At 66.4% G+C, this 113,843-nt stretch carries 99 protein-coding genes, 1 tRNA gene, 2 pseudogenes and 2 riboswitches (1 of these 104 running past the window's edge); of the genes and pseudogenes, 56 read left to right on the forward strand and 46 right to left on the reverse strand.

The window, feature by feature from the left end:
- Positions 1–486 precede the first annotated feature (486 nt).
- The 3 genes from ACX80V_RS12425 to ACX80V_RS12435 all read left to right on the forward strand — a co-directional run bounded on the left by ACX80V_RS12425 (position 487) and on the right by ACX80V_RS12435 (position 5,094).
- Positions 487–774 carry an HU family DNA-binding protein gene (locus tag ACX80V_RS12425; RefSeq protein ID WP_056341443.1) on the forward strand — a complete coding sequence of 96 codons (288 nt, stop codon included), beginning with the start codon at positions 487–489 and terminating at the stop codon, positions 772–774.
- A 118-nt stretch (positions 775–892) separates the two neighbouring features.
- On the forward strand, positions 893–3,043 hold the full coding sequence (locus ACX80V_RS12430; protein ID WP_485843391.1) for a bifunctional copper resistance protein CopD/cytochrome c oxidase assembly protein: 2,151 nt from the start codon (positions 893–895) through the stop codon (positions 3,041–3,043).
- Complete coding sequence (locus ACX80V_RS12435; RefSeq protein WP_485843392.1) at positions 3,043–5,094, forward strand: NHL domain-containing thioredoxin family protein; 2,052 nt, start codon at positions 3,043–3,045, stop codon at positions 5,092–5,094. Before ACX80V_RS12430 ends, ACX80V_RS12435 begins: the two co-directional genes overlap by 1 nt.
- A gap of 195 nt (positions 5,095–5,289) precedes the next feature.
- Here the strand turns inward: ACX80V_RS12435 and ACX80V_RS12440 are convergent, their stop codons facing one another.
- From ACX80V_RS12440 to ACX80V_RS12455, 4 genes are all read right to left on the reverse strand, one after another.
- The gene (locus tag ACX80V_RS12440; protein WP_485843548.1) at positions 5,290–6,282 is read right to left on the reverse strand and encodes a hypothetical protein; all 993 of its coding nucleotides are present in this window, start codon (positions 6,280–6,282) and stop codon (positions 5,290–5,292) included.
- Between the two features lie 130 nt (positions 6,283–6,412).
- On the reverse strand, positions 6,413–8,134 hold the full coding sequence (locus ACX80V_RS12445) for a helicase HerA-like domain-containing protein (RefSeq protein WP_485843393.1): 1,722 nt from the start codon (positions 8,132–8,134) through the stop codon (positions 6,413–6,415).
- 4 nt (positions 8,135–8,138) lie between these two features.
- On the reverse strand, positions 8,139–8,609 hold the full coding sequence (locus tag ACX80V_RS12450; RefSeq protein ID WP_485843549.1) for a GNAT family N-acetyltransferase: 471 nt from the start codon (positions 8,607–8,609) through the stop codon (positions 8,139–8,141).
- A gap of 138 nt (positions 8,610–8,747) precedes the next feature.
- The gene (locus ACX80V_RS12455) at positions 8,748–10,721 is read right to left on the reverse strand and encodes an FAD/NAD(P)-binding protein (RefSeq protein ID WP_485843394.1); all 1,974 of its coding nucleotides are present in this window, start codon (positions 10,719–10,721) and stop codon (positions 8,748–8,750) included.
- Positions 10,722–11,041: 320 nt separating this feature from the next.
- Between ACX80V_RS12455 and ACX80V_RS12460 the strand changes: the two genes are divergently transcribed.
- From ACX80V_RS12460 to ACX80V_RS12495, 8 genes and pseudogenes are all read left to right on the forward strand, one after another.
- On the forward strand, positions 11,042–12,058 hold the full coding sequence (locus ACX80V_RS12460; RefSeq protein ID WP_485843395.1) for an amino acid ABC transporter permease: 1,017 nt from the start codon (positions 11,042–11,044) through the stop codon (positions 12,056–12,058).
- Positions 12,055–12,852 carry an amino acid ABC transporter ATP-binding protein gene (locus tag ACX80V_RS12465; protein WP_485843396.1) on the forward strand — a complete coding sequence of 266 codons (798 nt, stop codon included), beginning with the start codon at positions 12,055–12,057 and terminating at the stop codon, positions 12,850–12,852. Before ACX80V_RS12460 ends, ACX80V_RS12465 begins: the two co-directional genes overlap by 4 nt.
- 11 nt (positions 12,853–12,863) lie before the next feature.
- The gene (locus ACX80V_RS12470; RefSeq protein ID WP_485843397.1) at positions 12,864–13,907 is read left to right on the forward strand and encodes a transporter substrate-binding domain-containing protein; all 1,044 of its coding nucleotides are present in this window, start codon (positions 12,864–12,866) and stop codon (positions 13,905–13,907) included.
- A pseudogene (locus ACX80V_RS12475) lies at positions 13,904–15,021 on the forward strand (LLM class flavin-dependent oxidoreductase). Before ACX80V_RS12470 ends, ACX80V_RS12475 begins: the two are co-directional and overlap by 4 nt.
- Entirely contained in the window at positions 15,005–15,880 is an 876-nt protein-coding gene (locus ACX80V_RS12480) for a DUF1684 domain-containing protein (RefSeq protein ID WP_485843398.1), read from the forward strand. Before ACX80V_RS12475 ends, ACX80V_RS12480 begins: the two are co-directional and overlap by 17 nt.
- Positions 15,877–16,968: an LLM class flavin-dependent oxidoreductase gene (locus ACX80V_RS12485; protein WP_485843399.1), complete on the forward strand. Its 1,092-nt coding sequence runs from the start codon at positions 15,877–15,879 to the stop codon at positions 16,966–16,968. The genes ACX80V_RS12480 and ACX80V_RS12485 overlap by 4 nt, the downstream gene beginning before the upstream one ends.
- Before the next feature lie 10 nt (positions 16,969–16,978).
- Positions 16,979–18,355, forward strand: a complete 1,377-nt coding sequence (locus tag ACX80V_RS12490; RefSeq protein ID WP_485843400.1) for an NtaA/DmoA family FMN-dependent monooxygenase — start codon at positions 16,979–16,981, stop codon at positions 18,353–18,355.
- On the forward strand, positions 18,352–18,507 hold the full coding sequence (locus ACX80V_RS12495) for a hypothetical protein (protein WP_485843401.1): 156 nt from the start codon (positions 18,352–18,354) through the stop codon (positions 18,505–18,507). Before ACX80V_RS12490 ends, ACX80V_RS12495 begins: the two co-directional genes overlap by 4 nt.
- Here the strand turns inward: ACX80V_RS12495 and ACX80V_RS12500 are convergent.
- From ACX80V_RS12500 to ACX80V_RS12525, 6 genes are all read right to left on the reverse strand, one after another.
- Complete coding sequence (locus ACX80V_RS12500) at positions 18,504–20,093, reverse strand: APC family permease (RefSeq protein WP_485843402.1); 1,590 nt, start codon at positions 20,091–20,093, stop codon at positions 18,504–18,506. The genes ACX80V_RS12495 and ACX80V_RS12500 overlap by 4 nt on opposite strands.
- Before the next feature lie 90 nt (positions 20,094–20,183).
- Positions 20,184–21,827, reverse strand: coding sequence for a GMC family oxidoreductase (locus ACX80V_RS12505; RefSeq protein ID WP_485843403.1), 1,644 nt, complete (start codon positions 21,825–21,827; stop codon positions 20,184–20,186).
- Positions 21,828–23,345, reverse strand: coding sequence for an aldehyde dehydrogenase family protein (locus tag ACX80V_RS12510; protein ID WP_485843404.1), 1,518 nt, complete (start codon positions 23,343–23,345; stop codon positions 21,828–21,830).
- 98 nt (positions 23,346–23,443) lie between these two features.
- Entirely contained in the window at positions 23,444–24,070 is a 627-nt protein-coding gene (locus ACX80V_RS12515) for a TetR/AcrR family transcriptional regulator (RefSeq protein ID WP_485843405.1), read from the reverse strand.
- Between the two features lie 119 nt (positions 24,071–24,189).
- Positions 24,190–24,630, reverse strand: a complete 441-nt coding sequence (locus ACX80V_RS12520; RefSeq protein ID WP_485843406.1) for a GNAT family N-acetyltransferase — start codon at positions 24,628–24,630, stop codon at positions 24,190–24,192.
- Between the two features lie 142 nt (positions 24,631–24,772).
- The gene (locus ACX80V_RS12525; protein ID WP_485843407.1) at positions 24,773–25,756 is read right to left on the reverse strand and encodes an ABC transporter substrate-binding protein; all 984 of its coding nucleotides are present in this window, start codon (positions 25,754–25,756) and stop codon (positions 24,773–24,775) included.
- A gap of 274 nt (positions 25,757–26,030) precedes the next feature.
- On the opposite strand from ACX80V_RS12525, the gene ACX80V_RS12530 reads away from it, so the two are divergent.
- From ACX80V_RS12530 to ACX80V_RS12565, 8 genes are all read left to right on the forward strand, one after another.
- Positions 26,031–27,020, forward strand: coding sequence for an LLM class flavin-dependent oxidoreductase (locus ACX80V_RS12530; protein WP_485843408.1), 990 nt, complete (start codon positions 26,031–26,033; stop codon positions 27,018–27,020).
- Between the two features lie 304 nt (positions 27,021–27,324).
- The gene (locus ACX80V_RS12535) at positions 27,325–28,362 is read left to right on the forward strand and encodes a LacI family DNA-binding transcriptional regulator (RefSeq protein WP_485843409.1); all 1,038 of its coding nucleotides are present in this window, start codon (positions 27,325–27,327) and stop codon (positions 28,360–28,362) included.
- Positions 28,363–28,436: 74 nt separating this feature from the next.
- The gene (locus tag ACX80V_RS12540) at positions 28,437–29,738 is read left to right on the forward strand and encodes an extracellular solute-binding protein (protein ID WP_485843410.1); all 1,302 of its coding nucleotides are present in this window, start codon (positions 28,437–28,439) and stop codon (positions 29,736–29,738) included.
- 12 nt (positions 29,739–29,750) lie between these two features.
- A complete protein-coding gene (locus ACX80V_RS12545) occupies positions 29,751–30,716 on the forward strand; it encodes a carbohydrate ABC transporter permease (RefSeq protein ID WP_485843411.1) in 966 nt (321 codons plus the stop codon).
- Between the two features lie 2 nt (positions 30,717–30,718).
- Positions 30,719–31,651 (forward strand): carbohydrate ABC transporter permease, encoded by a 933-nt coding sequence (locus tag ACX80V_RS12550; RefSeq protein WP_485843412.1) that lies wholly within the window; start codon positions 30,719–30,721, stop codon positions 31,649–31,651.
- A gap of 3 nt (positions 31,652–31,654) precedes the next feature.
- A complete protein-coding gene (locus ACX80V_RS12555; protein WP_485843413.1) occupies positions 31,655–32,740 on the forward strand; it encodes a glycoside hydrolase family 130 protein in 1,086 nt (361 codons plus the stop codon).
- A 5-nt stretch (positions 32,741–32,745) separates the two neighbouring features.
- The gene (locus tag ACX80V_RS12560; protein ID WP_485843414.1) at positions 32,746–34,851 is read left to right on the forward strand and encodes a hypothetical protein; all 2,106 of its coding nucleotides are present in this window, start codon (positions 32,746–32,748) and stop codon (positions 34,849–34,851) included.
- Between the two features lie 314 nt (positions 34,852–35,165).
- Positions 35,166–37,805: a trehalase-like domain-containing protein gene (locus tag ACX80V_RS12565; RefSeq protein ID WP_485843415.1), complete on the forward strand. Its 2,640-nt coding sequence runs from the start codon at positions 35,166–35,168 to the stop codon at positions 37,803–37,805.
- A 61-nt stretch (positions 37,806–37,866) separates the two neighbouring features.
- On the opposite strand, the gene ACX80V_RS12570 is transcribed toward ACX80V_RS12565, so the two are convergent.
- The 3 genes from ACX80V_RS12570 to ACX80V_RS12580 form a co-directional block, all read right to left on the reverse strand.
- On the reverse strand, positions 37,867–38,793 hold the full coding sequence (locus ACX80V_RS12570) for an AEC family transporter (protein ID WP_485843416.1): 927 nt from the start codon (positions 38,791–38,793) through the stop codon (positions 37,867–37,869).
- A gap of 51 nt (positions 38,794–38,844) precedes the next feature.
- Positions 38,845–39,270, reverse strand: a complete 426-nt coding sequence (gene panD, locus ACX80V_RS12575; RefSeq protein WP_205630562.1) for an aspartate 1-decarboxylase — start codon at positions 39,268–39,270, stop codon at positions 38,845–38,847.
- Between the two features lie 107 nt (positions 39,271–39,377).
- On the reverse strand, positions 39,378–40,304 hold the full coding sequence (locus tag ACX80V_RS12580) for a LysR substrate-binding domain-containing protein (protein WP_248763632.1): 927 nt from the start codon (positions 40,302–40,304) through the stop codon (positions 39,378–39,380).
- Between the two features lie 154 nt (positions 40,305–40,458).
- Here ACX80V_RS12580 and ACX80V_RS12585 point away from each other — a divergent pair, with 154 nt between their 5' ends.
- Both ACX80V_RS12585 and ACX80V_RS12590 read left to right on the forward strand, forming a co-directional pair.
- The gene (locus ACX80V_RS12585; RefSeq protein ID WP_058930841.1) at positions 40,459–41,922 is read left to right on the forward strand and encodes an amino acid permease; all 1,464 of its coding nucleotides are present in this window, start codon (positions 40,459–40,461) and stop codon (positions 41,920–41,922) included.
- Between the two features lie 208 nt (positions 41,923–42,130).
- Complete coding sequence (locus tag ACX80V_RS12590; protein WP_485843417.1) at positions 42,131–45,628, forward strand: proline dehydrogenase family protein; 3,498 nt, start codon at positions 42,131–42,133, stop codon at positions 45,626–45,628.
- 598 nt (positions 45,629–46,226) lie between these two features.
- Here ACX80V_RS12590 and ACX80V_RS12595 read toward each other — a convergent pair.
- Positions 46,227–47,081 (reverse strand): LysR family transcriptional regulator, encoded by an 855-nt coding sequence (locus ACX80V_RS12595; protein ID WP_056341377.1) that lies wholly within the window; start codon positions 47,079–47,081, stop codon positions 46,227–46,229.
- A 161-nt stretch (positions 47,082–47,242) separates the two neighbouring features.
- On the opposite strand from ACX80V_RS12595, the gene ACX80V_RS12600 reads away from it, so the two are divergent.
- On the forward strand, positions 47,243–48,631 hold the full coding sequence (locus ACX80V_RS12600; protein ID WP_485843418.1) for an MFS transporter: 1,389 nt from the start codon (positions 47,243–47,245) through the stop codon (positions 48,629–48,631).
- Positions 48,632–48,700: 69 nt separating this feature from the next.
- On the opposite strand, the gene ACX80V_RS12605 is transcribed toward ACX80V_RS12600, so the two are convergent.
- The 3 genes from ACX80V_RS12605 to ACX80V_RS12615 form a co-directional block, all read right to left on the reverse strand.
- Positions 48,701–49,855: a N(5)-(carboxyethyl)ornithine synthase gene (locus ACX80V_RS12605; RefSeq protein WP_485843419.1), complete on the reverse strand. Its 1,155-nt coding sequence runs from the start codon at positions 49,853–49,855 to the stop codon at positions 48,701–48,703.
- Positions 49,852–49,989, reverse strand: coding sequence for a hypothetical protein (locus tag ACX80V_RS12610; protein ID WP_167349828.1), 138 nt, complete (start codon positions 49,987–49,989; stop codon positions 49,852–49,854). The genes ACX80V_RS12605 and ACX80V_RS12610 overlap by 4 nt, the downstream gene beginning before the upstream one ends.
- Positions 49,990–50,137: 148 nt before the next feature.
- Positions 50,138–50,211, reverse strand: a tRNA-Gly gene (locus ACX80V_RS12615).
- Between the two features lie 252 nt (positions 50,212–50,463).
- Here ACX80V_RS12615 and ACX80V_RS12620 point away from each other — a divergent pair.
- Complete coding sequence (locus tag ACX80V_RS12620; RefSeq protein WP_058930847.1) at positions 50,464–50,907, forward strand: SRPBCC family protein; 444 nt, start codon at positions 50,464–50,466, stop codon at positions 50,905–50,907.
- 3 nt (positions 50,908–50,910) lie between these two features.
- Here the strand turns inward: ACX80V_RS12620 and ACX80V_RS12625 are convergent, their stop codons facing one another.
- Positions 50,911–52,641, reverse strand: a complete 1,731-nt coding sequence (locus ACX80V_RS12625; RefSeq protein ID WP_485843420.1) for a CAP domain-containing protein — start codon at positions 52,639–52,641, stop codon at positions 50,911–50,913.
- A gap of 138 nt (positions 52,642–52,779) precedes the next feature.
- Here ACX80V_RS12625 and dcd point away from each other — a divergent pair, with 138 nt between their 5' ends.
- Complete coding sequence (gene dcd, locus ACX80V_RS12630; protein ID WP_058930848.1) at positions 52,780–53,355, forward strand: dCTP deaminase; 576 nt, start codon at positions 52,780–52,782, stop codon at positions 53,353–53,355.
- Positions 53,356–53,415: 60 nt separating this feature from the next.
- Here dcd and ACX80V_RS12635 read toward each other — a convergent pair whose 3' ends face one another.
- The 3 genes from ACX80V_RS12635 to ACX80V_RS12645 all read right to left on the reverse strand — a co-directional run bounded on the left by ACX80V_RS12635 (position 53,416) and on the right by ACX80V_RS12645 (position 56,552).
- On the reverse strand, positions 53,416–54,597 hold the full coding sequence (locus tag ACX80V_RS12635) for a cation:proton antiporter (RefSeq protein WP_485843421.1): 1,182 nt from the start codon (positions 54,595–54,597) through the stop codon (positions 53,416–53,418).
- A 5-nt stretch (positions 54,598–54,602) separates the two neighbouring features.
- The gene (locus ACX80V_RS12640; protein WP_056341364.1) at positions 54,603–55,085 is read right to left on the reverse strand and encodes a cation:proton antiporter regulatory subunit; all 483 of its coding nucleotides are present in this window, start codon (positions 55,083–55,085) and stop codon (positions 54,603–54,605) included.
- A gap of 63 nt (positions 55,086–55,148) precedes the next feature.
- Entirely contained in the window at positions 55,149–56,552 is a 1,404-nt protein-coding gene (locus tag ACX80V_RS12645) for an MFS transporter (RefSeq protein ID WP_485843422.1), read from the reverse strand.
- 193 nt (positions 56,553–56,745) lie between these two features.
- On the opposite strand from ACX80V_RS12645, the gene ACX80V_RS12650 reads away from it, so the two are divergent.
- From ACX80V_RS12650 to mnhG, 6 genes are read left to right on the forward strand one after another with little or no spacing between them, the layout of a single operon-like run.
- Entirely contained in the window at positions 56,746–59,808 is a 3,063-nt protein-coding gene (locus ACX80V_RS12650; protein WP_485843423.1) for a Na+/H+ antiporter subunit A, read from the forward strand.
- Positions 59,805–60,398 (forward strand): Na(+)/H(+) antiporter subunit C, encoded by a 594-nt coding sequence (locus ACX80V_RS12655; protein ID WP_485843424.1) that lies wholly within the window; start codon positions 59,805–59,807, stop codon positions 60,396–60,398. Before ACX80V_RS12650 ends, ACX80V_RS12655 begins: the two co-directional genes overlap by 4 nt.
- Complete coding sequence (locus ACX80V_RS12660; RefSeq protein ID WP_485843425.1) at positions 60,395–62,002, forward strand: Na+/H+ antiporter subunit D; 1,608 nt, start codon at positions 60,395–60,397, stop codon at positions 62,000–62,002. The genes ACX80V_RS12655 and ACX80V_RS12660 overlap by 4 nt, the downstream gene beginning before the upstream one ends.
- Complete coding sequence (locus ACX80V_RS12665) at positions 61,999–62,544, forward strand: Na+/H+ antiporter subunit E (protein ID WP_248763654.1); 546 nt, start codon at positions 61,999–62,001, stop codon at positions 62,542–62,544. Before ACX80V_RS12660 ends, ACX80V_RS12665 begins: the two co-directional genes overlap by 4 nt.
- Entirely contained in the window at positions 62,541–62,819 is a 279-nt protein-coding gene (locus ACX80V_RS12670; protein WP_058930856.1) for an MrpF/PhaF family protein, read from the forward strand. The genes ACX80V_RS12665 and ACX80V_RS12670 overlap by 4 nt, the downstream gene beginning before the upstream one ends.
- Positions 62,809–63,231 carry a monovalent cation/H(+) antiporter subunit G gene (mnhG, locus tag ACX80V_RS12675; RefSeq protein WP_485843426.1) on the forward strand — a complete coding sequence of 141 codons (423 nt, stop codon included), beginning with the start codon at positions 62,809–62,811 and terminating at the stop codon, positions 63,229–63,231. The genes ACX80V_RS12670 and mnhG overlap by 11 nt, the downstream gene beginning before the upstream one ends.
- Before the next feature lie 46 nt (positions 63,232–63,277).
- On the opposite strand, the gene ACX80V_RS12680 is transcribed toward mnhG, so the two are convergent.
- Positions 63,278–63,541, reverse strand: a complete 264-nt coding sequence (locus ACX80V_RS12680) for a DUF4235 domain-containing protein (protein WP_058930858.1) — start codon at positions 63,539–63,541, stop codon at positions 63,278–63,280.
- A gap of 41 nt (positions 63,542–63,582) precedes the next feature.
- Positions 63,583–64,125, reverse strand: a complete 543-nt coding sequence (locus ACX80V_RS12685) for a heme-degrading domain-containing protein (RefSeq protein ID WP_058930859.1) — start codon at positions 64,123–64,125, stop codon at positions 63,583–63,585.
- Positions 64,126–64,181: 56 nt separating this feature from the next.
- Positions 64,182–64,323, forward strand: a riboswitch (TPP riboswitch).
- 65 nt (positions 64,324–64,388) lie between these two features.
- On the opposite strand from ACX80V_RS12685, the gene ACX80V_RS12690 reads away from it, so the two are divergent.
- From ACX80V_RS12690 to ACX80V_RS12700, 3 genes are read left to right on the forward strand one after another with little or no spacing between them, the layout of a single operon-like run.
- Positions 64,389–65,039: an ECF transporter S component gene (locus ACX80V_RS12690; protein ID WP_058930860.1), complete on the forward strand. Its 651-nt coding sequence runs from the start codon at positions 64,389–64,391 to the stop codon at positions 65,037–65,039.
- Positions 65,039–66,667 carry an ABC transporter ATP-binding protein gene (locus ACX80V_RS12695; protein WP_485843427.1) on the forward strand — a complete coding sequence of 543 codons (1,629 nt, stop codon included), beginning with the start codon at positions 65,039–65,041 and terminating at the stop codon, positions 66,665–66,667. The genes ACX80V_RS12690 and ACX80V_RS12695 overlap by 1 nt, the downstream gene beginning before the upstream one ends.
- Entirely contained in the window at positions 66,664–67,458 is a 795-nt protein-coding gene (locus tag ACX80V_RS12700; RefSeq protein ID WP_485843428.1) for an energy-coupling factor transporter transmembrane component T family protein, read from the forward strand. The genes ACX80V_RS12695 and ACX80V_RS12700 overlap by 4 nt, the downstream gene beginning before the upstream one ends.
- Before the next feature lie 48 nt (positions 67,459–67,506).
- Here ACX80V_RS12700 and ACX80V_RS12705 read toward each other — a convergent pair whose 3' ends face one another.
- Entirely contained in the window at positions 67,507–68,250 is a 744-nt protein-coding gene (locus ACX80V_RS12705) for a glycoside hydrolase family 25 domain-containing protein (RefSeq protein ID WP_485843429.1), read from the reverse strand.
- 280 nt (positions 68,251–68,530) lie between these two features.
- Between ACX80V_RS12705 and ACX80V_RS12710 the strand changes: the two genes are divergently transcribed.
- Positions 68,531–70,054, forward strand: a complete 1,524-nt coding sequence (locus tag ACX80V_RS12710) for a UDP-N-acetylglucosamine 1-carboxyvinyltransferase (RefSeq protein WP_485843430.1) — start codon at positions 68,531–68,533, stop codon at positions 70,052–70,054.
- Positions 70,055–70,118: 64 nt separating this feature from the next.
- Positions 70,119–71,345: a glutamate--cysteine ligase 2 gene (locus tag ACX80V_RS12715; protein WP_485843431.1), complete on the forward strand. Its 1,227-nt coding sequence runs from the start codon at positions 70,119–70,121 to the stop codon at positions 71,343–71,345.
- A gap of 92 nt (positions 71,346–71,437) precedes the next feature.
- Here ACX80V_RS12715 and ACX80V_RS12720 read toward each other — a convergent pair whose 3' ends face one another.
- A complete protein-coding gene (locus ACX80V_RS12720) occupies positions 71,438–71,986 on the reverse strand; it encodes a hypothetical protein (RefSeq protein WP_485843432.1) in 549 nt (182 codons plus the stop codon).
- 165 nt (positions 71,987–72,151) lie between these two features.
- Positions 72,152–72,775, reverse strand: a complete 624-nt coding sequence (locus ACX80V_RS12725; protein ID WP_058930866.1) for a LysE/ArgO family amino acid transporter — start codon at positions 72,773–72,775, stop codon at positions 72,152–72,154.
- A 69-nt stretch (positions 72,776–72,844) separates the two neighbouring features.
- On the opposite strand from ACX80V_RS12725, the gene ACX80V_RS12730 reads away from it, so the two are divergent.
- A complete protein-coding gene (locus tag ACX80V_RS12730) occupies positions 72,845–73,747 on the forward strand; it encodes a LysR family transcriptional regulator ArgP (RefSeq protein ID WP_485843433.1) in 903 nt (300 codons plus the stop codon).
- A gap of 64 nt (positions 73,748–73,811) precedes the next feature.
- The gene (locus tag ACX80V_RS12735; RefSeq protein ID WP_485843434.1) at positions 73,812–74,153 is read left to right on the forward strand and encodes a DUF1905 domain-containing protein; all 342 of its coding nucleotides are present in this window, start codon (positions 73,812–73,814) and stop codon (positions 74,151–74,153) included.
- 206 nt (positions 74,154–74,359) lie between these two features.
- On the opposite strand, the gene ACX80V_RS12740 is transcribed toward ACX80V_RS12735, so the two are convergent.
- Genes ACX80V_RS12740 through ACX80V_RS12750 form a run of 3 tightly spaced genes read right to left on the reverse strand, consistent with a single transcriptional unit; the run spans position 74,360 to position 76,232 of the window.
- Positions 74,360–75,568 (reverse strand): O-succinylhomoserine sulfhydrylase, encoded by a 1,209-nt coding sequence (locus ACX80V_RS12740; RefSeq protein WP_485843435.1) that lies wholly within the window; start codon positions 75,566–75,568, stop codon positions 74,360–74,362.
- Positions 75,565–75,978 (reverse strand): rhodanese-like domain-containing protein, encoded by a 414-nt coding sequence (locus tag ACX80V_RS12745; protein ID WP_058930870.1) that lies wholly within the window; start codon positions 75,976–75,978, stop codon positions 75,565–75,567. Before ACX80V_RS12745 ends, ACX80V_RS12740 begins: the two co-directional genes overlap by 4 nt.
- Positions 75,975–76,232 carry a DUF1737 domain-containing protein gene (locus ACX80V_RS12750; RefSeq protein WP_056341324.1) on the reverse strand — a complete coding sequence of 86 codons (258 nt, stop codon included), beginning with the start codon at positions 76,230–76,232 and terminating at the stop codon, positions 75,975–75,977. The genes ACX80V_RS12745 and ACX80V_RS12750 overlap by 4 nt, the downstream gene beginning before the upstream one ends.
- Positions 76,233–76,245: 13 nt before the next feature.
- Positions 76,246–76,361: riboswitch (SAM riboswitch) on the reverse strand.
- Positions 76,362–76,485: 124 nt separating this feature from the next.
- On the opposite strand from ACX80V_RS12750, the gene ACX80V_RS12755 reads away from it, so the two are divergent.
- Both ACX80V_RS12755 and opgC read left to right on the forward strand, forming a co-directional pair.
- Positions 76,486–76,980 (forward strand): hypothetical protein, encoded by a 495-nt coding sequence (locus ACX80V_RS12755; protein ID WP_485843436.1) that lies wholly within the window; start codon positions 76,486–76,488, stop codon positions 76,978–76,980.
- A gap of 92 nt (positions 76,981–77,072) precedes the next feature.
- Positions 77,073–79,547, forward strand: coding sequence for an OpgC domain-containing protein (opgC, locus tag ACX80V_RS12760; protein WP_485843437.1), 2,475 nt, complete (start codon positions 77,073–77,075; stop codon positions 79,545–79,547).
- Between the two features lie 148 nt (positions 79,548–79,695).
- Here the strand turns inward: opgC and ACX80V_RS12765 are convergent, their stop codons facing one another.
- Positions 79,696–80,928 carry an acetyl-CoA C-acetyltransferase gene (locus tag ACX80V_RS12765; protein WP_485843438.1) on the reverse strand — a complete coding sequence of 411 codons (1,233 nt, stop codon included), beginning with the start codon at positions 80,926–80,928 and terminating at the stop codon, positions 79,696–79,698.
- A gap of 560 nt (positions 80,929–81,488) precedes the next feature.
- Here ACX80V_RS12765 and ACX80V_RS12770 point away from each other — a divergent pair.
- On the forward strand, positions 81,489–83,093 hold the full coding sequence (locus ACX80V_RS12770) for a flavin monoamine oxidase family protein (protein ID WP_485843439.1): 1,605 nt from the start codon (positions 81,489–81,491) through the stop codon (positions 83,091–83,093).
- A gap of 26 nt (positions 83,094–83,119) precedes the next feature.
- Positions 83,120–83,815 (forward strand): Rid family hydrolase, encoded by a 696-nt coding sequence (locus ACX80V_RS12775; RefSeq protein WP_485843440.1) that lies wholly within the window; start codon positions 83,120–83,122, stop codon positions 83,813–83,815.
- 281 nt (positions 83,816–84,096) lie between these two features.
- On the opposite strand, the gene ACX80V_RS12780 is transcribed toward ACX80V_RS12775, so the two are convergent.
- The 4 genes from ACX80V_RS12780 to ACX80V_RS12795 form a co-directional block, all read right to left on the reverse strand.
- Entirely contained in the window at positions 84,097–84,654 is a 558-nt protein-coding gene (locus tag ACX80V_RS12780) for a GNAT family N-acetyltransferase (RefSeq protein ID WP_485843441.1), read from the reverse strand.
- A 13-nt stretch (positions 84,655–84,667) separates the two neighbouring features.
- Complete coding sequence (locus tag ACX80V_RS12785; RefSeq protein ID WP_485843442.1) at positions 84,668–85,132, reverse strand: pyridoxamine 5'-phosphate oxidase family protein; 465 nt, start codon at positions 85,130–85,132, stop codon at positions 84,668–84,670.
- A gap of 84 nt (positions 85,133–85,216) precedes the next feature.
- On the reverse strand, positions 85,217–85,684 hold the full coding sequence (locus ACX80V_RS12790) for an NUDIX hydrolase (RefSeq protein ID WP_485843443.1): 468 nt from the start codon (positions 85,682–85,684) through the stop codon (positions 85,217–85,219).
- A 66-nt stretch (positions 85,685–85,750) separates the two neighbouring features.
- Positions 85,751–86,692: an aminodeoxychorismate lyase gene (locus tag ACX80V_RS12795; protein ID WP_058930878.1), complete on the reverse strand. Its 942-nt coding sequence runs from the start codon at positions 86,690–86,692 to the stop codon at positions 85,751–85,753.
- 95 nt (positions 86,693–86,787) lie between these two features.
- Between ACX80V_RS12795 and cls the strand changes: the two genes are divergently transcribed.
- Positions 86,788–88,260 (forward strand): cardiolipin synthase, encoded by a 1,473-nt coding sequence (gene cls, locus ACX80V_RS12800; protein ID WP_485843550.1) that lies wholly within the window; start codon positions 86,788–86,790, stop codon positions 88,258–88,260.
- Positions 88,261–88,269: 9 nt separating this feature from the next.
- Here the strand turns inward: cls and ACX80V_RS12805 are convergent, their stop codons facing one another.
- From ACX80V_RS12805 to ACX80V_RS12840, 8 genes and pseudogenes are all read right to left on the reverse strand, one after another.
- Positions 88,270–90,426, reverse strand: coding sequence for a chorismate-binding protein (locus ACX80V_RS12805; RefSeq protein ID WP_485843444.1), 2,157 nt, complete (start codon positions 90,424–90,426; stop codon positions 88,270–88,272).
- Positions 90,423–90,982 (reverse strand): annotated as a pseudogene (locus tag ACX80V_RS12810) (low molecular weight protein-tyrosine-phosphatase). Before ACX80V_RS12810 ends, ACX80V_RS12805 begins: the two are co-directional and overlap by 4 nt.
- Positions 90,983–91,104: 122 nt before the next feature.
- On the reverse strand, positions 91,105–92,115 hold the full coding sequence (locus ACX80V_RS12815) for a bile acid:sodium symporter family protein (RefSeq protein ID WP_485843445.1): 1,011 nt from the start codon (positions 92,113–92,115) through the stop codon (positions 91,105–91,107).
- A gap of 99 nt (positions 92,116–92,214) precedes the next feature.
- On the reverse strand, positions 92,215–92,838 hold the full coding sequence (locus tag ACX80V_RS12820) for a LysE family transporter (protein ID WP_485843446.1): 624 nt from the start codon (positions 92,836–92,838) through the stop codon (positions 92,215–92,217).
- A gap of 21 nt (positions 92,839–92,859) precedes the next feature.
- Complete coding sequence (locus ACX80V_RS12825; RefSeq protein ID WP_485843447.1) at positions 92,860–93,249, reverse strand: type II toxin-antitoxin system VapC family toxin; 390 nt, start codon at positions 93,247–93,249, stop codon at positions 92,860–92,862.
- Positions 93,249–93,560 carry a type II toxin-antitoxin system Phd/YefM family antitoxin gene (locus tag ACX80V_RS12830; RefSeq protein WP_485843448.1) on the reverse strand — a complete coding sequence of 104 codons (312 nt, stop codon included), beginning with the start codon at positions 93,558–93,560 and terminating at the stop codon, positions 93,249–93,251. Before ACX80V_RS12830 ends, ACX80V_RS12825 begins: the two co-directional genes overlap by 1 nt.
- A gap of 59 nt (positions 93,561–93,619) precedes the next feature.
- The gene (locus ACX80V_RS12835; RefSeq protein ID WP_058930884.1) at positions 93,620–94,441 is read right to left on the reverse strand and encodes a methyltransferase domain-containing protein; all 822 of its coding nucleotides are present in this window, start codon (positions 94,439–94,441) and stop codon (positions 93,620–93,622) included.
- A 55-nt stretch (positions 94,442–94,496) separates the two neighbouring features.
- A complete protein-coding gene (locus ACX80V_RS12840; RefSeq protein ID WP_485843449.1) occupies positions 94,497–95,012 on the reverse strand; it encodes a MarR family winged helix-turn-helix transcriptional regulator in 516 nt (171 codons plus the stop codon).
- 187 nt (positions 95,013–95,199) lie between these two features.
- Here ACX80V_RS12840 and ACX80V_RS12845 point away from each other — a divergent pair, with 187 nt between their 5' ends.
- Positions 95,200–97,428, forward strand: coding sequence for an MMPL family transporter (locus ACX80V_RS12845; protein WP_485843450.1), 2,229 nt, complete (start codon positions 95,200–95,202; stop codon positions 97,426–97,428).
- A 26-nt stretch (positions 97,429–97,454) separates the two neighbouring features.
- Here the strand turns inward: ACX80V_RS12845 and ACX80V_RS12850 are convergent, their stop codons facing one another.
- Entirely contained in the window at positions 97,455–98,384 is a 930-nt protein-coding gene (locus tag ACX80V_RS12850; protein ID WP_485843451.1) for an NAD-dependent epimerase/dehydratase family protein, read from the reverse strand.
- Positions 98,385–98,510: 126 nt separating this feature from the next.
- On the opposite strand from ACX80V_RS12850, the gene ACX80V_RS12855 reads away from it, so the two are divergent.
- From ACX80V_RS12855 to ACX80V_RS12915, 13 genes are all read left to right on the forward strand, one after another.
- Positions 98,511–99,242, forward strand: a complete 732-nt coding sequence (locus ACX80V_RS12855) for a TetR/AcrR family transcriptional regulator (RefSeq protein WP_485843452.1) — start codon at positions 98,511–98,513, stop codon at positions 99,240–99,242.
- 113 nt (positions 99,243–99,355) lie between these two features.
- Positions 99,356–99,718: a hypothetical protein gene (locus ACX80V_RS12860; RefSeq protein ID WP_485843453.1), complete on the forward strand. Its 363-nt coding sequence runs from the start codon at positions 99,356–99,358 to the stop codon at positions 99,716–99,718.
- 221 nt (positions 99,719–99,939) lie between these two features.
- A complete protein-coding gene (gene dnaK, locus ACX80V_RS12865) occupies positions 99,940–101,820 on the forward strand; it encodes a molecular chaperone DnaK (protein ID WP_485843454.1) in 1,881 nt (626 codons plus the stop codon).
- Positions 101,821–101,822: 2 nt separating this feature from the next.
- On the forward strand, positions 101,823–102,509 hold the full coding sequence (locus tag ACX80V_RS12870) for a nucleotide exchange factor GrpE (RefSeq protein ID WP_485843455.1): 687 nt from the start codon (positions 101,823–101,825) through the stop codon (positions 102,507–102,509).
- 95 nt (positions 102,510–102,604) lie between these two features.
- A complete protein-coding gene (locus tag ACX80V_RS12875) occupies positions 102,605–103,582 on the forward strand; it encodes a DnaJ C-terminal domain-containing protein (protein WP_485843456.1) in 978 nt (325 codons plus the stop codon).
- A gap of 15 nt (positions 103,583–103,597) precedes the next feature.
- Positions 103,598–104,023: a heat shock protein transcriptional repressor HspR gene (locus tag ACX80V_RS12880; RefSeq protein WP_308292606.1), complete on the forward strand. Its 426-nt coding sequence runs from the start codon at positions 103,598–103,600 to the stop codon at positions 104,021–104,023.
- A gap of 367 nt (positions 104,024–104,390) precedes the next feature.
- Complete coding sequence (urtA, locus tag ACX80V_RS12885; RefSeq protein WP_485843457.1) at positions 104,391–105,656, forward strand: urea ABC transporter substrate-binding protein; 1,266 nt, start codon at positions 104,391–104,393, stop codon at positions 105,654–105,656.
- 36 nt (positions 105,657–105,692) lie between these two features.
- A complete protein-coding gene (gene urtB, locus ACX80V_RS12890) occupies positions 105,693–106,577 on the forward strand; it encodes an urea ABC transporter permease subunit UrtB (protein WP_485843458.1) in 885 nt (294 codons plus the stop codon).
- Positions 106,574–107,755 (forward strand): urea ABC transporter permease subunit UrtC, encoded by a 1,182-nt coding sequence (gene urtC, locus ACX80V_RS12895; protein ID WP_485843459.1) that lies wholly within the window; start codon positions 106,574–106,576, stop codon positions 107,753–107,755. The genes urtB and urtC overlap by 4 nt, the downstream gene beginning before the upstream one ends.
- Positions 107,752–108,555 (forward strand): urea ABC transporter ATP-binding protein UrtD, encoded by an 804-nt coding sequence (gene urtD / locus ACX80V_RS12900; protein WP_485843460.1) that lies wholly within the window; start codon positions 107,752–107,754, stop codon positions 108,553–108,555. The genes urtC and urtD overlap by 4 nt, the downstream gene beginning before the upstream one ends.
- Positions 108,555–109,247: an urea ABC transporter ATP-binding subunit UrtE gene (urtE, locus tag ACX80V_RS12905; protein ID WP_485843461.1), complete on the forward strand. Its 693-nt coding sequence runs from the start codon at positions 108,555–108,557 to the stop codon at positions 109,245–109,247. Before urtD ends, urtE begins: the two co-directional genes overlap by 1 nt.
- Positions 109,248–109,398: 151 nt before the next feature.
- Positions 109,399–109,770, forward strand: a complete 372-nt coding sequence (locus ACX80V_RS12910) for a hypothetical protein (protein ID WP_485843551.1) — start codon at positions 109,399–109,401, stop codon at positions 109,768–109,770.
- A gap of 155 nt (positions 109,771–109,925) precedes the next feature.
- Entirely contained in the window at positions 109,926–111,923 is a 1,998-nt protein-coding gene (locus ACX80V_RS12915; RefSeq protein WP_485843462.1) for an FAD-binding monooxygenase, read from the forward strand.
- Between the two features lie 44 nt (positions 111,924–111,967).
- Here ACX80V_RS12915 and ACX80V_RS12920 read toward each other — a convergent pair whose 3' ends face one another.
- The 3 genes from ACX80V_RS12920 to ACX80V_RS12930 form a co-directional block, all read right to left on the reverse strand.
- A complete protein-coding gene (locus ACX80V_RS12920; RefSeq protein WP_058930896.1) occupies positions 111,968–112,825 on the reverse strand; it encodes a prephenate dehydratase in 858 nt (285 codons plus the stop codon).
- Positions 112,826–112,982: 157 nt separating this feature from the next.
- Positions 112,983–113,702, reverse strand: a complete 720-nt coding sequence (locus ACX80V_RS12925) for a GntR family transcriptional regulator (RefSeq protein ID WP_485843463.1) — start codon at positions 113,700–113,702, stop codon at positions 112,983–112,985.
- Positions 113,703–113,707: 5 nt separating this feature from the next.
- Positions 113,708–113,843, reverse strand: the 3' end of a protein-coding gene (locus ACX80V_RS12930; protein ID WP_485843464.1) for a PTS sugar transporter subunit IIA. 365 nt of this gene lie beyond the right edge of the window; 136 of the gene's 501 nt are visible here — the last part of the coding sequence; its start codon lies beyond the right edge, outside the window; its stop codon occupies positions 113,708–113,710.

Consider the following 113,843-nt stretch of genomic DNA (forward strand, 5'->3'; position numbering starts at 1 on the left):
AAGACCCACAGCGCCGATGGTACTGCACCCGGGAGGGTGTGGGAGAGTAGGTCACCGCCGGAACATCATTAAATGGTCGAGAGCCCCCCAACCACCAGGTTGGGGGGCTCTCCCACGTTAACCACCCACACCACAAACACCCCCCCAACGCACAACCAGCCCGGCACCCCACCGAAACCGCCGCCCCCACCACACCTGCCGCCGTCGTGCACCACACAACCCGGCACCCGAAGTGACAGAGCGTCCGGCTGAACGTCGCACGAACTGAGAGAGCATCCGGCGGAACACTGCAGGAACTGCGAGAGCGTCCGCTGAGGGCGCAATTCCCCCGCAATTCCCCGGAAAACCGGTGATTTTAGTCAAAAAATGGCGGAAACACGCGGAATTTGCGGACCTCGCGGGCCCAAGCTGGTAAGTTTTCGAACAGTGGCTTGCACGCATGCCGCGTTCAGGCTCCAGAAATCGTGACCGTCCAGGAGGACATCAATGGCTAAGAACCGTAGTGAACTTGTTTCAGAGGTAGCAGGCAAGGCCGGCACCAGCCAGGCAGCCGTCAACTCCGTCCTCGATGCACTGTTCGAGGTATTCGAGACTTCCGTCGCCGCCGGCGAGAAGATCACCATCCCGGGCTGGCTCGCAGTTGAGCGCACCGACCGTGCAGCACGCACCGGCCGCAACCCGCAGACGGGCGAGACCATCCAGATCGCGGCAGGCCACAGCGTCAAGCTGACCGCCGGCTCCAAGCTGAAGGCTGCAGTCGCCAAGAAGAAGTAGTCTTCTTCAGCAACAGCAGCAAAGGAGCGGCAACCTCAGGGTTGCCGCTCCTTTGCTTTAAGCCGATTCTGCTTTAATCCGATTCGCCGCGCGGGCACCCGTAGCGGACAATGGATAGGTGCCTTCTGCAGCAAAATCCCGTCCCACAGCACCCCAGCCAGGCCCCGACAGGGGCGCCCCGGCCAGGGCTGGCGGCGTCGTGGGGATTTCCCGGCCGTGGCAGCTCGCGGGCCTTGCAGCCCTCTTCCTGGGACTGACAGCGGCACTCCTTTTCTCCGGCGCCGCCGCGGCCCGTGAGGTCTCTGACCCGGGGGCACTGGTCCGCTGGGGGCTTCCCGTCAGCAAGGCCATCCACAACGTGGCACTGGCGACGGTGATCGGCGGACTGATCTTCGCCGTCGGCATCCTCCCCAGAACTGCGGGTCCCCGGTCGCGGACCCACACCGGCGGCGCTCCGGAACATCCGGCGTTCGCCCGGGCCCTGGCCATTGCTGCCGCTGCGGGTGCTGCCTGGACGCTGTCAGCGGTGGCCGTGCTGGTCCTTACTTACTCAGACGTTGCCGGACAGGCCGTTGGCGGGGACGCGGAGTTCACCCGCGCCCTGGTGTACTTCATGACGGACATCGAGACCGGCCGGGCATGGTTGAGCGTGACCATCATCGCGGCCGTGGTGACCACGGCGCTGTTCGGTGTCAGATCCCTTGGCGGCCTTGCCCTCACGCTGATCCTGGCGCTGGCCGGGCTGGTTCCCGCCGCGCTGATCGGCCACTCCTCAAGCTCGTCGGACCATGAAGGCGCCATCAACTCCCTGGGCCTGCACCTTGTGGGCGTCAGCGCGTGGGTTGGCGGCATCGTCGTCCTGGCGCTGCTGTCCGGAATCCTGACCGGCTCGAAGCCCGGCACGGCCGCCGACATTACCGAACCGACGCTGCGGCGGTTCTCCTCCCTGGCCGGCTTTGCGTTTGTGCTCGTCTTTGCCTCCGGCGTCATCAATGCCAGCATCCGCATCACCAACTGGGGTGACCTTTTTGGTTCCCCCTACGGACAGCTGATCCTCGCGAAATCGGCAGCCACCCTGGTCCTTGGCGGCATCGGTTTGATGCACCGGCAATGGGTGATCCCCCAGCTGGGCCGCAAAGGCTTGGCCATGTCCTCACGCCGCGTGCTGTGGCAGCTGGTGCTCGTGGAGCTCCTGGTTATGGGAGCCACCTCCGGCGTCGCCGTGGCCCTGAGCCGGTCGGCCCCGCCGCAGCCCACCACGTTTGCGCCGGACGCGTCGCCGGCCTTTATCCTCACCGGCTACGAACTGCCGCCTGAACTGACGCCGGAACGCTGGCTGACGGAGTGGCGCTTTGACTGGCTCTGGGTGGCCGTGGTGCTCTTCGGGCTGGTGGCCTACTTCCTGGGCGTCGCCAAGGTGCTTGGACGCGGCGACAAGTGGCAGTGGTTCCGCGCAGTGAATTGGGTGATCGGCCTCCTGGTGCTGACCTTCATCACGTCAGGGCCGCCGTCGGTCTATGGCAGGATCCTCTTCTCCGCGCACATGGTGGACCACATGGCGCTGACCATGGTGGCACCCATCTTCCTGGTGCTCGGCGCCCCGGTGACGCTGGCCCTGCGGGCGTTGCCTGCCCGCGGCGACGGCACCCGGGGGGCGCGCGAATGGCTGCTCGTGTTTATCCACTCCAAGTTCTCCCAGCTGGTAACGCACCCCATCTTCGCGGCGGCCAATTTCGCGGGGTCCATCGTGCTGTTCTACTACTCGGACGCGTTTGGCTTCGCCATGCGGGACCACGTAGGCCACGAGCTCATGACCCTGCACTTCTCGCTCACGGGTTACATCTTCATCCTGAGCATGATCGGCACGGACCCGTTGCCCCGCCGCGCACCGTATCCCATGCGCCTGCTCCTGCTGCTGGCGACCATGGGCTTCCACGCGTTCTTCGGCGTCGCCATCATGGGCGGCACCAGCCTGCTGGCGGCCGACTACTTCGGCAACCTTGGCCGCGCCTGGGGGCCGTCGGCTCTCCTGGACCAGCAGATGGGCGGGGCCGTGGCCTGGGGCATCGGGGAAGTGCCCACCCTCCTGGTGGCACTTGGCGTGGCCATCATGTGGTCCCGGTCCGATCAACGGGAGACCAAGCGCGTGGACCGGGCGGCGGACAGGAATAACGACGCCGATCTCACTGCTTACAACGATATGTTTGCCAAATTGGCTGAACGCGATGCCAGATTGGCTGAACGCAACTCAAAGCTGGAAGGACGCTGATGAGCGAAACCGTACGCACCCAACACCGGGTCCGCGCCTCCGAACTGGTGGGCCGCAACTGGCTCAACACCGGCGGCAAGTCGCTGGACCTCGAAGCCCTGCGCGGCAAGATCGTGCTGCTCGACTTCTGGACCTTCTGCTGCATCAACTGCCTGCACGTCCTCGATGAGCTGCGCCCGCTCGAGGAACAGTACTCCGACGTCCTGGTCACCGTGGGCGTCCACTCGCCCAAGTTTGAGCACGAAGCAGATCCCGTGGCCCTGGCCGCCGCCGTGGAACGCTACGAGATCCACCACCCCGTCCTGGACGACCCCGAGCTGGAGACCTGGAAGGCGTACACGGCGCGCGCCTGGCCCACCCTGGTGGTCATCGACCCCGAGGGCTACATCGTGGCGCACCTGTCCGGCGAAGGCCACGCTGACGGCCTGGCCGTGCTCGTCCCCGAGCTGATCGCCGAGCACGAGGCCAAAGGCACACTGCACCGCGGCTCCGGCCCGTACGTGGCGCCGGAAGCGACCTCGGGCACGCTGCGCTTCCCCGGCAAGGCTCTGTTCCTGCCCGCCGGGCGCGGTTCCGCCGGACCCGGTTCAGGCGCCCAGGGTTCAGGCGTGCAGGGAGCGTCCGACGGCGGGACTCCGGCTGCCGCGGATACCGCCACCGGGGGTTCCTGGCTGGTAACCGACACGGGCCACCACCGTCTCGTGGAGCTGGGCAACGACTTCCAGACGGTGCTGCGCACCTACGGCTCCGGAACCAAGGGACACGCTGACGGCCCGGCGGCCGCCGTCGACTCCGTCCAGCCGACCGCACGGTTCAACGAGCCGCAGGGCCTCGTGCTGCTTCCGGAAGAGGTGGCAGCGAAGGCGGGCTACGACGTCGTGATTGCAGACTCCGTCAACCACCGCCTCCGGGGGCTCTCGCTCACGGACGGCAAGGCCACGACGATTGTTGGCAACGGTGTGCAGCGCCTGCTGGAAACCGGCCCCGCGCGCGTGGACGAAGACGCTGCCGGTTTCACGGGCCAGCTCAGCGAGCACCCGCTGGAAGTGTCCCTCAGCTCGCCGTGGGACGTCGTCTGGTCCACCAAGCTCAACGCGGTGGTGATCGCCATGGCCGGCACGCACCAGATCTTCAGCTTCGACCCCCTCACCGGCGCCGTGGCAATTATTGCCGGCAACGGCCTGGAGGGTTTGCTGGACGGGCCCGCCCACGAAGCCTGGTTCGCTCAGCCCTCCGGCCTGGCCGAGGACGCCGACGGCAACATCTGGGTGGCGGACTCCGAAACCTCCGCCATCCGCAAGCTGGTCATTGACGACGGCGGCACGGTCACCGTGGTGACTGCCGTGGGCAAGGGCCTGTTCGACTTCGGCTTCCGCGACGGCCCCGCCTCCGAGGCACGCCTCCAGCACCCCCTCGGCGTCACCGTCCTGCCCGACGGCTCCATTGCCATCGCCGACACCTACAACGGTGCCGTGCGGCGCTACGACCCCGCCGCCGGGACCGTGTCCACGCTGGCCCGCGGACTTTCGGAACCCTCCGACGTGATTGTGGACCACACGCACGCCGCTGGCTCCGAGCCGCTGCTGGTGGTGGTTGAGGCCAACAAGCACCAGCTGGTCTACGTGCCCATCCCCAAGGAAGCCCAGCAGGTGGACGAGGGCGCCTCGCAGACTCACCGGCCCAAGAGCCCGGTCGCCCCCGGGCTGCTCGAGCTGACCGTGCGCTTCACCGCGCCCACCGGGCAGAAGCTCGACGACCGCTGGGGCGACCCCACGCAGCTGAAGATCTCCTCCACCCCGCCGGAGCTGCTTGTGGCCGGCGGAGGAACCTCGGTGGGGCTCCTCCGCACGCTGGAACTGGCTTCCGACATTCCGGAGGGCATCCTGCACATCACCGCCCGCGCCGCGGCCTGCGACGGCCCGGAGGATGCGGACGGCGAGATCCCGGACCACGCCGCCTGCCACCTGTACCAGCAGGACTGGGGCATCCCAGTTCTCCTGACGGACGACGGCGACACCGAGTTGGTCCTGGACCTGCGCGGAATGGACTGATCACCGCCGCCGCTACGGCTTTGCGGCGCCGGCTTGCTGAGCCGGTGTGAAGAGGCTGCCTTCTGTGACTTGATGTCACGGGAGGCAGCCTTTTGCGCGCCGCGGGCTGGGATGGCCGCGGATTTCCGGGGTTAACGTCTCCGCTCGTGGCCAAAAGCGTGCTACACGAGGCCCGCCGGTAGCCGGGGCTAGCGCCTAGTAGCTCAGGAGCGGGGTGACCCTGATGGTGTCGCCGGCGACGTCCAGGCGGGTGGTGAAGCTGAAGTCCACCTCTTCGTTGAGCGGGGACCAGGCGCCCGTGAAGGAACTCTGCTGGACCGCCTCCACCTTGGCCTTCCCGTCGAGGGGAGCAACCACCCAGCGGCCGTCAAAGGGCTCGATGGATATCTCCGGGTACTCCGTGATGGTCCACTTGATGGTGCCGTCGTCCACGTTGTTGGTGCTGGCGAAGTAGAAGGGGCAGTCCGGCTGCAGCTTCTGCTGCTTCACAGCTTCGGCGGCGCAGGTGTCCAGGAACTCCTGGACCTTCGCGCCCACATCCTTCCGCAGCTGGTCGGTGGCCTCGGTCAGCAGGTTTAACGGAGCCGCCGGGACATCGCGGGATGTCACCGTGGCGCGTGTGGCGGGCGCGGCGAAGTATTCACCGTTCAGGGAGGCTTCGTATTCACCCGGATAGAACACGGCAAACGAATTTCTCCCTTGGGGCATGTTCACCGGCACGCCGTTGAGGTTGGCTTCGCTGGCATTCACCACCGTCAGGCCCACCGTGGGCAGCCGCGACGGCACAAACGCCCACGTATTAAAGAACAGCCATTCCGTGCCGGTCTTCTCCAGCAGGAACTCGGTGCGAAGCCTGCTGCCATCGATCGTGTACTGCACGGGCACCATGACCTGGTTGCCCGAGCGTTCCTCGGCTTCGCCGATGCTGACGTTCGCCAGCCGGGAAGAGGCCGTCTGCAGCGCTGTGCCGTCGAGCATGGCGGCGTTGCTGGGCGGCACAGTGGCCCGCAACAGACCCAGCGCCCTGCCGCCGTCGCCCTCGTGGAGGGCGTCGAGATACTCCCGGACAGGCTGCTGTGGACTCGCCACCGTATCGTTCACCACGTTGACCCCAACGACGGCCGCGGCCACGGCAAGCATGAGGCCAAGCAGCCACCCTGCTGCCATCCTCACCAACGCCTGACTCATCTGCACTTCACTTACGTTACCTGCAAGCCCACTGAACACAGGTGTCGCCGCCGCCCCGTGTAGCGGGGTGCGGCGGCTTTCCTGATGCCCGACGGCGGGAAGTCCAGGGCGGGACATCGTCCGGTTTTGCCTACCGGCGGCGCCGGGACGAGGTGCCGAAGACGCCGCGGAGCAGCTCCCGGCCAAGCTGCGTGCCCAGGGAACGGACCATACTCTTCAGCCCGCCGCCCAGTGCCCCGCCGAGTGCACCGGCGATGTCGCCCACCATCCCGCCGCCGGCCGGGGCCGCAGGCTCCGGTGCACGCCGCGCGGGCGCATCAGTGCCGGCACCACGATCCGGCGCGGGACGGCTGCTGGGCCGGCCCAGGATTTCCTCTTCGATCCTGCGGGCCTCGGCGTCGACGTCGGCCTGGTCCGAACCTGCCTGCCCCGGCCCTGGCTGCCCGGAAGTCCCCGGAACCGGGGGCTCGCCGGGCGCGGCTCCGCCGGTGGGCGCAGCGCCCTTGCCGGTGAGCTTCTCGTAGGCGGAGACGTTGTCCACGGCGGTCCCGTACTTTGGGAGCAACGCGGACCCGCCCACCGTGCTCTTGATGAGCTCCGCAGTGCTGGGGCCCATGACGGATTCCGGGGCGCGCAGGCGAGTGTGCGCGACCGGCGTCGGGGCGCCCTTCTCATTCATGACGGTAATGACGGCCTCGCCGATCCCCGCGGACGTGAGGGTCTCCTCGAGGTCATAATCGCTCATCGGGAACGTGGACACGGTGGCTTTCAGGGCCTTGGCGTCCTCCGGGGTGAAGGCGCGGAGGGCGTGCTGGATGCGGTTGGCCAGCTGGCCCAGGACGTCGGCCGGGACGTCCTTGGGGGTCTGGGTGACGAAGAAGATCCCCACACCCTTGGAACGGATCAGCCGGACCGTGGTGGTGATGGCGTTCAGGAAGGCCTTGGACGCGCCGTTGAACAGCAGGTGGGCCTCATCGAGGAAGAACACCAGTTTGGGCTTGTCCAGGTCGCCGGCTTCGGGGAGGTCCTCGAACAGGTCAGCCAGCAGCCACATCAGGAAGGTCGAGAACAGCATCGGCTTGGTCTGCAGCGTGGGCAGCTCCAGGCAGGTGATAACGCCGCGCCCGTCCGGGGCGGTCCGGAGCAGCTCGGCGGTGTCGAACTCAGGCTCGCCGAAGAACCGTTCCAGGCCCTGCGCTTCGAGATTCACCAGTTCGCGGAGGATGACGCCGGCGGTGGCCTTGGACAGGCCGCCCAGTTCCTCCAGCTCGTCCTTGCCCTCGTCCGAGGTGAGGAACTGGATGACCGCGCGGAGGTCCTTGAGATCGATCAGCTCAAGGTTGTTCTTGTCCGCAAAGTGGAAGACCAGCTGCAGGCTGGATTCCTGGGTGTCATTGAGCTCCATCACACGCGAGAGCAGGATGGGGCCAAACGAGGTGATGGTGGCACGGACGGGAATGCCGTTGCCGTCGCCGCCCAGGGCCAGGAACTCCACCGGGAACGTCTTGCCGGCCCAGACCTGGCCGATGCTGTCCGTGCGCGCCTTCAGCTTCTCGCTGCCGGCGGCCGCAGTGGCCAGGCCGGACAGGTCACCCTTGATGTCCGCGAGGAACACGGGAACTCCGGCCGCGGACAGCTGCTCGGCCATCATGTGCAGCGTGACGGTCTTGCCGGTGCCGGTGGCGCCTGCTACGAGGCCGTGCCTGTTCATCATGGCCAGCGGCAGGCGGACCTGGGCTTCCTTGTGGAGTTCGCCGTCCACAATGGCGGCACCCAACTCGATGGTGGCACCCTCCAGGGTGTAGCCCTTCTGGATGGTGGCGAGCTTTTCTGCAGTGGTTTTGTTGGCCATGCCGCTAGCTTAGCGGGGCCGCCGGGAGACTCTTGGTGAACGCGAGCGACCTGATGATCTCCGGATCCTGGTCCAGGTCGAACTGCGGCTCATAACCCGAGGTGAGGTACAGGTGCTTGGCTTCAGGCTGGCGCGGACCGGTGGTCAGGAAGACTCGACGATAGCCCCGGCGGGCCGCCAGCGCCTCCAGCTCCGCGAGGACGAAACGGGCGAGCCCGCGGCGGCGGTGCGCCGAGTGGGTCCAGATCCGCTTGAACTCCGCCGTCTCGTTGTCGTACCGGCGGAACGCGCCGCCGGCTATGGACCCGCCGTTTTCCTGGACCACCAGCAGCGCGCCGCCCGGTCCCTTGAATTCCGACGCCGGGTAGCGGTTGAGTTCGTCGGCCGCGGCTCCGCGGCCAAAGAGGTCACCGTAGCGGGAATCGTATTCCACGGCCAGCTCATCCAGGAGCGGGCGGACCCGCGGATCGTGCATGGGTAGGTTCAGGACGGTGAGTTCGGACCTGTTTAGTGCGGACCTGTTCAGTGCCGCCGGGTTCAGTGGCGCCTGTGTGAGGGCGTCCGGGGTCAGTGGCGCCGGGTTGGCGGGGATGCTGGTTTTCACGTTCATTGTTCAGGCTCTTCCGACGGCGGCGGGTTCGGCAGGTGCGGCTTGGCCGGCCGTGCGGGACGAGGCCAGCTCTGCCGCGACGCCGAGGACACTTCTGGCCAGGGCGTCGTTCTCGCGGAACGGGGCGGCGTTGGTGCCGGGTCTGGCGAAGGCGCCGGCGCCCCAGCCGGACGTTCCCGGCCCCACGCCGAAGAGCCGCCCGCCTGCCCGGCCGTGCCCGTCCAGCAGTTCGTGCCGGTCCGAGACGAGCAGCTTTCCGGTGGAGTGGATGCCGTCCGCCGTGAGCAGCTGCTGTTCGCTTCCCAGCCCGGACAAATGGAGCGACGCCAATATCGGGTTGAGCGACCGGGCCACGGATGTCGCCGGCAGCCGCGCTTCGATGAACGCTGCGGTCCGGACGGCAAATCCTGCCTGCGGGGACGTAGCCACAAACTCGCCGGTGGACTCATCCGCCATGACGCTAAGGCCCGGGCCAAGGAACCGCAGCAGCCCGGCCCGGTGCAGGGCCAGCATCTCGCGCAGCCGGCGCGGGGGCGGCCCGGAGTCCACGAAACTGAAGAATCCATGCCACCAGCCGTGGACGGTCTGCTGGGACCGGGCGTTGAGCCGCTCAGCGGGAACCAGCCGGCCCAGGTCCATGTACACCTTCAGCAGCGCCACAAAGAGTGCCAGCGTCTCCGGATGGTCCGGGCTGTCGCGGAGGGCGAGATCCTGCTCGATGTACCGGGCCACGGCCTCCTGGACGTCGGCGGATCCGCTAAACAACGCCCCGGCGAACGGCCGGTCCAGGGCCTCGAGGTCCAGGCGCAGGGCGGGGTCCGGGACGGAGGATGCCACCAGCTCCTCCCGTCCAGTGCTGTACCAGTCCAGCTCGGCGAAGCGGGCCGAAAACTCCGGCCAGCCGGCGCTCACGCGGTCCGGGCTGCCGGTGAACAGCTCCCGGTAGTACCTGTAGCCGGCTTCCTTGGCGATGAGGGGCCACAGGTGGTCCTGGAAATCGAGCTCGGCGTGCTGCTCCAGCAGTGCGTCCACGGCTGCGGCGGTGAAGAAGCGCAGGCTGCCGGGAGCCTCGCCGCGCAGGGCCGCGGAAAGCTTGGAGTGGTAGGGCACCCCGCGCCGCGACCCGGCCCACAGCCGCGGCTCCCTGCCGGACGCCCGGTACCGCAGGCCGCCGTCGGGTGTTTCCTCGAACCGGCCGCCGCGCCCTTCCATCAGCAGCACCATCAGGTCCACAAACGCCAGGCCCATCCCGGCCACAATGACGTCCTGGCCCGGGACGAGGGCTGAATAGTCGACGTCGGTGGTGTAGCTGGGTGCCGCATGGAAGGCGCCGTGCCGGGCGGCGAAGCCGGACCAGCCGGCGGAGGCGGCGTCCGGCTGTGAATCCGTGTGGCCGAGTGCGGTGACCACGACGTCGGCCCGCAACGTCCCGCCGTTGGCCAGCCGCACGAGGTGCGTGCCGGCGTCGTCCGCGGTTGTGGAGGAGAAGTCACCGGCACGCTCAACTGCCACTGCGGTGGTGCGGTGGACGGTGACCGTCCCGCCGAGTTTCGCAGCTGCCCGGCGGAAGAACCATTCCAGGTACTGGCTGTGGAGTTGGCGGGTGGGGAAGGTGGCGCCCGTCAGTGCACGCAACTGCTCACGGATGGCAACGGGAAAATCCGGCACGTCCGTGATGGAACCGTCGAGGACGCCGGCGGCCCATCCGGCGAGCCCGGGCCCGTCGGCGGCGGGGCCCTCGCATGCCACGGAGGAATCGGTGAACATGGTGACATCCGCGGCGGCCGAGTTGAGCATGAGGCCGGGGTGCTGGTCGTAGCGCCAGATCCGCCCCGAACCCGGCTCATACGGTTCCACCACGTGGAGGTCCAGCGGGCCGGGGAAGAGCTCGTCCCGGTTGGCGGCCAGCCGCTCCAGCACCCCTGCCGCCCGCGGACCGCCGCCGATGAAGACAACCGAGGGGGCGTTCGCTGGCATGGTGGCTCCTGATCGGGTCGGTGCGGGCGGTGTGGCGGGAATGGGACGGTGTGGGCGGGGCCGCCCGGACGGGTGGCTGAGTGCCCATGCTAGGCAGCGTTGACGGCGGCGGTCGACGGGCCGGTAATGCCCGTTAACTCCGCGTCACAGCAGGTCAAGAGACGCAAGAAACCGACGCATGACGCTGTGCGAAGCCGGGTGAAGTTATGCAACCTGCTGCCTTGCTGCCCCTTTCCTGACCGCCCTAGATTGGCAGCCAGCAGCCCGGAGCAACCCGTTCCGGCACCGAAAATCCCGACGCATCAGAAGCGAGGTGGCGCATGAGTTCAGCAGCAACCGACGTGGCCCAGCCGGCAGAGTCAGCACAGTCAGCAAAAGCACGGCAGGCCGCCGAGCCGGCGCCCACCGCGGCGGCCACCGACTACTCCGGGTTCCCCCTGGTGGCCGCGAAGCATCCGTGGCGCTGGGTGGGAACGGCAGCGGTAGCCCTCGCCATTGTTGCCGTCGCGTGGTCGCTGGCCACCAACCCGCGCTGGGAGTGGGGCGTAGTGGCGCAGTGGTTCACCGCCCAGTCCGTAGTGAACGGGCTTCTGGAGACGCTCAAGCTGACGGCCATTTCCGGCCTGCTGGGGTTTGTCCTGGGCTTCATCCTCGGGCTGATGCGGCTGTCCGCCTCGCCGCTGCTGGTCTCCGTTTCCTGGACGTTCTCCTGGATCTTCCGCTCCACCCCGCTGCTGGTGCAGATGCTGCTCTGGTACAACCTGGGCTATCTGTACGAGAAGATCAGCCTGGGGATCCCGTTCACGGATGTCCGCTTCTTCGAGGTGCAGACCACCACACTGATCAGCCAGTTTGCGGCAGCAGTGTTGGGGCTGACCCTGAACCAGGCCGCCTACTCGGCGGAAATCATCCGCGGCGGCATCCTGTCCGTGGACCAGGGGCAGCTCGAAGCCGCAGCCGCGCTGGGCATTCCCGCCTGGCGCCGGTCCACCCGTATCGTCCTGCCGCAGGCCATGCGGGCCATCCTGCCCACGGCGTTCAACGAGATCATCGGCCTGGTCAAGGGCACCTCCATCGTCTACGTCCTGGCCTATTCTGAGCTGTTCTACACCGTGCAGGTCATCTACAACCGCACCCAGCAGGTCCTGCCGCTGCTCCTGGTGGCCACGCTCTGGTACGTGGTGATCACCTCCGTCCTCAGCGTCTTCCAGTACTACATCGAACGGCACTACTCCAAGGGCGCCGTCCGGACCCTGCCGCTGACGCCGCTCCAGAAGGCCCGCAAATTCTTCGCCACCCACGCCGTGGCACCCAACCGTGCAAGGAGCCCCCGTTGAGCACCGCTACTGCCACCCGCGGCCTCGTGGAAATCACCAAAGTCCGGAAGTCCTTCGGCGCCACCGATGTCCTCAAGGGCATCACCCTGACCGTTGAACCCGGGGGCGTGGCCGTGATCGTTGGCCCGTCCGGCTCCGGCAAATCCACCCTGCTGCGCACCATCAACCACCTGGAAAAGGTGGACGGCGGCCACATCGCCATCGACGGAAAACTGGTGGGCTATGAGGTCCGCGGCAGGCGGCTGCACGAGCTTCGCGAGAAGGCGATCCTGAAGCAGCGCACCGAAATCGGCATGGTGTTCCAGAACTTCAACCTCTTCCCGCACCTCACCGCGCTGGAGAACGTGGCCGAAGCGCCCGTCGTCGCGCAGGGCCGGTCCAAGGAGGAAGCCCGCCGCCGCGGCCTGGAACTCCTGGACCGCGTTGGCCTCAAAGACCGAGCCGGCGCGTACCCCCGGCAGCTGTCGGGCGGCCAGCAGCAACGCGTGGCCATTGCCCGTGCACTGGCGCTGAACCCGAAAATCCTGCTGTTCGACGAGCCCACCTCCGCCCTGGACCCCGAGCTGGTGAACGAGGTCCTCGACGTCATCCGCGAACTCGCGAAGTCCGGCACCACCCTGATCATCGTCACCCACGAGATGGGGTTCGCCCGCGACGTGGCGGACACCGTGGTGTTTATGGACGAGGGCCAGATCGTGGAACAGGGCAGCGCGGAACAGATCTTCACCAACCCGCAGGAACCACGCACCCGGAGCTTCCTCTCCAAAGTGCTCGAACCGGCCTTCAACATCTAAAGGAACTTCCCATGGCTTTCTTCACAGACCTTAACCGCCGCGGTGGCCGGGTGCGCTCCCTGGTGGCCCTGCCCGCCGTCGTACTTCTTGGCACCGCAGCGCTGTCCGCCTGCTCAGATCCCGGCGCCGCAGCTTCCGGTGCGACTGATGCGTCGACGACGGCGGCCCGCAACGGTGTTGTGTACAACACCTCCCCGGACCAGCAGCGGGTCCGGGCAGAGAAGGATGCGGCGCTCGCCGCGCAGGTGCCGGAGCTGATCGGCAAGGACGGCAAGCTGACCGTGGCCACCACGGCGGGCTCCATCCCTCTGTCCTTCCACGCCACGGACGACAAAACGGCCATCGGCTCGGAGCTGGACATCGCCCAGCTGGTGGCGGACAAGCTGGGGCTGGAACTCGACATCCAGGTGACGTCCTGGGAAAACTGGCCGCTGAAGACCCAGTCCGGGGACTTCGAGGCCGTGTTCTCCAACGTGGGCGTCAACAAGGACCGGGTGAAGCTGTTCGACTTCGCCACGTACCGCGCGGCGTTTATGGGATTCGAGGCCAAGAAGTCCGCCACCTACAACATCAAGGGCGCGGATGACATCTCCGGCCTGAGGATTTCCGTGGGCTCGGGCACCAACCAGGAAAAGATCCTGCTGGCGTGGAATGCCGAGCTGGAAGGCAAGGGCAAGGCGCCGGCCGTCCTGCAGTACTACTCCTCGGACGCGGACACCATCCTGGCGCTCTCCTCCGGCCGGACCGACCTGAACATCGCCCCGTACCCGTCCACGGCGTACCGCGAGAACACCCGCGACGACCTGAAGATCGTGGGCAAGGTCAACGCCGGCTGGCCCTCCGAAACGCTGGTGGCCGCCACCACACTCAAGGGCAACGGCCTCGCGCCCGTGCTCTCGGAGGCGCTGAACTCCGCCATCAAGGACGGCTCGTACGCCGAAGTCCTGGAACGCTGGGGGCTCTCCGAGGAGGCCCTGCCGGAATCCAAGACCGTGAACGAGGCCAACTTCGGGACTGCGCAGGCCGGAGCAACCCAGACCGGAGCAGCCAAGTGAAGTTCCAGGTCCTGGACATCATCCCGCACCTCGAGAATCCCCTGACCGGTGAGATTGTCTCCACGGCGGACCGGCTCAACCAGGTGGTGGAAACCGCGCGCCGGGCGGAACAGCTTGGCTTCGACAGCTTCTCGGTGGGGGAGCGGCACGCCGGTGAGTTCATTTCCTCATCGCCCACCACGGTCCTGGCGGCCATCGCCGCGGTCACTGACCGGATCCGGCTGCAGAGCGGCGTCACCGTGCTCGCCGTGCTGGATCCCGTGCGGGTGGCCGAGGACTATGCGACGATCGACCAGTTGAGCCGCGGCCGGCTGGAACTGGTGATCGGCAAGGGCAACGAAGTCCTGCAGTACCCGCTCTTTGGCCTGGACCTCGCGGACCAGTGGGACCTGTTGGCCGAGAAGTACGGGCTGCTGCGGCTCTGGCGCGAGGAAGGCGTTACCTGGTCCGGCCGCTTCCGTGCGGCGCTGACGGAACCGACCACCACCACGCCGCGTCCGTTCGCGGGCCCGCCCCGGATTTGGCACGGGTCTGCTACAACCCTGACGTCCGCCGCGCTGGCCGCGAAGTGGGGCGACCTGCTCTTCACCGCCAACGCCATCCAGCCCCGGGAAAACTACCAGGTGCTGATCGATCACTACCGTGCAGAGTACGAGCGTTATGGCCACGACCGAAGCGGCAGTACCTGGGTTCGGGCAGCGGCGCCGGCGGGGTCTTCATCGCGGACACCACCCAGGAAGCCGTCCGCCAGTTTGGCCCGGTCTATGAGGCATTGACCGCCAACCGCAACGTCCCCGGCAACAACTCGCCCTTCCGCGATATCCAGCACGCCGTCGCCGAGGGCCCGGCCCTCGTGGGCAGCCCGGAACAGGTGATCGACAAGATCCTCAGCTACCACTCGCACTACGGCCACGACCTGCAGTCCATCTCGCTTCCCACCACGCTGCCGTTCGGACAGCAGTTGGACATCCTCGAACGGTTCGCTCTCGAAATCATCCCCGCCGTCCGGGCAGCCGCCCCCACCACCCTGTGGGAGACCGAGGACCCCTACGGCAGCCGACTCGAATCCGCCGCCCTCAACGCCAAAAGGAGCAGTCATGCCTACGCACACTGACACTCACATCGACACTGACACCGCCCCCTCCACCGCCCCCTCCACCGCCGCCTTCACCACCGCCTGGCAGGAGTGGCACGCCGCCCACGAGCGGCACCGCGCCGATCCGCACGGCTTCCTGGCCGTCACCCACCTGCACTGGCTGGGCAGGTCAGCGGCCCGTCTTGAGGGTGTGCCGGGAACCTGGAGTGTTAAGGACGACGCCGTCACGGTGGTTCTGTCGGCCGGCGAAAGCCTGCGCCGGGACGGCCAGGAGCTGAACCCGGGCGGCGCCGGCGGTACCGTCTCTTTCGAGTCCATCGCCGAACGGGAGGGAATCAACCTCACGTCCGGGGAGACCGTCGTCGAACTGGCCAAGCGCGGCGGAGAGTACATAGTCCGCCCTCGTCACCCTGAAAACGCGCTGCTGACCGGTTACACCGGGACGCCCGCCTACGAACCTGACCTAGCCTTCGAAGTCACCGGTACGTTCGTACCGTTCGACGAGCCGCGCGCCACCACAGTGGGTGCCGCCGTCGAAGGCATCCAGCACGTTTACGAGGCGCCGGGCGAGATCCGCTTCCGCCTCGACGGCCAGGACCTCACCCTCACGGCCTTCAACGGCCACGCGCAGGGCGCCCTCTCTGTGCTGTTCACGGATGCAACGTCAGGCAGGACCACCTACGCCGCCAACCGCTCCCTCGCCGTCGCGGCGCCGGGCCCGGACGGGTCTGTGCAACTTGATTTCAACCGCGCGGTGAACCTGCCCTGCGCCTACACCGACCTGGCCACCTGCCCACTGCCGCCAGCTGAGAACCGGCTGAGCGTGGCCATCGAAGCCGGCGAGCAGATCCCCCACGAACGTCAGGACGAGCAGTGAGCACAACGGAAGAGCACGCCACCGAAGCGGGACACGCCGGATTCCTGGCGATCGAACTTGACGGAGCAGGGTGGGATGGCGGGGACTTCGCGAGCCTCGCCGAAGCCGTCCTCGCCGCTGAATCCGCGGGTTTCCACGCTGCCACCTTCACCGACGCGCCCGTTGCGGGGCGGACCAACGCCCTGCAGCGCGCCGCCTACGCCGGGCCGGTAACCCGGAGCATCGCCCTGGTTCCCGAAGTGGACACCGTACACACCGAACCGTTCCACGTCTCTACCCAGCTCGCGAGCCTGGACTACGTCTCCGGCGGCCGTGCCGGGTGGATCGCAACCGCAGCGGAATCACCGGAGGCGGCAGCCGCCGTCGGGCGCAGCAACGTCACCGGCGCCGCGCTTGCACAGGAAGCGGCCGCTTCGATTGAGGTTTCCCGCCGGCTGTGGGACTCCTGGGAGGACGGCGCCGTCATCCGCGACGTCGCCACGGGACGGTACATCGACGTGGACAAGCTGCACCATGCGGACTTTGAAACACCGGCGGATTTTGCCGGCGCCGGCTACTCGGTCAAGGGCCCGTCCATCATTCCCCGGCCGTTGCAGGGGCAGTTGCCGGTGCTGGCTGCCGCGTCGCTGGTGGGCGAGGGGCAGGTTCCGGCGGACGCCGTTGATGCCGTGCTCGTCACCGCACCGACGCCCGAACTGCTCGCCGCCGAAATCAGGGATGTTCGAAGCCGGCTGGGAGCGCCGGTGGCGGTCATTGCCGAGCTCGACGTGGTCCTGGACTCGCGCGGGCTGGCCGCCGCCGATCGCTCGGCCCGCTTCGACAGTGGCCGCGCACGTTACGCCGGCACTGCTGCCGGTCTGGCGGACCTCCTTGAGTCCCTCCTGGTGGAGGCCGACGGCGTCCGCCTCCACCCGGCGTCGCTCGCCCTGGAACTGGACGAACTTTCACGGCTGGTCCTGCCCGAACTACGGCGCCGCGGCGCCTTGCGTGCCCCGGTCCCTGGCGGCACTTTCCGGGACCTGCTGGGACTTAAGCGCCCGGCCAGCCGCTACGCAGACTCATCCGCGGCCACTGCCGCCGGAAACTAAGGGGAAGACCATGACACAGCACAGCAGAGCCCAATCCGACGTTTTTGTGCCGACGGGCCAGCTGCAGTTCGGCGTCTTTTTCCAGGGCGTCAACTCCGGAACCATCTGGAAGGCAGCCGAATCCGGTTCGCAGACCGACTTTGAATCGTTCCGCCGTATTGTGCAGACGGCCGAGCGGGGACTGTTCGCCGCGTTCTTCCTGGGCGAAGGCCTCCGCCTGCGGGAACACCTCGGCAGGCCCCACGCTCTGGACGTGGTGGGCCGGCCGGACGCGCAGACCATGCTCGCGGCGTTGGCTTCCGTGACCACAAACATCGGACTGGTGGCCACCCAGAACACCACGTACAACGACCCCGCCGACCTGGCACACCGCCTCTCGTCCCTTGACCTGATTTCGGGTGGGCGTGCCGCGTGGAACATCGTGACCACGGACAACGCCTGGACCGGTGCCAACTTCCGGCGCGGCGGATACCTGGACCACGCCGACCGTTACAGGCACGCTGAAGCATTCGTGGAGACGGCCAAGCGCATTTGGGACTCCTGGGAAACTGCTGAGGGACCCGCGGGCCGCGTACTCCATAAAGGGCAGCACTACACCGTGGACGTGACCCCTCGGCTGCCTCGAAGTGCGCAGTACCGGCCCGTGCTCTTCCAGGCAGGCGACTCCCCGGAAGGCCGCGACTTTGCTGCCCGCCAGGCGGATGTAATCTTTTCGGCCCACCCGAAGTTTGATGCTGCCGTCGAGTTCCGCAAGGACCTCGTGGCACGCTCGCTGAACGCGGGCCGCGGAGCCAACGCGGTACAGATCATGCCGGCCAGCGAATTCATCCTGGCACCCACGGCTGACGAGGCTGCGGCGAAGAAGGAATGGGTGCGCAGCCTGCAAATCGGTCCGCAGCAGGCCGTGGCTTACCTGGAGCAGTTCTGGGGCCGCGAGCTGTCGGCATACGATCCGGACGGGCCGCTCCCGGAGATTGATCCTGTGGTGGAGGAAACCTCCGAGACCCGCGGCAGCGGCTTCCACGGTGCCAAAGCTCGGCAGCTGGCGGAGCAGTGGCGGGCAGAGGCCAAGGACAAGGGCCTCTCCATCCGCCAGTTCGTCACCTCCCGCACAGCCCGCGTGGACGCCACGTTCACAGGCTCGTACTCCGCGGTGGCGGACCAGCTGGCTGAATATGCCCGGGTCGGCGCGGTGGACGGCTTCAACATCTCGCCGTGGCTGATCCCGTCCGGCCTGGATGACATCGTGAACCACCTGGTGCCGGAATTGCAGGAACGCGGCGTCTACCCGACGGAGTACCGGGGCAGCACGCTGCGTGAAAACCTGTCCCTGGCAACTCCCGTTCGTTCGGTTGACGAAGCTGCTGAGGCGGTCCGCGCCTCATGAGCGCGGACCGCCACGGCCTGTTGCCGCGCCTGTGGGAGAAAGTGCGCCGCAGCTTCCTCGGAGGGGCCGACGGCGGAAAGGAGAGTGCCGTCGTCGACCCTTCCCTGGGGAACGTGCAGCTGCAGCTGACGGTGTGGGAACAGCGCCTCTAGCGTACTTTGGCGTCCGCCACGCTGCTTTCAGCCGATGTTAACTGCAGGTCGGAGCCCGACGACGGATGTGCCGCGTGCTCCGCCAGCACCCCCGTCTGATGGCGGATCTTCAGCCGGTACAGCAGGGCCCCGCCGCTGGCGACCGCTGCCACGAAGATCACCCCGCCCCACTGCAGGTACCACTCGAACGGCGGCACCGAGTTGTAGATCTCCTGGCGCGGCCACACCAGGTTCAGTGTCATGGCACCGCCCCACAGGACCGCGAGGATGTTCACAGGCAGTCCCCACTTGCCCAGGCTGAATCCGGGTTCGGAGCCGTCGTCGGCAAGCGGCCACTTCTTCAGGAGCCGGTTGCGCAGCATCGGAAAGGTGACCAGCAGGTAGGACAGGTAAATCAGGACGATGCTGATGCTGGAGAGGATGGTGAAGATGGCCGGCTGCATTACGTTGACCAGTAGCGGGATGACGGCCATGATCCCGACCACGATGGCAGCGACAGTGGGGGTCCTGCGGACCGGATCCACTTTGCTGAGCTGCCGGCTGAACGGCAGGTTGTTGTCTCTGGCCATGGCGAACATCATCCGGATGGCGGCAGCATGGACGGCCAGGGTGCAGACCACCACGGCCACTACGATGCAGGCGAGGAAGGCCTTGCCGAAGGGGCCTCCAAGCACGGAGAGCACCAGATGCTGCAGGCCGCCGTCGGCCGCCCCGAGCTTGGGGTCGGCCAGGTCCGGGGCTGCCAGGATGCTAAAGAGCAGGATCAGGCCGCCCAGCACGAAGGATGCCGTGATGGCGCGCAGGATGGCCTTGGGTGCCGTGCGTTTGGGGTCCTTCGTTTCTTCACCCAGGGAGCTGGCGGTGTCGAAGCCGTACATAACGTAGCCGGAGGCCATGGCGCCGATCAGGAACACACCGAAGAAGCCGAGGTCGTGGCCTTCCCCGAAGCCGGCGGTGTCGAAGAAGACCTCAGGCCCCCGCACAACGTGCCACCCCAGCGCCAGGATCAGCAGTACGGCCGCGGTCAGCTCAACAAAGACGCCGATGCTGTTGATCCTGGTCATCAGCTTCACGCCGAAGGCGTTGATGAGGGTGGAGATGGAAATCATGATGCTCGCCAGCAGCACGCCGTTGAGGGCGAAGTCGTAGGTGCCCGTTCCGTCACCGATGATCTGGAAGCCTGACCAGAGCTGCGGAAGGGTGAGCTGCAGGGCCAGGGCCACGGCGCCGAGCGCCACGATGGACGAGATGAGCAGCAGCCAGCCCGCCAGCCAGGACCAGGTCCCGGAGGTGAGCCGCTTGGCCCAGTTGTACACCGATCCGGCTACCGGGTAGCGGCCCGCCAGCTCGGCGAAACACAGGGCCACCATCAGCTGGCCTGCGAAGACGAGGGGCCAGGACCACGCGTACGCCGGGCCGGCCATGGAAAAGCCAAAGTAGAACAGTTGAAAAACACCTGTGAGGATGGAGATGTAGCTAACACCTGCCGCGAAGCTGGCAAACTTGCCGATGCTCCGGTCCAGGGTCTGCGTATAACCAAACTCGTCCATGCCGCTTGAATCAATACTCTTGCTGGGTTCCGCCATGTGGACTCCTAAATCAGAAAAGCACGATAGTGATGACCGGCCGGCCGTGGCGCATGGAAGGTCGATGCCCTGCCGCCGGGACCTTGCCGCTTAGGCGAGGGACGCGGTGAGCTCCATTTCTCCTGAGGTCATGGTTTCGCCGGACCGGCTGTCGCGGATGAGGTCCGCACAGCGTTCGCCGATCATCATGACGGTGATGTTGGGGTTGACGGTGACGTGTTCCGGCATGACGGAGGCATCCGCGACGCGCAGTCCGGTGACGCCCTTGACCCGCAGCTCGGGATCGAGCGGTGACATGTCGTCGTCGGCCGGTCCCATGCGGACGGTGCCGACGGGGTGGTACACGGTGTTGTGGGTCTTGCGGATGTAGTCCCGCAGTTCCTCGTCCGTCTGTGCTTCGACACCGGGCGAAAGCTCCCGGCCGGTCCATTCGGCCATTGCCGGCTGAGCGGCGATCTCGCGCGCCTTGCGGATGCCCGCCACCATGACCCGCATGTCGTGGCCGTCCGGATCCGTGAAGTAGCGCGGGTCCACCATGGGCTTGTCCCGGAAGTCGCGGCTGCGCAGCCGGACGGTGCCGCGGGAGCGGGCGTGCGTGACGTTCGGGGTGAGGCTGAAGCCGTTCTCCGTGGTGGGGTAGCCGTGCCGCAGCGTGTTCATGTCGAACGGGACGGAGCCATAGTGCATCATCAGGTCCGGGCGGTCCAGGCCCTCCTCCGTGGGGGTGAAGATGCCGATTTCCCACCACTGCGTCGAGGCCTGGACCATCGGCTGCCTGGCCTCGAACTGCACCACGCCCTCGGGGTGGTCCTGCAGGTGCTCGCCCACGCCGGGGGAGTCCACCAGGACCTCGATGCCGTGCTGGGCGAGGTGGGCTGCCGGGCCGATGCCGGAGAGCATGAGCAGCTTGGGCGAGTCGATGGCGCCGGTGGACAGGATGACCTCACGGCGGGCGGAGAGCCGGTGGGTCCGGCCGAACGCCGAGTCCACCACGTCCACGCCTGTGCAGCGCTTATCCGCGTCGAACACCAGCTGGCGGGCGCGGAGGCCGGTCAGCAGGGTGAAGTTTTCGCGCTCCATGATGGGGTGGATGTAGGAGACCGAGCTGGAGGACCGGGTGCCGTCCGCGCGGCGGTTGATTTGGAAGAAGTTGGCGCCGTTGACCACCGTGGTTCCGGTGTTGAACTTTGCCCGGGGGATGCCGGTCTGTTCGCAGGCGTCCAGGAGCGCGACGCCGGCCGGATCCACCGGGGGCACGTTCATCAGGTGCACGGGGCCTGAGTCGCCGTGGTGCGGCGCGTCCGGGCCGGCGTCCTCGTTGGTTTCCAGCCGCTGGTAGAGCGGCCAGGCGGTTTGAGCGTTCCAGCCGGTGGCGCCGTACTTGGATTCCCACTCGTCCAGGTCTTCGCGCGGGGCCCAGAAGGCGATGCAGGAGTTGTGGCTGGAGCAGCCGCCCATCACCTTTGCCCGGGCGTGGCGCATAAAGGAGTTGCCGTTCTCCTGCGGTTCCACCGGGTAGTCCCAGTCGTAGCCGGATTCCAGCAGTTCCATCCAGCGGTCCAGCTGCAGGATTTCGGACAGGTTGCGGTCATCCGGTCCGGCCTCCACGAGGGCCACGGTCACGTCCGGATCCTCGCTCAGCCGGGCGGCGACGGCGGCACCCGCGGATCCGCCGCCGATGACGACATAGTCGAACCCGCGCTCGGTGACGTCGTCGATATTGTCGTAATGCATCTAGTTCTCCTTGCCGTGGTCAGCAAACCAGCCGGTGACCTGCGGGCTGGTGTTCTGGTAGATGTGCTTGGCTTCCTGGTATTCGGCCAGGCCCGTGGGGCCCAGCTCGCGGCCGACGCCGGACTGGCCGAAGCCGCCCCACTCGGCCTGCGGGAGGTAGGGGTGGTAGTCGTTGATCCAGACCGTGCCGTGCCGCAGCCGTGATGCAACGCGCTGCGCCTTGCCGGCATCCTGGGTCCAGACCGCGCCGGCCAGGCCGTAAATGGTGTCGTTGGCAGTGGCCACGGCCTCGTCCTCGGTGCGGAACGTCTCCACGGTCACCACCGGGCCGAACGCTTCGTCGATGACCACGGACATTCCCCTCTGGACGCGGTCCAGGACTGTCGGCTGGTAGTAGAACCCGGCGTCGAACTTTTCCCCAACAGGTGCCGCGCCACCGCACCGCAGCCGCGCACCCTCCTGGATGCCGCGCTGGACATACGCGTCGACTTTGTCGCGGTGGGCCGCGGAAATGAGAGGCCCGGTTTCAGCGGCATCGTCAAACGGGCCGCCAAGCCTGATCTCCTGAGCGCGTCGGACCAGCTCGTCCACGAAGCGCTCGGCGATCGATTCCTCCACCACCAGCCGGGCTCCGGCGGAGCAGACCTGCCCGGAGTGGACGAAGGCGCCGTTCAGGGCATTGTCGACGGCGGCGTCGAAGTCCGCGTCGGCGAACACCACGTTGGGGTTCTTGCCGCCTAGTTCCAGGGCCACCTTTTTCACGGTGCCGGCGGCGGCCGCGGCGATGCGCTTGCCGGTTTCCAGCCCGCCGGTGAAGGAAACGAGGTCTACGGCGGGGTGTTCGGAGAGCGGCGCCCCGGCCTCCGCGCCGGCTCCGGTCACGAGGTTGGCGACGCCGTCCGGCAGGCCGAGGTCCTGCAGCAGCTGCATGGCCAGGATGGCGGTGGAAGGGGTCAGTTCGGAGGGCTTAAGCACGAAGGTGCAGCCCGCGGCCAGGGCGGGTGCGATCTTCCACGCAGCCTGGAGCAGGGGGTAGTTCCACGGCGTGATCAGGCCGCAGACGCCCACGGGTTCGTAGACGATTTTGCTGACGACGGCGGGGTCCCCGGCGTCGACCATGCGGCCCGCCTGCTGCCCGGCCAGCCGTCCGAAATATTCGAAGCAGGCAGCGATGTCGTCCATGTCGATGCGGCTTTCGGCGATCCGCTTCCCGGTGTCCAGGGATTCAGCGCGGGCGAACTTTTCCCGGCGTTGGCGCAGTTCGGAGGCGACCTTGAGCAGGAAAGTGCCGCGCTCGGGTGCCGGTACCGAAGCCCAGACGCCGGAGTCGAAGGCCGCCCGGGCTGCGGCGATGGCCCGCTCGGCATCTTCCCGGCCGGCCTCGGACACGGTGGCGGCCAGCTCGCCGTCTGCGGGGTTACGGATGTGGCGTACGGCGCCGGACGCCGCCGGCTCCCACGAGCCGTTGATGAACAGGGTGGATGCTGTCATGTCTGAAGACGGTGTGGCGTAAGTCATACAGAGGACACTAACGCACGTTGAACGAGTGTTCAATACTTTCTTGAACACTCGTTCAAGTGTGACGCGCGCTACTGCATCGCCGTGCGGCGTGTGCTTTAGAGCTCCCTGAGTGCTGCTTCCCCGCTGGTTCTTCTGCGGCTCGGGGCGAAGGCGATCTCCTCCGTGCGGGCGATGCTGCGCTGGATGGAGGCGTTGTCCACGCCCAGAAGCGACGTCAGCCACATGCCGTTCTGTATGACGACGATGTCCGCTGCCCGCTCCCGGCATTCCTCCCAGGAGAGTTCGGGTTTGGCTTTGGATACGAGTGCGGCAACGCCGTCGAGGTACCGGTCGAAGGCTGCAGCGTTGATCTCGGCATAACCTTCGTCGGCCTGGGCGAGGGCCCACAGGTGCAGGCGCAGGGACAGGTACCGGGTGGTCAGCAGCTCGGCGCCGGCAACCCGCCGCAGGGCCTTGCGGAGCTGTTCGTCCGGCGGCAACGATGGGTCCTGGGCCACCAGTTGGAGGTCATGCTCGTCCACCCGGTGCAGGGCTGCCCGGATCAGGCTCGTTTTATCGTCGTAGTAGTAGTTCACCAGGCCCAGTGCGACGCCGGCTTCGCGGGCCACGGAACGCATACTCACGCCGGAGATACCGTGGCGCGACAGCAGATCGAGCGCCGCCTCGAGAATGCGCGACTGCCTGTCAATCTGTTCGCCGGAGTTCACGGTCTTTGTCCCCATCTGGCCAGACTATTGCCAAACCCGCCGTTAGTGCACTTTCCGGAACAGCGGACGACGTCGTCAACCACCTCGTCCCGGAACTCCAGGAACGCGGCATCAACCCCACGGAGCACTCGATGTTAAGGGACCGGCGCCGCCATAAAAACGTCCACAGCGTCCTCCGATTCCACCTCAAAGCCGTGGCGCTCATACAGCCGCCGGGCTGCACTGCCCTGCAAGACGTTCAGGCGGAAGGGCCGGTGGTCCCGGGACCGGTCCATGGCCTGCCGGAGCACGGCACCGCCGAGGCCCTTTCCCTGATGCTCCGGGGCCAGGTAAAAGTGTTCGATCCACTGCGCGTCGGGCTCCGGGCGGACAGCGATTACGCCCGCATTCTGCCCCGCCACCTCGACGACGAAGGTGTGCTCTGGCTGGAACCCGTTGAGGAAGCGCTCGCGGACGCGGACAGGATCCCAGCGGGCCAGCCGCTCAAGGTCCGGACGCATCACCACCGCGCGGAGCTCGGCGATCCAGGCGGCGTCGGTGTCCAGGCCGGGGCGGAGCGTGTAGGAGTGCTGCATTCCACTATTCAACGGGGCGCGTCGGAGCGCCGCAAATTCTGGTGGCGCCAGACGCAGCGAACGCGCCAGGCATTGCGGGGCGGGACACGAAGAATCCCCATCTCGCTGAAACAAGGCGGGGATTCTCCTTGGTGGGCGGGGCCTACTTCTTGGGCAGGCCGGGCGGGTTCAGTTCGGAGGTCTTGATGGCCTCCGAGGACAGGCCCCACCGGTCCAGGATCTCGGCGTAGCTGCCATTCCCGATCAGCTGGTTGAGGGCAGCCTGGGCAGCAACGGCCAGGCCGTTGCCCTTCTGTGTGGTGAAGGCGATTTCGGCGGTCAGCGGCCAGCCGCCGTTGAGCGTGCCCACTTCCTTGGTCTTTCCGTCCTTCGCGGCCTTGTAGGCCGCACCGGCGTTGGGCCCGAACGTCAGGTCCGCGCGGCCGGACTGGAGTGCCAGCGTGGAGGCGGAGTCGTCGTCGTAATACTGGAACTCAACCGGCGCGAGCCCCTTGGCCTTGTTCTCTTCGTCCCAGCGCACCAGGATCGCTTCCTGGTTGGTGCCCGAGCCGACGATGATGCGCTTGCCGGCAACGTCCTTGGCTTCCTTGATATCGCCGATGGTGGAATCGGTCTTGGCGTAGAAGCCCAGGAGGTCGTTGCGGTAGCTGGCGAAGTCGAACTTCTCCTTGCGCGCCTCGGTGACGGTGACGTTGGAGAGCACGGCCTCGTACTTGCCGGATTCAACGCCCAGCGGCCAGTCGGACCAGGCCACGGGCAGGACCTCCACGGTCAGCCCCAGGGTCTCGCCCACGGCGTAGGCGATGTCCACTTCGCTGCCGATGAGCGTCTTGTTGTCCGTGGCGAACAGGCTCAGCGGGGCTGTGCCGCCGGTGGTGACCACGGTCAGTTTGCCGTCCGCCTTGATGGCGTCCGGGACCAGCGCGGCGGCCTTCGCATCCACGGCCACCTTGACGCGGTTCTGCTCCGGGGCCAGGTTGAACGTCTTGCCTGCCGCGCTCGCCGTAGAGCCCGACGACGGTGCCGTCGCCGCCGTTGCGCCCGGGTCCGAGCAAGCGGCAAGCGCCAGCGGAGTGACTGCTGCGAGTGCTGCACCCGCAGCCTGTCTTGTCTTGATTTTCGCCATGATTTCCCCTTGCAAGTTGCTGATTTTCGGAACGGAACGGTGTTCTTGGCAGCAACTATCCGGGAGCGCGGCGGCGGGATCAAAGGCCGTCGAAACGGTGCGATACCGGGAGTAACGGCAGTTCACCGGGCGACCGCGGCGGTCACAAACGAGACTGTGGGCCACCCCACCGCAGGCCGCAGAAATAACCCGGGTGCCGCCGTCGTTGTCCACGATGTGCCCGCCGCGACCCGGCCGGCCACCCTACGCAACGCATTGAAAGGCCGGCACCGACGTGACGCTTCCCCTCTCCATCCTTGACCTGGCAACCATCGGCAAAGGCCAGACGGCGGCGGAAAGTTTCGCCGGCAGTGTGGCAATGGCACAGCGGGCGGAGGAGCTGGGCTACCGGCGGATCTGGTACGCCGAGCACCACAACATGTCCGCCATCGCGTCGTCGGCCACCAGCGTGCTGATCGCCCACGTGGCCGCCCACACCAAGACCATCAGGCTCGGCGCCGGCGGCGTCATGCTGCCCAACCACTCGCCGCTGACCATCGCCGAGCAGTTCGGCACCCTGGAAACGCTGCACCCGGGCCGGATCGACCTTGGCCTGGGCCGCGCCCCCGGCAGCGACCAGAACACCATGCGCGCGCTGCGCCGGGACCCCATGTCCGCGGACAGTTTCCCCCAAGACGTCCTGGAGCTGCAGGGCTACCTCACCGGTCCCACGCGGATCCAGGGCGTGGAGGCTACACCCGGCAAGGGCACCAACGTCCCGCTGTACATCCTCGGATCGTCGCTGTTCGGCGCCCGCCTCGCCGCCCAGCTGGGCCTGCCGTACGCCTTCGCCTCGCACTTCGCCCCCAACGCCCTGCAGGAGGCCGTGGCGCTCTACCGCAGCGAATTCAAGCCGTCGGCGCAGCTCGATGCCCCGCACGTGATCGCCGGCGTCAACGTGATCGCCGCCGATACGGCTGCCGAGGCGCAGGCGGCTTTCCGGGCCACGCTGCGCGCCCGCGTCGGTCTGTTCTTCGGCGGCGGGCGCGAGTTCACCGACGACGAAGCGGACATGATCCTGGACTCCCCGCAGGGCCAGCACGTCTCGCAGATGATGACGTACTCGGCCATCGGCACCCCGGACGTTGTGAACGACTACCTCGAGGAGTTCGCCAAGCACTCCGACGCCGACGAGCTTATCGTGGCGCACCAGAACACCGGCACCGAGGCCAGGATCCGCTCCGTGGAGCTGCTGGCGGAGGTTGCCGGGCTGGCCCGGGTCTAGGTCCGGCAAAGGTTCAGTCCGGCGCCACCAGCAAGCGGGGACCCGCCCGCGTCACGCCAATCACCCTTTTAGAAGCCCGACGGCGGGGTTCCCCGGAATCACGCGGCGGGCGCCGCCGTCGTGGTCCAAAAGCGTGCCCTGCGTGACGGCGGAAGCCGGCCAGGACGGAACCAAGGCGGCCGCCGGAAAACATCAATGTGGCGGCGGGCCCTTGACATCCCTCAACTGAACCGGTTTAGTAGAGTCTACTGAACCGGTTCAGTGGCGTGAGTCACGGGACCCGAAACCTGAAGGGCCCCACATCATGGCAGTTACCATCAGCGACGTCGCCCATGCGGCCGGCGTCAGCAAGGGTGCTGTCTCGTATGCGCTGAACAACCAGCCCGGCGTCAGCGACGCCACCCGGGGCCGGATCCTGCAGGTCGCCAAAGAGCTTGGCTGGAAGCCGAGCCTCCGCGCCAAGGGCCTGTCCTCCGCGAAGGCCTACGCGCTGGGCCTGGTGGTGGCCCGCGACCCCAAGCTCCTCGGCACGGACCCGTTCTTCCCGGCGTTCATTGCGGGCATCGAAACCACCCTCGCCGAGCACGATTACACGCTGGTCCTGAGCGTTGCCACCGTCCCCGGCGCCGAAGAGCGGGCGTACCGCAAACTGGCCGACGGCGGCCGCGTGGACGGCGTGATCCTGACCGATGTGCGGCACAACGATTCCCGGATCGGCCTGCTGCGCGAGCTCAAGCTGCCGGCCGTGACGCTCAACAGGCCGGATTCGGACTCACCCTTCCCCGCGGTGTCCATGGATGACACGGACGGCATCACGGCCGCCGTCGAACATCTTCTGGCCCTGGGCCACGTCCGGATCGGCCACGTGGGCGGCGCCCAGGAATACATCCACGGCCGCAGCCGCCGCCGGGCCTGGGAAGCGGCCATGGCCGCTGCCGGCCTGGCAGCGGATCTGTTCGCGGAGGCCGACTTCACGGCGCCCGGGGGAGTGGCCGCCACCGCGGAACTGCTCCGCCGGCCGGACCGCCCCACCGCGATTGTCTATGCGAACGACCTCATGGCGACGTCCGGCCAGTCCTTCGCCCAGTCCCAGGGCCTGAGCGTTCCGGGAGATCTGTCCATCACCGGTTACGACAACGCCGAGTTCACCCAGTACCTCAACCCGCCCCTCACCACTATCGCCACTGACCCCATGCGCTGGGGCAGAGTTGCCGCGCAGGCCCTCCTGGACCAGCTCAACGGCACCCACTCCGGTGAGGATACGGACATGCAGGCACCTTCCCTGCTGGTCCGCGCCTCCACCGGCCCCGCCCCATCCACAACCACCAAGCCAGCACCGTAGCAATCCCCCAAGCAAGCAAAAAGGCACACCAACCAGTCGCAGATCCCCACCGGGACCAGTACCAAGGAGTCGCAATGAAGCGCTTTACCAAAGCCACGCGAATATTGTCAGTGGCCGCCCTGACCGTCATGGGGGCAGGCCTGGCTGCCTGCGGCGGCAGCGGAGGGGGCGGCGATGGCGGTTCCGCCACGTCCGCCAAGGGCCCCATCAAGATCTGGTACTCCAACAACGAGTTCGAGGTGAAGTGGGGCAAAGCGATGGTGGAATCCTGGAACTCCGCCCACCCGGACGAGAAGATCGATGCGCAGGAGATCCCTGCCGGCAAGAGCTCCGAGGAAGTCATCGGCGCAGCCATCACGGCCGGCAACGCCCCCTGCCTGGTCTTCAACACCGCGCCTGTGGCCGTTCCGCAGTTCCAGAAGCAGGGTGGTTTGGTGGCCCTGGATGAGTTCCCGGACGGGCTCCAGTACATCAAGGACCGCACCGGTGACCTGGCGGACCAATACAAGTCCTCGGACGGCAAAATTTACCAGCTGCCGTGGAAGTCCAATCCCGTTGTCCTCTTCTACAACAAGGACATGTTTGCCAAGGCAGGACTGGATCCGGAGAACCCGAAGCTGGGGACGCACCAGGAACTGCTGGACACCGCCCGGACCCTGGTGTCCTCAGGTGCTGCCACCAACGCCATGTGGCCATCACCGGCCAGTGACTTCTTCCAGGCCTGGTTCGATTTCTACTCCTTCTACGCCGCCAACTCCGACGGCACCCCGCTGGTGAAGGACGGCAAGGCCACGTTCGACAGCGAGGAGGGCAAGCAGGTCGCCACCATGTTCGAGACGCTCTACAAGGAGAACCTCGCCTCCAAGGAGGTCTACCAGGGCGATTCATTCGCCGAGGGCAAGGCGGCCATGTCCATGGCCGGTCCGTGGGCCATTGCCGCCTACAAGGACAAGGTGAACTGGGGCGCAGTCCCGGTCCCCGCTGCCGCGGCCAAGGCTGATGCCTCAACCTTCTCCGACGCCAAGAACGTGGCCATGTACTCGGCCTGCGAGAACCAGGGCACCGCCTGGGAGGTCATGAAGTTCGCAACGAGCCAGGAGCAGGACGGCAAGCTGCTGACCGACACCGGCCAGATGCCCATGCGCAAGGACCTCCCAACGGTCTATTCGGACTACTTCGCCAAGAACCCGGCCTACACCCAGTTCGCCGAGCAGGCCGCGCGGACGGTGGAGGTCCCCAACGTATCCAACTCGGTTGAGGTCTGGCAGACCTTCCGCACGGCCTACGCCAAGGCCGTGATCTTCGGGAACGAAAGCATCGACACCTCGTTCAAGGACGCGGCCAACAAGATCAACCAACTGGTAGCCCAGAAGTAGCGGTGACCCCCAATGTCACTCCGCTCTTCTAGTGGGAACCCCGTCACGGGGAAACCGGCTGGTAGAACGGCGGACCGGCGGCTGGTGCCCAGGAAGCGTAAGAACTTCCTGGGCCCCCAGCCGCTGGGCCTGCTGTTCAGCGCTCCCTACGTCATCTACGTGCTGGCCGTCCTGGCGTTCCCCCTCGGCTACGCCGTCTACATTTCCTTCCACGATTTCTTCTTTACAGCACCACGGGTCAAGGTGGACCGGCCGTTTGTAGGGTTCGACAACTACATCACCGTCCTGTCAGACCCCGCCGTCCAGCGCTCGTTCCTGAACATCGGCGTTTTCCTCATCATCAACGTCCCGCTCACGGTGGGCCTGTCGCTGCTGCTGGCCAACGCCCTGAACCGCATCACCCGGTTCAAGACGTTCTTCCGCCTCAGCTACTACGTGCCGTATGTGACCGCGAGCGTCGCCGTCGTCGGGGTCTGGCTGTTCCTGTTCCAGCAAAACGGGCTGCTGAACACGCTGCTGGGGCCGCTGGCCCCAACCCCGTCCTGGCTGGTGAATTCGTGGCTGGCCATGCCCACCGTGGCCCTGTACGTGACGTGGAAACAGCTGGGATTCTTCATCCTGCTCTACCTCGCGGCCCTGCAGAACATCCCCGACGAGCTGTACGAATCAGCGGCCGTGGACGGCGGCAACAAGTGGGTCCAGTTCTGGAACATCACCGTGCCGGGCGTCCGGCCCGCCAGCGTCCTGGTCACGCTGCTGGCCACCATCACCGGCGCGAACCTCTTCACCGAACCGTATCTGCTGACCGGCGGCGGCGGTCCGGACGGGGCCTCGGCGTCCCCGGTGTTCATCATGTACCAGCGGGGCCTCCTGCAGGGGAACCCCGACGTCGCGGCCGCACTGGGTGTGGTGCTGGTGATCGGCGTCCTGCTGATCGCCCTGATCCAGAAACGCCTCGTGGGCGGGAAGGAGGACTGAGAATGTCCGTCACCAACGCACAAAACGCCAAGAACGACGACGACGCCAGCCGGCGTCCGGAACCACCGGAACCTGTCCTGCGTCTCGGCTCGGGCGTCGAAAAGCGCCGCAACCTGGGCGTGGGCAGCTTCATCCTGCTGGGCGTGGGCGCCTTCGTGTTCCTTTTCCCGTTCTATTACATGCTCATCGGGTCCCTGCAGACAGCCCCGGACACGTCGATCTTCGGCGCGTTTCCTAACCCGGCCAACATCACCGGGGCGAACTACGTGCAGATTAACGAGTCCATCAACCTGTTCCGCGGCCTGCTCAACTCCGGCATCTTCACCGGCGGAGTCATCTTCTTCACGGTGATTTTCGGGCTGCTGGTGGGCTATGCCCTGGCGCAGATGAAGTTCCGTGGCCGCGGCGTGGTGTTCGGCATGATGCTGCTGGTGCAGATGATCCCGTTCCAGCTGCTGCTCATCCCGCTCTACGTCATGATCGTGCGCGATTACGGCCTGGCGGACAGCTTCCTGGGCATGATCCTGCCGTTCGCCATCAACTCCACGGCGGTGTTTGTGTTCCGCCAGTACTTCCTCCAGCTGCCCTCGACCCTGTTTGAGGCGGCCCGGATCGACGGCGCTTCGGAACTGCGGATCCTGTGGCAGATCGCCATCCCGCTGGTCCGTCCGGCCATTGTCACCGCGGTGCTGCTGACCTTCATCGGCCCGTGGAACGAGTTCCTGTGGCCGTTCCTGGTCACCAAGGAGCAGTCCCTGCAGCCCCTGGCCGTGTCCCTGGCCAACTTCATCTCCAACATCGCCGGCCAGGCCGGCAACCCGTTCGGCGCCATCCTTGCCGGTGCCTGCGTCCTGGCGGCGCCCGCCGTCGCGCTGTTCATTTTCTTCCAGCGCCAGTTCATTTCCACCAATATCGGTTCCAGCGTAAAGGGCTAATCAATGACTTCCCCCCACACTTCTGCACTCCCCACCGTCCCCTTCACCCTCACCCGCACCGGCGTCATCATGACCCCCGAACCCGGCAACGACTTCGAGGCCGAGGGTGTCCTCAACCCCGCCAGCGGCCGCGGCCCGGACGGCGAGCTGTACCTGCTGCCGCGGCTTGTGGCCACCGGCAACGTGTCCCGCGTGGGCCTCGCCAAAGTGGTCGTCAACGACGACGGCGTACCCACCGGCGTGGAACGCGAGGGCGTGGTCCTGGCTCCGGACGAGGGCTGGGAACGCGGCATGAACAACGCCGGCACCGAGGACCCGCGCACCACCTGGGTACCCGCCCTGGGCAAGCACCTCATGACCTACGTGGCCTACGGCCCGCTGGGTCCCCGCCTCGCCTTCGCCCACTCCGAGGACCTCCGGAACTGGGACCGCCTCGGCCCCTGCTTCTTCGAGTACCAGGCCGATCTCTCCATGGACCTGAACCTGTTTCCCAACAAGGACGCCGTGTTCTTCCCGGAGCCGGTGAACGACCCCGACGGCGTGCCCTCTTACGCCATGCTGCACCGCCCCATGTGGGACCTGGGCTGGATCCGTCCCGGCGAAGGCGAGCACCTGCCCGCCGGCGTCACGGACAACCGCCCCGGCATCTGGATCTCCTACGTGGCGGTGGCCGACGTCGAACGCGACCTGCGCAACTTGGTGCACATGGGCAAGCACCGGCTGGTGGCCCTCAGCGAGTTCCCCTTCGAGGAACTGAAGATCGGCGGCGGCCCGCCCCCCATCCGCGTGGACGAAGGCTGGCTCCTGATCCACCACGGCGTGGCCGGCAAGATGGCCGCCTCCGCCTTCGAACAGCAGCAGAACGTCAACTACACCGCCGCGGCCATGATCCTGTCCGCAGATGACCCGTCCAGGGTCATCGCCCGCAGCGACAAGCCGCTGTTGGCGCCGGAAACCGAGGACGAGATCTCCGGGATCGTGCCGAACGTGGTGTTCCCCACCGCGATCGAAAAAATCGGCGACCAGCTGTTTGTGTTCTACGGGATGGCCGACTCCAAAATCGGTGTGGCCAAACTGGACCGGGTCTGAGGGTGATGCCTTCACCGAAGGCCACACGGCCGGTGGTGACGGCGGTGGCCGTTTCCCTGCTGGCTGTTTCGCTGCAGGCAGGTGCCGTCACGGCGGCCCCTGCCGCGCCGCCGTCGTCCGCCACTGCGCACACTGCACCGGCGGCACCCGTCCTGGCACCTGCATTGGCCGACGGCGGGAGCCTGACCAACCTGGACCACCTGGACTTCCTGCTGGACACGGTTCCGCTGGCTCCGGTGGCCGGGCACACCACGTACCAGCTGGAGCAGGACCCCGAAGCGGAAGCGCCGTGGACCTACGCCGACAAGAACGACGACGGCAGCTATGACCGTGTGGGCGGCGGGAACCTGGATCCGGTCACGGGCGACTGGACCCAGGGCGCCTACAACGCGGACGATATTGCCCGCACCGCCGTCGTATACCTGCGGCACTGGAAGCAGACCGGGGACCTGGCGAGCAAGGAGCACGCCTTCCAGAACCTTCGTACTCTCACGTACCTGCAAACGGTGGACGGCCCGAACGCCGGCAACGTCATCCTCTGGCAGCAGACGGATGGCAGCCTGAACCCCAGCGCCATTCCCGTGGAACTGCCGGATCCGTCCGACTCCGCGGAATCCTACTGGCTGGCCCGCACGGTGTGGGCCCTGGGCGAAGGTTTCGCAGGGTTTGCCGAGTCCGATCCGGAGTTCGCCGCGTTCCTGCAGGACCGTCTGCACCTTTCCCTGGGTGCCCTGAACCGCCAGTCCCTGGCCAAGTACGGCACGTTCGACACCGCCGACGGCGTCCAGGTTCCGGCCTGGCTGATCGCCGGCGGCGCGGATGCCTCGGCAGAGGCCGTGCTGGGCCTGGCCGCGTATGTGGAGACCGTTCCGTCCGATGCCGTGGCCACCACGGCGCTGTCCCGGCTGAGCGAGGGTGTGGCGGCGATGTCTTCCGGCTCGGCCACACAATGGCCGTTCGGCGCGATCATGCCGTGGAACAAGTCGCAGAGCCTCTGGCATGCGTGGGGCGGCATGGCTCCGGCCGCTGTTGCCACCGCGTCCAGCGTCCTGGACCGGCCCGACCTGTTGACGGCAGCGGTGAAGGACACCGCCCAGTTCACGCCGCAGCTACTCGCAGCGGGTGGTCCGGACAACGCCTGGAGCCCCGCTCCCGGCGAGGCGCAGATCGCCTACGGCGTGGACTCCCGCGTCCAAAGCCTGGTGGCGACGGCGGAAGCCGCTGAAGCGCCGGGACTCCTGGACGTGGCAGCCATCGCTGCCGGCTGGTTCTTCGGCGCCAACCCCAACGGCGCCCCCGCGTACAACCCGGCCACCGGCACGGCCATCGACGGGATCGAAACGGACGGCCGGATCAACCCCAACTCCGGCGCCGAATCCACCATCCATGCCCTGCTCACCATGCTGGCCCTCGACGCCGACCCGGAACTCCGGGCCAAGGCCTTGGGGATCAGCGTGACCGAAGGGACCAACGGACTCAACGTCGTGGAAGCCGAGGCCGGCACCATCACGGGCAACGGCACCGTGGTTCGCCCGCCGTCGTCCTGGACCGGCGAAGCGAATATATCCGGCGGGGCATATGTCGACCTGAACGCCGGCGGCAGGCTTTCCATCCCGTTGCCGGCAACGGACCAGCCCAGCAACATCTTCCCCATCGTGAACCAGGCAATTGCGCCCTCGGGCACCACCACCTGGACCTCGGCCAAGGGCCCGCTGGGCACCACGGCCAACGGCGGGGCAGGGGCGCAGGGCATCACCGACGCGCCCGGCATCCTCATCCCGCTCACGCTGAGGCGCGCCCTGGCTGCCGGACTGACTTCGGTCACCGCCAGCACCGACGGCCACGCGGCACTGGACGCACTCCTGGTCCAGCCGTTGATCTCCACTGTGTCCGTCTCCGGATCCGGCGGCGACTCCACGCTGTACGTCAGCGCGGCCAAGTCCAGCACGGTCCAGAAAGTGACAGTGCGGGAAGGGTTTGTGCTGGTCCAGCGCCAGTACGACTCCGCCGGCCAGCCGGTCAAGGGCTCCAACGGCAGCGCCGGCAGCACGTCCGGACGCGTCACGGTGGCCCCGGGCGGCTTCACCCTGGTGACGCTGACCGCCGGGTGACCGTGGCGGGCTGACGCTGGTGCCAACGGGCCGGCGTCACGCACGGCAGCCTTTTGGAAACCACGACGGCGCCCTGCCGCGGATTTGCGCGGTGGGGCGCCGTCGTCGGGCGTTAAAGCCTGCCCTGCGTGACACGACGCGACGCGAGGCTGCGTGACACGACGTGACGCGACGCCGGCGGCGGAGGGTGGGTCCCGCCGTCGGACTTTACACGGTGGCAATGGCCGGGACATTCAGGCGAAACCACCCGGCGGAAACATGGGATACGGCCCCTCCGGCCTTTCCGGGCCAGGCTCTGTTGAAGGAGTGCACGCATGGCTACGCCGTTGAACCAGAGCGTGGCGGATTCCGCCCTGCTGACCAGATCGCTGCCGCTGGGCCTGCTCCGGACCTTCATCCAGTCGGACCTGGCGGACGAGGGCTTCACCCCCACCCTCCTGGCCGAGTTGAAGGTCCTGGCCCGCGTCCCCGGACTGCTGGTGGCCTGCAACTACGGCGGAACACTGTGCGACGCGGAGGGAATCTCCACCGAGACCCTTCCCCTGGGGAGCGCCGCGATCGCGCTCCGCGCCCTGGCCGCCCTGCCCAACACGCATGCCGCCGTCATCTCGGGGCGCTCGCTGCGTGACCTCGCCGCAGTCTCCCGGCTGCCCGCGGAGGTGCACCTCATCGGATCGCATGGCGCGGAGTCGGACATGGCCTTCGCCCACGTCCAGGACCTCGCCACCGAAGCCACGCTCCACAAGGTAGGCATCGCGCTTTCTGAGGCCGTGGGTTTTCAGGAGGGCATCTGGATCGAGCGGAAGCCGGTGGCCGTGTCCGTGCACACCCGGCCGGCTTCGCCGGCTGTGGTGCAGGTGGTGACGGAAACGGCGCGGGAGATCGCCAGGGCCCATGGGCTGTTCTTCATCGTGGACGGTTCCGTCCTGGATCTCTCGGTATTGGAACCGGCCAAGGCAGACGCCCTGGAAAATCTCCGGTCCCGGCTGGGCGCGAGTGCTGCGCTGTACGCCGGGGACGCCCACAGCGACGAACTGGCCATCGCCACGCTCCGCGGCCCGGACCTGGGGTTACGCGTGGGGCCGGGGGAGACCCGTGCTTCCCACCGGCTGCGGGATCCGGAATCCTTCGCCCGCGTCCTGGCCCTCCTGTTCGAGCTGCGGCGGGCCTGGCTTTTCGGCGAGGACGCCGTGGGGCTCGAGCGGCACACGATGATCGGCAACGGATCCGCCACCGCTTTGGTCACGCCGGATGCCAAGGTCTGCTGGATGAGCCACCCGCTCCCGGATTCAGGGTCGCTGTTCGCCCACATCCTGGGCGGCGACGCCGCCGGGCATTTCTCCGTTGAGCCGCTCAAGTCCTCGCAGGTTCTGGGCCAGCGCTACGTGGACAGCACCATGATCGTGGAGACGCGCTGGGCGGACGTGACCGTCACGGACTACCTGGAGCCGGCACCTGAAGGGATCACCAGCCTGGTCCGGGTGCTCTCCGGAACCGGCGGCGCCAAGATCGTCTTCGCACCCCGGCCGGACTACGCCAACGCGCCGTTCAGCATGGAAGCCCGCGGCGATGAACTCCATGTGGTGGGAACCTCCGATCCGATTTTCCTTTTTGCCCCGGGCGTCAGCTTCACCGTCACCTCGGACGGCCTCCACGCCACCGCCACCGCTTCGGTCAACCTCCAGGACGGGCCTGTGGTCCTCAACCTGCGCTGTGGCGACACCGAGCCTGCGTTGGCGCACCCCGGCGGGGAGACGGACCGGCGGGCGGGGGTGGCGCTCCACTCCCGGCGCTGGGTGCAGGAACTGGAGCTGCCCTCGGTGAAACCATCGCTGGTCCGCCGCTCAGCCCTGGTCCTCCGGGCCCTCGTGCACGAGCCCACGGGTGCCGTGCTGGCCGCGCCCACCACGTCCCTGCCCGAAGGGATCGGCGGCACACGGAACTGGGATTACCGCTACTGCTGGCTGCGGGACGGGTCCATGACGGTGAACGCGCTGGTGGACCTGGGCTCCACAGCGGAGGCGGCCGGTTTCCTGAGCTGGCTGGGCCGGATCCTCGAACATGCGCCGGGCCCGGAATGGCTGCATCCGCTGTACTCTGTGACGGGGGCGCCGCTGTCCACGGAGGCCGTCATCGACAGCCTGCCCGGGTATGCGGGGTCCCGGCCGGTCCGGATCGGCAACGCCGCGGACCACCAGGTCCAGCTGGACGTCTTCGGACCGGTGGCTGAACTGATCCACGGCGTCAGCTCACGGAATGGTGGCCTCGAGGACGACCACTGGGACCTGTTGGTGCAGATGGCGGCCGCCGTCCTGGCCCGGTGGCACGAGCCTGACCACGGCATCTGGGAAGCCCGGCGGCCGCCGCGGCACCACGTCTACACCAAGGTGATGTGCTGGGTGACGCTGGACCGCGCACTGCGGACCGCCGACCGGCACGGCAGGACGCCGGATCCGTCGTGGGAACCCACGGCCCGGATCATCCGGGAGGAAGTCCTGCGCGAAGGCTGGGATGACTCGGCCGCGTCCTACACGGTGGCCTACGACAGCCCCGAACTGGATGCGGCCGTCCTGCACATCGGGCTCTCCGGCCTGCTGGATGTCACGGACCAGCGGTTCCTGGACACTGTCACCGCCGTGGAAAGGGAACTGCGGGTGGGCCCCACAGTGTTCCGGTACAGGTACGACGACGGCCTGCCGGGTTTGGAGGGCGGCTTCCACATCTGCACCACCTGGCTGATTGAGGCGTACGTTGCGGTGGGCAGGATCGAGGAGGCCTGGGACCTGTTCGACCAGCTGGTGAACCTTTTTGGACCCACCGGCCTGCTGCCCGAAGAATACGATCCCAGTACGGAGACGCACCTGGGGAACCACCCGCAGGCCTACTCGCACCTGGGGTTCATCCGCTGCGCCCGGATCCTGGACCGGCACAAGCCAGAGGCCAAAAGGACATAACCCGGCGCGAACGTACACTTGAGGCCCTGCCGGGAGGGCCCCAACTGCTCGTTCGCGCTGGTCAGTTCAGCAGCAGCGCGACGCCGATCATGGCGGGTACCGCCACCACCGTGGTGATCAGGACGGTGTCCTTGGCCACGGTGAGGCCGGTCTGGTAGCGGCTGGCGGCAACAAAGACGTTCTGCGCCGTGGGGAGGGATGCCACCACCACGGCCGCGAACAGGGCGGGGCCGTCCATACCCAGGGCAAAGCGGGCAAAAACGTAGGCGATGGCCGGCTGGACCACAAGTTTGAAGGCGCTGGCCAGGAGGGTGTCTACACGCCTGCCGGTGGCGGCCTGCAATGGCCGGCTGCCGTTCAGGCTCATGCCGAAAGCGATCAGCATGGCCGGAATCGCGGCACCGCCAATAAGGTGGATCGGCTCCAGGAGCAGCGGCGGTACCTCCCAGCCCGTCCCTGCCACCAGCAGGCCCAGGCCGGAGCCAACAATCATCGGGTTCCGCAGGATCATTAGGATGAAGCCCCAGGGCGTGGTGCGGTGTGAGCTGGTACTGGCGTCCAGGATCATCAGAAAAATCGGTGTGAAGAACGCCAGCTGGAAGATCAGCAGTGGCGCCACGTAACTGGCGTCGCCCAAAACGTATACCGCGATGGGAATACCAAGGTTCGCGGAGTTGGCCAGGGAAGCGGCCATCGAGGACATCAGCGCTTCCGGCAGCGCGCGTTTCAGGGCGAACTTCACGATGCCAAAGAAGACAAGCGCCGTGCAGGCGGCGGACACTGCCGTGACCAGGAGCGGTTCCGCGAAGACTTCCCGCAGTTGCGCCTTGCTGAGCGTCTCGAAGAGCAGGGCAGGGCTGGCAACGAAGAAGGTCAGGCCACTGAGGACCTGGCGGGCGTTGTCGCCCAGGATGCGCCGGCGGCCGACGAACCAGCCCACCATGATGATGAACCAGACAACAAAGAAGCCCTGCAGCACGCCTACCAAGAAAAGCCTCCGAGGCTGCGGCGGCGGTGTCTGCCCGGACTCACGCTCCGGCTACAGGGCGGCGTTGTTAAGGGCGAACGGCGGGCGCATCAGGCCCGGCGTGAGGCCCTCGGCGGGATCGTTTCCGATCCGGACAATCTTGTTGTCCTTATCCACATGGATAACCTTCGGGTTGTAGGCCTTGGCCTCTTCCGTGGTCATCTGGGCATAGGTGATCAGGATGACAATGTCGTTCTCGTGCATCAGGTGCGCGGCTGCCCCGTTGATGCCAATGACACCGGAGCCGCGCTCGCCGGCGATGGTGTAGGTCTCCAGGCGCGCACCGTTGGTCACATCCACGATGGCCACGAGCTCGCCGGGAAGGATATCGGCAGCATCCAGCAGGTCCAGGTCAACGGTGACCGATCCTACGTAGTGCAGGTCGGCATGCGTGACGGTGGCCCGGTGGATTTTGGACTTGAACATTGTGCGATTCATAACCCGCCCAGTCTAGCGCCGGCACCCGGATCGCGCTGTGACGCACTAAACATGCCGGCGGAAGCTGTTTCCCCGACTTACCCGCACGTGACCGGGCGATCCGGCACCTAACTGGATGCGCCGCCGTCGTCCGTCCTTGCCACTGAGGTGGCGGTGGCGGCCAGCGTCTCGCGGGCGGCGAGTATGGCCGGCCGCTGCGCGCTGGAGCGGCGCACCGATGTGAACACGGTGCGGTGCGGGTTGCCCGGCAGGTCCAGCAGCTGGGCGGTGGTGCCGCGGCCGGTCCAGACGAGGTCCGGCATCAGCGCCACGGCATTTCCGGACTCGATCAGCCTGATCTGCGCCTGGAGATCGGCAGTTTCGAAGCGCACATCGGGTTCGAACCCGGCACTCCGGCAGGCCTGCTCCGCCCAGTGCCGGGAGGCCGCGCCGCGGGGCTCCATAACCCAGGGCAGCGCGGCAGTATCTTCCAGCGACGTGATGGGCGGCCGGCCGGGAGCGGCCGGCGGAACGGCCAGCCGGATCGCGTCAGTGGTCAGCTTGATGCGGTCCAGCTCCGGGTAACGCGGGGCGGCGTGGCCCGGATACTGTTCGGCGATGACCAGGTCAAAATCGCGCGCCCACGTCTCATGAAGTGCCGTTTCGGGTTCGCGCTGGATCATTTCGATCCGGACCTCAGGGTACTCCGCCGTCATCCGCGAGAGCGTGTCCGGCATCAGCGCCAGGGCCGCGGACTGGAACACCGCAATCCGGACGGTTCCCGTGACAGTGGTCAGGGACGCCGCCAGGTCCGCTTCCGCCTGCTCCATGGTTTCGAGCAGCTGGGCGGTGTGGGCCACCAGGACTTCGGCCTGGGGCGTCAGCTGCACGCGCCGCCCCGTCTTCCGGAGCAGCTCCACGCCCACTTCCTTTTCCAGCAGGGCAAGCTGCTGAGAGACCGACGACGGGCTGTACTGCAGTGCCTCCGCCACCTCCGCCAGGGTGCCCCGGATTTTCAGTTCGCGGAGAAGCCGCAGGCGCCGGACATCGAGCATGGCCACATTCCTTGATGAATCTAATGAATATAGGTTAGAAGTAGTCACTTTATCTAACGCAACTGCGCTTGCATACTGGTGTACCTGAGTTACCCCCGTCACAGCCCCTCGCCGGGGCGCCGTGTTGGGGCCGCACCCCACGCAGGAGTTCCTGATGAGCACAAGAGATATGTCCCAGTCGATTATGCGGCGCAAGCCCATCGACGATATCGAAGAAGAAAACAAGCACAGCGGGCTGTTCAAGTCCCTCGGGCTCTGGCAGCTCACCGCCATTGGTGTCGGCGGCATCATCGGCGTTGGAATTTTCTCCCTCGCCGGGTTGGTCGCGGCCGGAAGCGAAGATACTCCCGGCGTGGGGCCCGCGGTGCTGATCTCGTTCCTTGTTGCTGGTCTCGCATCCGCCGCGGCTGCCCTGTCCTACGCCGAGTTTGCAGGCATGATTCCGCGCGCAGGGTCCGCCTACACCTACGGCTACGTTGCTCTGGGTGAGGTGATTGGATGGTTCATCGGCTGGGACCTGCTGCTCGAATACATTGCCATTGTGGCCGTGGTGGCCATTGGCATTTCGGGGTACTTCGACGCCTTCCTGTCGGGTATCGGCGTTAACATGCCTGTCTGGATGACGTCCACGCCGGATGAGGGCAAGGGCGGCATCGTCAATATTCCCGCCATCGTGGTCTGCCTCCTGGTGACCTGGATCCTGTCCCGCGGCACCAAGGCATTCGGCCGGTTTGAACTCGTAGCCGTGGCCATCAAGGTCATCCTGATCCTGTTCATTATCGGCCTCGGCGTTTTCTACATCGACACCAACAACTACAACCCGTTTATGCCCAGCGGCTTTGGGCCGGTCCTGGCCGGTGCCGCGACCGTCTTCTTCGCGGTGTTCGGGTACGACGCCATGAGTACCGCGGCGGAAGAGGCAACCGACGGCAAGAAGCACATGCCGAAGGCCATCATCCTTTCGCTGATCATCGCCATGCTGCTCTACGTCGCTGCCACCCTCGTCCTGACCGGCATGCAGAACTACAAGGACATCGACCCCACGGCCGGCTTCGCTTCCGCCTTCACGGGCGTGGGTCTGCCCGTCATCGCCACCATCATTTCGGTCTTCGCCGTCCTGTCCATCCTGACCGTGATGCTGACCTTCCTCCTGGGCGTCACCCGTGTCTGGTTCTCCATGAGCCGCGACGGACTGCTGCCCGGCTGGTTCGCCAAGACGGACCGGCACGGAACCCCGCAGCGCGTCACCTGGATTGCCGGCGTCGCCTCCGCCCTGCTGGCCGGTGTGTTCCCCATCAAGGCCGTCGCGGACCTCACTAACATTGGCATCCTGGCCGCGTTCGTCGTCGTCTGCTTCGCCGTGATCGTGTTCCGCTACAAGAAGCCGGACGCCCCACGCACGTTCCGCCTTCCGCTGATGCCCGTTATTCCGGCCTTCGGTGTGCTGGCGTCCGCCTTCCTCATGTTCCAGCTGCACTGGGAGACCTGGGCGCGGTTCGGTGTCTGGCTCGTCATCGGCCTGGCCATCTACTTCTTCTACGGCCGCAAGCACTCCCTGATGAACCCGGACAGCCCACGCCACGAAGAGATTGTGGAGATGCACCGCCCCATCGGCTGACCCCCCTTGCGCGTTGCTCTATCACTTTTGGTCCCTAAACCCACGTTTTAGGAACCAAAGGTGATAGGGCAACTCGTGTTTAAGGGGTGGTGAAAGCGTTGGTTTTTCTAACCTGTATTGCTTAGAAAACATCGCTTTATCTTATGTGATTGCAAGCTCATACTGATTGATAAGACCCCTTCCACACCAAGGAAAGAACGAGCACACCATGACTCACACTGCAACGGAAGCCGCCGGACAGACAGACGTCCCGCAGGCCCGGGCCCTCGCGGCGGACACCATCACCCTGGTCCGCCGCTGGCTGACCGAGGCTTCGAAAGTTCCCGTTGATGCCTCGGCCGAGCAGCTCGCCGGTGTGCTGAAGGACCCGAACGGCCTGGACTTCACCGTTGGCTTCGTGGACGGCGTGGTCCGTCCCGAAGACCTGCATGTGGCTGCCCGCAACCTCGCCGCCCTGGCGCCCAAGGTCCCGGCGTTCCTGCCCTGGTACATGCGCAGCGCCGTCCGCCTCGGCGGCACCATGGCCCCGGTCCTGCCGCAAGTGGTCATCCCGATCGCCCGCCGCGTGCTCCGCGAAATGGTGGGCCACCTGATCGTCGACGCCACCGACGCCAAGCTGGGCCCGGCCATCGCCAAGATCCGCAAGGACGGCATCAAGCTCAACGTGAACCTCCTCGGCGAGGCCGTCCTGGGCGAGCACGAGGCTTCCCGCCGGCTCGCGGGAACCCACACACTCCTGGCCCGCCCGGACGTGGACTACGTCTCCATCAAGGTTTCCTCCACCGTGGCCCCGCATTCCGCCTGGGCGTTCGACGAGGCCGTGGAGCACGTCGTGGAGAAGCTCACGCCGCTGTTCACCAAAGCCGCCTCCTTCGCGGGCGCCGCGTCAGGCGCTGGCGCGGCGAAGAACGCCAAGTTCATCAACCTGGACATGGAGGAATACAAGGACCTGGACATGACCATCGCGGTCTTCACCCGGATCCTGGACAAGCCCGAGTTCAAGAACCTGGAAGCCGGCATCGTGCTGCAGGCCTACCTGCCCGACGCCCTTTCCGCCATGATCCGCCTCCAGGACTGGGCCGCCGAACGCCGCGCCAACGGCGGCGCCGCCATCAAGGTCCGCGTGGTCAAGGGCGCCAACCTGCCCATGGAACAGGTGGAGTCCTCGCTGCACGACTGGCCGCTGGCCACCTGGCACACCAAGCAGGATTCGGACACCAACTACAAGCGCGTCATCAACTACTCGATGCACCCGGACCGGATCAGGAACGTCCGGATCGGCGTGGCCGGCCACAACCTGTTCGACATCGCCTTCGCCTGGCTCCTGGCCAAGCAGCGCGGCGTGGAGTCCGGCATCGAATTCGAGATGCTGCTGGGCATGGCGCAGGGCCAGGCCGAAGCGGTCAAGAAGGACGTCGGCTCGCTCCTGCTCTACACCCCGGTGGTGCACCCGGCCGAGTTCGACGTCGCCATCGCCTACCTGATCCGCCGCCTCGAAGAGGGCGCCAGCCAGGACAACTTCATGTCCGCCGTGTTTGAACTCAGTGAAAACGAAGTGCTGTTCGAGCGCGAGAAGCAGCGCTTCCTCGCCTCCCTGGACACGCTCGACTACGAGGTCCCCCCGGCCAACCGGCAGCAGAACCGCAGCCTCCCGCCGCAGCCCCTGCCGCGTGACACGTTCGCGAACACCCCGGACACCGACCCGTCGCTGCCCGCCAACCGCACCTGGGGCCGGGCCATCCTGGGCCGTGTCCCGTCCTCCACCCTGGGCAACGCCGCTGTAGAGGCCGCCACCATCACGGACGCGGACACCCTCAACAAGGTCATCGGCACCGCCGTCGAAAAGGGCAAGGCCTGGGGCGCCCTCTCCGGCGACGAGCGGGCCGAGATCCTGCACCGCGCCGGCGACGTCCTCGAGGCCCGCCGCGCCGACCTGCTCGAGGTTATGGCGTCCGAAACCGGCAAAACCATCGACCAGGGCGACCCCGAGGTCAGCGAAGCCGTGGACTTTGCCCACTACTACGCCGAGTCCGCGCGCAAGCTGGAAAAGGTCGACGGCGCCACGTTCGTTCCGGCCAAACTCACCGTGGTGACTCCGCCATGGAACTTCCCGGTGGCCATCCCGGCCGGCTCCACCCTTGCGGCACTCGCCGCCGGCTCCGCCGTCGTGATCAAGCCTGCCAAGCAGGCCCGCCGCAGCGGTGCCGTGATGATCGAGGCGCTGTGGGAAGCGGGCGTCCCGAAGGACGTGCTGACCATGGTGCAGCTCGGCGAGCGTGAGCTCGGCCAGCAGCTGATTTCCCACCCCGCCGTGGACCGGGTGATCCTCACCGGCGGCTACGAGACCGCCGAGCTGTTCCGTTCCTTCCGCAAGGACCTGCCGCTCCTGGCCGAGACCAGCGGCAAGAACGCCATCATCGTCACCCCCAGCGCTGACCTGGACCTGGCCGCCAAGGACGTGGCCTACTCCGCGTTCGGCCATGCCGGACAGAAATGCTCGGCAGCATCTCTGGTGATCCTGGTGGGCTCCGTTGCCAAGTCCAAGCGCTTCCACAACCAGCTCGTCGACGCCGTCACCTCGCTGAAGGTGGGTTACCCGCAGGACCCCACCAGCCAGATGGGCCCCATCATCGAGCCCGCCAACGGCAAGCTCCTGAACGCCCTCACCACCCTGGGCGAAGGCGAAACCTGGGCGGTGGAACCGAAGAAGCTCGACGAAACCGGCCGCCTGTGGAGCCCCGGCGTGCGCTACGGCGTCCGCCGCGGATCATACTTCCACCTCACCGAATTCTTCGGACCGGTCCTCGGCGTCATGACCGCTGAAACGCTCGAAGAGGCCATCGCCATCCAGAACCAGATCGAGTACGGCCTCACCGCTGGCCTGCACTCCCTGAACCCGGACGAGCTCGGCACCTGGCTGGACTCCGTCCAGGCCGGCAACCTCTACGTGAACCGCGGCATCACCGGCGCCATCGTGCAGCGCCAGCCCTTCGGCGGCTGGAAGAAATCCGCCGTCGGCGCCGGAACCAAAGCCGGCGGACCCAACTACCTCGCCGGCCTCGGCGACTGGGTTAGCGCGGACGCCGCAGTCACGCTGGCCGTCACCAACGCGGGCGTCGGCCGGATCCAGAACGCCGCGGCAGAAGAACTGGAGCCCGCCGAGATTGAGTCGCTGCAGCGCTCCCTCGGGTCTGATGCCCTGGCCTGGGCCCACGAGTTCGGCACCGCCAAGGACGTTTCCGGCCTGAGCGCGGAACGGAACATCTTCCGCTATCGCGCGCTGCCGGTCACCGTGCGTCTCTCCGAAGGTGCCCCGCTGGCCCACCTCGTGCGGACCGTGGCGGCCGGTGTCCTGGCCGGCTCGGCGCTGACCGTGTCCACCGCCGTCGAACTTCCCGCCCAGCTGCGGGCCGTGCTCACCGGGCTGGACATCACGGTCACTGTGGAGTCCGACGCCGGCTGGCTGGCTTCGGCGGCACGCCTCGCCGCGGCGGGCAAACTGTCCGGCGCGCGAATCCGCCTGATCGGCGGCGACGCCACCGCCCTCGCGGAGGCCACGGACGGGCGTCCTGACTTGGCGATCTACGCCCACGCGGTCACCGAAGCCGGACGGGTAGAGCTGCTGCCGTTCCTGCACGAGCAGGCCATCAGCATAACGGCCCACCGCTTCGGCACCCCGAACCACCTCTCCGATGCGCTGATCTAGGCGGGCCGGAACCCAACAAAACGAAAGGCCCGGTGGCCGCCATCGGGGCGGGTGCCGGGCCTTCGCTATTGAATAGTTGAGTAGTGATCAAGTGGCTGCGCTCGGCGAGCCTGGAGACCGTAGGTAATCAGCCCAGATACCAGCCTGGGGGAGTCCACGATGCCGGAACATTGTGGGCGGAGAAATCTTCGCAACGGGTGCAGGTGTAGGCGACTTCGCCCAGTGTCCTGACCGCCCCGTCACGCCGGTAAACCGGTGGAATGTAGGACTCGAGATAGATGAATTCATCCGTGCCACATTTGTCGCACGTGGGCTTGCCGATGTACTCGGCGGCCCGCGAAATACCGGCGTTGTGGCTGGAATGATGCGTGACCAGCGGCCGTACAGTGCTATGTCGCTGGGTATATACAGTGTGTAAATGGGTGTTCTCGGCTGTCGTCATTGGCTGCCTATCCCGAGTGCGGCCGCATCATGGGCTGCATGGCGCACTCGTAGTGTTGAACCGGCCACTGCTTGACCCATGGATATTCCAGCATAGGCGAGGCGGGCTTTTACTTCAATGGTTCGTTTCCAGCCCTGATTCCTGCGGCAAATTCGGTCAAACCGACTTCTTGAGCGTCCGCCCGACGATGGTCTGGGTCAGCGCATCGATCACTTCGGCGTTGGCCAGCGGGTTCCGGATCAGGGTGAAATCCACATCGCCCACTGGAGGAAGGTCGAACCGGCGGGTGATGATCTTGAGGTCTTCGGGAACCAGCGACGTCGGCATCACAGCCACGCCGATGCCTGCCCGGAGTGCCGCCAGGACACCGCTGATCTGCCGGGTAGTGCATGTGATTCGCCAGGTCCGGCCGCTTGATTCCAGTGCATCGATGGCCAGCTTCCGGCTGAGGCTGGGGGAGGGGTAGGAGATCAGGGGTACGGGATGCCCGGGCTCCAGTGACGTCTGCTCCAGCCCCACCCAGGAAAAGGTGTCGTGCTGGACCACCGTGCCGTCCTTGACGCCAGCCACCCACTTCACAAACACCAGGTCCAGCTGGCCGGCATTGAGTTTCTTATACAGCTGGTCGCTCTGGCCAACGGTGAGCTCAAGGTTGATCTGTGGATAGACCTGGCGGAACTCCCGAAGGATCCGGGGGAGGCCGGTGATGGCGAGGTCGTCCGCCGTGCCGAACCGCAGCCGGCCCCGCATGGCCGAGCCGGAGAAGTAACGTGTGGCGGCATCGTGGGCCGAAAGGATGGTGCGGGCGAAGCCGGCCATCGCGTCACCGTTGTCCGTGAGCCGGACATCGCGGGTGTCCCTGCTGATGAGGATGCGCTTCGCCGCCGTCTCCAGCTTGCGGACATGCTGGCTGACGGTGGGCTGTGCCAGGCCCAGGCGCTCCGCGGCCTTGGTGAAGCTGAGCGTCTCGGCTACGGCCAGGAAGGAACGGAGCTGGGTGGGTTCGTACACAGTGGACTCCTTTGGCTGCGGGCTGACTGTCCACCCACGTCAGAGTGGGTGCTATTACGCTTTGTAATGGTAGTTATAGGCGCGATAGGGCTACATAATCACCTGGAACCAGCCTAGCGTGGGAAGCATCCCAGTCCGCCCGCTTTCCTGAGGACATCCCTGTGGCACCCCCACCGCCAACGTCGGCAACCGTCAGCCAGCCCGTCATCGACTCCGCCTCCGCGTCCGCTACCGCCGCCTCCGCCCAGACCCAACCCATCGCCGTCGTCAGTGAACACCTCCCCTGGCGGCACACGTTTATCTCCCTGAAAGTCCCCAATTTCCGCATCTTCGCGATCGGGCACTTTGTCGCCGTCGTCGCCCTCTGGATGCAGCGGATCGCCCAGGACTGGCTGGTGCTGGAACTGTCCGGCTCCGTCACCGCCGTGGGCATCACTGTGGCGCTGCAGTTCATGCCGTCGCTGCTGTTGGGGCCGTGGGGCGGCATGATGGCGGACCGGTTTGCCAAGCGCCGGATCCTCATCCTGTGCCAGAGCCTGGCCGCGGTCCTCGCCGCAGCGCTCGCCGTGCTTGCCCTGACCGGCGCCATCGAAGTGTGGCACGTGTACGTCATCGCGCTGCTGCTGGGCCTGGTCACCGTGCTGGATCAGCCCGCGCGCCAGGTGTTCGTCAACGAGCTGGTGGGCCCCAAGTACCTCCGGAACGCCATCAGCGTCAACTCCACCACGTTCCAGCTGGGAGGCCTGATCGGTCCGGCACTGGCGGGACTGATGCTCACCGCCGTCGGCGCCGGCTGGGCCTTCGCCGCGAATGCGCTGGCCTGCTGCTCCACGGTGGCCATGCTGCTGCTCCTGCGCAAGGACCAGCTGTTCGTCAGCACTCCCGCGCCCAAGAAGAAGGGCATGCTGCGGGAAGGACTGCAGTATGCGCTCAGCAAGCCCACCATCTACTGGCCGTGGCTGATGGCCGGCTTCATCTCCGTCTTCGCCATGAGCCTGCCCGTGCTGCTCGCCGCGTTCGCGGACCACGTGTTCGACGTCGGCGCCGGCGGCTATGGCCTGCTGAACGCCCTGGTGGCACTGGGGGCGCTGGCCGGTGCTGTCGCGTCCACGCGGCGCCGCCAGCTGCGGCTCCGCTCCGTGGTGTTCTGTGCGGGAATGTATGGCCTGATGCTGTGCCTGGCCGCCCTGGCGCCGTCCATGCTCTGGTTTAGCGTGGTGATGGTCCTGTCCGGATTCTGGTGCCTGATGTTCCTCACCGGCTCCAACCAGCTCGTCCAGATCAGCTCCAACATGGGCATCCGGGGCCGGGTCATGAGCCTGTACATCATGGTGCTGATCGGCGGCCAGGCCATCGGCGGGCCCATGCTCGGGTGGATCGCCGAGCACGTGGACCCGCACGTGGCACTCATGGTGTCCGGCGGGGTGCCGGCGCTCGCCGCGGTGACTGTCGCCGTCGTCCTGGCCCGAAAAGGCGCGCTGGCGCTCAGGGTGGACCTCAAGGACCGCCGCCACCCGTTGCGGATCGTCCGCCGGGTAGCCGCGGCGTGAGGGGCCACGGCGTACAGGGCCGCAGACTAAGGGCCGCGGCGTCTACGCCGCGGCCCAAAGCGGCAGAGCCTAAGCCGGCACGTGCGGGTACTCGGCCTCGCGCCGCTGGAACTCCAGCACGTCCTTGTTGAGGACCACGCCCTCGCGGATTTCGATGGCGCGGGAAATGGTTTCGTTCCCGTCCCACTCCGCGGGGCCGCCGATGACCGTCTCAAGGAACGGCAGCAGGGCCTGGCTGATCTCCCAACTGGAGGAATTCCAGAGGTAGGACGGGCTGTGGTCCACCGCGTAATAGTTGATGTGGTCGCCGACAGTAAACATCGGTTCCGCGAACCTGGTGGACCGCGCCCAGCTGAAGCCCATTCCCTCGTCGCACGAAACGTCCACGATCAGGCTGCCCGGGCTGAACGCCGCGAGGTCCTCAGTCCGCAAATACGTCAGCGGATTGTTCGGATCCTGCAGCGTGCAGTTGACCACGATGTCGCTCTCGGCCAGGAACGGCGCCAGCGGAACCCGGCCCCGTTCGGTGATGACCTGGCTCAGGAAGGGGGCCTTGTCGTCGTGATCAAACTGGACGATGTTGACCGAGTGGATCGGGGCACCAACCGCCGCAACTCCGCGGTTGGTCAGCACCTGCACGTCGTGGATGCCATGCGCGTTCAGCGCCGTCACGGCGCCGCGCGCGGTCGCGCCGAAGCCGATCACCACGGCACTGAGCCGGCGGCCGTAGTCACCCGTGGAGCCGGTGAGCGAGAGCGCATGAAGCACCGAGCAGTAGCCGGCCAGCTCGTTGTTTTTGTGGAATACGTGAAGCCCAAAACCGCCGTCGCTCGCCCAGTGGTTCATCGCTTCGAAGGCGATGAGCGTGAGCTTCTTGTCGATGGCCAGCTGGGTGATGGCGCGGTCCTGGACACAGTGCGGCCAGCCCCAGAGGATCTGGCCGTCGCGCAGTTCCGCGAGGTCCTCCGGCTGCGGCTTGGGCAGGAGTACGACGTCGGCCTCCGCCAGCAGTGCTTCCTTGGTGGCCATTTTGCCCACGAGGGTTGAGAGCTGGTCATCCGAGACGCCGAAGCGCTCACCATAGCCCTGCTCCAGGATAATGCGCTGGCGCAGTTCCGGAGCGATCCGCTCGAAATGCAGGGGGTGGATGGGGAGGCGGCGTTCGTCCGGTTTCCGGGTGGATGCCAGGACGCCGAGGGTCAGGTGGCTCTGTTGGCCACTCACTTCTTTTTTGCGGCCTTAGACGTGATGTCCAGGGAGGTGGCAGGCGCTCCGGCGGCCCGCTTGTCGGCGCGCTTTTCCTTGATGGACTTGCCGGCTTTTTTGGATGCTGCTTGACGCGGGGACTTGTCAGCCATGATTGCTCCTGTAGCGGAACCGAAGAGGTTCCTGACTTCTGACGATACACGGCTGGGCCTAACGGCCCCCGGGTGATGGCCGTATGGAGTGGGAGTAGCCGCGCCGGCGCGCCAGCTGCTGTGGTGCGAAGACGGTGGTGAGAAACATTGGAGCGGCTGACGGGAATCGGACCCGCGTATCAAGCTTGGGAAGCTAGCGCTCTACCATTGAGCTACAGCCGCATCGCCCCGTTTTGAGCGGGGCAGAACTTAGCTTAGCGCAGATGCGATCACGCGCCAGCAACCGTGACCAAGCACTGGACCCGTGTCCGCCGGGATGGCCGCTACCGGCCGCGTCATCCAGTAACTCTTCAATAACGGCGCCGTCGGTGGCTAGGTCGGGGGCGGGCCGAGTGGCTACTCTGAACCCGTTAGCTGCGGTGTCATGGGGGTGGGGCGGGCTACCACCTGACCAGCCGCTAACTAAGGACTCCCATGGTATTTGCAGAGCACGAGGTGCTTATCCGGTGCGACGCAATGACCGTGTACGCGTTCCTGGTGGACGGAATGAACCTTCCCCTATGGCGCAAGGGCATCCGCAGCATCGGCTTGATGTCCGGTGCCGCCGGAACCAAGGGCGCTGTGTACCGTCAGACAACCACGGGCCGGTCAGGACGGACAATCCCCGCCGACTTCGAAATAACGCAGGCCAGGCCGGGCGCCGAGATCCAGTTCCGTGTGATCTCGGGACCGTCGCAGCCCACCGGCGGGTACTACCTCAGCACCGAACCGGCCGGCACCCGCGTCAGGTTCGCCCTCGAGTACCAGCCCAAAGGCCTCCTGGGCCTGATGAACACCGGCATCCAGCGCACCATCAGGGCCGAAGTGTCCCAGCTCGCACGGCTCAAAGATGTCCTGGAAGTGCGGACGGCCGCCTGAGGGCTACTGCGCCAGCCGCTGGCCCGCCCAGCTTCCGGTGATGTTCGACGGCGACGCAAGGCTTCCGCTGCTCAGGTCCCAGTACTGCACCACATCGTTGGCCCGGCGGAGTGCCACTCCCGTGGAGTTCAGGGCTGTCACGTCGCGCAGCGGACGGATCCCGGTGACATCAGTCCAGCCAGTATCGACGGTGAGCCGGGCTTCGACGCGTGGCGCCGGAGTGCCGGCTCCGCGGTAAAGCTGCACGGCGCCGTCGGACTTAATCGCCAGGAGATCCTGGAAACCGTCGGCGTCATAATCCACCATGCTCAGCTTCCTGGCCGCCACGCCGGTCGCCATGAGGGTGCGTGAGGACATGTCGGCCAGGCCCACGTTCGGGTAGAGATAGAGGGTGGTGCCCTCCAGGGCGACCAGCTGGGGGAGCCGGTTGTTGGCGCACCAGCCGCCGACGGCCAGCGTCAACGTCGCCCAGCCGGACTGGCCGAGGGTGACCGAAGCACCGAAGCCGCCGCCGGCGAACCCCGGATGGAGCGTCAGCCGGCCGTCGTTCCACTGGGCGAGGATGTCGTAGGTGCCGTTACGGTCCCAGTCGGTGACGAAGACTTCCTTGACGTTGCTGAAAAAGGAGTTGATGACCTTCGCCGGGCCAAAGGTCCTGTTCCCGGTGGAGGGACGGTTGATGAGCTCGCCGCCGCTGTTGACCGAGACGAGGTCGGCGGCACTGTTGATCGCCGCGTTGGCCAGGTCAAGGGTGGGCGGCATGTGCTTGACGGCCGGATCGCACATGGTGGGTGCCGGGGCGGGGAAAGCGCCCCCGCCGGCGGAGCTGCCTCCGGGCGACGTGATGGTGCCGGCGGGCAGGGTGGTGTAGCCGAAGAAGTTCACCACGCCCCAGATGGTGAACAGATTGTTCGTGTAGGAGATCCCGGCGCCCATGACGTTGAAGCGCGGGTCTAGCAGCATGGCGTTGTGGCCCTCGGAGTTTTTCCACCACTCCACCAACTGCGCCGCGTTGCGGTCCGTGCGGATGGCAATGACCTCACCGCCGCTGCTCGGATTCAGGGCGCGGGGGTCGGTCCAGAAGCTGGCACGGTGCTCAATGACGTCCCGGGACGCGATGCTGTTGGACCATTCCTGCGCCATGCCGGCCACCGTGGGGTGGTACTTGACCGGGGCCAGGCCCTTGGACACCCGGTAGTTGTTGATTTCGTTAAAAACCGTGAGGATGGCGGCCGTGTTGCTGTCCGGCACCAGGGCCTCGGTGCCAAGGGATTTGGTAGTGAGGGATTCCGTTGCGGGGGCCGGAGCGGTGGGAGCCGACAGGGTGGGAGCCGCAGTTTTGTTGTGGGCCAGTTCGGATTCGGGGGCCCAGAGGGGTGGCAGGGAGGGCGGCCCGGGCGCAATTGGTTCGGACGTGGTGGTCTCGGGAGCAGCCACCGTCGCCGCCGCCGGCGCCGCTGCGGTCCCTGACGTGCCTTCTCCGGCGGGTGACGCCGGTGTGATCACCGGTTCCACGGCTGGGGCGAGCGGGGAACCGGTGCCGGTCTCAACGTCGGGTGCGCCGCCGTCGTCCGCTGTTCCCGACGGTCCCAACGTGACCGTGCGCGGCCCAAAGGCACCTGCCTGTACCGACGGCGCACTCGCCGGCGGACCGGAATACGTGCCGGCGGCCGGGGATACGAGTGCGAGCGCGCACAACATAGCCACAGCGGCGGGCGCCGCGAATTTTTTCAAAACCAACCCCAGATCAGTTTCAGTTGTACCAACCGGGAGACCCTCCGGCGGCTGACATGCTGAGGCAACATTAGCCCCACTAGGCGACAGCAACAACGAAAAACTGTGGGCTGTGGATAATGCGGTATTTTGGGAGGCGTGCTGATCTCTGACCGCGATATTCGTGCCGAACTAGACTCCCAACGGATTGTCCTCGAACCTTACGATCCCGTGATGGTCCAGCCGTCGTCGGTGGACGTGCGGATCGACCGGTTCTTCCGACTTTTCGACAACCATAAGTACGCGCACATCGACCCCGCCGAAGAGCAGCCCGAGCTGACGCGGCTTGTGGAGGTGGAGAGCGGTGAGCCGTTCATCCTGCACCCCGGCGAGTTTGTCCTGGGTTCCACCTACGAGGCCGTCACGTTGCCGGACGACATTGCTGCGCGGTTGGAAGGCAAGTCGTCCCTGGGCCGGCTGGGCCTGCTGACGCACTCCACGGCCGGGTTCATTGATCCGGGGTTTTCCGGCCACGTCACGCTGGAGCTGTCCAACATGGCCACGCTGCCCATCAAGCTCTGGCCCGGCATGAAGATCGGCCAGCTGTGCTTCTTCCGGCTGACCTCTGCTGCTGAGTTCCCGTACGGTTCCGGCGAATACGGCAACCGCTACCAGGGCCAGCGAGGGCCGACAGCCAGCCGCAGCCACCTGAACTTTCACCGTACCGAGGTCTGAGCCTTTTCCTTCGAGGGGTGCAGGTTCGGCGCGTGTCTGCGTGCAGGTTAGGCGGGTGGCCTACGCCTTCGCGGCCAACCGGACAGGCCCGCCGAACGCCTTGAGCACTGGTTCCACATAGCGCGCGGCCAGCGGCCCGAGGACGGCCATGATCAGCACGTAGGCCGTGGCCAGGGCCGCGAGCTCGTCCGGGACCACGCCGGACGCCACTGCCAGGCCGGCGATGACGATGGAAAACTCGCCGCGGGCAATCAGTGCCGCACCTGCACGGAAGCGGCCGGGACGGGCAATGCCGGCGCGCTTGGCGGCCCAGATGCCGGTGAGCATTTTGGTCGCGGCGGTGACAACGGCCAGAACCAGCGCCCAGCCGAGCACCGGCGGGATCGAGGAAGGATCCGTGTTAAGGCCGAAGGCGACAAAGAAAAGCGCCGCGAACAGATCCCTCAGGGGCTCCAGGATCCGGGTGGCGCTGTGGGCCGTGGCGCCCGAAATGGCGATGCCGAGCATGAACGCCCCTACGGCTGCCGAAACCTGCATGGCCGAGGCCACGCCCGCCACCAGCAGGGCCGCGCCCAGCAGGTTGAGCAGGAAGACTTCGGAGTTCTCGCTGTGCACCGCTTTCGACACGCGGTGTCCGTGCCGCAGGGCCACCATCAACACCACGGTGACCACCGCAAGGGAGATCGCCACGGTGGTGAGCCCGCCCAGGAAGCTCACGCCGGCAAGGGTGGCGGTAAGGATGGGCAGGTATACGGCCATGGCCAGGTCCTCGAAGACCAGTATGGACAGCACCACCGGGGTCTCGCGGTTACCGATCCGGCCCAGGTCCGTGATGACCTTGGCGGCGATCCCGGACGACGATATATACGTGACACCGCCCATGACCATCGCGCCCACCATGCCCCATCCAAGCAGCAGCGCCAGTCCTGCGCCGGGGATGAAATTCAGCACCAGGTCAAGAACACCGGCCTGCCAGGACCTGCGCAGACCGGTGAAAAGCTCGGCAGCCGTATATTCCAAGCCGAGCATAAGCAGCAGCAGAATCACGCCGATTTCGCCAGAGAGATGTGCGAATTCCTGCATACCTTCGAGCTTGACCACGCCGCCTGCGCCGAAGGCGAGTCCGCCAACGAGGTAGAGCGGGATGGGTGACATTCCGATCCGTCCGGCCAGCCTGGCCAGCAGGCCAAGGCAGAACACAACGGCCCCCAGTTCAATGAGGGTCAGGGCCAACGGGTCCATAACGCTCAGCCGTTGCGCAGGATGTCGGCCGCCGAATCGAGGCCTTCTTGCGTTCCAACTGCAACGAGGAGGTCACCGGAGTGAAGTACGACGTCGGGTCCCGGCGACGGGAGCACTTCGCCTTCACGCATGATCGCCACGATCGAGACTCCGCAGCGCGTGCGGATACAGGCCTTCCCCATGGGCTGGTTCTGGAACGGGGATTCCGGCGCGATGGAGAACTGCCGGGTCACGATGCCCGGGATCTCCCGGTGCTCTTCAGTCAGCTTCATGGCAAGGTGCTGCCCGCCCAGGAGGTTACCCAGGGTGGCGGCCTCATCGCCGGTCAGGGGAATCGACGCCTGGCAGGTGTCGGGATCGTCCCAAGTGGAAACGATGAGTTCCATCGTGCCCTCGCGCAGCTCCACGACGCCGATGCGGCGGCCGGAAGTCGTCATGAAGTCCTTCCGCCGGCCCAGGCCGGGGAGGTCAGTCTCGTCCACGTTCATACCACCAGCCTAGTCTTTGCAGGCCGGTTTCGGGCGGGGGTGGGGCTTAAGTGGCCGTTCGCGCTAGGAGGCTGGAACGACGGCGATGGCGGTCTTGTCCGGCGACTTCACCGGGAGCAGGACCAGCAGGCCGGCGAGCAGCACCACCATGATGCCCAGGATTCCCCAGCGCTGGGCCTCGCCGGGCGCAACCAGGGGAGTGGCCAGCGTGATGCACAGGGTGAACAGCGCCGGGGCCAGGAAACTGACGGCACGGCCGGTGGTGGCGTAGAGGCCAAACAGTTCGCCGGACTCGCCGTGGGGTGCCAGCCGGGCCAGGTAAGCCCGCGATGAGGACTGGGCAGGCCCCACAAACAGGCACAGGAACAGCCCGAAGACCCAGAAGGTGGTGCTGCCGGCCCACGCCGTGCCAAAGAAGATGTAGTTTTCGTTGCCGAGGACCAGGATCATGGTCCCGGCGACCAGCAGCCCCACCAAGGAACCCATGATCACGGCCTTGGGCCCCACACGATCGTCCAGGAACCCGCCGATGATGGCGCCCACGGCCGCCACCACATTGCCGAAGATGGCAAAGAAGATGACCTCGGACAATTCGAAGCCAAACGTGCCGGCCGCGATGATCCCGCCGAAGGTGAACACGGCCGCGAGGCCGTCCCGGAACACTGCGCTGGCCAGGAGGAAATAAATGGTGTGCGGGCTGGTGGCGTAGATGGCCTTGATCCGGCGGATCAGCAGGCGGTAGGAGGCCAGGAAACCCAGCGGTTGGGCCCGCTCCGGCCGCGGCAGCTCCGGGACAGCGAACAGCACGGGCAGGGCAAAGATGAAGAACCACAGGGCTGAGAACACAGCCACGAGCCGGATGTTCAGGCTGTCCTCGGTGGAGGCGCCGAACCAGTCGAAGCTCGGCTGCACAAACAGCTGCAGCACAATCAGCAGGGCCACAATGCCGCCCAGGTAGCCCATGCCCCAGCCGAACCCGCTGACCTTGCCGATGTTTTTCGGCGTGGAGATCTGGGCCAGCATGGCGTTGTAGTTGACGCCGGCGAACTCAAAGAACACGTTCCCCAGCGCGATCAGGGAAACGCCCAGGAGCAGGAACTCCGGCCGTGGGAACACAAAGAAGCACAGGCCCGTCAGGACGGCGACGGCGGCCGTGTTGACCCCCAGCCACAGTTTGCGGCGTCCGCCGTTGTCCGAGCGCTGCCCGGTCACCGGAGCGAGTAGCGCGATGGCGATCCCCGCAATGGCCAGTGCACCGCCAAGAACGGCCGACGCCTGGTCCTCGCCGCCGAAGGCATTGGAGGTGAGGTAGACGGTGAACACGAAGGTGGTCATTACCGCGTTGAAGGCCGCAGATCCCCAGTCCCAGGCGGCCCAGGCGAGGACCCGGCCCTTGCCGGCGGCCTGGGTTCCGGACGCGAGTTCCGATGACGGCTGCATGGCCTCAGGAGCGCTGGCGGTGTTCATAGGCTGAATCGTATCCGCCCCTGGCGAACATCGCGGTGATGATACGCCGGACACCCGGGAAATTCCAGGGACCCGCGATCTGGGGCGGGAAAAGTGTCAGTGGTGCCTTGATAAACTTTGGCCACCGAACCTGACGAATGACCGCCTGCCCTAACTTTTTGACAATCGAATCCCTGACGTTGCGGAGATACCAGTGATCACAGTCCTTGCCGTGCATTTTGCGGTTGCTGCCGTGGCGCCGTTTCTCTTCAGGGCGTGGGGTCGCAGCGCGTTCTATGCGCTGGCGGCTGTGCCCTCTGCTTCCTTTGTCTGGCTGTTGTTCCAGCACGGCGCCGTGTACTCGGACGCCGGCGCGGTCTCGGAGGTCTTCCCGTGGATTCCCGGGCTGGATCTTGAATTCGCCTTCCGGCTCGATCCCCTTGCCTGGGTGATGTCGCTCCTTATCCTGGGCGTCGGCGCCTTGGTGCTCGTCTATTGCGCCCGGTACTTCAGCCTCAAGGACCAGGATCTCGGCGGCTTCGGCGCCCAGTTCCTCGCCTTCGCGGGAGTGATGTTCGGCCTGGTGATCGCTGACGATCTTCTTCTGATGTTCATCTTCTGGGAACTCACCACCATCCTGTCCTACCTGCTGATCGGCTTCGCCCGCACCAGGCTGGCGGCCCGGCGTTCGGCGCTGCAGGCCCTGATGGTCACCACCGCGGGCGGGCTGGCCATGCTGGTGGGCCTGGTCATGCTTGGCCACAGCGCCGGCACGTACCGGATTTCGGCGATCCTGGCGCAGGCTCCCACCCTGATAAGCGGACCGACCGGCGCAATCGTTGCCGCCGCCGTCGTACTTATCCTGGCGGGCGCCATCAGCAAGTCGGCGCTGGTTCCCTTCCACTTCTGGCTCCCGGGAGCCATGGCGGCCCCCACGCCGGTGAGCGCGTACCTCCACGCCGCGGCTATGGTGAAGGCCGGGATCTACCTGGTGGCGCGGCTTGCGCCGGGATTCTCCGACACCGCCTACTGGCAGTCCATTGTGCTGGGCCTGGGCCTGGCCACCATGCTGGTTGGCGGCTACCGGGCGCTCCGGCAGACCGACATCAAACTCATCCTGGCCTACGGCACCGTCAGCCAGCTGGGTTTCCTGACCATGGTGGTGGGGCTGGGCACTCCGGACGCGGCCCTCGCCGGCCTCGCGATGCTCCTCGCCCACGGATTGTTCAAGGCCACCCTGTTCCTGGTGGTGGGCATCATCGACCACCAGGCCGGGACCCGCGATGTGCGCCAGCTGTCGGGCGTGTTCCGGCAGTCCCGGGCGCTCGGAATTGTGGCCGGCATCGGTGCCGCCTCGATGGCCGGCGTCCCGCTGCTCGCCGGATTTGTGGCCAAGGAATCAGTCCTGGAAGCCTTTGTCCACCACGCTTCCGGCGGCGAGGCCTGGAGCATGGCGGTGCTCGTGGGCGTCGTCCTCGGGTCCATTCTCACGTTCGCCTACAGCGCACGCTTTATGTGGGGAGCGTTCGCGGTGAAGCCCGGGATTGAGCGGACAACGTTCAAGGCGGTCAAGCCTTCCTTCCTGGCGGCCCCGGCCGTCCTCAGCGTCCTCAGCATCGTCTACGGCCTTTGGCCGGCGCCGGTGGACGCCTGGGTCCAGCCCTACGCTGCGCTGTTCGCCTTCACCGCGTCCGACGCCGGCACACCGGCCGAGCAGGCCGGCCACCTTGCGCTGTGGCACGGTTTCACCCCCGCCCTGGGACTGACCGCCCTCACGTTCGCACTGGGCCTGGCGATGTACTTCGGACGGAACCTGGTGGCCCGTGCGCAGTCCCGCGTCCCGGGCTGGATCGACGGCGACCGCATATACCAGCTCACTATCGGCGCCCTGGACGACACCGCGGTCTGGATCACCGGCCGCACGCAGCGTGGTTCCCTGTACTTCTACCTCGCCGTGATCCTCACGATGGCGTTCGCGCTGCCGCTGACTGCCATGGTGCTGGCGGGCAAGCCGCTGCCGGACAGCCTGTACTTCATCGATCCGTACTCGCCGCTGCAGCCCGTGGTCGGGGCAGGAATTGTCATCGGCGCGCTGGCCGCGGTCAAGGCCAACAAACGGTTCCTCGCCGTGCTGATGGTGTCCGTCACCGGATACGGGATCGCCCTGATGTTCGCGCTCCAGGGCGCGCCGGACCTGGCCCTCACGCAGATGCTTGTGGAAACCATCATCCTGGTGGCCTTTGTCCTGGCCATGCGCAGCCTGCCCGCGGAACTCCGTGACCGCACCGGTGGCAAGTACCGGGTGATCCGCGTGATCATCGGGGCGGCGTTCGGCGTCACCATGGTCTTCGCCGCCATCCACGCCATGGGCGCCCGGGTGGCCGTCCCCGTGTCCCTGGAATTCCCGCGCCTTGCCTATGAAGGCGGCGGCGGGCTGAACATCGTCAACGTGACCCTGGTGGACATCCGCGCCTGGGACACTTTCGGTGAAATATCCGTCCTTGCCCTGGCCGCCACAGGTGTTGCCAGCCTCATCTTCGTCCGCGGCCGCGGCGACCGGACCAGGGTCTCTGAAACTATTGCCGAGGGCAGCGTCGGCCGCCAGGTCGCAGTGGATCCCGGGTCGCGGGAAGCCGCGGCCCTGGCGATCAGCCGCAAATTCGCCGCCTCCGCCCGGGATGCTTGGATCGTGGCGGGGCGCACGCTGGCACCGGAACGGCGTTCCATCATCTTTGAAGTGGTCACGCGGCTGATCTTCCACTCCCTGATCATCTTCTCGCTTTACCTCCTCCTGGCCGGCCACAACCTGCCCGGCGGCGGCTTCGCCGGCGGCCTGACTGCCGGGCTTGCCCTGGCCATCCGCTACCTGGCCGGCGGCCGGTTCGAACTGCGTGAGGCCACGCCCGTCGGCGCCGGAACGCTGCTGGGGATCGGGCTCGCCACTGCGGCGGCGTCCGGTGTGGTGCCGCTGCTGCTGGGCGGCCAGGTATTCCAGACCGCCATCATCGAACTCTGGCTTCCGGTGTTCGGGGACATCAAGTTCGTTACGTCCACCATCTTCGACATCGGCGTCTACATTGTGGTGATCGGCCTGGTGCTGGACGTGCTGCGCAGCCTGGGCTCCGAGATCGACGAACACTTTGAAGAGCAGAGAACTGCGCCCGCCGAGGACGCGCCAAGCGACGACGCTCCTGCCGCTGCCGAGGTGCAGGCGGATGTGCACGCCAAGGAGCCCGCGGGCGTCCCCGCCGAAACCACCGCGAGGGGCCAAGGATGAGCGTCAACCTGACCCTGCTGACCGTGATGGGTGCCCTGTATGCGTGCGGCATCTACCTGATCCTGGAACGCAGCCTCACCCGCGTGCTGCTGGGGCTGATGCTGCTGGCCAATGCCACCAACCTGCTGATCCTGGCCACCGGTGGCTACGCAGGCCTGGCGCCGCTGTACAACAAGGACACCGGCGCCCAGGAGTACTCGGACCCGCTTCCGCAGGCCCTGATCCTCACGTCGATCGTGATCTCGTTCGCGGTGACGGCCTTTATGCTCGGCATCATTTACCGCACGTGGGTCCTGGCCCGCCAGGATGAGATCCAGGACGACATCGAGGACCTCCGTGTCGCCGAGACGCCCCGCTTCGACGCCGAGGATGACGCCCCGATTCCGGCCGAAACTTCGGAGTTTCCCCTGACCATGCTGGGCAGTGACGGGAGCGCCGTCTCGGACCACCCCACGGCTGCGGACGGCCCGGATGAGGCCGGGGGTTCCGTCACCGCCGGCGCTAAGGAGATTCCTGCCGGGGACGCCGCCGCCGAAGAGCAACCCGGCTCGCAGAACGTAACCCCTGGTCCCGAAGGAGGTGTGAAGTGAACATCGCAAGCTTTGCCCCGCTCGCCGTCGTACTTCCCATCCTCGGTGCCGCCCTGGCCTTCCTGCTGATCCGGCACGCCCGCGCCCAGCGCGCGGTGAGCATCGGCGTGCTGTCCCTGACACTTCTGCTGGAGTGCCTGCTGCTGGCCTCCGTGTGGGACGGCGGAACGGCCGCCGTGACCATCGGCGGCTGGCTGCCGCCGTGGGGCATCACCATGGTGGTGGACCAGTTCTCGTCCCTCATGCTCGTGGTGTCGTCGGCTATCAGCCTCGCTGTGCTGGTCTATGCCACCGGGCAGGGCATGGCCGACGGCGACCAGGACGCGCCGGTGTCGATCTTCCACCCCACCTACCTGATCCTGGTGGCCGGGGTGTCCAACGCGTTCCTGTCCGGGGACCTGTTCAACCTGTACGTCGGCTTCGAGATCCTGCTGACGGCAAGCTATGTGCTGATGACACTGGGCGGAACCGGCCCCCGCATCCGCGCCGGCGTCACCTATGTGGTGGTCTCCGTGGTGTCCTCCGTGCTGTTCCTGATCTCCATTGCGATGGTCTACGGCGCCACCGGAACCGTGAACATGGCCGACCTCGCCATCAAGCTCGCGGACCTGGACGAGGGAACCCGGACCCTGCTGCACGTGATGCTGCTGGTGGCATTCGGCATCAAGGCGGCCGTGTTCCCACTGTCGTTCTGGCTGCCTGACTCCTACCCCACGGCGCCGGCGCCGGTCACCGCCGTGTTCGCCGGCCTGCTGACCAAAGTCGGTGTCTACGCGATGGTGCGCACGGAAACCCTGCTCTTCCCCGGGGACAGCCTGAACACTCCGCTGATGGTGGCGGCGCTGCTGACCATGGTGGTGGGGATCCTAGGCGCCTTGGCCCAGACTGACATCAAACGTCTGTTGTCCTTCACCCTGGTCAGCCACATCGGCTACATGGTGTTCGGCCTGGCGATGTCCTCGGTGGCCGGGCTGGGCGCCGCCGTGTTCTACGTGGCCCACCACATCACCATCCAGACCAGCCTCTTCCTGGTTACGGGCCTGATCGAGCGCCGCGGCGGCAGCTCCTCCGTGGACCGGCTGGCAGGCCTCGCCAAGCTGTCACCCATCCTGGCCCTGCTCTTCTTTATCCCCGCCATGAACCTTGCCGGGATCCCGCCGTTCTCCGGTTTCCTGGGGAAAGTGGGGCTCATCCAGGCCGGCATCGAACTGGGCACGCCCCTGGCCTACGCCCTGGTGATCGGCGGTGTGGTCACCAGCCTCCTGACCTTGCTGGCCGTCGCGCGGGTCTGGAACCGCGCGTTCTGGCGCAAGCCCTCGGACGCCGAGCACCCGGACCCCGTCCTGCTGGCTGAGCCCGAGGATTCGGATACCGGCAGCCGGGCCGGCCGCAAGAACGTCACGCTGCTTCCCCGCACCATGGTGGGCTCAACCCTGGGCCTGGTGGTCCTGGGCGTCTCACTCACTGTTTTCGCGGGCCCGCTGTTCACAGTCTCGGACCAGGCCGCCCACGAAATGCTGGACAGGTCCGCCTACATCCAGGCCGTGCTGGGCGAGGACACGGAAGTTCCCCCGCTGGCCCTGAAAGACGGTGGGGGCAAATGAGCCGCCGCCGGATTTCCCTCCGCCAGGAACTGCCCCTGCTGGTATGGCTGGTGATTGTCTGGGGCGCCCTGTGGCAGGACTTCAGCCCCGGCAACCTGCTCTTCGGCGCGTTGCTGGCTGTGCTCGTGGCCCGGATATTCTACCTGCCGCCGGTGGAACTCAGCGGCCGGTTCAACATTCTTTATGCAGTGCCATTTGCCCTGCGTTTCCTGGGCAGGGTGGCGGCAGCGAGCGTCGAGGTCATGTATCTGGCGGCTGTCCGCGGCCCGCGGGTCATCAACGCCGTCGTCGCGGTGCCGTTGCGGAGCCACCAGGACTTGATGGTCACCGCCACCGGGCACGTGATTTCGCTGATCCCGGGCTCGCTGGTGGTGGAAGTGGACCGGTCAACGTCCACCCTGTACCTCCACGCGCTCAATGTCAGCAACCCGGAAGAAGTGGAAAGCCTGCGCAAGGAAGTCCGCTCCATCGAAGCGGGCCTGATCAGGATCATGGGCACCCGCGAAGAACTCGAAGCAATCCGGCAGGAGGCCGCAGCATGATGCAGACCGTCCTGGCTGTCACCGCAGTCATTCTCTCGCTGGCAGCGGCGGGAGCCATCATCAGGATCTCCCGCGGCCCGTCGCTGCTGGACAGGGTGCTGGCCTCCGACGTCCTGCTCGCGATCCTCGGTGCGGCCCTGTGCATCGACATGGCCGTCAACCGGCACCTGAACAACCTGATGCTGCTGGTGGCGCTGTCCGTGGTCGGCTTCATCGGGTCGGTGACCGTGGCGCGCTACGTGGCCGACCGGCGGGAGCAAGCCAATGAGTCCTGAGGCCAGCGTGGTTGATAACGTCATCGATGCCGTGTCGGCGGTGTTCCTGGTGGTGGGTGCCCTTATGTCGCTCGCCGCCGCCGTGGGCCTGCTCCGCTTCCCGGACCTGCTGAGCCGCATGCACGCTGCCACCAAGCCCCAGGTGCTGGGGCTGTTCCTGCTCCTGGCGGCCATCGGCCTGCAGCTGCGCACCTGGTGGGTGTGGCCGGTGCTGCTGGTGGCCTGGATCTTCCAGCTGCTGACGGTGCCGGTTTCCGCCCACATGGTGGGCCGCGCCGGTTACCGGACCAAACACCTTCACCGTGAGCTGCTCAGCTCGGATGAACTCGAAGCCGTGGTTCAGAAGGCGGCCCAATCGGCCAGAGATGAGTCGTCCAGGGATGAAGCGTCCGACGGCGGCCGGCGGGACTGAGCGTCAGCCACCGCCGCCCCAATCACCGCCGGACTGCTTGCCAGGGTTAGACGATGTCCTGGGACTTGGCGAAACGGGTGATGGCCCGTTGCGTGCCGCGGTTGGCGAGCACCTGGATGATGGTGCTGACCGAGGCCGAAATGAGCGCGAACGTCAGGGCCGAGCGCAGGGTGGTGGGAGTGTCTTCGTCCTTGCCGGTGGGGGGCTTCCGGCCGGTGGACTTTTCCCACACGGTATTGACCACCTTCGTGCCGACGAATCCGGCGCCGAGGCTGATTGCAGTGCCGAGCAGCTTGATGAACAGGTTCATTCGTTGAACTCCTTGTGAGCGGATCCGGGACTTCCTTTAGCCTAACCCGGCTGCATGGACTCCAGAATCTCCCGCAGGGCTTCCACCACCAGATCGTGGTCCTGCTGCTGGGGCAGGCCCGAGACCGTCACCGTGGCCACTGCACCCACACCGGCGACGTAGACCGGGAAGCAGCCGCCGTGCGGGGCGTAGGTGGACTCGTCGAACCAGCCGTGGTCCTCGATCCGGCCGCCGTGCAGCCTGCCGCGGAGGCCCACCAGCAACGACGGGATCTCATACCTGGCGGCGGTGCGCTGCTTGGCCCGGACCCAGTGCTCGTTGTCCGGGGTGGCGCCGTCCAGGGCCACGTGGAACAGGACCTGGTCACCCTTGGTGATGTCGATCGCGATGGGCAGCTTCCGGCTCTTGCCCAGCTCCACCAGGAGCAGCCCGAGGTTGAGGGAGTCGTCCTTGCTGAAATGCGGAAACTGCAGCTCGTTGATCTCGGCTTCGACCCGGGCAATCAGGGCCTCCAGCAGCCCCGCCGGCTGGGGCACCGTCGAATCAGGATTGAACGCAGTCACAGTCGGGTTGTTGGCAGTCATGGCCCACAATCTACCCCGCCCGCGGTGTAAACTGGAGCACGCCCATCAGGGCAGATTTATTACGACAGGGGAGCGCCGCCGTCGGACATCACTGGCATTGCCAGGGAACCGCAGGTGGGCGCTGAGAGTGCGGACAGCCGCAGACCCTCGAACCTGATCCGGTTAGTACCGGCGCAAGGGAGTCGAGTTCTCGAAGTGTCCGGAAACGGCGGCAGCGCCGCACGCCGGGGCACTTTCCCCTCCTGTTCCTCAGGAGGACCAAAATGACAACTGCAGCAATCAAAAAGACCGGCAATACCTGGCGCGTTGTGGACATCGTAGTGGCGGCACTCATCGCCATCACCGGCGGCGTGATCTTCTGGGCCTGGTCCCAGGGCGCCGGCATCGTCTCCGCCCCCATGAACGCCGTTTACCCCCCGCTGACCGGCCTGATCGCCGGCGGCTGGATGATCCCGGCAGTGCTGGGCATGCTCATCATCCGCAAACCCGGCGCGGCGCTCTTCTGCGAAGCGGTGGCCGCCACCGGCGAGCTCATCATGGGCTCGCAGTACGGCGCCACGGTGCTGATCTCCGGCCTCCTGCAGGGCCTGGGCGCCGAGCTGGTGTTCTTCCTGTTGGTGTACGGCAACTTCCGGTTCAAGTCCTTCCTGCACCAGAAGTACAACCTCATCGCCGCGCTGCTGGCCGGTGCCGGGGCGGGCCTGTTCTGCGGCCTCAATGACTCGTTCCTGCCGTGGGGCTGGAACATCGCCTACGAGCCCGGCGACAAGCTCGCGTACATCGTGTTCTGCACCATCTCCGGCGCAGTGATTGCAGGTGCCTTGTCCTGGATCGCCACCCGCGGCCTGGCCAGGACCGGTGTGCTGAGCTCGTTCGCGTCCCGGAAGGCAGCGTCGGAGCCCGTCTTCAACTGATGACCGCTTCCGACGCCAGTGCTTCCGGAGTGCGCCCCGCCGCGGTGTCCGCCCGCGGCTGGGGCTGGCGGCACGCCGGGCGATCCGCCCCCGCCGTCCACGGGCTCGACCTCGACATCGCGCCCGGCGAGCGGGTGCTGCTGCTGGGACCGTCGGGCGCGGGCAAGTCAACGCTGCTGCACGCGCTCGCAGGGGTGCTGGGGGATGAAGGGGACGACGCCGACGAAACCGGTTCGCTGCTGATCGACGGTGTGGTGCCCCGCGGGCAGCGCGGCCGCTCGGGCCTGATGCAGCAGGATCCGGAAACGCAGGTTGTTCTTTCGCGTCTGGGCGACGACGTCGCCTTCGGCGCCGAGAACCTCGCCGTTCCGCGGGACGAGATCTGGCGGCGCGTCCATGAAGCGCTCGACGACGTCGGGCTGCGAAGTGCCGACGTCCGGCCCGGCGGCGATGGTTTGGACGCCGACGGCGGGCCAGGTGCCGCCGGGCTCCCGCTGGACCACCCGACGTCGGACCTGTCCGGCGGGCAGAAGCAGCGCCTGGCGCTGGCCGGGATCCTCGCGATGCGGCCCGGGCTGATCCTGCTGGATGAGCCCACCGCGAACCTGGATCCCGCCGGTGTGCTGGAAGTCCGGGACGCAGTGGGCCGCTGCCTGGACAAAACCGGCGCCACGCTCGTTGTGGTGGAGCACCGTGTGTCCGTCTGGAAGGACCTGGTGGACCGGATTGTGGTGCTGCAGCCGGGCTCGGCTGCGGGCTCCGCTGGAAGTTCCGCCGCCACGTCCGCAGTCCTGCTGGACGGGCCGCCGGACCAGGTGCTAGCGGAGGCACGGGACATGCTGATCGGCGCGGGCGTCTGGGTGCCGGGGTATGTTCCGGCAACCCGCCGCCGCGTGTCCGTAGGCTCCGGTGACCTGCTGCTGGCCGCCGGGGAACTGGCCGTCTCCCGCGAGCGTCCGCGGCGCCGCGGCTTCCGGACCATCCCGCCCGTACCGGTGCAGCAGGGCATCACGGCCCAGGTCCGTTCCGGCCAGGCACTCACCGTCACGGGGCCCAACGGCGCCGGAAAGTCAACGTTTGCGCTGACGCTCGCCGGACTTCTGGCGCCGGTGGCGGGGAAGGTGTCCGCCGCGGTCGAGCTTTCCGAGGGGGCCGGGATCGATCCCTTCAAATGGAAGGCCAACCAGCTTATTTCCCGCATCGGAACGGTCTTCCAGGAGCCTGAGCACCAGTTCGTGACCGGCCGCGTGCTGGACGAACTGATGTTCGGTCCGCGGCACCTGGGGCATGGCGAGGAGCGGGTTGATGAGCTGCTGGAACGGCTGCGCCTGACGCACCTGGTGGACGCCAATCCGTACACGCTCTCGGGAGGCGAAAAGCGGCGTCTCTCGGTGGCCACTGTCCTCGCGGCCCACCCTCGTGTGCTGGTCCTCGACGAGCCGACCTTCGGCCAGGATGCCAACACCTGGGCCGAGCTCGCATCGTTCCTCTCAGAACTGCTCGACGCCGGGACCTCCGTGGTTTCCGTGACCCACGACCAGGAATTCAGCGCCGTTCTGGGCGGGGCCGAACTGCGGCTTGGCCCGGCCTCGCGCGGCGGCGCCCGCCAGGAAGCAAGTGCGGCATGAGGGATGCCCTGACCCTCCGTGGCAACCACGCGCTGCTGACGCGGGCCAACCCGCTGGCCAAGTTCGCCGTCGTCTTCCTCATCACCCTGGTGCTGGCGCTCTCCATCGACTGGGTGTCTGCCACTACCGCGCTCGTGGCGGAACTGGCACTCTTTCCGCTGGCCGGCCTCACCCTTCGCTTGCTGTGGCAACGGGGCTGGCCGCTCATCATCGCGGCAGCCCTGGGCGGCTGGAGCACGGCGATCGTCGCGGCGGACAGCGGCGCTGTACTGCTCGACGTCGGGATCTGGTCCATCAGCGAAGGTTCCCTGCAGCTGGGAATCGGTTTTATGCTGCGAGGCCTCGCGATAGCCCTGCCGGCGATCCTGCTTATGACCTGCACAGATCCGACCGACCTCGCCGATGCGCTGGCCCAGAAGGCCCGGCTGCCGCACCGTTTTGTCCTTGGCACGCTGGCCGCGATGCGGCTGGTGGGACTGATGGCCGAGGAATGGCAGACCATCGGCATGGCGCGGCGGGCCCGCGGCGTGGGCTCGCAGGGCAGCCCGCTGCAACGGCTGCGGGCCACCCTCGGGCAGAGTTTCGGGCTCCTGGTCCAGGCCATCCGCCGGGCGTCCCGGCTGGCCATCACCATGGAAGCGCGCGGTTTTGGCACCGGGCAGCGGACGTGGGCCCGGGAATCCACGTATTCAATGCTGGACGCCTGGGTCCTGGCGGGCGGCGTGCTGATCGCGGCGGCTGCTGTGGTTTCCGCGGCTGTAATGGGGACCTGGAACTTCGTCTGGCGCTAGTCCGTGCGGGCCATGCTTCTGGATTCTGGCTACGCCGCGCTGTGCTTGCTAAATGCACGAGTGGTCGTAGTCGAAGCCCCTGGAGACGAACTGGGTCAGGGTGACTGTGCCGCCGGGTGTTAGCGGCGCATTCGAGCAGTTGGCCGTGGCTCCGAAGGCCGTGCGGGCGCCTGCCAGCCAGCTGGGCAGGGCATAAAGGTTGCTGGAGGTGCTGACGGTGCCCACGATCTGTCCCCATTGATAGGCCGAGGAGTAGATGCCGACGTCGGCGCCGATGCTGTGAAAGAAGTCGGTCATACCTTCCAGGACAGCACGGTTGGCATTCTTGTCGGGGGACCAGCTGTTGCCGGTTTCAACATCGAGCCACCACAGGTAGTCCGAGGGGCTGCTGATGCCACGGATGTAGGCGTCGTCGTACGCTTTGGCGTAGCCGTACATATAGGCGCACGCCGTGCCAACGTCCTTGTCCTCGCAGGTGCCGTAGGGGTTGGATGCCGCCTGGGATTCCGGGTAGCTGTTACTGGTGGGCCACCAGGAGCCAGTGAGCTCCGGGTTGGCGGTGTTGACGTAAAGTGCGACGGACGGCTGATCGGTCGGGTTCACCGTGATGGCTTCGGCCCAGCGGAGCAGTTCGGCGAGGCAGGGGTTAGTGGTGTTGGCCAGGCCATTGTTGACGCCCACGATCCCGAAAGCTGACGCGGCGGGAAGGGCCTTGTTGCATTGAGGCCACGAGACATCGTTACCCAATGCCAACTCGGCGCCCTCGCCGGGTGAAGGAGCGGCCACGGACACCGGCGCCACGATAATCCCGCAAAGGGCCATGAGCAGACACAAGATGGCACACACTAAAGCACGGGATGCTGTAGCCGCATTCCCATACATGGCAGGCCTCCTGCATGGCATTTTTCCGCTTTTCGGGTGAACCCGATGTTTCAGTCTCCCGCCGGGCGGGTACGGGGTCAAGTGCAACCATCAATGAGCAGCTATCTCATGAGTCGGGTATTTGCTGGGAATTCAGTCGACACTCCGGTTCATATCACATCGAATAGCTCATCTGTGATATTTTTTTGTTATGACTCAGGAAACTGCCGAGCACATCGCCGCCACGCTCAAGGACGCCCGGACCGAGAAGGGCTGGACCCAGGGCCAGCTCGCCGCGGCGCTGGGAACCAGCCAAAGCGCCGTCGCCCGGATGGAACAGGGCAAGCAGAACCTCAGCCTGAAGATGATCCAGCGGCTCGAAACGATCTTCGACCGCAGCATCGTCAAAGTGGGCAAACCGCAGATGACGCACTTGCGGATTGAAGGCGGCCGCACCCTGTCCGGGGCAGTGGATGTCAACAGCAGCAAAAACGCCGGTGTGGCGCTGCTGTGCGCCAGCCTGATCAACCGCGGAACCACCGTCCTGCGCCGCCTCGCACGGATCGAAGAGGTCAACCGGATCGTGGAGGTCCTGACCAGCATCGGCGTCGAATGCACCTGGCTCAACGACACCGACCTCCAGCTCCGCCGCCCCGCCGTCCTGGACCTTGAGGCCATGGATGTGGACGCGGCGCGCCGCACGCGCAGCGTGATCATGCTCCTGGGCCCGCTCCTGGACGAATCCGCGGAATACCGCTTGCCGTATGCCGGCGGCTGCGATCTGGGTACCCGCACCGTGGAGCCGCACATGCAGGCGTTGCGCCAGTTCGGGCTCTCCGTGGAAGCCACTGCCGGTTTCTACGCCGTGCAGGCTCCGCGGCCGGACACCCACGACCGGTCCTTTGTGCTGACCGAACGCGGGGACACCGTCACCGAGAACGCGATCATGGCAGCGGCGCACCGCCGCGGCACCACCGTCATCCGCAACGCCAGCCCCAACTACATGGTCCAGGACCTCTGCTTCTACCTCGAGATGCTGGGCGTGAAGATCGACGGCGTGGGCACCACCACGCTGAAGATCACCGGGCAGCCGCTCATCGACGTCGACATTGAGTATTTTCCGTCCGAGGACCCCATTGAGGCCATGAGCCTCATCACCGCCGGGATCGTCACCAACTCAGAGGTGACCATCCGCCGCGTCCCCATCGAATTCATGGAGATCGAGCTGGCCACGCTGGAGCAGATGGGCCAGAAGCTGGAGATTTCCGGCGAGTACGTGGCGCGCAACGGCCGCACCCGGCTGGTGGATGTGACCACCAAACCGTCCGAGCTGCGGGCGCCCGAGGACAAGATCCACCCGATGCCGTTCCCCGGCCTGAACATCGACAACCTGCCGTTTTTCGCGGTCATCGCCGCGAACGCCCATGGTCAGACCATGATCCACGACTGGGTCTATGAGAACCGGGCCATCTACCTCACGGAACTCAACAGGCTCGGCGCCCAGGTGCAGCTGCTGGACCCGCACCGGATCTACGTCAACGGCCCCACTAAGTGGCGGGCCGCCGAGGTTGGCTGCCCGCCGGCACTCCGCCCCGCCGCCTGCCTGCTGCTGGCCATGCTCGCGGCGCGGGGTGTTTCGGAGCTGCGGAACATCTACGTGATCGAGCGCGGCTACGAGGACCTGGCGGAACGGCTCAACACCATCGGCGCCAAGGTGGAGTACTTCCAGGACTAGCGCTCGCAGAATCCGCCGACCCCGCGGGCTGCCGCGTGCCGGCCCGTTGCAGCACAATATAACCATGCGTACATTCGGCGTCGAGGAAGAGCTCCTGATCGTTGATCCGGACACGGGGGAGCCGCTTGCCCTCGCGGATGCGATGTTGTCTGGCCGCCGGATGGCAGCCGACGACGCCCCGGAACGTCCCTATGCGCTGGCAGCCAAGGAAAAAACTGCCCACGACGACTGGACTGGCCTGACTGCCGAGCTGAAGCTTGAGCAGATCGAGACCCAGACCCGTCCCTGCCTCGAGTACGCAGAACTGCTGCAGCAGATCCGGGCCGGCCGGCTGCTGGCGGACCAGGCGGCCGCCAAAAACGGTGCAAGGGTTGCCGCCCTGGCCACGTCTCCGTTTGGCCTTGCGAGCCACACCACCCCGGACGCCCGCTATGCCCGGATGCTGGAACGCTTCGGCCTGACCGCGCAGGAGCAACTGACCTGCGGCTTCCACGTCCACACGTTCATCGAATCCAAGGACGAGGGCGTGGCCGTGCTGGACAGGATCCGGGACAAGCTGGCCGTACTCACGGCATTGAGCGCGAATTCGCCGTTCTGGAACGGGATGCCCACAGGATTCGAGAGCTACCGAACCCAGGCCTGGAACCGCTGGCCTATGTCCGGCCCTTCGGCCATTTTCAGCACGTACTCCGCATATCGGAGGGTGGTAACGCGTCTGCTGGACAGTGGCGTGCTGCTGGATGAAGGCATGATCTACTTTGACGCCCGCCTGTCCCGGAACCACCCTACGGTTGAGGTCCGGGTGGCCGACGTCTGCCTCCGCGCCGAGGACGCTGCCCTGATCGCGGTGCTGGTGCGGGCATTGGTCGAATCGGCCAGCCGTGAATGGCGCGACGGCGTGGAGCCGGCCCCGGTGCCCACGGTGCTGCTGCGGATGGCGGCATGGCAGGCGAGCAGCAGTGGCCTGAGCGGTGAGTTGCTGGATTTTGGCACGTTCAGGCCGGCACCCGCCGTCGACGTGGTGCGATCCTTGGTGGACTATCTGGCTCCGGTCCTCGCCGAGCAGGACGAACTTTCCCTGGCCCGGCAGGGCGTCGAGGACATCATTGCCCGCGGCACCGGCTCCACCGAACAGCGCAGGGTGCGGGACGCGGTGATGGAAGCATCGGCGCCCGACGACGGCGGGCTGGGGGCCGTGGTTGCCCACGCCGTGCGTGTCACGATGCGCGGCACCTCCGGGTTGCGTGAGGCGGACGAAGTCCCGGAACTGCTGCGGGTGCGCCTGTCCTGAGTTCTCCCTGAGGCTTTGCGCGAACGGGCAGATAATGCCCTGTTTGCCCGTGTTTTGGGGTCATTATCTGCCCGTTCGCGCCAGCTACAGCGTCAACGCCTGGGGAGTGCGTCCGTGTGGTCTTCGGAGGGAGCCATCGGTTCCTCGTAGCGCATCAGCTGGACACCCACCGCGGTCTCCACCAGGTGGAAAGCGAACGGCGGAATATCCTTCGTGCCAGCCAGGATTGCAGCAAAGACGGGAGCACTGGCGGCCGCCGTGATGCCAGTCCAGGGTTTCAGCGGTAAGAGCAGCAGCCCCGCCCCCAGGGCCGCGAGCCCGCCGATATGCAGCCCTGAATATGTAAGGAACGGCCAGTTGGAACCCCGCCGATACGCGAACCTCTCCAGGTCCGAGGCGCGGTCCGCGAGGGCCGCCACGAACAGGGGTGCGCCTGCCATCAGGGCAGCTGCCGCGCCGGCGGCTAGCGTCTTGGCGGGGCCGGGGCCGGAGCGGATGGATTGGGCGAACCGGGCAAATCCGACGGGAACGGCCATTGTCCCGGCGGCTGCCAGGAATTGTCCGGCAACCCAAAGACCGCGGTGGCGCTCCAGCATGGCCAGCCTCGCAGCAGGGTCGCGGGTGGCGTGCACGTTCCCCACGAAGGAGACTCCGAGCCCCCAGCAAGCGCCAACATCGCGGTGGTGACCATGAAGCTACGCCGCACTGCCGCCGACGTCAACGACAGGGTTCGAACGGGCAGATATGGCCCTGTTCTTGCGCTGTGAGGGGCCCCAAGTGTCCGTTCGCGCCAAGAAACGACGACGTCATGCACCGACAGCCAGGCGCACACCCAACGTGAGCATGACCGCAGCGACGAGTCCGTCCAGGATGCGCCACGAGGCGGGCCGCGCGAAGAACGGCCGGAGGACCCTGGCCCCGAATCCCAGCGCACTGAACCAGGCGATGCTGGCGGCGATGGCTCCGCCCCCGAACCACCAGCGCAAATCCTGTGCCTGCTGGTTGGCCACCGATCCGAGCAGCAGCACGGTGTCCAGGTAGACATGCGGGTTGAGCCACGTCAGGGCCAGTACCGTGCTGAGGGCGGCGCCGAGGCCGACGGCGGGCTGCCGCCCCGACGCCGTTAGTGCTCCAGGACGAATCGCCCGGCGCGCCGCCATGACGCCGTAGCCCACCAGGAAGGCGGCGCCGGCAAACCTGACCACGTCTACGATCACGGGACTCGACTGGAGCAGCGCCCCCACTCCGGCGATGCCCGCTGCGATGAGCAGCGCATCGGAGACGCTGCAGACCAGGACGACGGCGGCCACATGCTCGCCGCGGATGCCCTGCCGGAGGACAAAGGCGTTCTGGCTGCCGATGGCCACGATGAGGGCGAGGCCCGTGCCGAAGCCCAGCGCGGTGGGGCCGATAAATGCAGTCAGTTCCATATCCTCCAACGTACGGCCGGACGTATGATTACTCCAGCTAAATATTCTTAGCTCTATTAAGGAAAGCTAATGAAGATGTTTCAGTTCGAGCAGCTCCGTACCTTCGCGGCCGTCGTGGATGAGGGGACGCTCGAGGCGGCGGCCCGCAGCCTGTACGTCACGCCGTCGGCCATTTCCCAGCGGCTCAAGGCCATGGAGGACGCGGCCGGCCAGATCCTGTTGCAGCGCACCAATCCCGCCCGGCCCACACCAGCCGGGGAAGCCATCCTGCGGTTTGCCAGGCAGGTCCGACAGCTCGAATGGGACGCCCAGCAGGAGCTCGGCGAGAGCCGGCACCGGCCGACGGCGCCCATCCCCTTGGTGGTGAACGCGGACTCACTCTCCACTTGGTTCATGCCTGCCCTGGCAGGTCTTCCGGCGGATCTCGGCGCGTGCTTCGAACTGCGCAGGGAGGACGAACAGCATTCCACCCAGCTTCTGCGGACCGGATCGGTGATGGCCGCAGTAACCGCAACGCCGGAACCGGTCCAGGGCTGCAGCGTGGAACCGCTGGGATCCCTGCGGTACCGTGCGGTGGCAAGTCCCGGCTACCTCCGGCACTGGTGGCCCGACGGGCCGGAACTTGTTGCAGGGAGCCAGGCACCGGTGGTGGACTTTGACCGCAAGGATGACCTGCAGGACGGGTTCTTCCGCACGATGACCGGCGCGGAACTGACCGCGCCGCGGCACTATGTGCCGTCGTCGGCCGAGTTCGCCCAGGCCATCCGGCTGGGACTGGGATGGGGGCTGCTACCGGAGCAACAGTGCCTGGCAGACCTCCGCAGCGGCGCCCTCGTGGAGCTGGCCTCCGCGAGCCCCGTTGACGGGTCCTTGTACTGGCAGCGCTGGAAGATCGACTCCCCGGTGCTCAACCAGCTGACCGCCGCCGTCCGGGAGACGGCCTCCCGGGAACTGCGCCAGCCAGGCGCCTGAGCCGCCGTTCTCACACAGCCCGACAGGGGGTGCGTCCGGCAACGCGGCATGCCATACTCAGGCCGTGACGTCGTCGTACTCATTCCGGGCCGAACTGTGGCGCTATCCCGACGAATCCGGCTGGCACTTCCTTACCCTCCCGGTGGAGGTCGCCGACGACCTCCGGGAAGAGGCAGCGGTGTTCCGGAAGGGCTTCGGCTCGGTCAGAGTCACGGCGGAAATCTCCGGCTGCACCTGGCGTACCTCGGTCTTTCCAGACAGCAAAAGCGGCTCCTACCTGTTACCCGTCAAGAAGGCCGTCCGGGACGCGGCGGGCATCAGCGACGGGGATGAAGTGGCCGTCCGGCTCGCGATCCAAGGCGAAGACGAGGCACGTACCGGGGTACGGACAGGCGGTACTGGCTGAACTCTGCCGGGAATGACGCTGCCAGGATAGCCTCTTCTCGAAGCACGCCGCGGTGGACTGCGCCGGAAGCCACCGGGAGGGCCGCCACCATCCAGGCATCATCGCGGCACAGCCCAATTCCCAGGTGCATGAGGGCCCAGCCCACAGTTGAGGCCCCAAAAGACGCAAGAAACAGGGCCTCAACTGTCCCTTCGCGCCAATCAGAACTAGATGTGCTTGAGGGCCTGCTCCAGGTCGCCGATGAGGTCGTCCACGTCCTCCAGGCCCACGGACAGCCGCACCACACCGTCGCTGAGCCCGATGGCTGCGCGGCCCTCGGGACCCATGGCGCGGTGCGTGGTGGTGGCCGGATGGGTGATGAGGGACTTCGCGTCGCCCAGGTTGTTGGAGATGTCGATGATCCGCAGGGCGTCGAGCAGCGCAAAGGCGGCTTCCTTGCCGGAGCGGCCACCCGTCGTCGCAAGTTCCAACGTGAGGACGGTGCCGCCGGCCTTCATCTGCTTGGCCGCGAGCTCGTACTGCGGGTGTGACTTCAGCAGCGGGTACCTGACCCAGCTGACGGCCGGCTGCTGTTCGAGCCATTCGGCCAGCCGCAGCGCGGACGCGGAGGAGTGGTTGACGCGCAGCGCCATGGTCTCCAGGCCCTTGGTGAGCACCCAGGCGTTGAACGCGGAGAGGGCCGGGCCGGTGTGCCGCATCAGCTGCTTGACCGGGCCGTCGATGAATTCCTTGGTGCCCAGGATGGCGCCGCCCAGGACGCGTCCCTGGCCGTCGATGTGCTTCGTGCCGGAGTACACAATCACGTCCGCGCCCAGCTGGCCGCAGCGCTGCAGCAGGGGAGTGGCAAAGACATTGTCGACGACGACGGCGGCCCCGGCGGCGTGCGCCAGCTCGCTGACCGCGGCGATGTCCACGATTTCCTGCATCGGGTTGGACGGGGATTCGAAGAACACTGCGGTGGTGGGCTCCGACAGTGCAGCAGCCCATTGCTCGAGGTCCGGGCCGTCAACAAACACGGTTTCCACGCCCCAGCGCGGCAGGATCTCGTTCAGGATCACAAAGCAGGAGCCGAACAGCGAGCGCGCGGCAACCACCCGGTCCCCGGCCGCCAACAGGGCACCCAGAGCCGTGAACACCGCTGACATGCCCGACGCCGTCGCAAAGCACGCTTCGGTGCCTTCGAGCAGGCGGAGGCGTTCCTGGAAGGTGGCCACGGACGGGTTGCCGTACCGGGAGTAGACGAAGCGTTCGTCCTCGCCGGTGAAGGCGCGCTCGGCAGCGGCAGCGGACTCGTAGACGAAGCCCGAGTTCAGGAAGACCGGCTCGGTGGTCTCCTGGAAGTTGGTGCGGTCCAGCCCGCCGCGGACCGCCTGCGTCTCGGCACTCCAGCCGGCGGCGTCTGGGTTGAAGGTCACTTGGCTATTCCCAGATTGGTGGGCAGGCCGCGGTTCTTCCAGCCGTTGACGGTGCGCTCGCCGTAGCGGTCCGGCTCGCCTTCGAAACCCTCCAGGACGTTGTAGGAGGTGAAGCCGGCCTGCGTCGCGGCGATGGCGGCGGCGATGGAGCGCTGGCCCGAGCGGCAGAGGAAGACCAGCTCCGCGCCGTCGTCCTCCGGGGCCTGCTGCGTCAGGTCGGTGATGAAATCCGGGTTCGGGATGCCCCCCGGGAACGTCCACGGGATGAACAGGGGATCGTTGTCAGTGGCCTTCGTGTCCGGGATGCCGATGTGGGCCCATTCGCCTTCTGTCCGGACATCCACCAGGATGGCGCCCTGTTCGAGTTTGGCCCAGGCCTGCTGCGGGGTGAGGTCTCCGGCGTAGCTCATGCGTGGCCCTCGCCGTCGAAATCGAGGTCATCCACGGCGGAGGCGACGGCGGCATCAGCGGTGGCGATGGCCGACGGGAGGATGAGTGCCTGCGCAACAATCACAACGCCGCCGTTGGACGTCGCGGCCGGGCTGCCGTGCAGGACATACCCTTCGGCCAGGGCAGTGGAAATCCGTTCACAGAAAGACCTGTCATCCGGCCCGGTGACAAGCCGGTACGACAGTTTCTCTTCAGGGGCGGGTGCGTCAGACACGACGGAACTCCTTCTTTCACGCTTGCAGCTCGAATGGGTCGATATGCCGAGTATTCACCTGAGGCACCCCGCCGCGAAAGGGAGGGTTGCCGACCGGCCAGTCAGGGCTTGGCGCCGGTTCTCATTACTCCCCAAAAACGTAACATCCGGCCCGCCCGGCCGCACTGCCGTCGTCGTCATGTTCCGTAACCAACGCGTTTTCCGTGATCCCGCCGTGCGTCCGTAACGCCGGCGCCGACGGGACAATCGGGTCATGGGGAACTTTCGGGGGCGTTCATTGACGGGCGCCTGGGCACGCGTTTTGGCTGTGACGTTGTGCGCTGTGCCGGTGCTGGCGGGGGTGACAAGCTGCCGGAACATTTTCGCGCCGCCGCCCTGCATGCCGCCGGAGTTTTCCGTCTCGCCTGCCGCCGCGAAACCCGGCGAGCAGGTCACCGTCAGCGCCCCGGATACCACCTGCGATGCCCGCTACGGCACCGATGCGCAGGTCCAGGTGACGGTCAAGGATGCGACCGGTACCGCGGTGCTGGAAGAGCTCGCTCCCATGTCCGACGACGGCGGCTTCACTTTCGTGTTCACCGTCCCGGCTGGCGTGGCTCCCGGGAAGGCCGGGGTCACCGCTTACCCGTACAACCTGGACTGGTGCGACGACACAGGGGTGAACAACCGGGCGGCTCAGGGGCCGCCGGAACTGGTCCGGGTCGCATGTGCGCAGCGCCTGGTACCGCTGGTGGTCCTGGGCGGCTGAGGCTGATCCGGACCATAGGACGCGACCGATAGAGTTTACTGGGGCACCGGCCACCGTCTCTGAAACAGCCGTCCTTGGGGGTATACACCAGCATGCCAACAGCCACAGCGCCGGCCAACAATGCCAGCCCTGCCGGGCGGACACGGCTGCGGGCCGCCGTCGGACTCATCCTCACCGTTGTCCTTTCCGTCCTGGCGGTGGGACTAGCCGCCGGTAGCGCCCGTGCCGCTGGCACCGCTCCGGAGCCGGGAAAGCCGCTGCTGGGTGTTGTCCTTGAGTGGGGCGAGGATTCGGCGCAGGGCTTCGCCGAACGGTTGGGTGCCTCACCTGCGCTGCTGGGGCACGACATTGCCCTTCCCCTCCGGTCCGGCGAGGAAATTGACATCAGGGAGTTCCTGGGGCAGGCCTCCGCCTTGGGCTCCCACGCCATGCTCACAGTGGCCCCGTCCGCCCCGCTGGATCAGGTGGACGCGGCAGCCGCCCAAGCCTTTGCCAATAAAGTCCAGCAGCTCGCGGCCGGATTCCAGGGCCAGCTCCTGATCCGGTTCGCCCCGGACATGAACTCGAGCTGGACGCAATGGGGGCAGCAGCCCCTCGGATACAAGGCAGCGTTCAGGAACGTGGCCGCCGCCTTCAAAGCCACTGACGACGCCGGCACGGTGATGGTGTGGCAGCCGTACCTCGGGCGGGACTACCCGTTTGAACGCCACCGGAATGCGCCTGCTGCGGGTTCGGAGGGCTTCGCCGCGCTGGACACCAACGGTGACGGGACCTGGAACGGATCAGATGCCGCCTATACGCCGTATTACCCCGGCGACGACGCCGTGGAATGGGTGGGGCTGACGGCCTACCACGATGACACCGGCGGCAAAACCGCGGTCAACACCATTCCGGTGGAGGGCGAGCTCTCGGCCATGCTCACCCAGTCCGGCAGCGAGGACTTCTTTTCCTCCTACGTGGACGAGCGCAACAAACCCATGGTCCTCCAAACCTCGGCCTTCTACAGCCCGGCCACGGGCGGCGCCGCGAACCGGGACATCAAGGTGTCCTGGTGGGAACAAGTACTCGAGACGGGCACCTCTGCGCGTTTCGGCCGCATCGCCGCCGTCGTGTGGGACGAACGGACCAGCACGCGCGACACCGGTGTGGCCAGCATCGACTGGCGGCTGACCGGCGACGCCGGGACGGCTCAAGCCGCGGGCGAAGCGCTGAAGCAGTCTGCCCTGGCAACCGGGCCGGCGACGGCCCCCAGTGGCGGCCAGCAGGCCACCCGGGCCAACTCCGTAACCGGGGCCGCTGCCTGGACGGTGGCCGCAGCCCTGGCCCTCCTCCTGGCGGCGCTGTGGCAATTGCCGCGGCGCGTAGGTGCGGTTGCCTCCTGGGGCTACGGCGAACCGACCAAACGGGACTCCCGGGTCGACTTCCTGCGCGGACTCGCCATTGTGTTTGTGGTGGTGAACCACCTGGGCATGTCCTCGCTGTTCCAGCTGCTCACGCAGGAAGCCGTGGGGTTTGTCTCCGGCGCGGAGCTGTTTGTCCTGTTCTCCGGGCTGGTGGTGGGCATGGTCTATGGCCCGCGGGTGAAGGACGACTTTGGCAAAGTAGTGGACCTGACGTCACGGCGGGCCGGCAAGCTTTACGTGACGGCCCTCGTGGTCTTGGTGGGCGTTTTCCTGCTCTCATTGCTGCCGTTATTCGAGACTGATGCCCTGACCACCTACGTGGATCAGGGGACGGGCGGCGCCGGGCACAACGCCGTCGGCCGGACCTATGACCTGTACGCCGGGATGGAATCGTTACTGCAGTTCCCGGTTCCGGCGCAGGTGCTTCCGGCCATCCTGTTGCTGCAGTTCGGCCCGTGGCAGTTCAACGTCATGGGCCTCTACGTCGTCCTGTTGTTGGCCAGCCCGCTGATCCTTGCAGCGCTTAACCGAGGCAAGGCGTTGTGGGTTCTCGCCGCGACCCTGGGCGTCTATGCCGTGGGTGCGGCCACACGCTTCCGAATCCTGCCGTCCCAGTTCGAGGACTCGTTTCCGCTGCTGGTGTGGCAGGTCCTCTTTGTGATCGGACTGGTGGCGGGCTTCCACCGGCATCGAATTGTCTTGTGGCTCTCCGCGCACTCCTGGGTGGTGGCAGGCTGCACCGTATTGGCGGTGACTTTTGCCTTCCTGTCCTGGTGCAACCCCTACCTGGCGAACGGTTTCGACGTCCGCCTGGCCATCATTCCCGACTCTGCTTACCGGGCCATGTACGACGCCTTCTTTGCGCGCACGTACCTGGACCCCGGCCGCCTGCTCAACGTCCTGGTGCTGGTGGTAGCTTCCTACGCTTTCCTAACGGCGTACTGGAAACCGGTGGAACGGGCGCTGGGCTGGTTCCTGATTCCGCTCGGTCAGGCCACGCTATATGTGTTTATCCTCCACGTGGTCCTCATCGCCGTGATCGCCAACATTCCGGCCCTTCGGCAGGGCGACATCCTCCTCAACACCGCCGCCTACGCCGTGCTCCTTGGCCTCCTGTGGGTGATGGTGAAAAAGCGCTTCCTCTTCGGAATCATCCCCACCTGACCCCGACCTGACCTGACCCGCCGGGTCAGCGCAGTTCACGGGTCAGGAGTTCCTGGAGGGCCGCATTGGGTTCGCTGGGTTTGCCACGCTGGCCTCGGTGTTTTTCACCCCAGCGGAAATCGCGCCGGCTCTGACCCTCCCGGACGCCCTAGCCGCGGGCTTTGAGGATCAGGGCGTCGCCCTGGCCGCCGCCGCCGCACAAGGCAACCACGCCTGTCCCGCCGCCGCGCCGGTTCAGCGCGAGTGCCTGATGCAGGACCAGACGGGCCCCCGAGGCGCCCACCGGGTGGCCCAGGGCGATGGCGCCGCCGTCGGCGTTGATCCTGTCCGCGTCGATCCCCAGGTCCGTGGCGGACTGCAGCACCACCGAGGCGAAGGCTTCGTTGATCTCAATGAGGTCCATGTCCTCAATGGTCAGCCCTTCGAGTTTCAGGGCTCGCTCAATGGCGCGGGACGGCTGGGAATGCAGGGATCCGTCCGGTCCGGCGGTCTGGCCGTGGCTGCCGATTTCCGCGATCCAGCTGAGGCCGGCCGCTTCCGCAGCTGCCTTGCTGGCCACTACCACTGCGGCGGCGCCGTCTGACAGCGGGGAGGCAGAACCGGCGGTGATGGTGGCCGCCGGATCTTTGGAGAAGGCGGGCTTCAGTGCCGCCAGCGTGTCGATGGTGGTGCCGGCGCGGATGCCTTCGTCGGCATCAATCACGACGGCGGGTCCCCGGCGCTGCGGGACCTCCACCGGAGCGATCTCCTCAGCCAGGATGCCGGCCGCCCGGGCGGCCTCCGCCCGCTGGTGCGAAAGGGCGGCGACGGCGTCCTGGTCCTCGCGGCTGATGCCCAGGCGGGCGTTCCCGGCGTCGGTGGCGGAGCCCATCAGTTCACCTGAGACGGGGTCCTGCAGGCCGTCAAAGTTCAGCGAATCCAGCAGCGGCGCATCGCCGATGGCCACGCCGCCGCGAAGCCGGGGGAGCAGGTGCGGGGCGTTGGTCATGGACTCCTGGCCCGCCGCCACAATGAAATCAGCCTCGCCGGCGCGGATCATCCGGGCGGCATCAATCACGGCAGTCAGGCCGGACAAGCACAGTTTGTTGATGGTCACGGTGGGCACATCCCAACCGATGCCGGCGGCGAGGCTGGCCTGCCGGGCGGGTCCCTGGCCAGCGCCCGCCTGGATAACCTGGCCCACGATGACGGCCTGGATCTGTTCCGGCGCCACCCCGGACCGTTCCAGTGCGTTCCGGATGGCGTGGGCACCCAGTTCGCTGGAGGTGAGCCCGGAGAGGCTGCCGCGGAACCTGCCGAAGGGGGTGCGTGCGCCGCCGAGGATGACGGCGGTGCGGTCCTCGATGCCCGGGGGAGTGTTGGCCGTGGCGTCGTTGCCCATGATGGTGCCTTTCGGTGGTGCCGTTACCGTTCAGCATGTCACGGGACCCGGCGCCGAGGGAACGGCCCGTGCCCCGCGAAGGCAGGACTCCGCCGGGCGCCTCAGCGCAGGATGAACTGCAGAAGCACGTGGTCCTGCCAGCTGTCCGCGATGTTCAGGTACCGCGGTGCGAGGCCGATCTCCTGGAACCCCGGCGCGCCGATGATGCGCTGGGCGTCCTCCCGGGCGCAGAGGCCGGATCTGCACGCCGCCGACCAGCGGTTCGGTGTGGCCGTTCGCGGTCATGGCAGGTCCGCCAATGCCCGGGGATCGTCCGCGTCTTCCTGGGCGTAGCTCGTGCGTGCTCGAAACGCTTGCCTTTCATGATTCGCGTGCCGTTTAGCATAACGCGCTGGTCCGGACGGTCTCGAATGGCACCCCTTCGAGAGAGTTTACTGACCGTAAAGTGCGTTTATTTATTAGAAATATGAACGATACAACACTGAAATTGTCACGTCCTTTGACGAAACATTCCATCAATACGCTCGCACCGTACGTTCAATAGAAAAGGGAAGAACAATATGGCAAGTGCGACTCGCAGGAATTTCCTCCGCTACGTGGGCATGGTGGGCGGCGCTGGGGTCATGTACCAGACCATGGAGGCGATGGGCCTCGCGCCGGACTCTGCGACGCCGGCGTTCGCTGCCCCGCGCAAGGGGGACCTGAACGGCGCCGGAAAGTCGGTGGTGGTGCTTGGCGGCGGCATCGCCGGCCTCACCACCGCCTATGAGCTGGGCAAGGCGGGCTACCAGGTGACCATCCTGGAGGCGCGGATGCGGCCAGGCGGGCGCAACTGGACCGTGCGCGGCGGCACGGAAGAGACGGACCTGAACGGAATCACCCAGCGGGCAACCTTCTCCAAGGACCAATACATGAATGCCGGGCCGGGCCGCATTCCGCAGCACCACATCACCTTGGACTACTGCAAGGAACTCGGCGTCGCCATCGAGCCGTTCACCAACCAGAATGCCGACAGCTACCTGTTCCGCGAAGGCAGCACCAAACTTTCCAACACTCCTGTCCGGCACCGCGCGGCCAAGGCGGACGTGTACGGCTATGTCTCCGAACTCCTCGCAAAAGCGACTGACCAGGGCTCTCTGGACCGTTACCTGAGCCCGACCGACAAGGAGCACCTCATCTCCTTCCTGGGCAACTTCGGCGCCATCGGCGCCAAGGTGCCGGGCGATGCCGCGGCCAGCTTCAAGTACTCGGGCACCGGCAGGAAAGGCTACTCGGTGGCCCCCGGCGCGGGCCTGGAAGCCGGCACACCCCTGGCCCCGGATGCCCTCTCCGACGTGTTTGCCAGCGGTGTGGGCAACTACTTCTCATTCGAATTCGGCTGGGACCAGGCCATGATGATGTTCCAACCCGTAGGCGGCATGGACCGGATCCCGTACGCATTCGAAGCTGCCATCGGCAAGGACAAGATCGTCTACGGCGCCAAGGTCCTGTCCCTGAACAACACCGCCACGGGCGTCTCGGTGGACTTCGCGAATCCGGGCGGCCAGACCAAGAGCCTGCAGGCGGACTTCGCGGTCTGCACGCTGCCCCCGCACATCGCCGCCAAGGTCCCCGGCAACCTTCCGGCTGACGTCCTGGAGGCCCTGAGCTTCGCCACCCCCAGCGACGCCGGGAAGATCGGCATCGAGTACTCACGCCGCTGGTGGGAAGAGGACCACCGCATCTATGGCGGCATCACCAACACCAACATCGATCTCGGCAACATGTGGTATCCGTCCACGGGTTTCCACGCCCAGCGGGGGACCATGGTGGGCTACTACAACACCGGTGCCAGCGCCCGCGTCTACCAGTCGCTGAGGCCCGAGAAACGGCTCAGCCGTGCCCTTGACCAGGGTGCGCGGATCCACGGAGACGTGTACCGGAAGGACGTTGCGGCGGCGTTCTCGGTCGACTGGAGAAGCACCGCGTTTTCGGAGGGAGCCTGGGTGGGCTGGCCGTCGCAGACCGATGCCAAGTACGCCAGGCTGCTGGAGCCCACGGGCAACATCTACTTCGCCGGCGACCACCTGAGCCACGCCATCGCCTGGCAGCACGGCGCCATGACCTCGGCCCGGGCTGCCGTCACCGCACTGCACACCCGTGTGGCCGCGGCGGTGGCCGGTTGAGCGCCCCGCTGCAGGACCGCCCCGGCATGTCCCCAATCCACGGAAAGAAGCCCATGATCCGCTGCACTTCCTTGATCGCCGCCGGCGTTGCCGGCATCTGCCTCAGCGCAACCGCAGCCTTCGCCGCACCCGCCGTCTTTGCGGACCTGACGTCCCCCAAACCGGGCACCACGGTCTCAAACCTCCCGGCCGGCCAGGACAATCCGATGATTGCCTCGGGGGTGGCCATCGGGGCGAACACCGCCATCTACAAGACCAGCGGCCTGGGGCCATCGGCGTTGAACACCGCAGCGCCCACGGGCAGCGAACAGAGGTACATCGATGAGGTCGTCTTTCCCGGCGGTGTGCTCCCCGACGGGGTGACCGTGACGGAGGCGCAGGGAATCAACGCCCTGCGCCGGATCGGCGAGAACCTCGCCCGGGCAGGACTGGATTACGACGACGTCATCACCATGCGCGTTTTCCTCCAGAATCCAGCTGGGGCGGAGAAGGCCGACTTTGACGGCTGGAACCGCGCGTACCGGCAGTACTTCGCCAACACGAGCCTCGCCGACGGGTCTCCGGTACAGGTGTCTCTGGGTTCGGCCGCTCCCGCCGCCCCGTTTGTGGTGAACCCGGCGAGGCCGTCGCGGTTCGCCTTGGAGATCGAGAATCTGCCGGTGAACGGCTGGCTGGTGGAAGTGGAGGTGGACGCCGCGTATCCGGCCCCCTCCGGGAAGTAGCTTCCGGCCAAGGACTCAAGGACGTCGTGCAGAAGGGCCCGGGGACACCCGGGCCCTCTCATCCCTTGAGTCCCCTGCAGGCTCCGTACCGGTGGGCAGAAGCCACTCACCCGCGGAACCTGCCGAAGGGCGTGCGTGCGCCGCCCAGGATGACGGGGATGTGAGCGTCGGTCCTTATGGGTGCCTTTCGACTGCGGTTTCAGGAGGGTCTGGGGCCAGCTTAGGCGAACCGTGGGGGCCGGTGAGGTGGCGCAGGCGCTGTGGATTCGGCTGCGATCGGCTCAGCTGTGGAGGAGCAGTTGGTGGAGCAGGTGGTCCTGCCAGAGGCCGGCGATCTTTAGGTACTGCGGCGCCACGCCGATTTCCCGAAAGCCGGCGCGCCTGAGGATCTTGCGTGAGGGCTCATTATGGAGCAGCGTTGCCGCCTGGACCCGGTGGAGGCCCAGTTCTGTCCGGGCATGGTCCGTGGCGAAGCGGACCGCGGCAGCTCCGATGCCCCGCCGGTTGAGGCTGGAATCAACCCAGTACCCGAGGTTGGCGTTGAGGAACGGGCCACGGACGATGCCAGTAAGGGTGACGGCGCCGACGATGTACGCGGGATCGTCGCGGTTCACCAGCACCCACGGAACTTCCTGGCCCACGGAATGCTGGGCGAGCTTGGCCCGGATGATGTCCAGCTGATGCCTGGGCGTGAAAAAGGCTTCGTCCCGCTCCGGTTCCCACGCAGCGAGGTGCTGGCGGTTCCGGAGGTAGGCCTTACTCAGGCCGGCCGCATCGCTCCGCCGCAGCAGCCGGATCCGGACCCCCGGGACGAGCGGAGCGGGGGCTTCGCTGTCCATAAGCTCTCCCGGGCTACTCGAAGGAAGCACGACGGCGGTCCGACAACCGGGTGTTCCAAACGTCCGGTTTGGCAACCTGGAAGCGGCGGCCAGTAAGTGCGATCGGGTTTAGCCGGATGTAGTAGTCCTTGGGTCCGGGCTGCCAGGGCTCAAGATGCTGGGCGTCGACGGCGTCCTTGTCAGCCTGTGCCTCGATCACTTCGGTGTCTCCGCGAACCACCACACTCCAGGCCACCTCCGTGCGGGGATCGTATCCATCGATCTCCAGCGCCGCGGGACGGTCTGCCTTGGCGCCCCACAGTTTGGTGCCGCCGGCGCTGCGGAAGACGATGCTCCTGCGGTCCAGGACGTAGTTGACCGGAAAGATCTCCGGATGGCCGTCCACTACAAGGGCCAGGCGCCCCAGGGTGTCCCCGGCAAGGAATTCCCAGCATTCGTCGAACGTCAATTTGTTGGTCGCCTGCGTGTGAGAGTTCATGCACCAAACCATACGGACCTGCGGGACGGATCAACAGGGTATTGCCAGGCTTCAACCCCCAGGCTCCGGCCTGGGCAGGTCGACTTAGGGCACTCCAACATGCTCCAGCAGGGCGTCCAGGAGGGGAAGCTGGCCCTTGACCAGCTTGCTGCGGGCCTCGGATTCCGTCACCCACCGGGCATCGTCCACCTCGGGAAAGTCCTGGATGACGCCGGATCCTTTGGGCCACTCCAGCGGGAACGTGTTGCTCACAACCCGTTCGGGCTGGAAGTCAGACTCCGCGGCGAACACTGTGATGATCTTTCCCGACGGTTGCCTGAACGCGCCTAGCTCAAAGTAGGCAACAGCTGGCGGCGGCGTGCCGATTTCTTCGGCAAATTCGCGCAGCGCGGCCACCTGGGGATCCTCGTCGGGAAGGTACTCGCCCTTGGGAACCGACCACGACTGGGTTTGTTTGCGGGCCCAGAACGGTCCGCCCATATGCGCAATCCACACTTCCAGCCCGCCTGCTCCCTGCCGGTACAGCAGGATCCCTGCACTGCGAACCACCATGGCCTAAGGCCTCCCTGCTGAACTTTGGAAGACTACGGGATCCGGGAACCTGCTGAACCCCGGAAACTACTGGATCCCGGCAAACAATGCGTTGAGTTCGGCCGTCAGCTGCTTCTGCACCGCGGGCGTCCCGACTTCCTTGCCGTCAATGTGGTTCACCGGCGCGAGCAGCCTGATGCTGGAAATCAGCCACACGGCGTCGGCGTCCAGCAGGTCCCGCGGCTCCAGCGGCCCGTAGCCGAGCTCCCAGCCGGCTGCCTTGGCCGCCGCGAACAGGGCCCCCTGGGAGGTCCCGGGGAGGATCCCGCTGTCCAGTTGCGGGGTGATGAGGCGGCGCACCGTCCGAGTGGCGCCGGCGCCGTCGTCGGAGGTTTCCAGATGTGCCAGCAGCACAGTGGACGTGGGGCCTTCCAGGACCCGGCCGTCGGAGGAGGTGAAGATGACGTCGTCGGCGCCCTGTTTGTGGGCGTACCGCAGGGCGGCCATGTTCGTGGCATAGGACAGGGTCTTGGCGCCGAGCAGCAGCCACGGGGCACGCTCAGCCACGTCGCTGTCGTAGCCGCGGTCCAGGAGGATGACGTCGATCCCGGTTTCGCGCTGGCGGCGTCCGAGGGCGCCCACCGGGGACACCTGAACCCAGCATGTGGGGGACTCTGCGCCTTCCGGGCCGCGGGTGACCACGAGTTTCACCACCACCTCGTCCTCGGCGGGCGACGGAGCGGGATGCTGGTTTCGGTGCTCCGCGACGCCCGTGGCGATGGCAGCCCGCCATGAATCCTGCCCCGGGATCACCAGGTCAAGGGCCTGGGCCGATCCGGCCAGCCGGTCCAGATGCGCCTGCTGCTTCCGGACGGCGCCACTCACCGCGAGCATGGATTCGAACACGCCGTCGCCCCGGGTGGCGCCCTGGTCTGTGGCCATCAGCTGCGGCTGGGAAGCGTCGGCCAGCCGGCCGTCCGGGAACGCGGGGTCAAGAAACACGAGCACCACGGGCGCAGGAGAAGTCATGGCTCCAGCTTAGTAGGGCCCGCCGCGGCTAAGCTGTGGTCATTGCCCCGCGGGAACAGGTCCGCGGGTGCGCGCAATCCGGGGGTATTCCAGTGCTGTGGCCAATTTCGCTTGCGGGTACCGCGCCGACGTGGGTGGTGGTGGTGCTCAGCATTGCAGACCTGGTGATCCGGGTTCTGGCTATCGGCATCATCCCCGGCAACAGGCGACCCACCACGGCCATGGCCTGGCTGCTGGGCATCTTCTTTGTGCCGTTCCTGGGCCTGGTCCTTTTCCTGCTGTTCGGAAACTTCAAGCTCTCCAGCCGCCGCCGCCAGCAGCAGGAGGTCATCAACACCCGCGTGCGGTCCGGCATCTCGGCGCTCGCCGACGTCGTCAGTGAATATGAAGGGCCCGAATGGGTGACGTCCGCCGGGGAACTGAACCGGCGGCTCGGCTCCCTCCCCATGGTGGACGGCAATTCCGTGGACCTCCTTCCCGGCTACCCGGACTCGATCCTGGCCATGACCCAGGCCGTGCGCAAAGCCAAGACGTTCGTCAATGCCGAGTTCTACATCATGAGCACGGACCACATCACCGATGACCTGCTGACCGCCCTGGAGGAGGCCGCCGAGCGGGGCGTGGAAGTGCGCGTGCTGTTTGACCACATCGGCACGCTCCGCGTCAAGGGTTACCGCGACCTGCTCAAACGGCTGCGGGCGGGAAAGATCCAGTGGAAGCGCATGCTCCCGGTGCTGCCCATCCACGGCCAATGGCGCCGCCCGGACCTTCGGAACCACCGCAAAATCATGGTGGTCGACGGCGAACTCGCCTTCACGGGCTCGCAGAACCTGATCGAGCCCTCCTACAACAACCCCAAACACCGTAAGGCCGGCCGCGAATGGGTGGAGCTGATGGCCTGCCTGCGCGGACCGATCGTCACCACGCTCAACGTGGTGTTCGCCACGGACTGGCTGAGCGAAACCGACGAGTCCCTGGAACACCAGCTGCAGCTCCCGGACAACCCCGAGCCGGGCAACGTCACAGCCCAGGTGGTGCCCAGCGGACCCGGGTTCAGCACCGAAAACAACCTGCGCCTCTTCAACACCCTGATCTACTCAGCCCAGCACCGGATCTCCATCTGCAGCCCGTATTTCGTGCCCGATGACTCCCTGCTCTACGCCATCACCACCGCAGCCCAGCGGGGCGTGGACGTGGAGCTGTTCGTCTCCGAAAAGGGCGATCAGTTCCTGGTCCACCACGCCCAGCGCTCCTATTACGAGGCGCTGCTGGAGGCCGGCGTCCGGATCTACCTCTACAAGGCGCCCTTTGTGCTGCACGCCAAGCACTTCACCATCGACGACGAAGTGGCCGTCCTGGGCTCCAGCAACATGGACATGCGCTCCTTCTCGCTGAACATGGAGGTCTCGGTGATGCTGCTCGGCGGGGAAATCGTGAACAACATGCGCGCGGTCGAAGACACATACCGCGACATTTCCAACGAGCTCATACTCGAGGACTGGCTGCAGCGCCCCCTCGCTGCCCGCTATGTCGATAACGTCGCCAGGCTGACCGCCACGCTCCAGTAACTCTGGGGGTCAGGCGCTGGGAAAGTCCGCACCCAGCGCGGAAAGCACACCGTGCGCCTTCACGCGGATTTCGTCGTACTCCTCGTCAGGTACCGAGTCGGCAGTGATGGCGCCGCCGACGCCGAGGGTGAGTTCCGCCGTCGACGCTTGTTCGCCGCCGTCCCCCGCCACCGCCGTGGTTACCAGGGTGCGGATCGCCACCGCAAGGTCCGTTGCCCCGTTGAGGGAAAAGTAGCCGATCGCGCCGGAATACAGGCCGCGCGGGCCCTCCTCCAACCGGTCCAGGATGGCCATGGTGCTGATTTTCGGGGCGCCGGTCATGGAGCCGGCCGGGAAACAGGCGGCTACCGCCTCGGCCCGCGGCGAGCCGGGCAGTAGCCGCGCGTCGATGGTGCTGACCATCTGGTGCACCGTGGCGTAGCTTTCGATCTCGCACAGCCTGCTGACCGTTACCGATCCGGGTTCCGCGAAGTGGCTGAGGTCGTTCCGTAGCAGGTCCACAATCATGATGTTTTCCGCGCGGTCCTTCAGCGAGGTCGCCAGGTCCTCCCGCAGCTGCCTGTCACGCTCCGGATCAGCACCCCGGCGGCGGGTGCCTTTGATCGGTTCGGCGCGCATGCCGCCGTCGGACGTGATCCTCAGGAACCGCTCCGGCGACGTGCTGGCCACCGTCAGCCCGCCGAACCGCAAGTAGCTGGCGAACGGCGCGGGATTCTTCCGCCGCAGCGCGAGGTACGTGGGCCAGGGGGCCGCCGCGGCGGCGGGCAGCCGGGCCGTGAGCGTGGTGGTCAGGCACACCTCGTATGAGTTCCCTTCACGGATTTCGTGCTGGGCGGCCGCGATTTTGGCCAGGTAGGACGGCTCCGTGTCGCGGCTGCTGAACGCGGGCCCCACGGGACGTACGACGCCGTTGCTGCCGCCGGCGTGCGTGCGTTGGTCCCCTGAGCTTGGTGTGCTCGCGGCGGCGACGGCGACGGGGGCGGCAGCGACGGCGGCGCGGGCGTCGGTCAGCCAGCGGTCGGCGTCGGGCGCTTCCAGGGCAAGGAGCCACGCCGCTCCTTCCACGTGGTCCAGAACGACGGCCCGGCCCGCGAAGATCAAGGCCGCATCAGGAGTCGGTGCAGCCACGTCCGTTCCGCCGGTTTCGCGCTTGAGCTCATAGCCCAGGCAGCCCAGCCAGCCCAGGGTGAAGTCACCCGGGTAACCGTCCGGCGTGCGGACCGCGCGGCGTCCCCAGACCGTGTCCAGCCAGCGGAAGAACGGTCCCGGCACGCGCGCCGTGGCGGAGCCTGCCGTGATGACGCTTTCGCCGGACCGGTGCGTGACCGCCTGGCCGTACGTCCCGCCGTCGTCCGCCAGGATGCTGAAGCGGCTGCGCGCGGTGGCGGGCGACTGCTGCGGGAGCGGCCCTGCGGACGTGTTTGGGGAGTCTGCGTTGGTGATGTCCGCGGCGGCGACGTCCGCGTTGGAGGAGTCCAGCCAGACGGCATTTGCTGAGCCGCCGTAAAGGTTCGCGAAGAGGGCAGCGGCGTCAGGCCTGGCGTCCAGCCGTTCCGCACGCAGCCTGAGGCCCCGGCGGGCGGCAAGCTCGGGAACAAGCACCGGTCCGAGTGCGGGCAGGTACGCGAGGGCCTGCATGACGTCGGCGGTGGCGGAACCGTCGGCATTGTTGAGGACGCGGATATCGGCTTCGTGGGGGACGTCGTCGGCGGCGAGCCAGACTTCCTCCTGCTCAGCCCACTGGTCCCAAAACGGCTCATATGTGCCGCCGTCGCGGTCCAGGGCCCGCTTCCGGCGGATGTCGTCCGGCGAGTCTGCCCAGATGACAGCGCTGAGCAGGGGCCGGGCGTCCGCAGCCGCCGCCCCCACTCCCTCAATGATCACGATCTCGGCGGGCAGCGTGACCCGGGTGTCGCCGTCGTAATGCCTGTCCCAGTCCCAGCTGGTCCAGGTGGCGGGCTCGGCGCGGCTCAACGGCGTGAGCACGGTGGAAACGTAGCGCTCGATGCCCGCGGTGAGGCCGTTCCAGCCCGGGTAGATGTCCTCCAGGTGGAAGAGCGCGACTTTGTGATGGTTCCGCAGCTGCGCGGCAAGTTCGATGGCCAGAGTGGTTTTCCCTGCGCCGGATCGCCCGTCAATGGCGATGATCACAGGTGCGGGGGTCATGAAATAGAGCGTACCTGCTGCGGCATCAGCTGCTGTCGCGGCGCCGCCTGGCCACGGACCGTGCGGACGTGCGCGACGATGCCGGGCACAGCGCCGCGGATCTGCTCCCCGGCGGCGTCAAAATCGGCATGGCCGCCGTACCAGGGATCCTCGATGCCTTGGTCCAGCAGGTCGCTGCCGGCAACGGCGCGGTCGAAGCTGCGGAGCATCCGGACTTTGTTCATGGCGTGCGCGTCTGGCGCGGCGTCGCGCAGCCAGGCGTAGTGGTCAACGTCCAGTGCAAGGATGAGATCGCGCTCGCGGAACCACGCGGCCTGCCAGACGCGGGCAACATGGTGCTCTGAGCTCAATGCGTTTCCGCGAGCCGGCGGGCGGCGCGCGGATCGATGGGCCGCCCTGCCTCATAACCGGTGGTTCCCGCCGAATCCACTGTCACATCCGAGCCCAGGCCTTCGGCTTGGAAGGCCGCGCCCAGCATCATCTCGGCCATCGGCGACCGGCAGATATTTCCCGTGCAGACGGCGATGACGCGGTATGGGCTCGACGATGAGTTCATGGGGCTAAGCATGCGGGACCGGGGCATTCGTGGCCAGCTGGCATTCACATGTCGTGACAGGTCCGTAAGAAAATTGATGAAAGAAGTCAAAATTGCGTCCGTCCGGCCGCCTTCAATGTTCGTCAGGCGTCCTGCAGCGGTCGCCGCGCCAGCCATGCTGCCACGATCGCGCCGGAGATGTTGTGCCAGAGCGAGAAAACGGCGGACGGCAGTGCGGCCAGCGGGGTGAAATGCGCGGTGGCCAGCGTGGCGGCCAAACCGGAGTTCTGCATGCCCACTTCGAAGGCGAGCGCCCTGCGTGCCTTGTCGTCTAGCCGGCCCAGTTTCCCGGCCAGGTAGCCCAGACCCAGGCCGAACCCGTTGTGGAGGACCACTGCGAGGAACACAATGCCGCCCGCGGCCACGATTTTGGAGGCGCTGCCCGCCACAACAATCGCGACAATGAAGGAAATTACGACGGCGGATGCCCAGGGGAGCGCCGGCAGCACCTTGGCGATGAGGTTCTTGAAGAACAGCCGCGCCAGCAACCCGGCGATGACGGGCAGGAGTACCGTCTTGACGATGTCCAGGACCATGCTCCCGGCGTCGATTTCCAGGAAGGATCCGGCCAGGAACAGGACCAGCAGTGGCGTAACCACGGGTGCGATCAGGGTGGATACCGAAGCGACGGCTACGGACAGGGCCACGTCCCCCTTGGCCAGGAAGGCCATCACGTTCGAGGCGGTGCCGGATGGTGCGCAGCCCACCAGGATCAGGCCCACGGCAAGCTCCGGCGGAAGCTGGAGCGCCACGGCAATCAGCCAGCCCGCACCGGGCATGATCACGTAGTGCGCCACGATGCCCAGAACCACTGCCCACGGACGCTTCACCACAGAGGCAAAATCCGGCGGCGTCAGGGTCAGGCCCATGCAGAACATGATGATGCCCAGCAGGTACGGGACGCTGGGTCCCAGGGGCTGGAAGGTTGCCGGCACAAGGAAGCCAGCGACGCCTGCCAGGACCACCAGCGCCGGGAAGATCGTGACGGCAAGCCGTGCGATTTTCGCCTCGGCGGCCAGCGCCGGGTTGGTGGGTACCGGGGCGTGATCAGTGTCGGATTCTGTCGATGTGGGGGATTTGGTTGCCTCAAGCATTTATTGATCGTGGCATTGATGTCCGGCGGGTGGCCACTTCATGACCATGCTCCGGGCAAAAATGTCAGACATCTGCGCGTTGGCGGATTAGTGGACGGCCTAGTGGATCAGCGCGAGGAGAATGCCTACGGCCACAAAGAGCACGCCGAAGATCCGGCTCAGGATCTTCTGGCCGCCGGCGTTGTGCGTGAACCGCTGGAAGGATTTGGCGGCAAAGGCGAAGAAGAACCACATGACCAGGATGTCGATCACCACTACGGTGGCCGTGAGCACCAGGTACTGCGGCAGGAGCGGCTGTTCCGGACGGATGAACTGTGGCATAAATGCGAGGAAGAAGACGATGGCCTTCGGGTTGAGCAGGTTGACCCAGAGGCCGCGCCGGAACATTGACCAGGCGGGCTCGTTCCGGAGAGCGGCGGCCTGTTCCTGGTCCACTACCGGTTTACTCAGGAACTGACGGATGCCCAGGTAGACCAGGTAGGCGGCTCCGGCGTAACGGATCACATTGAAGGCCACCGGGGAGCTCGCCACCAGCACGCCAACTCCCAACGCCACGATCATCACGTGGACAACCAGGGCTGCCTGCTGGCCCAGGATTCCCCAGATGGAGCGGCGGAATCCGGACGTGAGTGAGTTGCTCATGGTGTTGATGGCACCGGCGCCGGGCGTGAAACTGATCAGGACGCCGGCGCCCGCGAGGGCGAGCCAAAGGGAGAATTGCACTTGGCAAGTTTAGTGCCGACCTCACCACAGGGTGGTCACAGGCTCAAATGCCTGGAGTGCCTCATCTGCTGTAACAAGCGTGAGCCCTTCCACCATGGCCTGCGCAGCCAGGACCCGGTCAAAGGGGTCCTTATGTTCCCAGTCCAGCTGACCGGCGGCCAAAGCATGCGGCGCGGAGACGGCCAGCTCCGAGGCGTACAGGTGGGCCACCTGCCGTCCGAAGCTTGCCACTATGGCTGCCCCTGACGGCAACTTGCCTTGATGGTGTTTGTACGACAACTCGTATGCGGTCATGGGCGAGACATAGACCGAGTTCTCGAGCTTAGTGATGGCGTTCCTGGCCTTGGTGGACAGTTTCTTGGGTTCGGCGAGGGCCCAGAGGAAAACATGTGTGTCCAGGAGCAGGCGCATCAATGATCGCCACCCGTCACGTCGCCCATTTCCTCCCCGGTCCACGGATCGTAGAATTCATCCGGGATCTGGAGCGGCGCGAGGAAGCCCAGCTCGCGTTTGTGGGGGCGCTCGATTTTCACCAGCCGGGCCACCGGGCGGCCTGCCTTGGCAATGACCACATCCTCGCCGTTTTCAACGAGGTTCAACAGCTCAGACAGGCGGGTTTTTGCCTCTTGGACGTTGTACTGTCCCATGTTGACCAAGTCTAGTTGGTCAACCTCGGCAGTGTAAGGCTCTGCCCAGTATTCGTTCTCTCCGTAATAGCTCATATTCCGACGCTATTGCCGCCAGTGCTGGGTTGATAGGCACTGTCATGCCTATGTGGAAATCACGCCCGGGCGATGACCTCACCGTTCGGGATGAGGAACCAGCCGTCGTCGGTGGATCCCCAGCGGTGCCAGCCAGCCGAAATCCGGGCCAGGTCCGCTGGGTTGGCGAAGCCGTATTCAAGGGCCTGCTCTGCGAAGGCCGAATGCAGCACGCGTTCGCCCCAGACCCGGGCCTGCCATCTCCGCTGTTGCCCGGTGGCATACAGCCAGTTGCTGCTGGTGGGTGCCACGTTGCTGAAGCCTGCGGACTGGGCCCAGGACACGAGTCGGCGGCCGGCGTCGGGCTCGGCCCCATTGCGTCGTGCGATCCGCTGGTACAGGTCCATCCATTCGTCCAGCTCAGGGATGGCGGGGTACCAGCTCATGCCGTGGAAGTCGGCGTCGCGCACTGCCACAATGCCGCCCGGCTTCGCCACCCGGCGCATCTCGCGCAACGCCTCCACCGGGTCCGTCAGGTGCTGGAGCACTTGGTGGGCATGGACGACGTCGAACGTTTCGTCCTCGAAATCGAGGTCATAGATGTTGCCAGCCAGGAACTCCGCATTGGCCACACCGCGCTCGACGGCAAGCGCCGTCGCCTGGGCGATGATGTCCGGCGACCGGTCCAGGCCGGTGACCTTTCCGGGCGACACCAGCCCGGCGAAATCGCAGGTGATGCTCCCCGGGCCGCAGCCGACGTCGAGCACTGAAACCCCGGGCGTGAGGTGCGGAATGACAAAAGCCGCGGAGTTCTCCGCGGTCCTGGAGGCGTGGGCGCGGACCACCGACTCGTGGTGGCCGTGCGTGTACACATCGTCGTCGTCAGGCTGCTGCGTACTCATAATGAAACGCTACCTCTCCGCAGTGAAAAACAGGCGGAACGTTCCGCGCGGCTACTTACTTGGGCGGGGTAGGGGAGGCGGGGCCGCCGTCGGACGCTTCCTGCCGGGCCGCGACGGTGGCATCCACCATGGCGGTCATAAACCGGCTGACGAGCTCCAGCTCTTCGGGGGAAAAGTCCGCCATGGCGTTGCCCATGTGGCGCGAAAGCGGCATGAACATGGCACTGCCGTCCCGGAACGCCTTGGGTGTCATGCGGAGCTGGACCTGCCGCCGGTCCGGACCGAGACGCTCCCTGACCACGTGCCCGGAACTGTCCAGCCGGTCGATGAGGGCGGTGGTGGCGGGCGAGCTGAGGTTGAGTTCCTTGCGCAGGATGCCCGGCGTGACCAGCTGGCCCTTGGCAGTGTGCCGCATGATCACCGCCAGCGCGTTGAGGTCCGTGCGGTGCATGTCGTTGCGGCCGCCGGCGGTGTCCACGTAGCGGTTGGCCTCCAGCGTGAAGTCCTGCAGCAGGCGGACCAGGGCGAAGGGTGCGGAGTCCGGTGGGCGCTGGAACGCTTCGTCTGTCATGGTCGTCCCGCCTCCGTTCGCTTGCTGGTGCCCGAGATCTGGTCTGGTGCCCTGACGGATATTACTGCAGCGACGCCCGATGAGTAGTTTCAAACAGGAAACCCAACCCAGGGCATTTATCTCCATGGTGGAGATACTCTAGGATGGAATCAAGTATACCGCGGCCATCCCGAGCGAAGCAGGAATCATGAAATCCCGTCCCCTACACAGCGCGAGGGTTCCGTTCTGGCTGCGCTGGCTCCTTCCCGTTCTGCTGGTTCTCACGTGGCTGGCCATTGCCGGGGTGGGTGGACCCACGTTCGGCCGGCTCGACGAGGTCTCCTCGAACGACCAGGCCTCGTTCCTGCCGGCGAGCGCCGAGGCCACCGCGGCCCAGGACTGGCAGGCAAAGTTCCGCGATTCAGACGAAGTGCCGGCCGTCATCGTCATCGAAAACACCGCCGCCATCAGCCCCGCGGAGCTTGGCGAACTGGCATCCCTGAAGGCCGGGCTGGAGGGCCTGGAGCTGGGCAGCGCGGTGATCGGCCCCATCCCGTCCGAGGACGGAAAAGCGGTCCAGTTCATTGCCCCGATCGGGTCCTCCGACCAGCTGAAGGAATCCGTCCGGGAGTTGCGGGACTTCCTGGCGGATTCCGCCCCTGCAGGCATGCAGACCTTCGTCACCGGACCCGCGGGCCTGACGGCAGACCTGGTCAGCGCCTTCGCCGGCATAGACGGCATCCTGCTGCTGGTGGCACTCGGCGCGGTCTTCCTGATCCTATTGATCGTCTACCGTTCGCTCCTGCTGCCCATCGCCGTGCTGCTCACCTCGGTTTTTGCGCTCTGTGCCGCCATCCTGCTGGTGTTCGGCATGGCAAAGCTCGGCTGGATCCAGCTGAGCGGCCAAAGCCAGGGCATCCTGTCCATCTTGGTGATCGGCGCGGCCACGGACTATGCCCTGCTGTACGTGGCGCGGTTCCGCGAGGCCCTGACCCACACGCGCAACCGGACCGAAGCCGTGCTCACAGCGTGGAAAGCTTCGTTCGAACCCATCCTGGGCTCTGGTGCCACCGTCATCATTGCCCTCCTCTGCCTCCTGTTCTCCGACCTGAACTCCAACAAGGCGCTTGGTCCAGTGGCGGCCGCTGGCATCCTCTGCTCGCTCTTCGCCGCGCTGACGCTGTTGCCTGCGCTGATGGCGCTTTTGGGCCGGGCTGCGTTCTGGCCTTTCCGCCCCAAGCTGGTTCCGGCAGGCGAGCGTGAGCCCGAGCTGGTCACCGGCCTGGAAGGGCAGAAAGGCGTCTGGCGGTCCACGGGTTCGCTGGTCACCCGCCGCCCGCGAACGGTCTGGGTCACTTCGGTCCTCCTTTTGCTGGTCGCTTCGGCCGGGGTGCTGCAGCTAAAGGCCAACGGCGTGCCGCAGACCGACGTCATCCTCACCGCGTCCAATGCGGTGGACGGCCAGGACGCGCTGGCCCGGCATTTCGACGCCGGCAGCGGCAGCCCCGCCGTCGTCATCGCGGACGAAAGTAAAGCCGATGAAGGGCTGGCAAAGGTCAAAGCGGCCGACGGCGTGGGGGACGCCTACCTCCTGGCTGAAGGCGGGGTGACGATCACCGGCGCTCCCAGCGCTCCCAGCGCGCCGGACGTCCACGAGGGCAAGGTGCTGATCAACGCGACGCTTAACTATGCCGCGGATTCCATTGAGGCAGAGGACGCCGTCAAGCTGCTGCGCGAGGATGTGAAAACGGTCGACGCCGGCGCGCTGGTTGGCGGCGTGACCGCCACTGCGCTGGACACCAACACCACCGCCCAGCGCGACCTGGTGATCATCATCCCCATCGTGCTGGCGGTCATCCTGCTCATCCTGATGCTGCTGCTGCGATCAGTCTTGGCGCCGGTCCTGTTGGTGCTTTCGGTGGTGCTGTCCTACGGGGCGGCCATGGGCGTCTCGGCGCTGGTCTTCAACAACATCCTCGGCTTCCCGGGTGCCGACGCCACCGTCCCGTTGTTCGGGTTTGTGTTCCTGGTGGCCCTGGGCGTGGACTACAACATCTTCCTGATGAGCCGTGTGCGGGAAGAGTCGCTGAAACACGGGACCCGGCCGGGCATCCTGCGCGGACTCGGAGTGACCGGCGGAGTGATCACTTCGGCCGGCGTGGTGCTGGCTGCCACGTTCGCCGCCCTGGGCGTCATTCCCATCATGTTCCTGGTGCAGCTCGCCTTCATTGTGGCGTTCGGCGTCCTGCTGGACACAGTGCTGGTCCGCTCGCTGCTAGTCCCCGCGCTGGCGCACGACATCGGCCCGCGCATCTGGTGGCCCGGCAACCTCGGCAGGCCGGAGCTGGATGTTGCGGTGCGGCGGAATGCTGGCGCGCTGGATGCCGGCGCATTTGGCGCCGATCTGGAATCCGCAGAGAACGCTGGTCGCCGGTAGGACTGTTGCCCCGCCCGCCGGCTTCGTCACCCCTGCGCGCGCCACCAGGCCGCCGTGGCTGCGACCGCCTCCGGCAGGGGTGTCGGGCGGAGGCCAAACCCGGCTTCACTGGCGGCTGAGTCCATCACAAACGGCTGCTCGAACTGATACAGCAGTTCCGCCACTTCCCGCATGTCCTTGGAGAACACGCCCATGGCCCGCAGCGCCCAGCCCGGTATGGCCCCCACCTTTGGCGCGGCCACCCCTGCGGCCTGGGTGAACGCGGTGGCCAGCTGCCGCTGCGTGACGGCCGGACCCGTGGGCGCGTGCCACACCTTGTTCCAGAGCGACGGCGTCCCCGCGGCATGGATCATTGCGGCGGCCAGGTCCGGGACGTAAGTGAATGAATGGGGCTGATCGGTGCTCCCGATGACCCAGAGTTTCTTGCCGGCCAGCACCGTGGGGACCATGCGCTCGCCGGCATGTGAGGTTCGCACCCGAGGGCCAAAGAAATCGCCGGCCACCACACTGACGGTGTTGGTCTCGGAGGCCGCCCGCGCCTTGAGCAGCGCGGTCCGGACGCCGCGTTTCCCGCCGGTGGCAGTCCGCGGACCCGCTTCGGTCATGGTGCGCCCAGGCTCGCTGTACGAGTAAAGGCTTTCGGGGAAGACGACGACGGCGCCCGCCTCGCCCGCTGCGGCCAGCACCGTTTGCTCGGCCCGGGGCAGTTCTGCTTGCCACGCGTCCACAGCGTAGGAGGAACCGTGGATGCAGTGGAAGACTGCGGTGGCGCCCGCGAAGGCCTCCCGCAATTGGGCGGCATCCTGGACGTCGGCCTTGACCCGCCCCACCAGCGGATGCTCGGGGCCGCTGCCGGAACGGGTGAGGATCCTGACGGTTTTCCCCTGGTTGGCGAGCTGTTCTGCGACCGTCCAGCCCACAGGCCCCGCGCCCGTTACTACGTATACATCGTTCATGGCTTCCCCTTTAGGATTCGTTATTGAGAGCACCGCTCTCCCAGTAGCGTGCACCTCCTGCCGGCAGCTGTCAAGAGCGGTGCTCTCAATTGTTGACACTGCTCTGCTTTATGCGATGCTGGACCAATGAATGACCCTGCCGCGGACGCGGAAACCACCCTTCGGACGCCGCGGGAGCGTGCCCGGGCCCAGACCATTGCTGACATCGTCAGGCTGGGCAGGGAGCACCTGGCAACGCACGGCGCGGCCGCCCTTTCCCTCCGCGCGGTGGCAAGGGATCTGGGCGTGGTCTCCTCCGCCGTCTACCGCTACGTGGCCAACCGCGACGAACTCCTTACGCTGCTTCTGGTGGACGCATACAGCGAGCTCGGCGACGCCGTGGATGCCGCGGTGAACGCGTTGCCGGAGCGCGACTTCGATGGCAGGTTCAAGGCGCTCGGCCGGGCTGTCAGGACATGGGCACTACGGGAGCCGGCGCGCTACGGGCTCCTTTTTGGCAGTCCGGTGCCGGGCTACCAGGCCCCCGCTGGCCAGACCACAACCCCGGGAACGCGCGTGATCTACCGCCTGATCGGCATTCTCGACGGCGCCTACCGGGCAGGTGCGCTGACCGCGACGGCGCGCACCGCCGTCGTATCTTCGGCCCTGTCCGCCGACCTGGAGGCGATCCGCCGCGAACTCGGGCTGGCCATGCCGGACGAACTCCAGGCGAACGGCGCCCTCGTGTGGACGTCGCTCTTCGGGGCCGTGAGTTTCGAGGTTTTTGGCCAATACGGCGCGGACACGTTCCGTGCCCGGGACGAACTCTTTGACCACCACCTCGCCGTACTCGCGGGGATGGCGGGGCTCGGCGCCTGACAGGTATCGCAGTACGCCCTGGCGTCTGCGGCCACCCCTGTTTCACGCCGCCTGGGCTGAGTAGACTCCAAATGCGCCCGGATGGACGCGGAACTCAAAGGAGAGATCACGTCATGAGTGAAAACACCGCACCTGAAGAAGAACGCCGCAAAGGCAGCACCGAACCCGGCATGGAGGGCGAAGGTGGGCAGTATGAGGAAGCCGACTTCGGCGAGGCCGGCGTCGTGGGCGGCACGGGAAACCAGCCCGAGGAGGGCGAGTACGCGGAAGGTGACTACGGCGAGGCCGGCGTCGTGGGCGGCACGGGGAGCCGGCCCGAGGAGGGCGAGTACGCGGAAGGTGACTACGGCGAGGCCGGCGTCGGCGGCTCGGGGGACCAGCCCACGGAGGGTGAGTACCCGGGAGGCGATTACGGCGATGCCGGCTCTGTTGACAGCGCGCGCGAGGTGGAAGTGGACGAGGACAAGAACTCGTAGCGGTCGTTCACGCACAGCGAACTACTGCCAGGGAAGCGGATTTCCCGCCTGAAACCCCCGGAATTCCAGGGGTTCGGCTGCGGGTGCCGCGACCCAAAAATCCAAAGTTGAGCGTACTCTGCTCAACTTTGGATTGACATCGGTTGCGCCCCGGGTAAAGTTGAGTGCAGAACGCTCAACACGAGCGCCAGCAAGTTTCCAAGGAAAGAAGGAAGCAACACATGTCACGTGCAGTAGGTATCGACCTCGGAACCACCAACTCCGTCGTCTCCGTTCTCGAAGGTGGCGAGCCCACCGTTATTGCCAACGCCGAGGGCGGCCGCACCACGCCGTCCGTCGTTGCATTCTCCAAGTCCGGCGAAGTCCTGGTTGGGGAGATCGCCAAGCGCCAGGCCGTCAACAACATCGATCGCACCATCGCCTCCGTCAAGCGCCATATGGGCACCGACTGGGGCGTCGGCATTGACGACAAGAAGTACACCCCGCAGGAAATCTCCGCCCGTATCCTGATGAAGCTGAAGAACGACGCTGAGTCCTACCTGGGCGAAAAGGTCACCGACGCTGTTATCACCGTCCCGGCCTACTTCAACGACGCCGAGCGCCAGGCCACCAAGGAAGCCGGCGAAATCGCGGGACTCAAGGTCCTCCGCATTGTCAACGAGCCCACCGCGGCTGCACTGGCATACGGCCTGGACAAGGGCAAGGAAGACGAACTCATCCTGGTCTTCGACCTCGGCGGCGGAACGTTCGACGTCTCCCTGCTTGAGGTTGGCAAGGACGAAGACAACTTCTCCACCATCCAGGTCCGCTCCACCGCGGGCGAAAACCACCTCGGCGGCGATGACTGGGACCAGCGCGTTGTGGATTACCTGCTGACTCAGCTCAAGGTCAAGGGCATCGACCTGTCCAAGGACAAGATCGCCCTGCAGCGCCTCCGTGAAGCTGCCGAGCAGGCCAAGAAGGAACTCTCTTCTTCCAGCAGCACCAACGTTTCGCTCCAGTACCTCTCCGTCACCCCTGACGGCCCGGTCCACCTGGACGAGCAGCTGACCCGCGCCAAGTTCCAGGACCTCACCAAGGACCTGCTCGAGCGCACCAAGAAGCCGTTCCACGACGTCATCAAGGAAGCAGGCATCAAGCTCTCCGAGATCGACCACATCGTCCTCGTTGGCGGATCCACCCGTATGCCCGCTGTCTACGACCTGGTCAAGGAACTGGCCGGCGGCAAGGAGCCGAACAAGGGCGTCAACCCGGATGAAGTTGTGGCCGTCGGCGCAGCACTCCAGGCCGGCGTTCTGAAGGGCGAGCGCAAGGACGTCCTGCTGATCGACGTCACCCCGCTGTCCCTCGGCATCGAGACCAAGGGCGGCGTCATGACGCACCTGATCGAGCGCAACACGGCCATCCCGACGAAACGGTCCGAGACCTTCACCACCGCGGACGACAACCAGCCGTCCGTGGCCATCCAGGTCTTCCAGGGCGAGCGCGAGTTCACCCGCGACAACAAGCCGCTGGGCACGTTCGAGCTGACCGGCATCGCGCCGGCGCCGCGCGGCGTCCCGCAGGTCGAAGTCACTTTCGATATTGACGCCAACGGCATCGTGCACGTTTCGGCGAAGGACAAGGGCACCGGCAAGGAACAGTCCATGACCATCACCGGCGGTACCGCACTCTCCAAGGAGGACATTGACCGCATGGTCCGTGACGCCGAGGAGCACGCAGCCGAGGACAAGGCCCGCCGCGAGGCAACGGACACCCGGAACACGGCCGAGCAGCTTGCTTACTCCGTGGACAAGCTGATTGCCGACAACGCCGACAAGCTGCCCGAAGAGGTCAAGACCGAGGTCCAGGCCGACGTCGACGCGCTCAAGAAGGCCCTCGAGGGCACCGATGACGCAGCCGTGAAAACCGCGTTCGAGAAGCTCCAGGCTTCCCAGTCGAAGCTCGGCGAGGCCATCTACGCCCAGGCCGGTTCGCCGGACGGTGCCACCGGTGCCGCAGGTGCCGAAGGCGCCGCTGGTGGCGCCTCCGCCGGTGACAAGGCTGCTGACGAGGACATCGTCGACGCCGAGATCATCGACGAAGACGAAGCGAAGAAGTAGCCATGCCGCACCACGGTAACGAGGAAGAGCACAACTCATCCGCGAACCCGGAGCCGGTCATCCGGGACAACCGCAAGGTTGATCCGGTGACAGGGAAGGCCCGGCACCCGGAGGGCGAGCAGCCCGCTGACGCGCCGGTGGGCGAGTCTCCGGTGGGCGAACCCCTAGTGGGCGAGCCTGTTGACAGCGACGGCGATGCACTCGCCCAGGCCGAGGAAATCCTGAACGGCATCGAGGTGCCGGCCGAGGAATCGGTGGCACAGGGTGCAGGACACGCTGAAGCTGCCGAGCTGAAGAACGATCTCCTCCGCCTCCAGGCTGAATACGTCAACTACCGCAAGCGCGTTGAGCGCGACCGGGCCGTGGCAGGGGAGATGGCCGTTATCGGCGTCCTGAACTCCCTGCTGCCGGTACTGGACGACGTCGACGCTGCCCGCCAGCACGGTGACCTGACCGACGGCCCGTTCGCCGCGATCGCCACCAAGCTGGAGAACGCGCTGAAGACGTACGGCCTGGTCCGCATTGATGAGACCGGAGTGGAGTTCGATCCCACGATCCACGAGGCCCTCATCCAGCAGCCGGGCGAGGACATCGAGGTTGACACCGTCAGCCAGGTCCTCCGCTCCGGCTACCGGTCAGGCGAACGCGTCCTCCGCGCAGCACAGGTCATCGTCGCAGTTCCTGCGTAGCATTTACCCCATCGAGATGGCAGTTCGCGGCAGTGATTCGCAAGAACATTGCCGCGAACTGCCATCTCGGCACAGAGATTTGAAAGGAAACGCCATTGGCTAGCCAGGATTGGGTGGACAAGGACTTTTACGCGATCCTTGGTATCGCCAAGGACGCTTCCGACGCCGACATCAAGAAGGCCTACCGGAAACTTGCCCGCCAGCACCACCCGGACACCAACTCGGGGGACGCTGCGTCGGAGAAGAAGTTCAAGGACATCTCCGAGGCCTATTCAGTGCTGTCTGATCCGGACGAGCGCCAGCAGTATGACGCCATCCGGGCCATGGGCGGCGGCGCGCGCTTTGCCCCCGGTGGGGCCGGTGCCGGCAACGGCGGCTTCGAGGACATGTTCGGCGGGCTGTTCACCGGCGGCGCGGGGCGTCAGCCCGGCGGGTTCAACACCTCAGGCGGCATCCCGCCCGAGTTCGCTGACCTTTTTGGCGGCGGCGGCGGCTTCGGCGGCCAGACCGGCTTCCAGCGCCCGCCGCAGAAGGGCGCCGACCGTACGGCGACCACCAGCATTTCCTTCTCCGGGTCCATCCGCGGCACCACCATCGGCCTGCGCGAACCCAGCGGTGACGTCATTGACGTCCGCGTTCCCGCCGGCATCAAGGACGGCCAGAAAGTGCGCGTCCGCGGCAAGGGCCAGCCAGGACCCGCCGGCAACGGCGACCTCATGGTGGCCGTGTCCGTCAAGCCCCACGAGTTTTACACGCGCGACGGCGACAACCTCCGCATCCATGTCCCGGTCACCTTCCCGGAAGCTGCCTTGGGCGCCGACATCCAGGTCCCCACCATCGACGGCGAGACCGTCAAGGTCCGCGTTCCGGCCGGCACGCCTTCGGGGCGTACGCTCCGGGTCAAAGGCCACGGCGTGAAGACCTCCAAGGTCACCGGCGATCTCCTGGTGACCATCGACGTCGCGGTGCCGAAGAACCTGAACAAGGAAGCCGAAGCAGCCGTGAAGGCCTTTGCCGAAGCCACCGCCGACGCCGATGTCCGTGAAGGCCTGGCCGCCAAGGCCCGGCTCTAAGCAACGGAGCAGACCGTGGACATCAGCGCTGACCAGCCGATCTTCGTGATCTCCGTCGCGGCTGAACTGGCGGATATGCACCCGCAGACGCTCCGGCAGTATGACCGGCTGGGCATTGTGTCGCCCAGCCGGGCGCCAGGGAAGTCTCGCCGCTACTCGCAGCGGGACATCAACATGCTGCGCGAAGTCCAGCGGCTGTCCCACGAGGGCGTCTCGCTCGAAGGCATTAAACGGATCCTTGAGCTCGAGAACCAGGTGGCCGCCTTGCAGCGCAGGGTGAGCGAGCTGACCGAGGAACTGGGCCGCCGTCGTGATCCCCTCGATTCGCGGATCTTCGCAGCCGGTGCCGCCGGCGACGTGGTGAGCCTGGCCCGCGGCCAGCGCCCCCGCGCGCGGTCCCAGGCCGTCGTGGTCTGGCGGCCCAGGGCACTGGGCGAATAAACGCCGGGGAAGCCCAACCGGCGCCTGGACAGCCTTCCCGCTTCTTGGGATCTGCGTATAGCCACAGGTCAGGGCCGGTTATCCGTGCCCGGGCCGGATTATGTCCGGCTATCGGGCCAAAGTTACGCCGCGGCAGGTTACCCGCAGGTTAACTCTCCCAGGCCCGCTCTCCCGCGGTTTTCTCGCGCGCAGCTGTCGTGCGCCTCAACTCCCGGCCGGGACGGGGAGCCGCCCCGAAACGGTCTCGAAACCAACCGGGCAGGCGCCGAAACAATTCGCTCCTACGTTCATCGCAAGGGGTCACTTCTGACGGACCTCGGAGGCGAGTCGCTGCCCAGCGCAGCGGCGGAGTGAGAAGCAGGTACACATGAGGGTTTCGGTCACCAAACGCGCTTTCCTTCCCCTGGCGGCTGCCGCCATGGCCACGGTCCTGGCAGGCTGCGGCAGCCAGATAGCAGACCCTGCGTCCGCCGGCTCCACCGCGAGCAGCGGTACTTCTTGTGTAAACACCTCAGGCAGCAGCGTCAAGGTGGGGTTCATCAACTCACTCTCAGGCACTATGGCCATCAGTGAGAGCACCGTCTTCGACTCCCTGACCCTGGCCGCCGAGGAGATCAATGCTTCCGGCGGTGTCCTGGGCAAACAGCTTGAGGTCATAAGTGAGGACGGCGCCAGCGAGCCGACCAAGTTCGCGGAGCGTGCCGGGAAACTGATCCAGCAGGACTGCACCGCTGCGGTGTTCGGCGGCTGGACCTCGTCAAGCCGCAAGGCCATGCTCCCGGTCTTTGAGGCCAACGACGCGCTGCTGTTCTATCCGGTGCAGTACGAGGGTCTGGAGTCCTCCAAAAACATCTTCTACACCGGGGCAACCACCAACCAGCAGATCATTCCAGCCCTGGACTACCTGGCAGAGCAGGGAACTAAGTCCCTTTTCCTGGTTGGCAGTGACTACGTCTTCCCACGGACAGCCAACAAAATCATCCAGGCCTACGCCGCAGCCAAGGGCATCGAAGTCCTCGGCGAAGAGTACGCCCCGCTCGGCTCCACGGAATTTTCCACCATCGTCAACAAAGTCCGTGACTCCAAGGCCGATGCGGTCTTCAACACCCTCAATGGCGACAGCAACGTGGCCTTCTTCCGCCAGTACAAGAGCGTCGGCCTGACGGCGGACAGCATGCCCGTGGTCTCCGTGTCCATCGCCGAGGAGGAAGTCCCCGGCGTCGGCCTGGACAACGTGGAAGGCCAGCTGACTGCGTGGGACTACTACCAGACCCTGGATACCCCGGCCAACATGAAGTTCGTCGCAGCGTTCAAAGCGAAGTTCGGCGCCGAGCGGGTAACCAGCGACCCCATGGAAGCTGCCTACACCTCGCTCTACCTCTGGAAAGCCATGGTGGAGAAGGCCGGATCATTCGAGGTGGACAAGGTGCAGGCCGCCGCGGACGGAGTGACCTTCGAGGCGCCTGAAGGCCTGGTCACGGTCAACGGGGAGAACAACCACATCACCAAGACCCCCCGCATCGGCAAGATCAACGCGGAGGGCCTGATCGACACGGTGTGGTCATCGCCCGCGGCGGTTGAACCGGATCCGTTCCTGGCCACCTACGCCTGGGCCAAGAACCTGGCCAAGTAACGGACCCCGGAAACATCGAATGAAAGGCCTGCTGGAATGGAACTCCTGATAGGGCAGATGTTCGCCGGACTCAGCCTCGGCTCCGTGCTGCTCCTGGCGGCACTGGGACTGTCGCTGACCTTCGGCCAGATGGGGGTCATCAACATGGCCCACGGTGAGTTCATGATGGCCGGGGCCTACACGGCCTTCGTGGTCCAGCAGGCCATCTCCGACGCCGGCGTATCGCTGCTGGTGTCCATTCCCGCGGGCTTCCTGGTGGGAGGTGTCCTGGGGCTGGTGCTCGAAGCGGTGCTGTTGCGCCGCATGTACCACCGGCCCCTGGACACGCTCCTAGTCACTTTTGGGGTGGCGCTCATCCTGCAGCAGGCCGCACGTGACATTTTCGGCGCACCCAGCGTTGATGTCCGTGCACCGGCATGGCTCCAGGGGAACATCGAGTTGCTGGGCGCTCCCATCCCGCTGACCCGGCTCTTCATCCTGGGGCTCTCTCTGCTGTGCCTCGCCGGCCTGGTCCTCCTCCTGAAGGCCACGCCGCTCGGGCGCCGTATCCGGGCCGTTGTGCTGAACCGGGACCTCGCGGAAACGAGCGGGGTATCAACCCGGCGCAGCGACCAGCTGACGTTTTTCATCGGCTCGGGCCTGGCAGGCATCGCCGGCGTCGCGGTCACCCTCATTGGGTCAACAAGCCCGTACCTCGGCACCAACTACATAGTCGATGCCTTCCTGGTGGTGGTGGCCGGTGGCATCGGCCAGATCAAGGGGGCCGTCATCGCCGCGTTTGCCCTGGGCGTGCTTCAGTCCGTGTTCGAGTACTCGACGACGGCCAGCATCGGCAAGGTCCTGATCCTGATAGTCATCGTGGTGTTCCTCCAGCTTCGGCCGCAGGGCATCTTCAGCCTCAAAACGAGGAGCCTGGCATGAGAACACTGTTGCGTGGGCGGTGGGCAACCGCGGCCGGATTCACCCTTGGCGCGGTCCTGCTCCTGGGCGTTGCACCCGCGGTGCTTCCGGCGTTCAACCTGGGCCTGCTGGGGAAGTTCCTCTGCTTCGCGATCGTGGCAGTCGGCATCGGCCTGGCGTGGGGACGCGGCGGCATGCTGACCCTGGGCCAGGGGGTGTTCTTCGGGCTTGGCGCCTACATCATGGCCATGCACATGAAGCTGGCCGACGCGTCGCTCTTCGGCGGCTCCGGAGTGCCGGACTTTATGTCCCTTTACGGCAGCGGTGAGGTGCCCGGCTGGTGGGAACCGTTCCGCAGCCCCGCGGTGACCATCCTGGCCGTGGTCCTGGTTCCGGGGCTCGTGGCACTCGTCCTCGGTTTGGCCATCTTCAAGCGCCGCGTCAAAGGCGCCTATTTCGCGATTCTCAGCCAGGCTCTCGCGGCTGCGTTCGCCGTGTTCCTGATCGGCCAGCAGGCCACAACCGGCGGTTCCAATGGACTCAACGGCTTCCGGTCCTTCTTCGGTTTTGACCTGAAGGACCCGAACAACAAGCTCATGCTGTACATGATCGCGGCGGTGGTCCTGCTGCTGTCACTCGCCATTGCCCGGCAGCTCATGCACAGCCGGTTCGGCGAGCTGCTGGTGGCGGTCCGGGACCAGGAGGAGCGCGTCCGCTTCCTGGGCTACGATCCGGCGACCGTCAAAACCGTCATCTACGTGGCGGCCGCTGTCTTGGCCGGCGTTGCCGGGGCGCTGTTCGTTCCGCTCGTTGGGATCATTTCCCCGGCAGACGTGGGCGTGATCCCATCCATCGCGTTCCTCATCGGCGTCGCAATCGGCGGCCGCGCGACCCTCCTCGGGCCAGTCCTCGGCGCGGTCTCCGTAGCCGCAGCCCAGTCCAGCCTGTCTTCCACTTTCCCGTCCTTCTGGGTGTACTTCCAGGGCCTGCTGTTTGTCCTGGTTATCGGGTTTATGCCTGGCGGGCTTGCCTCATTGCCGGCGCTGGTGGCCAGGCGGCGCCAAACCCCGCGCGCAGCGTCAGCGCCTGGTTCCAAAGCGCCCAGTCCCGCGCCGCCAGATCCCGCAGCGCCCAGTCCCAAAGCTCCAGATCCCGACGTTGAAGAGAGAGCCACCAAGCCTGAGGAGGTCAGCAGATGAGCACGCCCACGCTGCTCCCGGACGGGGAGCCACAGGCCGGGGGGCTGCGCCGCGGCCGGCCCAAATACCTTGAAGTCCGCAACCTCTCGGTCTCCTTTGACGGATTCCTGGCTGTGGACAATGTCAACCTTGATGTGATCCAGGGCGACCTGCGGTTCCTTATCGGCCCCAACGGCGCCGGCAAAACGACAGTAATCGATGCCATCACCGGCCTGGTTCCGGCCACTGGATCTGTGAACCACACGGGCACAGAGATGCTCGGCCGCAAAGTGCACCAGATCGCCCGGCTGGGCGTCGGGCGCACTTTCCAGACCGCAAGCGTGTTTGAGAACCTGTCCGTGCTCCAAAACCTCGACATCGCTGCGGGCTCCGGCCGGAGGCCGCTCCAGATGCTCCGCCGCCGGAAGGCCGTGGACCCCGCCGTCGAAGAAGCACTGGACATCATCGGCCTGGCAGGCAAAGCGGACAAAAAGGCCGGCATCCTCGCCCACGGACAGAAGCAGTGGCTGGAAATCGGCATGCTGCTGGTGCAGAACTCGGACGTCCTGCTCCTGGACGAGCCCATCGCGGGGATGAGCCAGGATGAACGCGGGGAAACCGGCGAACTGCTGCGCCGCATCGCAGCCAACCGCATCACCCTGGTCATTGAGCACGATATGGACTTCGTTCGGGAGTTCGCCACGTCAGTCTCTGTCCTCGCCGCTGGCAAGGTCCTCAGCGAGGGAAGCGTAGCGCAGGTGCAGGCAGACAAGAAGGTGCAGGACGTCTACCTGGGTACCTCGGGAACGGACGGCCGCTGATGCTGGAAATCGAAGATCTGCAGACCGGCTACGGCCGAACGCAAGTGATCTCCGGGGTGAGCGTGACCGTCCCGGATGGAGCCGTTGTCTCCGTCCTGGGGCACAACGGCGCCGGCAAAACAACGCTGCTACGCGCCGTCGTCGGCCTGCTCAAACCCATGGCGGGACGCATTATCCTGGACGGGGAGGACATCTCGGCCCTCCGCCCGCACCAGCGCGTGGCGCGTGGCATGGCCTATGTACCGCAGGGCCAGCAGTCATTCGGGCAGCTGTCTGTCATGGAGAATCTGCAGGTCGTCGCGGACGGGCGCAGGAACGGCACTGAACGCGTGGCGGAGGCCCTCGACATGTTTCCCGCGCTCCGGCCGCTGCTGGCACGGCGGGCCGGGCTGCTGTCGGGCGGTCAGCGGCAGCAACTTTCCATTGCCCGGGCGTTGATCACCGACACGCGCCTGCTGATCCTGGACGAACCAACCGAGGGCATCCAGCCCAACGTTGTGGCCGAGATCGAAGCGACCATCGTCAAGCTGTCCCAGCGCAACGGCATGAGTATCCTCCTGGTGGAGCAGCACATCGGTTTTGCCCTCCATGCTGCGGACAGCTACTACGTCCTTTCGGCCGGAAGGGTCTCGTCCTCAGGAGCCGGCGGCGCCGGATCGGCGGCCAATGTGCGGCAGGCAATGCTCATCTGAGGCAAGAACAACGCTTGTCCGACGCCGGAAAAGCGAGTACTCACTACTCGTGACCGGACCGCCCCCAGTGGCTTGAATGGAACTTCAGCTGGGTCTCACAGCGCAGGGTTCGAGCCTCTGGGGGTTTCTCGTGTTTGGTTCATCAGTCGTTATGTTCGCAGGGTCCAGTGTTGGGCTGATCCTGCTTGCCGCCGGTCAGGCCGTCGTGGTGGTGTGCATGTGCTTTGACATGGTGCGGGCGCTGTCCGTGCCGAGGTCGCACCGGCGCTACGTGGCCAGCACGGTCTTCCGGACGCTGGCCGTTCCGTCCATCATCGCCGCCGGCATGAGCGTGCTGATCGACGCGCTGGCCTGGTCCTGGATGGACGTTGGCATGTCGATGTTCGTGATGGTGGCAATCATCTTCCGCCTGCACCACGACAAGGACGAAGACAACTGGTGGAAGGGCAAGGGCAAAAAACTCGCCCGCTGGGCCCGCCGCCAGTTCAGCCCGGGAACGTCGGTAGCGCCGGCGATGGGGTAGGACTCCGGCGACCCGGGCACACGGCCTAAGGGGCCGGTTGTGGCCTGCATCACGGCCGCGTAGAATTCCACTTCAGGGCATGATTCATATATGGAACGCTGAGTTCTATTATAGAACTCGAAAGTGCCAGCCACACAACGAAGTGAGGAAAGCCCGTGCAGTTCCACCACCACGGTTATGTATCCGGTGACCCGCGGGTCCAGCCAGCATCCGGCGTCGGTCTGGACCGGCATGCCGAGCTTCCCGACGAAGTGGACGTGCTCATCGTGGGCACCGGTCCTGCGGGCATGCTCACCGCGGCCCAGCTCTCGCGGTTCCCCGGCGTCACCACACGCATCGTGGAGCGCCGCCCCGGGCGGCTCGTCATCGGCCAGGCGGACGGCATCCAGGCCCGCAGCGTCGAAACTTTTCAGGCCTTCGGGTTCTCGGAGCGCATCATCGCCGAGGCGTACCGCATCACCGAAATGGCGTTCTGGAAGCCGGACCCCGCCGACCATTCCCGGATCGCCCGCGCCGCCCGCACGCCGGACGACCCCACGGGCATCAGCGAGTTCCCGCACCTGATCGTCAACCAGGCCCGCGTGCTGGACTACTTCGCCGAGTACATGGCCAACGCGCCAGCGCGGATGTCGCCCGACTACGGCTATGAGTTCCGCAGCCTCGATATCGGCGACGGCGACTACCCAGTCGCCGTGAGGCTCGTCCACACTTCAGGACCTGACGAGGGCAAGACCCGCGTTGTCCGGGCCAAGTACGTCGTCGGTGCGGACGGCGCACGCAGCAAGGTGCGCGAATCGATCGGCTGCACCATGGCCGGCGACCAGGCCCATCACGCGTGGGGAGTCATGGACGTTCTCGCCGTCACCGACTTCCCCGACATCCGCACAAAATGCGCCATTCAGTCCGGTGCGGGCGGCAGCATCCTGCTGATTCCGCGCGAAGGCGGGCACCTCTTCCGCATGTACGTTGACCTCGGCGAGGTCGCGCCAGAGGACCACGGGGCCGTGCGAAGCACCACCATCGAGCAGATCATCAGCCACGCAAACACCATCCTGCACCCCTACACCCTGGACGTCCGCAACGTCGCCTGGCACAGCGTGTATGAGGTTGCCCACCGCCTCACGGACAGGTTCGACGACGTACTTCCGGACCAGCGCGGGACGCGCACACCCCGCGTGTTCATCACCGGCGATGCCTGCCACACGCACAGCGCCAAGGCCGGCCAGGGCATGAACGTCTCGCTGCAGGACGGCTTCAACCTCGGCTGGAAGCTCGGGCACGTGCTCGAGGGCCGCAGCCCGGCAAGCCTGCTGGCGACGTACTCGGCCGAGCGCCAGGTGGTGGCGAAGAACCTGATCGACTTCGACAAAGAGTGGTCCACCATGATGGCGAAGAAGCCGGAGGAGTTTGCGAACCCCTCCGAGCTTGAGGACTTCTACGTCAGCACCGCCGAGTTCCCGGCGGGCTTTATGACCCAGTACACGCCGTCCATGATTACCGCAGAACCGGTGCACCAGCACCTGGCAGCCGGCTTCCCCATCGGGAAGCGGTTCAAGTCCGCGCCCGTGGTCCGCGTCTGCGACGGTAACCCGATGCACCTCGGCCACCACGCCACGGCGGACGGCCGGTGGCGCATCTACGTTTTCGCCGACGCGGCAGCACCCGAGACGGCGTCGCCGCCCATAGAACATCCGACGCCGGGACAGACGCCGGGACAACAGGATGCCGGACAGACGACGGCGGGACAGTACGCGCCGCCGTCGTCCGTCTCCGGCTTCGCCGAGTGGATCGCGAACTCGCCGGAATCACCGCTGGCCGCTACGCCGTCGGGCGCTGACCGGGACACGTGGTTCGATGTGAAGGTCATCTACCAGCAGGACCACACAAACGTTGATATCGGTGCGGTTCCGGCGGCGTTCAAGCCGTCAGTGGGGCCGTTCCAGCTGACGGACTACGAGAAGGTCTACGCCACCGATCCCGCCGCTGACATCTTCGAGCTCCGCGGCCTGGACCGCGGCGGCGTGGTGGTGGTGGTGCGGCCGGACCAGTACGTGGCCGATGTCCTGCCCGTGGGCGCGACGGCGGAACTCGCCGCGTTTTTCGCTCCCCTCCTACTGCTCCATGAGACGCGGGAGCTGCCCACGGAGGCCTGACCGGCGGGGCTTCGGTCGCCGGCCTGATTTGCTGACCCCGGGGATCAGGCAGTGACTGTCTGCGCGGTCCGGAACTCGGCAGCGGGATAGACGCCCAGGATGCGGACTTCCGTGGTGAAGAAATCCAGCTCCTCAAGGGCCAGGCGCAACGGCAGGTCCTCGGGGTGGCCTTCGACGTCCACCATGAACATCGTGGCGGCGAATTCGTCGCCCACCATGTAGCTCTCCAGCCGGGTCATGTTCACGCCGTTCGTGGCGAACCCGCCCAGCGCCTTGAACAGCGCCGACGGGACGTTCCTGACGCGGAACACAAAGCTGGTCACCGCCGGCCCGGGCAGCTCTTCGCGGGTGGGCAGTTCCTTTTCCCGCGCCAGGACCACAAAACGGGTGGTGTTGGACGGGTCGTCCTCGACCCGCGACGCCAGCACCTCAAGGCCGTAGATCTCGGCCGCAAGCGGGGGAGCGAGGGACAGTTTGGTGGGGTCGTTCCACTCGCGGACCTCCCGGGCGGAGCCGGCGGTATCCCCGGCAATGACTGGACGCAGTCCGGCCTCCCGGATCAGGCGGCGGCACTGGCCCAGGGCGTGGATGTGGCTGTGGACCTCGGTGGCCGCCTCGATGGTGCTGCCCGGAATGCCCAGCAGGTCAAAGTGGATGGGCAGGAAGAACTCGCCCACGATCTGCAGGTGCGACTGGGGAAGCAGGATGTGGATGTCCGCCACCCTGCCGGCGATCGAGTTCTCAATCGGAATCATCGCCAGCTCCGCCTCGCCGCTGGAGACCAGCTCGAAGGCGTCCTCGAAGCTGGCGCAGGGAACACTGTCCAGCTGGGGGAACATCTGCATGCACGCGATATTGGAGTTGGCGCCGGGCTCACCCTGGTACGCAATCTTCTGGGCCATGGTCCGTATGGTTTCACGTCAGGTGCCTGCCCACCCAACTGAGTCAGCCTCACAGTCGTTTTGAGGGTCCAAAACGACTGATAGCGCTGCTCAGTTGGGGAATCATAGGCGGGATGACACCGAGCCAGAGGCATTGGTGCGACGCAGCAGTCTTGGCTTAGCCCGCGCCCAGCCGCATGGATACCTGGTACCGGTCGGAGCGGTACGTTGAGACGGCGTATTCGATGGGCGTGCCAGGATCCTCCTCGCCGGTGAACGAACGGCGCCGGAAGAGCAGGACGGGTGCCCCCGGTTCGATGTCCAGCAGCGCGGCGGTCTCGTCAGGGGCGGCGGCGGCCTCGACGGTCTGTTCCGCATGCTGCACCGGGTGCCCCGCGGCGCCGAGGGCCCGGTAAAGGGACCCCGTCAGGTCTTCCGAGAGCAGCCCGGGGACCAGTGCGGGCGGCAGCCACGATTCGTCCACACTGACGGGAGCGCCGTTCGCGAGCCGCAGCCTGCGGACGCGAAAGGCAGCTTCCCCGGGCGCCAGCCCGAGGTGATCGGCGGCCGCCGCCGGCGGCACTGCCGTGGAGGCGTTGATGACCCGTGTGCTGGGTTCGAATCCGGCTGCCCGCATGTCCTCGTTGAACGAGGCCAGGTGCAGGGTGGAACGCACCAGCCCGTGGGAGACGAACGTGCCCTTCCCCTTGATCCGCACCAGCGCGCCGTCCTGGACCAGGTCCGAAATGGCACGGCGCACTGTGATGCGGGAGACGCCGAACTGCTCCTCCAGCTGCCGCTCACCCAGCAGGGCGTCCCCGGGCCGCATTGTGGTGGCCACGAGATCCTGGAGTTGCCTGCGGACCCAGACGTGTTTTAGTTCCCCTGCCGTATCCATGTCTCCTATTTTCCGGGAATTTTGAACAGGTGGCCGCCTGCTTCCACACGGCCACCGGAGGCCGGAGGTTCGATGGCGTCCGCCGCGCTGTCCAGGATCACCACGGGACTGCACATGCTCAGGTCCTTTGAGCGGACCAGT

The organism is Pseudarthrobacter arbutini (genome assembly GCF_054510915.1).

Coding starts and splice junctions, on each gene's coding strand:
- ACX80V_RS12425 (WP_056341443.1), top strand. CDS start 487: ATGGCTAAGAACCGTAGTGAACTTGTTTCAGAGGTAGCAGGCAAGGCC.
- ACX80V_RS12435 (WP_485843392.1), top strand. CDS start 3,043: ATGAGCGAAACCGTACGCACCCAACACCGGGTCCGCGCCTCCGAACTG.
- ACX80V_RS12440 (WP_485843548.1), bottom strand. CDS start 6,282: ATGAGTCAGGCGTTGGTGAGGATGGCAGCAGGGTGGCTGCTTGGCCTC.
- ACX80V_RS12445 (WP_485843393.1), bottom strand. CDS start 8,134: ATGGCCAACAAAACCACTGCAGAAAAGCTCGCCACCATCCAGAAGGGC.
- ACX80V_RS12450 (WP_485843549.1), bottom strand. CDS start 8,609: ATGCACGATCCGCGGGTCCGCCCGCTCCTGGATGAGCTGGCCGTGGAA.
- ACX80V_RS12455 (WP_485843394.1), bottom strand. CDS start 10,721: ATGCCAGCGAACGCCCCCTCGGTTGTCTTCATCGGCGGCGGTCCGCGG.
- ACX80V_RS12460 (WP_485843395.1), top strand. CDS start 11,042: ATGAGTTCAGCAGCAACCGACGTGGCCCAGCCGGCAGAGTCAGCACAG.
- ACX80V_RS12470 (WP_485843397.1), top strand. CDS start 12,864: ATGGCTTTCTTCACAGACCTTAACCGCCGCGGTGGCCGGGTGCGCTCC.
- ACX80V_RS12480 (WP_485843398.1), top strand. CDS start 15,005: ATGCCTACGCACACTGACACTCACATCGACACTGACACCGCCCCCTCC.
- ACX80V_RS12490 (WP_485843400.1), top strand. CDS start 16,979: ATGACACAGCACAGCAGAGCCCAATCCGACGTTTTTGTGCCGACGGGC.
- ACX80V_RS12495 (WP_485843401.1), top strand. CDS start 18,352: ATGAGCGCGGACCGCCACGGCCTGTTGCCGCGCCTGTGGGAGAAAGTG.
- ACX80V_RS12500 (WP_485843402.1), bottom strand. CDS start 20,093: ATGGCGGAACCCAGCAAGAGTATTGATTCAAGCGGCATGGACGAGTTT.
- ACX80V_RS12505 (WP_485843403.1), bottom strand. CDS start 21,827: ATGCATTACGACAATATCGACGACGTCACCGAGCGCGGGTTCGACTAT.
- ACX80V_RS12510 (WP_485843404.1), bottom strand. CDS start 23,345: ATGACTTACGCCACACCGTCTTCAGACATGACAGCATCCACCCTGTTC.
- ACX80V_RS12515 (WP_485843405.1), bottom strand. CDS start 24,070: ATGGGGACAAAGACCGTGAACTCCGGCGAACAGATTGACAGGCAGTCG.
- ACX80V_RS12520 (WP_485843406.1), bottom strand. CDS start 24,630: ATGCAGCACTCCTACACGCTCCGCCCCGGCCTGGACACCGACGCCGCC.
- ACX80V_RS12525 (WP_485843407.1), bottom strand. CDS start 25,756: ATGGCGAAAATCAAGACAAGACAGGCTGCGGGTGCAGCACTCGCAGCA.
- ACX80V_RS12535 (WP_485843409.1), top strand. CDS start 27,325: ATGGCAGTTACCATCAGCGACGTCGCCCATGCGGCCGGCGTCAGCAAG.
- ACX80V_RS12540 (WP_485843410.1), top strand. CDS start 28,437: ATGAAGCGCTTTACCAAAGCCACGCGAATATTGTCAGTGGCCGCCCTG.
- ACX80V_RS12545 (WP_485843411.1), top strand. CDS start 29,751: ATGTCACTCCGCTCTTCTAGTGGGAACCCCGTCACGGGGAAACCGGCT.
- ACX80V_RS12550 (WP_485843412.1), top strand. CDS start 30,719: ATGTCCGTCACCAACGCACAAAACGCCAAGAACGACGACGACGCCAGC.
- ACX80V_RS12555 (WP_485843413.1), top strand. CDS start 31,655: ATGACTTCCCCCCACACTTCTGCACTCCCCACCGTCCCCTTCACCCTC.
- ACX80V_RS12560 (WP_485843414.1), top strand. CDS start 32,746: ATGCCTTCACCGAAGGCCACACGGCCGGTGGTGACGGCGGTGGCCGTT.
- ACX80V_RS12565 (WP_485843415.1), top strand. CDS start 35,166: ATGGCTACGCCGTTGAACCAGAGCGTGGCGGATTCCGCCCTGCTGACC.
- panD (WP_205630562.1), bottom strand. CDS start 39,270: ATGAATCGCACAATGTTCAAGTCCAAAATCCACCGGGCCACCGTCACG.
- ACX80V_RS12580 (WP_248763632.1), bottom strand. CDS start 40,304: ATGCTCGATGTCCGGCGCCTGCGGCTTCTCCGCGAACTGAAAATCCGG.
- ACX80V_RS12585 (WP_058930841.1), top strand. CDS start 40,459: ATGAGCACAAGAGATATGTCCCAGTCGATTATGCGGCGCAAGCCCATC.
- ACX80V_RS12590 (WP_485843417.1), top strand. CDS start 42,131: ATGACTCACACTGCAACGGAAGCCGCCGGACAGACAGACGTCCCGCAG.
- ACX80V_RS12610 (WP_167349828.1), bottom strand. CDS start 49,989: ATGGCTGACAAGTCCCCGCGTCAAGCAGCATCCAAAAAAGCCGGCAAG.
- ACX80V_RS12620 (WP_058930847.1), top strand. CDS start 50,464: ATGGTATTTGCAGAGCACGAGGTGCTTATCCGGTGCGACGCAATGACC.
- ACX80V_RS12635 (WP_485843421.1), bottom strand. CDS start 54,597: ATGGACCCGTTGGCCCTGACCCTCATTGAACTGGGGGCCGTTGTGTTC.
- ACX80V_RS12640 (WP_056341364.1), bottom strand. CDS start 55,085: ATGAACGTGGACGAGACTGACCTCCCCGGCCTGGGCCGGCGGAAGGAC.
- ACX80V_RS12645 (WP_485843422.1), bottom strand. CDS start 56,552: ATGAACACCGCCAGCGCTCCTGAGGCCATGCAGCCGTCATCGGAACTC.
- ACX80V_RS12655 (WP_485843424.1), top strand. CDS start 59,805: ATGAGCGTCAACCTGACCCTGCTGACCGTGATGGGTGCCCTGTATGCG.
- ACX80V_RS12665 (WP_248763654.1), top strand. CDS start 61,999: ATGAGCCGCCGCCGGATTTCCCTCCGCCAGGAACTGCCCCTGCTGGTA.
- ACX80V_RS12670 (WP_058930856.1), top strand. CDS start 62,541: ATGATGCAGACCGTCCTGGCTGTCACCGCAGTCATTCTCTCGCTGGCA.
- mnhG (WP_485843426.1), top strand. CDS start 62,809: ATGAGTCCTGAGGCCAGCGTGGTTGATAACGTCATCGATGCCGTGTCG.
- ACX80V_RS12680 (WP_058930858.1), bottom strand. CDS start 63,541: ATGAACCTGTTCATCAAGCTGCTCGGCACTGCAATCAGCCTCGGCGCC.
- ACX80V_RS12685 (WP_058930859.1), bottom strand. CDS start 64,125: ATGACTGCCAACAACCCGACTGTGACTGCGTTCAATCCTGATTCGACG.
- ACX80V_RS12690 (WP_058930860.1), top strand. CDS start 64,389: ATGACAACTGCAGCAATCAAAAAGACCGGCAATACCTGGCGCGTTGTG.
- ACX80V_RS12695 (WP_485843427.1), top strand. CDS start 65,039: ATGACCGCTTCCGACGCCAGTGCTTCCGGAGTGCGCCCCGCCGCGGTG.
- ACX80V_RS12700 (WP_485843428.1), top strand. CDS start 66,664: ATGAGGGATGCCCTGACCCTCCGTGGCAACCACGCGCTGCTGACGCGG.
- ACX80V_RS12710 (WP_485843430.1), top strand. CDS start 68,531: ATGACTCAGGAAACTGCCGAGCACATCGCCGCCACGCTCAAGGACGCC.
- ACX80V_RS12715 (WP_485843431.1), top strand. CDS start 70,119: ATGCGTACATTCGGCGTCGAGGAAGAGCTCCTGATCGTTGATCCGGAC.
- ACX80V_RS12725 (WP_058930866.1), bottom strand. CDS start 72,775: ATGGAACTGACTGCATTTATCGGCCCCACCGCGCTGGGCTTCGGCACG.
- ACX80V_RS12730 (WP_485843433.1), top strand. CDS start 72,845: ATGAAGATGTTTCAGTTCGAGCAGCTCCGTACCTTCGCGGCCGTCGTG.
- ACX80V_RS12745 (WP_058930870.1), bottom strand. CDS start 75,978: ATGAGCTACGCCGGAGACCTCACCCCGCAGCAGGCCTGGGCCAAACTC.
- ACX80V_RS12755 (WP_485843436.1), top strand. CDS start 76,486: ATGGGGAACTTTCGGGGGCGTTCATTGACGGGCGCCTGGGCACGCGTT.
- opgC (WP_485843437.1), top strand. CDS start 77,073: ATGCCAACAGCCACAGCGCCGGCCAACAATGCCAGCCCTGCCGGGCGG.
- ACX80V_RS12765 (WP_485843438.1), bottom strand. CDS start 80,928: ATGGGCAACGACGCCACGGCCAACACTCCCCCGGGCATCGAGGACCGC.
- ACX80V_RS12770 (WP_485843439.1), top strand. CDS start 81,489: ATGGCAAGTGCGACTCGCAGGAATTTCCTCCGCTACGTGGGCATGGTG.
- ACX80V_RS12775 (WP_485843440.1), top strand. CDS start 83,120: ATGTCCCCAATCCACGGAAAGAAGCCCATGATCCGCTGCACTTCCTTG.
- ACX80V_RS12780 (WP_485843441.1), bottom strand. CDS start 84,654: ATGGACAGCGAAGCCCCCGCTCCGCTCGTCCCGGGGGTCCGGATCCGG.
- ACX80V_RS12785 (WP_485843442.1), bottom strand. CDS start 85,132: ATGAACTCTCACACGCAGGCGACCAACAAATTGACGTTCGACGAATGC.
- ACX80V_RS12790 (WP_485843443.1), bottom strand. CDS start 85,684: ATGGTGGTTCGCAGTGCAGGGATCCTGCTGTACCGGCAGGGAGCAGGC.
- ACX80V_RS12795 (WP_058930878.1), bottom strand. CDS start 86,692: ATGACTTCTCCTGCGCCCGTGGTGCTCGTGTTTCTTGACCCCGCGTTC.
- ACX80V_RS12805 (WP_485843444.1), bottom strand. CDS start 90,426: ATGACCCCCGCACCTGTGATCATCGCCATTGACGGGCGATCCGGCGCA.
- ACX80V_RS12815 (WP_485843445.1), bottom strand. CDS start 92,115: ATGCTTGAGGCAACCAAATCCCCCACATCGACAGAATCCGACACTGAT.
- ACX80V_RS12825 (WP_485843447.1), bottom strand. CDS start 93,249: ATGCGCCTGCTCCTGGACACACATGTTTTCCTCTGGGCCCTCGCCGAA.
- ACX80V_RS12830 (WP_485843448.1), bottom strand. CDS start 93,560: ATGAGCTATTACGGAGAGAACGAATACTGGGCAGAGCCTTACACTGCC.
- ACX80V_RS12835 (WP_058930884.1), bottom strand. CDS start 94,441: ATGAGTACGCAGCAGCCTGACGACGACGATGTGTACACGCACGGCCAC.
- ACX80V_RS12840 (WP_485843449.1), bottom strand. CDS start 95,012: ATGACAGACGAAGCGTTCCAGCGCCCACCGGACTCCGCACCCTTCGCC.
- ACX80V_RS12845 (WP_485843450.1), top strand. CDS start 95,200: ATGAAATCCCGTCCCCTACACAGCGCGAGGGTTCCGTTCTGGCTGCGC.
- ACX80V_RS12850 (WP_485843451.1), bottom strand. CDS start 98,384: ATGAACGATGTATACGTAGTAACGGGCGCGGGGCCTGTGGGCTGGACG.
- ACX80V_RS12855 (WP_485843452.1), top strand. CDS start 98,511: ATGAATGACCCTGCCGCGGACGCGGAAACCACCCTTCGGACGCCGCGG.
- ACX80V_RS12860 (WP_485843453.1), top strand. CDS start 99,356: ATGAGTGAAAACACCGCACCTGAAGAAGAACGCCGCAAAGGCAGCACC.
- dnaK (WP_485843454.1), top strand. CDS start 99,940: ATGTCACGTGCAGTAGGTATCGACCTCGGAACCACCAACTCCGTCGTC.
- ACX80V_RS12870 (WP_485843455.1), top strand. CDS start 101,823: ATGCCGCACCACGGTAACGAGGAAGAGCACAACTCATCCGCGAACCCG.
- urtA (WP_485843457.1), top strand. CDS start 104,391: ATGAGGGTTTCGGTCACCAAACGCGCTTTCCTTCCCCTGGCGGCTGCC.
- urtB (WP_485843458.1), top strand. CDS start 105,693: ATGGAACTCCTGATAGGGCAGATGTTCGCCGGACTCAGCCTCGGCTCC.
- urtC (WP_485843459.1), top strand. CDS start 106,574: ATGAGAACACTGTTGCGTGGGCGGTGGGCAACCGCGGCCGGATTCACC.
- urtD (WP_485843460.1), top strand. CDS start 107,752: ATGAGCACGCCCACGCTGCTCCCGGACGGGGAGCCACAGGCCGGGGGG.
- urtE (WP_485843461.1), top strand. CDS start 108,555: ATGCTGGAAATCGAAGATCTGCAGACCGGCTACGGCCGAACGCAAGTG.
- ACX80V_RS12910 (WP_485843551.1), top strand. CDS start 109,399: ATGTTCGCAGGGTCCAGTGTTGGGCTGATCCTGCTTGCCGCCGGTCAG.
- ACX80V_RS12920 (WP_058930896.1), bottom strand. CDS start 112,825: ATGGCCCAGAAGATTGCGTACCAGGGTGAGCCCGGCGCCAACTCCAAT.
- ACX80V_RS12925 (WP_485843463.1), bottom strand. CDS start 113,702: ATGGATACGGCAGGGGAACTAAAACACGTCTGGGTCCGCAGGCAACTC.